100 protein-coding genes and 1 pseudogene (1 of these 101 running past the window's edge) are annotated in these 115,343 nt (G+C 64.7%); 35 read left to right on the top strand and 66 right to left on the bottom strand.

From position 1 onward, the window contains the following. The 14 genes from U5A65_RS34510 to U5A65_RS34445 form a co-directional block, all read right to left on the bottom strand. Positions 1–686, bottom strand: the 5' end (the start) of a protein-coding gene (locus U5A65_RS34510; RefSeq protein ID WP_321949091.1) for an alpha/beta hydrolase. The gene continues 886 nt to the left of window position 1, outside the view; the window shows 686 of its 1,572 coding nt (coding positions 1–686); its start codon is at positions 684–686; its stop codon lies off the left edge, out of view. 88 nt (positions 687–774) lie between these two features. After that, the gene (locus U5A65_RS34505; RefSeq protein WP_321949090.1) at positions 775–2,274 is read right to left on the bottom strand and encodes a patatin-like phospholipase family protein; all 1,500 of its coding nucleotides are present in this window, start codon (positions 2,272–2,274) and stop codon (positions 775–777) included. A 21-nt stretch (positions 2,275–2,295) separates the two neighbouring features. Further along, positions 2,296–3,762: an efflux transporter outer membrane subunit gene (locus tag U5A65_RS34500; protein ID WP_321915822.1), complete on the bottom strand. Its 1,467-nt coding sequence runs from the start codon at positions 3,760–3,762 to the stop codon at positions 2,296–2,298. A 70-nt stretch (positions 3,763–3,832) separates the two neighbouring features. Further along, positions 3,833–5,473, bottom strand: coding sequence for a proton-conducting transporter membrane subunit (locus U5A65_RS34495; RefSeq protein ID WP_321949089.1), 1,641 nt, complete (start codon positions 5,471–5,473; stop codon positions 3,833–3,835). After that, complete coding sequence (locus U5A65_RS34490; protein WP_321915820.1) at positions 5,470–6,984, bottom strand: complex I subunit 5 family protein; 1,515 nt, start codon at positions 6,982–6,984, stop codon at positions 5,470–5,472. The genes U5A65_RS34495 and U5A65_RS34490 overlap by 4 nt, the downstream gene beginning before the upstream one ends. Continuing rightward, positions 6,981–7,328, bottom strand: a complete 348-nt coding sequence (locus U5A65_RS34485) for an NADH-quinone oxidoreductase subunit K (RefSeq protein WP_321915819.1) — start codon at positions 7,326–7,328, stop codon at positions 6,981–6,983. Before U5A65_RS34485 ends, U5A65_RS34490 begins: the two co-directional genes overlap by 4 nt. After that, entirely contained in the window at positions 7,325–8,269 is a 945-nt protein-coding gene (locus tag U5A65_RS34480; RefSeq protein WP_321949088.1) for a hydrogenase subunit MbhD domain-containing protein, read from the bottom strand. The genes U5A65_RS34485 and U5A65_RS34480 overlap by 4 nt, the downstream gene beginning before the upstream one ends. Further along, on the bottom strand, positions 8,266–8,559 hold the full coding sequence (mnhG, locus tag U5A65_RS34475; RefSeq protein ID WP_321915817.1) for a monovalent cation/H(+) antiporter subunit G: 294 nt from the start codon (positions 8,557–8,559) through the stop codon (positions 8,266–8,268). The genes U5A65_RS34480 and mnhG overlap by 4 nt, the downstream gene beginning before the upstream one ends. Beyond that, positions 8,556–8,840, bottom strand: coding sequence for a monovalent cation/H+ antiporter complex subunit F (locus tag U5A65_RS34470; RefSeq protein WP_321915816.1), 285 nt, complete (start codon positions 8,838–8,840; stop codon positions 8,556–8,558). Before U5A65_RS34470 ends, mnhG begins: the two co-directional genes overlap by 4 nt. Then, the gene (locus tag U5A65_RS34465) at positions 8,833–9,372 is read right to left on the bottom strand and encodes a Na+/H+ antiporter subunit E (protein ID WP_321949087.1); all 540 of its coding nucleotides are present in this window, start codon (positions 9,370–9,372) and stop codon (positions 8,833–8,835) included. The genes U5A65_RS34470 and U5A65_RS34465 overlap by 8 nt, the downstream gene beginning before the upstream one ends. A 79-nt stretch (positions 9,373–9,451) precedes the next feature. Then, the gene (locus U5A65_RS34460) at positions 9,452–12,526 is read right to left on the bottom strand and encodes an efflux RND transporter permease subunit (RefSeq protein WP_321949086.1); all 3,075 of its coding nucleotides are present in this window, start codon (positions 12,524–12,526) and stop codon (positions 9,452–9,454) included. Beyond that, entirely contained in the window at positions 12,523–13,596 is a 1,074-nt protein-coding gene (locus tag U5A65_RS34455; RefSeq protein ID WP_321939345.1) for an efflux RND transporter periplasmic adaptor subunit, read from the bottom strand. The genes U5A65_RS34460 and U5A65_RS34455 overlap by 4 nt, the downstream gene beginning before the upstream one ends. A 245-nt stretch (positions 13,597–13,841) precedes the next feature. Further along, positions 13,842–14,111 (bottom strand): hypothetical protein, encoded by a 270-nt coding sequence (locus tag U5A65_RS34450; RefSeq protein WP_321939286.1) that lies wholly within the window; start codon positions 14,109–14,111, stop codon positions 13,842–13,844. 111 nt (positions 14,112–14,222) lie between these two features. Continuing rightward, positions 14,223–14,684 carry a hypothetical protein gene (locus tag U5A65_RS34445; protein WP_321915812.1) on the bottom strand — a complete coding sequence of 154 codons (462 nt, stop codon included), beginning with the start codon at positions 14,682–14,684 and terminating at the stop codon, positions 14,223–14,225. Positions 14,685–15,532: 848 nt separating this feature from the next. On the opposite strand from U5A65_RS34445, the gene U5A65_RS34440 reads away from it, so the two are divergent. Genes U5A65_RS34440 through U5A65_RS34420 form a run of 5 tightly spaced genes read left to right on the top strand, consistent with a single transcriptional unit; the run spans position 15,533 to position 20,480 of the window. After that, complete coding sequence (locus tag U5A65_RS34440; RefSeq protein ID WP_321939288.1) at positions 15,533–16,510, top strand: LysR family transcriptional regulator; 978 nt, start codon at positions 15,533–15,535, stop codon at positions 16,508–16,510. Further along, positions 16,510–17,979 carry an NAD(P)/FAD-dependent oxidoreductase gene (locus U5A65_RS34435; RefSeq protein WP_321949085.1) on the top strand — a complete coding sequence of 490 codons (1,470 nt, stop codon included), beginning with the start codon at positions 16,510–16,512 and terminating at the stop codon, positions 17,977–17,979. The genes U5A65_RS34440 and U5A65_RS34435 overlap by 1 nt, the downstream gene beginning before the upstream one ends. A gap of 38 nt (positions 17,980–18,017) precedes the next feature. After that, entirely contained in the window at positions 18,018–18,533 is a 516-nt protein-coding gene (locus U5A65_RS34430) for a CMD domain protein (RefSeq protein WP_321949084.1), read from the top strand. Further along, positions 18,530–19,129, top strand: coding sequence for a peroxidase-related enzyme (locus tag U5A65_RS34425; protein ID WP_321949083.1), 600 nt, complete (start codon positions 18,530–18,532; stop codon positions 19,127–19,129). The genes U5A65_RS34430 and U5A65_RS34425 overlap by 4 nt, the downstream gene beginning before the upstream one ends. A 46-nt stretch (positions 19,130–19,175) precedes the next feature. Continuing rightward, positions 19,176–20,480: an MFS transporter gene (locus tag U5A65_RS34420; protein WP_321949082.1), complete on the top strand. Its 1,305-nt coding sequence runs from the start codon at positions 19,176–19,178 to the stop codon at positions 20,478–20,480. A gap of 45 nt (positions 20,481–20,525) precedes the next feature. Here the strand turns inward: U5A65_RS34420 and U5A65_RS34415 are convergent, their stop codons facing one another. Together U5A65_RS34415 and U5A65_RS34410 are read right to left on the bottom strand one after the other, a co-directional pair. After that, entirely contained in the window at positions 20,526–20,993 is a 468-nt protein-coding gene (locus U5A65_RS34415) for a septal ring lytic transglycosylase RlpA family protein (RefSeq protein WP_321949081.1), read from the bottom strand. A gap of 208 nt (positions 20,994–21,201) precedes the next feature. Further along, positions 21,202–21,513: a DUF4148 domain-containing protein gene (locus U5A65_RS34410; protein ID WP_321949080.1), complete on the bottom strand. Its 312-nt coding sequence runs from the start codon at positions 21,511–21,513 to the stop codon at positions 21,202–21,204. 326 nt (positions 21,514–21,839) lie between these two features. On the opposite strand from U5A65_RS34410, the gene U5A65_RS34405 reads away from it, so the two are divergent. After that, entirely contained in the window at positions 21,840–21,971 is a 132-nt protein-coding gene (locus tag U5A65_RS34405; protein ID WP_321915804.1) for a hypothetical protein, read from the top strand. Between the two features lie 62 nt (positions 21,972–22,033). Here U5A65_RS34405 and U5A65_RS34400 read toward each other — a convergent pair whose 3' ends face one another. After that, positions 22,034–22,234, bottom strand: coding sequence for a hypothetical protein (locus U5A65_RS34400; RefSeq protein ID WP_321915803.1), 201 nt, complete (start codon positions 22,232–22,234; stop codon positions 22,034–22,036). 292 nt (positions 22,235–22,526) lie between these two features. Between U5A65_RS34400 and U5A65_RS34395 the strand changes: the two genes are divergently transcribed. Next, positions 22,527–23,393, top strand: a complete 867-nt coding sequence (locus U5A65_RS34395) for an NAD(P)-binding protein (protein ID WP_321949079.1) — start codon at positions 22,527–22,529, stop codon at positions 23,391–23,393. A gap of 12 nt (positions 23,394–23,405) precedes the next feature. Here U5A65_RS34395 and U5A65_RS34390 read toward each other — a convergent pair whose 3' ends face one another. From U5A65_RS34390 to U5A65_RS34375, 4 genes are all read right to left on the bottom strand, one after another. After that, positions 23,406–24,473, bottom strand: a complete 1,068-nt coding sequence (locus tag U5A65_RS34390; protein ID WP_321949078.1) for an ABC transporter ATP-binding protein — start codon at positions 24,471–24,473, stop codon at positions 23,406–23,408. An 18-nt stretch (positions 24,474–24,491) separates the two neighbouring features. After that, positions 24,492–25,283 (bottom strand): ABC transporter permease, encoded by a 792-nt coding sequence (locus U5A65_RS34385; protein WP_321949077.1) that lies wholly within the window; start codon positions 25,281–25,283, stop codon positions 24,492–24,494. Continuing rightward, a complete protein-coding gene (locus U5A65_RS34380) occupies positions 25,280–26,212 on the bottom strand; it encodes an ABC transporter permease subunit (protein WP_321915799.1) in 933 nt (310 codons plus the stop codon). Before U5A65_RS34380 ends, U5A65_RS34385 begins: the two co-directional genes overlap by 4 nt. A gap of 103 nt (positions 26,213–26,315) precedes the next feature. Further along, positions 26,316–27,425: an ABC transporter substrate-binding protein gene (locus U5A65_RS34375; protein WP_415766135.1), complete on the bottom strand. Its 1,110-nt coding sequence runs from the start codon at positions 27,423–27,425 to the stop codon at positions 26,316–26,318. Between the two features lie 495 nt (positions 27,426–27,920). Between U5A65_RS34375 and U5A65_RS34370 the strand changes: the two genes are divergently transcribed. Next, a complete protein-coding gene (locus U5A65_RS34370) occupies positions 27,921–29,054 on the top strand; it encodes a porin (protein WP_321949076.1) in 1,134 nt (377 codons plus the stop codon). A gap of 53 nt (positions 29,055–29,107) precedes the next feature. Here U5A65_RS34370 and U5A65_RS34365 read toward each other — a convergent pair whose 3' ends face one another. Continuing rightward, on the bottom strand, positions 29,108–30,718 hold the full coding sequence (locus U5A65_RS34365; protein WP_321949075.1) for a tetratricopeptide repeat-containing glycosyltransferase family protein: 1,611 nt from the start codon (positions 30,716–30,718) through the stop codon (positions 29,108–29,110). 431 nt (positions 30,719–31,149) lie between these two features. Here U5A65_RS34365 and U5A65_RS34360 point away from each other — a divergent pair, with 431 nt between their 5' ends. After that, entirely contained in the window at positions 31,150–32,283 is a 1,134-nt protein-coding gene (locus tag U5A65_RS34360; RefSeq protein WP_321949074.1) for a porin, read from the top strand. A gap of 164 nt (positions 32,284–32,447) precedes the next feature. Here U5A65_RS34360 and U5A65_RS34355 read toward each other — a convergent pair whose 3' ends face one another. The 6 genes from U5A65_RS34355 to U5A65_RS34330 all read right to left on the bottom strand — a co-directional run bounded on the left by U5A65_RS34355 (position 32,448) and on the right by U5A65_RS34330 (position 41,987). Beyond that, the gene (locus tag U5A65_RS34355; protein WP_321949073.1) at positions 32,448–35,780 is read right to left on the bottom strand and encodes an AAA family ATPase; all 3,333 of its coding nucleotides are present in this window, start codon (positions 35,778–35,780) and stop codon (positions 32,448–32,450) included. Positions 35,781–35,829: 49 nt separating this feature from the next. Beyond that, positions 35,830–36,555: a haloacid dehalogenase type II gene (locus tag U5A65_RS34350; protein WP_321949072.1), complete on the bottom strand. Its 726-nt coding sequence runs from the start codon at positions 36,553–36,555 to the stop codon at positions 35,830–35,832. A 108-nt stretch (positions 36,556–36,663) separates the two neighbouring features. Then, complete coding sequence (locus U5A65_RS34345; protein WP_321949071.1) at positions 36,664–38,361, bottom strand: ABC transporter ATP-binding protein; 1,698 nt, start codon at positions 38,359–38,361, stop codon at positions 36,664–36,666. Between the two features lie 9 nt (positions 38,362–38,370). Further along, positions 38,371–39,348 (bottom strand): ABC transporter permease, encoded by a 978-nt coding sequence (locus U5A65_RS34340; protein WP_321949070.1) that lies wholly within the window; start codon positions 39,346–39,348, stop codon positions 38,371–38,373. Between the two features lie 13 nt (positions 39,349–39,361). Continuing rightward, positions 39,362–40,342: an ABC transporter permease gene (locus U5A65_RS34335; RefSeq protein WP_321939315.1), complete on the bottom strand. Its 981-nt coding sequence runs from the start codon at positions 40,340–40,342 to the stop codon at positions 39,362–39,364. A gap of 43 nt (positions 40,343–40,385) precedes the next feature. After that, a complete protein-coding gene (locus tag U5A65_RS34330) occupies positions 40,386–41,987 on the bottom strand; it encodes an ABC transporter substrate-binding protein (RefSeq protein WP_321915789.1) in 1,602 nt (533 codons plus the stop codon). A 299-nt stretch (positions 41,988–42,286) separates the two neighbouring features. On the opposite strand from U5A65_RS34330, the gene U5A65_RS34325 reads away from it, so the two are divergent. Further along, the gene (locus U5A65_RS34325; protein ID WP_415766130.1) at positions 42,287–43,483 is read left to right on the top strand and encodes an LLM class flavin-dependent oxidoreductase; all 1,197 of its coding nucleotides are present in this window, start codon (positions 42,287–42,289) and stop codon (positions 43,481–43,483) included. A gap of 43 nt (positions 43,484–43,526) precedes the next feature. On the opposite strand, the gene U5A65_RS34320 is transcribed toward U5A65_RS34325, so the two are convergent. Together U5A65_RS34320 and U5A65_RS34315 are read right to left on the bottom strand one after the other, a co-directional pair. Then, complete coding sequence (locus U5A65_RS34320) at positions 43,527–44,882, bottom strand: LLM class flavin-dependent oxidoreductase (protein WP_321949069.1); 1,356 nt, start codon at positions 44,880–44,882, stop codon at positions 43,527–43,529. A gap of 28 nt (positions 44,883–44,910) precedes the next feature. Continuing rightward, positions 44,911–46,131, bottom strand: a complete 1,221-nt coding sequence (locus tag U5A65_RS34315) for an acyl-CoA dehydrogenase family protein (RefSeq protein WP_321949068.1) — start codon at positions 46,129–46,131, stop codon at positions 44,911–44,913. Between the two features lie 296 nt (positions 46,132–46,427). Here U5A65_RS34315 and U5A65_RS34310 point away from each other — a divergent pair, with 296 nt between their 5' ends. From U5A65_RS34310 to U5A65_RS34295, 4 genes are all read left to right on the top strand, one after another. Beyond that, the gene (locus U5A65_RS34310) at positions 46,428–47,480 is read left to right on the top strand and encodes an ABC transporter substrate-binding protein (protein WP_321949067.1); all 1,053 of its coding nucleotides are present in this window, start codon (positions 46,428–46,430) and stop codon (positions 47,478–47,480) included. A 114-nt stretch (positions 47,481–47,594) separates the two neighbouring features. Then, positions 47,595–49,133 (top strand): ABC transporter substrate-binding protein, encoded by a 1,539-nt coding sequence (locus tag U5A65_RS34305; protein ID WP_321949066.1) that lies wholly within the window; start codon positions 47,595–47,597, stop codon positions 49,131–49,133. A 42-nt stretch (positions 49,134–49,175) separates the two neighbouring features. Beyond that, positions 49,176–50,243 carry an aldo/keto reductase gene (locus U5A65_RS34300; protein ID WP_321949065.1) on the top strand — a complete coding sequence of 356 codons (1,068 nt, stop codon included), beginning with the start codon at positions 49,176–49,178 and terminating at the stop codon, positions 50,241–50,243. 18 nt (positions 50,244–50,261) lie between these two features. Then, positions 50,262–51,458: an acyl-CoA dehydrogenase family protein gene (locus U5A65_RS34295; protein WP_321949064.1), complete on the top strand. Its 1,197-nt coding sequence runs from the start codon at positions 50,262–50,264 to the stop codon at positions 51,456–51,458. 51 nt (positions 51,459–51,509) lie between these two features. Here the strand turns inward: U5A65_RS34295 and U5A65_RS34290 are convergent, their stop codons facing one another. Then, on the bottom strand, positions 51,510–52,472 hold the full coding sequence (locus tag U5A65_RS34290; protein WP_321949063.1) for a sulfonate ABC transporter substrate-binding protein: 963 nt from the start codon (positions 52,470–52,472) through the stop codon (positions 51,510–51,512). A gap of 246 nt (positions 52,473–52,718) precedes the next feature. Between U5A65_RS34290 and U5A65_RS34285 the strand changes: the two genes are divergently transcribed. The 3 genes from U5A65_RS34285 (at position 52,719) to U5A65_RS34275 (ending at position 56,133) form a co-directional block, all read left to right on the top strand. Continuing rightward, on the top strand, positions 52,719–53,528 hold the full coding sequence (locus U5A65_RS34285) for a MetQ/NlpA family ABC transporter substrate-binding protein (RefSeq protein ID WP_415766147.1): 810 nt from the start codon (positions 52,719–52,721) through the stop codon (positions 53,526–53,528). A 57-nt stretch (positions 53,529–53,585) separates the two neighbouring features. Beyond that, positions 53,586–54,815, top strand: coding sequence for a porin (locus tag U5A65_RS34280; RefSeq protein WP_321949062.1), 1,230 nt, complete (start codon positions 53,586–53,588; stop codon positions 54,813–54,815). Between the two features lie 142 nt (positions 54,816–54,957). Next, a complete protein-coding gene (locus U5A65_RS34275) occupies positions 54,958–56,133 on the top strand; it encodes a fumarylacetoacetate hydrolase family protein (protein WP_321915780.1) in 1,176 nt (391 codons plus the stop codon). Positions 56,134–56,246: 113 nt separating this feature from the next. On the opposite strand, the gene U5A65_RS34270 is transcribed toward U5A65_RS34275, so the two are convergent. From U5A65_RS34270 to U5A65_RS34260, 3 genes are all read right to left on the bottom strand, one after another. Continuing rightward, positions 56,247–57,251: a YncE family protein gene (locus tag U5A65_RS34270; RefSeq protein ID WP_321949061.1), complete on the bottom strand. Its 1,005-nt coding sequence runs from the start codon at positions 57,249–57,251 to the stop codon at positions 56,247–56,249. A gap of 44 nt (positions 57,252–57,295) precedes the next feature. After that, the gene (locus tag U5A65_RS34265) at positions 57,296–58,537 is read right to left on the bottom strand and encodes an MFS transporter (RefSeq protein ID WP_321949060.1); all 1,242 of its coding nucleotides are present in this window, start codon (positions 58,535–58,537) and stop codon (positions 57,296–57,298) included. A gap of 374 nt (positions 58,538–58,911) precedes the next feature. Then, positions 58,912–60,525 carry a hypothetical protein gene (locus tag U5A65_RS34260; protein ID WP_321949059.1) on the bottom strand — a complete coding sequence of 538 codons (1,614 nt, stop codon included), beginning with the start codon at positions 60,523–60,525 and terminating at the stop codon, positions 58,912–58,914. A gap of 58 nt (positions 60,526–60,583) precedes the next feature. Here U5A65_RS34260 and U5A65_RS34255 point away from each other — a divergent pair, with 58 nt between their 5' ends. Beyond that, positions 60,584–61,192: a hypothetical protein gene (locus U5A65_RS34255; protein WP_321949058.1), complete on the top strand. Its 609-nt coding sequence runs from the start codon at positions 60,584–60,586 to the stop codon at positions 61,190–61,192. 21 nt (positions 61,193–61,213) lie between these two features. Here the strand turns inward: U5A65_RS34255 and U5A65_RS34250 are convergent, their stop codons facing one another. Both U5A65_RS34250 and U5A65_RS34245 read right to left on the bottom strand, forming a co-directional pair. Next, positions 61,214–62,983, bottom strand: coding sequence for a sulfate permease (locus U5A65_RS34250; RefSeq protein ID WP_321949057.1), 1,770 nt, complete (start codon positions 62,981–62,983; stop codon positions 61,214–61,216). A 331-nt stretch (positions 62,984–63,314) separates the two neighbouring features. Continuing rightward, a pseudogene (locus U5A65_RS34245) lies at positions 63,315–63,455 on the bottom strand (DUF2950 family protein); the annotation flags it as partial. Between the two features lie 287 nt (positions 63,456–63,742). On the opposite strand from U5A65_RS34245, the gene U5A65_RS34240 reads away from it, so the two are divergent. After that, positions 63,743–64,216 carry a hypothetical protein gene (locus U5A65_RS34240; RefSeq protein WP_321915774.1) on the top strand — a complete coding sequence of 158 codons (474 nt, stop codon included), beginning with the start codon at positions 63,743–63,745 and terminating at the stop codon, positions 64,214–64,216. A gap of 300 nt (positions 64,217–64,516) precedes the next feature. On the opposite strand, the gene U5A65_RS34235 is transcribed toward U5A65_RS34240, so the two are convergent. The 5 genes from U5A65_RS34235 to U5A65_RS34215 all read right to left on the bottom strand — a co-directional run bounded on the left by U5A65_RS34235 (position 64,517) and on the right by U5A65_RS34215 (position 69,700). Next, positions 64,517–64,765, bottom strand: a complete 249-nt coding sequence (locus U5A65_RS34235; RefSeq protein WP_321939560.1) for a pentapeptide MXKDX repeat protein — start codon at positions 64,763–64,765, stop codon at positions 64,517–64,519. Between the two features lie 427 nt (positions 64,766–65,192). Then, entirely contained in the window at positions 65,193–66,134 is a 942-nt protein-coding gene (locus tag U5A65_RS34230) for an ABC transporter substrate-binding protein (protein WP_233885521.1), read from the bottom strand. 95 nt (positions 66,135–66,229) lie between these two features. Beyond that, the gene (locus tag U5A65_RS34225; RefSeq protein WP_321915772.1) at positions 66,230–67,255 is read right to left on the bottom strand and encodes an ABC transporter permease; all 1,026 of its coding nucleotides are present in this window, start codon (positions 67,253–67,255) and stop codon (positions 66,230–66,232) included. 19 nt (positions 67,256–67,274) lie between these two features. Continuing rightward, positions 67,275–68,786 carry a sugar ABC transporter ATP-binding protein gene (locus tag U5A65_RS34220; protein ID WP_321915771.1) on the bottom strand — a complete coding sequence of 504 codons (1,512 nt, stop codon included), beginning with the start codon at positions 68,784–68,786 and terminating at the stop codon, positions 67,275–67,277. 152 nt (positions 68,787–68,938) lie between these two features. Continuing rightward, positions 68,939–69,700: a GntR family transcriptional regulator gene (locus U5A65_RS34215; protein ID WP_321915770.1), complete on the bottom strand. Its 762-nt coding sequence runs from the start codon at positions 69,698–69,700 to the stop codon at positions 68,939–68,941. Positions 69,701–69,786: 86 nt separating this feature from the next. On the opposite strand from U5A65_RS34215, the gene U5A65_RS34210 reads away from it, so the two are divergent. After that, positions 69,787–71,085 carry an L-fuconate dehydratase gene (locus tag U5A65_RS34210; protein ID WP_321915769.1) on the top strand — a complete coding sequence of 433 codons (1,299 nt, stop codon included), beginning with the start codon at positions 69,787–69,789 and terminating at the stop codon, positions 71,083–71,085. 6 nt (positions 71,086–71,091) lie between these two features. On the opposite strand, the gene tssA is transcribed toward U5A65_RS34210, so the two are convergent. The 5 genes from tssA to U5A65_RS34185 form a co-directional block, all read right to left on the bottom strand. Further along, on the bottom strand, positions 71,092–72,201 hold the full coding sequence (tssA, locus tag U5A65_RS34205) for a type VI secretion system protein TssA (RefSeq protein ID WP_321949056.1): 1,110 nt from the start codon (positions 72,199–72,201) through the stop codon (positions 71,092–71,094). Then, positions 72,198–76,127 (bottom strand): type VI secretion system protein, encoded by a 3,930-nt coding sequence (locus U5A65_RS34200; protein ID WP_321949055.1) that lies wholly within the window; start codon positions 76,125–76,127, stop codon positions 72,198–72,200. The genes tssA and U5A65_RS34200 overlap by 4 nt, the downstream gene beginning before the upstream one ends. Further along, complete coding sequence (locus tag U5A65_RS34195; RefSeq protein WP_321949054.1) at positions 76,124–77,194, bottom strand: DotU family type IV/VI secretion system protein; 1,071 nt, start codon at positions 77,192–77,194, stop codon at positions 76,124–76,126. The genes U5A65_RS34200 and U5A65_RS34195 overlap by 4 nt, the downstream gene beginning before the upstream one ends. Then, entirely contained in the window at positions 77,187–78,554 is a 1,368-nt protein-coding gene (tssK, locus tag U5A65_RS34190; protein WP_321949053.1) for a type VI secretion system baseplate subunit TssK, read from the bottom strand. Before tssK ends, U5A65_RS34195 begins: the two co-directional genes overlap by 8 nt. Before the next feature lie 89 nt (positions 78,555–78,643). Then, positions 78,644–79,141 carry a hypothetical protein gene (locus tag U5A65_RS34185; RefSeq protein WP_321915764.1) on the bottom strand — a complete coding sequence of 166 codons (498 nt, stop codon included), beginning with the start codon at positions 79,139–79,141 and terminating at the stop codon, positions 78,644–78,646. Positions 79,142–79,690: 549 nt separating this feature from the next. On the opposite strand from U5A65_RS34185, the gene tssB reads away from it, so the two are divergent. From tssB to U5A65_RS34135, 10 genes are all read left to right on the top strand, one after another. Continuing rightward, entirely contained in the window at positions 79,691–80,260 is a 570-nt protein-coding gene (gene tssB, locus U5A65_RS34180) for a type VI secretion system contractile sheath small subunit (RefSeq protein ID WP_321915763.1), read from the top strand. 21 nt (positions 80,261–80,281) lie between these two features. Beyond that, complete coding sequence (gene tssC / locus U5A65_RS34175) at positions 80,282–81,757, top strand: type VI secretion system contractile sheath large subunit (protein ID WP_321915762.1); 1,476 nt, start codon at positions 80,282–80,284, stop codon at positions 81,755–81,757. A 133-nt stretch (positions 81,758–81,890) separates the two neighbouring features. After that, the gene (locus U5A65_RS34170) at positions 81,891–82,397 is read left to right on the top strand and encodes an Hcp family type VI secretion system effector (RefSeq protein ID WP_321915761.1); all 507 of its coding nucleotides are present in this window, start codon (positions 81,891–81,893) and stop codon (positions 82,395–82,397) included. Positions 82,398–82,406: 9 nt separating this feature from the next. Beyond that, the gene (gene tssE / locus U5A65_RS34165; RefSeq protein ID WP_321915760.1) at positions 82,407–82,901 is read left to right on the top strand and encodes a type VI secretion system baseplate subunit TssE; all 495 of its coding nucleotides are present in this window, start codon (positions 82,407–82,409) and stop codon (positions 82,899–82,901) included. Further along, positions 82,885–84,672 (top strand): type VI secretion system baseplate subunit TssF, encoded by a 1,788-nt coding sequence (gene tssF / locus U5A65_RS34160; RefSeq protein WP_321949052.1) that lies wholly within the window; start codon positions 82,885–82,887, stop codon positions 84,670–84,672. Before tssE ends, tssF begins: the two co-directional genes overlap by 17 nt. Next, positions 84,636–85,775, top strand: a complete 1,140-nt coding sequence (gene tssG / locus U5A65_RS34155; RefSeq protein ID WP_321939569.1) for a type VI secretion system baseplate subunit TssG — start codon at positions 84,636–84,638, stop codon at positions 85,773–85,775. The genes tssF and tssG overlap by 37 nt, the downstream gene beginning before the upstream one ends. Next, entirely contained in the window at positions 85,772–88,444 is a 2,673-nt protein-coding gene (tssH, locus tag U5A65_RS34150) for a type VI secretion system ATPase TssH (protein ID WP_321949051.1), read from the top strand. The genes tssG and tssH overlap by 4 nt, the downstream gene beginning before the upstream one ends. Positions 88,445–88,493: 49 nt before the next feature. Then, complete coding sequence (locus tag U5A65_RS34145) at positions 88,494–90,482, top strand: type VI secretion system Vgr family protein (protein ID WP_321915756.1); 1,989 nt, start codon at positions 88,494–88,496, stop codon at positions 90,480–90,482. Positions 90,483–90,489: 7 nt separating this feature from the next. Beyond that, entirely contained in the window at positions 90,490–91,035 is a 546-nt protein-coding gene (locus U5A65_RS34140; RefSeq protein ID WP_321949050.1) for a toxin-antitoxin system YwqK family antitoxin, read from the top strand. A 48-nt stretch (positions 91,036–91,083) separates the two neighbouring features. After that, positions 91,084–91,479, top strand: a complete 396-nt coding sequence (locus U5A65_RS34135) for a DUF4280 domain-containing protein (RefSeq protein WP_321915754.1) — start codon at positions 91,084–91,086, stop codon at positions 91,477–91,479. Positions 91,480–91,529: 50 nt separating this feature from the next. Here U5A65_RS34135 and U5A65_RS34130 read toward each other — a convergent pair whose 3' ends face one another. Beyond that, positions 91,530–92,024 (bottom strand): hypothetical protein, encoded by a 495-nt coding sequence (locus U5A65_RS34130; RefSeq protein ID WP_321915753.1) that lies wholly within the window; start codon positions 92,022–92,024, stop codon positions 91,530–91,532. A 281-nt stretch (positions 92,025–92,305) separates the two neighbouring features. Between U5A65_RS34130 and U5A65_RS34125 the strand changes: the two genes are divergently transcribed. The 4 genes from U5A65_RS34125 to U5A65_RS34110 all read left to right on the top strand — a co-directional run bounded on the left by U5A65_RS34125 (position 92,306) and on the right by U5A65_RS34110 (position 95,622). Next, positions 92,306–93,877 (top strand): alpha/beta hydrolase, encoded by a 1,572-nt coding sequence (locus U5A65_RS34125; protein ID WP_321949049.1) that lies wholly within the window; start codon positions 92,306–92,308, stop codon positions 93,875–93,877. 210 nt (positions 93,878–94,087) lie between these two features. Further along, positions 94,088–94,504 carry a hypothetical protein gene (locus tag U5A65_RS34120; RefSeq protein WP_321949048.1) on the top strand — a complete coding sequence of 139 codons (417 nt, stop codon included), beginning with the start codon at positions 94,088–94,090 and terminating at the stop codon, positions 94,502–94,504. Then, positions 94,501–95,061 carry a MerR family transcriptional regulator gene (locus U5A65_RS34115; RefSeq protein ID WP_321949047.1) on the top strand — a complete coding sequence of 187 codons (561 nt, stop codon included), beginning with the start codon at positions 94,501–94,503 and terminating at the stop codon, positions 95,059–95,061. Before U5A65_RS34120 ends, U5A65_RS34115 begins: the two co-directional genes overlap by 4 nt. Positions 95,062–95,202: 141 nt before the next feature. Further along, positions 95,203–95,622 carry an ester cyclase gene (locus U5A65_RS34110; RefSeq protein WP_321949046.1) on the top strand — a complete coding sequence of 140 codons (420 nt, stop codon included), beginning with the start codon at positions 95,203–95,205 and terminating at the stop codon, positions 95,620–95,622. Positions 95,623–95,693: 71 nt separating this feature from the next. On the opposite strand, the gene U5A65_RS34105 is transcribed toward U5A65_RS34110, so the two are convergent. Beyond that, positions 95,694–96,938, bottom strand: a complete 1,245-nt coding sequence (locus tag U5A65_RS34105) for an NAD(P)/FAD-dependent oxidoreductase (protein ID WP_321915748.1) — start codon at positions 96,936–96,938, stop codon at positions 95,694–95,696. Positions 96,939–97,148: 210 nt separating this feature from the next. Between U5A65_RS34105 and U5A65_RS34100 the strand changes: the two genes are divergently transcribed. Next, positions 97,149–97,886 carry a class I SAM-dependent methyltransferase gene (locus U5A65_RS34100; protein ID WP_321949045.1) on the top strand — a complete coding sequence of 246 codons (738 nt, stop codon included), beginning with the start codon at positions 97,149–97,151 and terminating at the stop codon, positions 97,884–97,886. A 30-nt stretch (positions 97,887–97,916) separates the two neighbouring features. Here U5A65_RS34100 and U5A65_RS34095 read toward each other — a convergent pair whose 3' ends face one another. From U5A65_RS34095 to U5A65_RS34010, 18 genes are read right to left on the bottom strand one after another with little or no spacing between them, the layout of a single operon-like run. Beyond that, positions 97,917–98,357, bottom strand: coding sequence for an excinuclease ABC subunit A (locus U5A65_RS34095; protein WP_321915746.1), 441 nt, complete (start codon positions 98,355–98,357; stop codon positions 97,917–97,919). 17 nt (positions 98,358–98,374) lie between these two features. Further along, positions 98,375–98,830: a signal peptidase gene (locus U5A65_RS34090; protein WP_321915745.1), complete on the bottom strand. Its 456-nt coding sequence runs from the start codon at positions 98,828–98,830 to the stop codon at positions 98,375–98,377. 35 nt (positions 98,831–98,865) lie between these two features. Further along, positions 98,866–100,107, bottom strand: coding sequence for a beta-ketoacyl synthase N-terminal-like domain-containing protein (locus U5A65_RS34085; protein WP_321949044.1), 1,242 nt, complete (start codon positions 100,105–100,107; stop codon positions 98,866–98,868). A 2-nt stretch (positions 100,108–100,109) separates the two neighbouring features. Then, on the bottom strand, positions 100,110–101,336 hold the full coding sequence (locus tag U5A65_RS34080) for a beta-ketoacyl-ACP synthase (RefSeq protein ID WP_321939592.1): 1,227 nt from the start codon (positions 101,334–101,336) through the stop codon (positions 100,110–100,112). Further along, on the bottom strand, positions 101,336–102,061 hold the full coding sequence (locus U5A65_RS34075; RefSeq protein ID WP_321939594.1) for a 3-ketoacyl-ACP reductase FabG2: 726 nt from the start codon (positions 102,059–102,061) through the stop codon (positions 101,336–101,338). The genes U5A65_RS34080 and U5A65_RS34075 overlap by 1 nt, the downstream gene beginning before the upstream one ends. After that, positions 102,058–102,543: a hotdog family protein gene (locus tag U5A65_RS34070; RefSeq protein ID WP_321915741.1), complete on the bottom strand. Its 486-nt coding sequence runs from the start codon at positions 102,541–102,543 to the stop codon at positions 102,058–102,060. Before U5A65_RS34070 ends, U5A65_RS34075 begins: the two co-directional genes overlap by 4 nt. An 8-nt stretch (positions 102,544–102,551) precedes the next feature. Continuing rightward, positions 102,552–103,724: a beta-ketoacyl-[acyl-carrier-protein] synthase family protein gene (locus U5A65_RS34065; RefSeq protein ID WP_321949100.1), complete on the bottom strand. Its 1,173-nt coding sequence runs from the start codon at positions 103,722–103,724 to the stop codon at positions 102,552–102,554. Then, the gene (locus U5A65_RS34060) at positions 103,721–106,144 is read right to left on the bottom strand and encodes an MMPL family transporter (protein WP_321949043.1); all 2,424 of its coding nucleotides are present in this window, start codon (positions 106,142–106,144) and stop codon (positions 103,721–103,723) included. Before U5A65_RS34060 ends, U5A65_RS34065 begins: the two co-directional genes overlap by 4 nt. Further along, positions 106,141–106,818 carry a LolA family protein gene (locus U5A65_RS34055; RefSeq protein WP_415766116.1) on the bottom strand — a complete coding sequence of 226 codons (678 nt, stop codon included), beginning with the start codon at positions 106,816–106,818 and terminating at the stop codon, positions 106,141–106,143. Before U5A65_RS34055 ends, U5A65_RS34060 begins: the two co-directional genes overlap by 4 nt. Beyond that, complete coding sequence (locus tag U5A65_RS34050) at positions 106,806–107,246, bottom strand: thioesterase family protein (protein ID WP_321915739.1); 441 nt, start codon at positions 107,244–107,246, stop codon at positions 106,806–106,808. Before U5A65_RS34050 ends, U5A65_RS34055 begins: the two co-directional genes overlap by 13 nt. Next, complete coding sequence (locus tag U5A65_RS34045) at positions 107,243–108,820, bottom strand: aromatic amino acid ammonia-lyase (RefSeq protein WP_321949042.1); 1,578 nt, start codon at positions 108,818–108,820, stop codon at positions 107,243–107,245. Before U5A65_RS34045 ends, U5A65_RS34050 begins: the two co-directional genes overlap by 4 nt. Continuing rightward, positions 108,807–110,516, bottom strand: a complete 1,710-nt coding sequence (locus U5A65_RS34040; RefSeq protein ID WP_321949041.1) for a glycosyltransferase family 2 protein — start codon at positions 110,514–110,516, stop codon at positions 108,807–108,809. The genes U5A65_RS34045 and U5A65_RS34040 overlap by 14 nt, the downstream gene beginning before the upstream one ends. Next, on the bottom strand, positions 110,513–112,228 hold the full coding sequence (locus U5A65_RS34035) for an AMP-binding protein (RefSeq protein ID WP_321949040.1): 1,716 nt from the start codon (positions 112,226–112,228) through the stop codon (positions 110,513–110,515). Before U5A65_RS34035 ends, U5A65_RS34040 begins: the two co-directional genes overlap by 4 nt. Beyond that, on the bottom strand, positions 112,225–112,887 hold the full coding sequence (locus U5A65_RS34030) for a hypothetical protein (RefSeq protein ID WP_321915833.1): 663 nt from the start codon (positions 112,885–112,887) through the stop codon (positions 112,225–112,227). The genes U5A65_RS34035 and U5A65_RS34030 overlap by 4 nt, the downstream gene beginning before the upstream one ends. A 14-nt stretch (positions 112,888–112,901) precedes the next feature. Next, positions 112,902–113,153 (bottom strand): acyl carrier protein, encoded by a 252-nt coding sequence (locus tag U5A65_RS34025; RefSeq protein WP_158759959.1) that lies wholly within the window; start codon positions 113,151–113,153, stop codon positions 112,902–112,904. Between the two features lie 3 nt (positions 113,154–113,156). Continuing rightward, entirely contained in the window at positions 113,157–113,456 is a 300-nt protein-coding gene (locus U5A65_RS34020; RefSeq protein WP_321915735.1) for a phosphopantetheine-binding protein, read from the bottom strand. Beyond that, on the bottom strand, positions 113,431–114,225 hold the full coding sequence (locus U5A65_RS34015) for a lysophospholipid acyltransferase family protein (RefSeq protein WP_321915734.1): 795 nt from the start codon (positions 114,223–114,225) through the stop codon (positions 113,431–113,433). The genes U5A65_RS34020 and U5A65_RS34015 overlap by 26 nt, the downstream gene beginning before the upstream one ends. Then, positions 114,209–114,916, bottom strand: a complete 708-nt coding sequence (locus tag U5A65_RS34010) for a beta-ketoacyl synthase chain length factor (RefSeq protein ID WP_321949039.1) — start codon at positions 114,914–114,916, stop codon at positions 114,209–114,211. Before U5A65_RS34010 ends, U5A65_RS34015 begins: the two co-directional genes overlap by 17 nt. Between the last annotated feature and the right edge of the window lie 427 nt (positions 114,917–115,343).

Below are 115,343 nucleotides of genomic sequence, written 5' to 3'. Positions count from 1 at the left end.
GGCGAAATGAGCACGAGCCGGGTGGGACGCGTGAGCGCGGGGTTCTCGATGGCGTCCATCGCATATTGCAGGGCAAGCGCGCCGCCGTTCGAGAAGCCGATCAGTTCGAGCGGCTTGTCCGGGCCCACGCGCCGGCGCGCTTCGCGCACCGCGAGCCGCGTTGCCGCTGCCCAGTCTTGCCAGGTGACGTTGGTCAGTCCCGCAGGCACGGTTCCGTGTCCAGGCAAACGGATGGCGATCGCGACAAAGCCCCGGTCGCGATAGTTGCGCGCGATGTGCCGCAGACTGTAGGGCGAGTCCGTCATGCCGTGCAGCAGCACCACCGCACCAACCGGCGGCCCTGACGGTTCGAGTATGTACGAGCGGTTCCAGTCCTGAGCGAAGTGCTCCGGATAAATGGGCGAGCCTTCGTAGTAGCGGTTCGACGGGACACGCTCGGACGCCTTGACCTTTTCGACGACGTTGACGCGCACATCCTCGAAAAGCCGCGACTCTTCCCGCATGTACGCATCCCAGTCGCCGGCGTCCATCTCTTCTACGGTCATCTCGCGCGGTACGTAGGTGTGCCAGACCGACAGGTCCGGGCCGCGCAGCGAAGACCACGCCCGCAATCCCAATGCGAGTAGCGCGAGCACGACCAGAATCGACACACCTATTTTTATTACCTTCAGCGACGTGCGTAGCATTGGTTTTCTCTCGGAAGCAGCTTCAGAACACAGTATGGGAGATTCGCGTTTTTTTCGGTGAATCGCCGTCCTGGGGCGCCGGGCGTTGCTACGGCGCATCCGCCTTTTTGCTTTTTGCCGGCACGGCGCCCGGTTCGACCTTGCCGGTCTCAGGCGGGTCGACAATGCGCGCCCCTGCCGCCTTGAGGGCGGCCTGGAATTGCGGGGAGGCCAGGATGATCGTGCTCGCCGCGTTGCGCAAGCGATCGATTGCCTCGTCCGGCAACGCAAGTGAAGTCGGCAATTGATTGAGGCCGTCTCGCTGGGCTTTGTCGGCCAGTGCATCGAATGACACGTCGACCACATAGATATCGGTGTCGGGCGCTTCCACGGCCCGGGCCAGCGCGGGGTCCTTGTTGTCCCTGAACGCCTCGGAGTTGCGGATCTGGCGCAATAGCGCCCATCGCGCCTTGATGTCCTGCAATAGCTCGACGGATTCGCTGGAAAATCGATCGATCGGCACGCCAACAGCCTGGACAAGCGTCCGGATTGCGCCCGGTGGACGTTCGGAAAGGTTCCAGCTGGTCGACGGCGACGACGCCGCGTTCACGACGAAGATAATCAGCCTGCGTACGTTGTCGAGCGGCGCGGGTTGGCCGGCTTCGTGAAGCGCCTCGAATGTTCCGATGAAGTCCAGCACGCCCCTGAGCCCCAGATTGTCGGAAATGCCGCCATCGACGAGATGGAAATACGGGTTCTCGGTCGAGTCGACGATTTCGCGCAAATCCTGCAGTCGATTGAGGATACGGCTCGCGGATCTCTGCACCGTGCCGGCTCTGGCAAGCGCGTGACTCCACTCGGGTTCCTCGTAGCCACACGTGCCGCCGTAGTTGTTGATCGTAATCGGAGCCAGAACCACCGGTACGGCGGAGGACGCCGCCGCCGCGCGCGAAAGCTTGAATGGACCGAGATCCGCGCACATGACATCGAAGTTCTGCTGGAGAAACACGACGCGCGACCCCGTCGTCAGTTCCGTTGCGCTGACCGCGATCATCGGACCGCCCTTGCGCTCGAGTTCGGCGAATGTCGCGTTGTCGAACAGGACTTCGTCATACAGCTTTGCCGCCAGCTCGGAGCGGCTCCAGCGCGCGGAAGCCAGCGCGGGCCAGTTCACCGGGTTCAGGATCCGGGCGACGAGTTCGCGCTGTACGTTGCGCTTGAGAAAGCGGTCCTCGTAGAAGTCGAACAGATGCTTGCCGTAAAGCCCGTACGCCAGCGCGGTGAAGCTGCCGCCGGAGACGCCGGTGATCAGATCCACCTCATCGAGCAAGCGGATTTTCTCGCCCGACGCGCCCGTCACTTCGATACGCTGCAGCGTCTCCAGCGTTCCATAGGAAAACGCCGCCGCACGCATTCCGCCACCGGAGAAGGCCAGAATGACCATGTCCTGCCTGCCGGGCCGGTTGCCTTCCAGCCGGTCGAACGGGCTCAGCTGCTGCGGGTCGTACTGAATGATCGGCGGGTTCACGGGCCGCGTCGCGCAACCGCAGAGCAATAGCAACGACGCGGCGGCGAGCCATACGGCGTACTTCCATGAACGCACGACCATGTCACGGGAGCCTGTGTGAATTCACCTGCCCTGCGGGGCGCTCACCTTTCGTTCGGCGCTCAGGGACACGGGCGTATGCGAATCGGCGATATCCACCCAGCCACCGCCCATGGCCTGATACACGCTGATCACCTGGTTATAGCGCGAGGCCTGCAGGCTGGCGAGGGTGAGCTCGGCGGAGAACAGGTCGTTTTCGGAGATCAGCACTTCGAGATAGCCAATCAGGCCATCTTCGAACTTGAGGCTCGAGAGGCGCGCGTATTCGCGCAACGCGTCGACACGCTGCTGCTGAAGCCCGGTCTGCTCGATCGTGTTCTGTGAGCTGACAAGTGCGTTGTTGGTATCGTTGAACGCGCCCAGCACGGTCTGCCTGTAGATCAGTTCTGCCTGGCGCTTTTGTGCCTCGGCCGACTGCACCTGACCACCAATCGCGCCCGCCGTGAAGATCGGCCCGGTCACACCCGCTGCGATCGACCAGAGCGCAGCGGGCCCGGAAAGGAAGTCGCCGAAGGCCGTGCTGACCGAACCGAGCGCACCGGTTAGCGAGATGGTCGGATAGTAAAGCGCCCGCGCGGCGCCGACGTTCGCATTGGCGGCGACCAGATTTTGTTCGGCCTGCAGAATATCGGGCCGCCGCTCGAGCAGACTCGACGGCAGATCGGCCGGAATGACGGGAAGCACGAGCTCGCTCACCGACTTGCCGCGCGGAATCGGCCCAGGATTGCGCCCCAACAGAATGGAAATGCCGTTTTCCACGATGGCAATCTGCTGCTCGATGGCCGGTATCGTGGACTGCGCGAGTTTGTACTGCGACTGCACTTGCGAAAGCTCCGTCTGGGAAACGAGGCCCTTGCGATAGCGCAGCTCGAAAATGCGCAACGTTTCGCCGAAATTATTCGCGGTGGCCCGCGCAATTTCGAGTTGCCGGTCGAGTCCGCGCAGCGTGATGTAGCTGGTCGCCACGCCTGTCACGAGCGAAAGCACGACGCCGCGCTGGGCCTGTTCGCTCGCATAGACCTGCGCCTGTGCGGCTTCGGTCAGGCGCCTTACCCGGCCGAACAGGTCGATTTGCCAGGAAGCGGACAGCGCGCCCTGATAGAGATTGAATACGGGATCGAGCAACGGCGAGAGCGGCGGCATCCCGACCTCGCTGGTCCGGTTGCGGCTCACGTTCGCGCCATAACCGACTTGCGGCAGACCCTGCGAGCGCGCCGAGCGCAACAGGCCGATGAACTGGTCGACACGCGCCGCAGCGACACGCACATCCAGATTGCCCTCCAGCGCGGCCTGGATCAGATCGTTCAACACCGGATCGTCGAACTGTTCCCACCATGCCGTGTTCACGACGGCTTCGGCCGCGGGCAAATCGACCCGCCACGTTGCGGGCACCGGCACCTCGGGGCGGCTGTAATCTGGGCCCACGCTAAAGCAGCCGACCAGGCAACTGGTAGCGGCGGCAAGTATCGCAGTCCACGTCCGCGTTCTCATGACGTACTCCAGGTTCTGCTGCGACCGCGTCGCATAGGCGCAGGCGGTGCGCTCGTTTGCGCCACACACATCATGCCGCCACCGCCAGCAGGCCACCGAACAGCAGCGCTGCGAGCAACAGCGTCAGACACGACACGGACCACCCACGCACGAATGCATCCGTACACACCGCGATTCGTGCGGCCTGCGCGCCGCCTCGTTGCAGTCCGCGCAAGAGGCCGCCTACGTCGCCCACGGGCACGGACGGCACGGTCTTGCCCCATCGGCTCCAGCCAATCGCGAGCGCCGCGCCAACGAGTACCGGCCACAGCGCGGACCACAGCGCCGCGGGAGCCAGGGCTTCGGGTAGCGAGCCGACCGGGATACGCAGATACAGCACCCACGGAACGGCCAGCGAGGCCACCACCATTGCGAGCCACGCGCCTCTGAGCGGCCCCGGAGCGCGCGCGTTGTAATGGGTCGTGCCTATCGCGCCGAGACTGCGCACGAAATGAAGCATCAGCAACGTGGTTGCGGCTGAAGACGCCGCAGCCAGCATGCTGGCCAGATCGCCGGACAGCAGATCCTTGGCCGCGTATTTGGCCAGCGAGCCGCCGGTCAACGGCAAGCCGCCGAGGCCGAGCGCGACGATCGCCGTGGGCACCTGCACGAGGCGCAACGATCCGGCGCCCGTCAACGCGACCACGCCCACGGCCAGAAACAGCGTGCCTTTCACGAGCAGATGGTGCGCGGCATAGTAAGCGGCAGCCAGCACGGTGGCGGGATCGCCAGCGGCCAGCCCCATGCCGATCACGGCCATCAGGAAGCCCATCTGGCTCACGCTCGAGTACGCCAGCACGACCTTCGGCTGAAACTGGGTGATGCCGATCGCCACGCCGTAGAACGCGCCGAACATGCCCAGCGCCGCGAATGGAATGCCGAACTGCGGCCATGCACCGTTCGAAGCGAATGGCAGAAAGCGGACCAATGCGATCACACTGGCCTTGACCACCGCGCCGCTCAGCACCGCTGCCGCGGGAATGGGCGCAGCGCGATAGGCGTGCGGCATCCAGAAGTGCAACGGCACCATCCCGGCCTTCATGCCGAGGCCAACCAGCAGCAATAGCACGGTGGCATCGCGCCATGGCGAGCCCGGCAAGGCGGCAGCCGCATCGCGAATCAGCAGGCTGCCGCCGGGCGTAGCCTGTGCCAGCAGGACCAGCCCGCCCAGCACGAAGGCCTCGGCCAGCAAGGCAACGCCAAGATAGAGTGCGCCCGCATAGCGTGCTTCGGGTCCGTCGCCCTGGAGCACCAGCCCGCTCGCGCCGACACTCAATACCGCCAGCATCAGATAGAAGCCAGGCAGATCGGCCGTCAAAAACACGCCCACGCTGCCGGTCAAGGCCATGAACCAGCAGACGACGAACCCATCGATATCTTCGCGGCCGCGTACATATCGCGCGGCGTAGATGCCGGCGAAGAACCACAACAGCGCCGCCGTGCCGAGCAGCAACGCGCCCGGCGTATCGAGCGCGAAACGCAGGGCGAACCGGCTGTGGCCGAGCGTCAGCGTTTCGCTCTGCCCCGCCCCGACTGCCGCCGCCAGCGCAGGCAGCGCAGCGATCGCGAACCACGACGGCAAGCGCCTGCGAACAGGCGCGCAAGCGCAAAGCAGCAGCATCAGCAATGGCAAGCCGATAGCGGCGGCGAGCAGACCTTGGGACATGTTCATGGCAACCCCGCCTGCGGCATCACGGTGCGGCCAATCTGCGCCACGTCGACCGGCAGCAGCACGGCGAGGCCAAGCAGGAACGAACACGTTGCGAGGCCGAGCACCGCGAGCTGCTGGTAACGGGGCACCTGCCGTTGCGGCGACCAGCCGGGCGCGGCGGGCTCCATCGCGCGCACCACCACCATGAAGACGTAGACGCTCGTGAGCAGGCCGCCCGCCAGCATCACCAGCGCCCACCACCATTGCCCCGTCGCGAGCGCCGCCGACATCAGCAGCCACTTGGCCAGAAAGCCGCCGGAAGGCGGCAAGCCGATCAGCGTCGCGCCGGCCAGCGCGAATGCCGTCAACGTCATGGGCAAGGCGCGGGCCGCGCCGCGCAGGTCGGCCAGGCGGTCGTGACCCAGCGTGCTATAAATCAGCCCCGCCGCGAGGAACATGGCCGCTTTGGCGCTCGCGTGCGAGATGGCCTGCAACAGGCCGCCCGTGACGGCGCGGGCGCCTTCGTGCTGCGCGGCGAGCGGAAACAGCAGGAACAGGTAGCCGATCTGAGCAACCGTCGAGTAAGCGATCAGGAGCTTCAGACGCGCCTGGCGCAGCGCCACCACGTTGCCGAAGAGGATCGCCATCGCGCCGAGTCCCGCCAGCAGTTGCGCGCTGGATGCGCTCACGATGCCGGCGAAGACATCGAGCCACAATCGCACCACCACGAACCACGATCCCTTGATGACCAAGGCGGACAGCAGCGCGCTGGCGGCGGCGGGCGCGCCCGCGTGCGCGGGCGGCAGCCACAGATGCAGCGGAAAAAGCGCGGTTTTGGCGAGCATGCCTGCCGTCATCAGCGCCAACGCAGTCCAGGCCAGCGGCTGAGCGCCGATCCTCGCCGCAAGCAGCGCGATGTCGAGCGTGCCGTAGGCGCCATACAGCAGAAAAACACCCAGCAGATACAGCATCGAACCGATCAGCGCGTACAGCAGATAACGCAGCGCGGCCTGTAACGTTTCGGCGCGGCCATCGAGGGACACGAGGGGAACGCCGGCAAAAGTCAGCAGTTCGAGCGCGACGTAGAGCGTGAAAATGTCTCCGCTGACGAAGACCAGATTGAGCGCCCCCCATACCGCGAGCAGCAGCAGCCAGAATGCCAGCGGCGCGCGCGCCTCGCTCGTGCCGGACGGCGTGCCGAAATCGCCATTCGCGTAAATGGCCACCGCGCCCACCACCACGGCGACCACCACCATCATGCAGACCGAGAGGCCGTCCGCGCGCAGCACGACGCCCAGGGGCGGCGACCAGCCGCCCAGCAGATAACGCAATGCGTCGCCCGATACCAGCAGCCTGGCCGCAATCTCCAGCACGACGCCGAAACCGAGGGCAATCGTCACCCAGGCCACGCGTTGCGCGTGGCGGCCGCCGAGCGCGAGACCGGCCATCATCCCGGCGAACGGCAACAGAATGGCGAGCGCGAGCAGCAGGCCGCCCGGCGTCGACTGCGCCGTGGGCGCGAGCGTCGTCACGTGGCCTCCGAATTGCGCGTCTGGCCCGACGCCGCATCGCCGTCCGCCGCAAGCGAATTCGAGCCCGTTTCCGAGAACCGGCGCAGCATGAGCCCGACTGCCAGCGCAGAAGCGGCGAACGACACGACGATCGCCGTGATCAGCAGCGCCTGTGGCACCGGATCGCCGGACATGCCCGCGCCCGCCCCACGGTGTGCAATCACGGCACAGGCCAGAAAAACGCCGTTGCCCGTGAGATTGAAGGCCAGCACCTTGCGCAAGGGCTGCGGGTTGACGATCAGGCCGTACAGGCCGAGACCCACGAGGGCGGCGGCGGTCAAGCCGAACAACTGCGAGACGTTCATGGGCTCACCTCCGGCCGCTGGGGTGGCCCGACCAGCAGGAGGACCAGGGTCACGGCAAGCGAAGGCAGCAGCGCGGCTTCGATGAGGATGATCCACAGCTTCGCCCGGCCGTCGGGGTACGCGAGCAACGCGCCCGCCATGACGGCGCCGAGCAGGCCGAGCGCGATGAACACGGCCGGCCCGAGGATCAGCACGGCGCGCAACCAGCGCCGGCTGATCGGCGGCGCATCGCGCAGACCGGACATCATGACGAGCAGCCACATCGCGGCAATCACCGTGGCGCCCTGGAATTTGCCGCCCGGATGATCGGCGCCGACCCAGAAAATATAGATGCCGATCACGACGCCTATCGGCGGCAATACGCGCGCCAGATACACCAGAATGTCGTTGGGGCTCACCACCTGCGCCAGTCCCGGTCTGCCGCCCCAGAAGCGGTCCGGCGCCAGCGACCAGACGCCGACCACGCCCAGCAGCAGCACGATCGCTTCCAGCAGCGTGTCGATCGCGCGGAACGACAGCAGGACCGCCGTGATCGGGTTGCCGACGCCAGTCGCCTGAATGTGCTGCGCCACCTCGGGCGCGAGCGTTGGCGCGGGGTCCGGCAGGTTCCACAGGCAAGCGGCAATCACGACGGCGACGCCCGTGGCGGCGCCTCCTGCCGCGACACGCATTGCGAGACCCGGCTCCTCGGCCTGGGCTGCCGCTTCCGTTGGCTGCAGCCGCGAAGCCGCGCGGATCAGCAGCGCGCCGGTCAAACCCGCACCGATCGCCGCTTCGGTCAACGCGACGTCGACCGCGCGCAGCACGAGCCACGCAAGCGTGAGCAGCAGGCCATAAGGAATGAACCCGGCGACCGCGGCGAACGTATCGCGCACCACGACGGTCCATAGCGCGAGCGCCAGCAGCAGAATCCCGATGCCAAAGGAGATGGCGGAGATCATCGGCCCTCCTCCTGCCGGCGCGCCGCGCGCGCGATGAGCTGCGACACATCGGACGACGTCAGCATTACCAGCAGCCAGACCACGATCAGCTTGAGGGCGATCACGATATGCCCCGTCTGCGGCACGAGGCCCAGCACCACCATGCCGAGGCCCAGATTGTCGGCCTTGGTCAACGCGTGCAGCCGCGTGTACGTGTCCGGGAACCGCAACAGCCCGACCGTACCGGCCACGAAGAAGAAAACGCCGGCCAGCATGGCAACGATCGTGAAGACGTCGGCTGCGGTTTTCATTTCCGGTCCTCCTTCGCGATCTCGCCTTCGGCCTGGCGATCGGCCTTGACGAAGGCCACCGAGGCGAACGCCGCAAGCACGGCGAGCGTCAACGCCACATCCACGACCGCTTCGACGCCGCTTGCCGTGCCGACCAGCAGCAAGGCCGCGATTCCTCCCGTGCCGAACAGTTGCGCGGCCATCATGCGGTCGGCGCGCGTGGGCCCGCGCAGCACACTCAGCAAGCCCACGGCCACCATTAGCAGCACCAGCGCGCAAACGGCAATGAGCACGTCAGCCATGACGTTCACCGCTGACCGAAGCGCCCACCAAAGCACCGGCGAGGCGCCGTTCTTCGTCGGCCAGCTGCTCGGCAACGGGCTGCGAAATGTCGAGGCAGTGGTAGACGAGCCCGTCGGCGGTCTCGTCTACCGGAAGCGACCCTGGCAAGAGACTCGTGATGATGGCGAACCCATTGCGGGCCGTTCCCGGCGGAAAGCCGACACGATAGACCACGATGCCCGGCCGCAAAGGCAGGCGCGGGTCCAATGCGCGGCGCGCTACGTCGATACCCGCGAGCAGCGACTGCAGGAGAAAATGCGGCGCGAATACGAGTAAGGCGCCAAGGCGCAACATGCCTGTGGCGGGAGGCTGCAGACGCAGGCTCATCTGTGTCGCGATGAACGTCGCGATCAGACCGCACGCGAGATCGGCCGGCTTCACGCTCGGCATCAGAATGAACCAAAGCGCCAGAAAACACAGCGCGCGCGCCAGCGCGACGCGCCAATGCGAACGCCAGTCGAGCAGGAAAGCACGCAGCGATGGTGGGCTCATGAACGATGCGCCTCCTCTATGGAAAACCAGCGAGCGCGAACATGGCGGATGGCCCCGGAGGGAATCCGCCCCACGCGGCTTACACCGCCCCGCTCGCCGTACCCGAATGCGATGCCGGCCGGTCTTCCTTGCCGAACACCACCATGTACAGCGCCGGCAGGAACACCAGGGTCAGCAGCGTCGCCACCAGCAACCCACCCATGATCGCGAAGGCCATGGCGCCCCAGAACACGGTGGGCGCGATCGGGATCAGGCCGAGCACGGTTGAGATCGAGGTCAGCATCATGGGCCGTATGCGCGAAGTGCCCGAGGCAACCACGGCCTCCAGCACCCCCATTCCCTCTTGCCGATAGGTTTCGATCTGCACGATCAGGATCAGCCCGTTCTTGGCGATCATGCCGATCAACGCGAGAATGCCCAGGATGGCGACAAAACCCAGCGGCCGGTTGAAGATCAGCAGCGCGAGCACCACGCCTATCAGGCCCAATGGCATCACCGAGACCACCATGGCCAGCCGCTTGAAGCTCACCAGCAGCACCATCATGATCGTGAGCATCAGCACGATCATCACCGGGATCACGGCAAACACCGAAGCTTGTGAAATGGCGCTTTCCTCGAAAATGCCGCCGGTCGCGACGTGGTAGCCCTTGGGCAGCTTCGCGCTGAACTCGGCGATCTTCGGCGCGAGCGTGGCGACGACATCGTCCGGCAGCGTGCCGTGCATCACGTCGGCGCGCACCGTGAGCGTCGGAACACGGTTGCGCCGCCATACCAGCGGCGACTCCTGCTCCTCCGTGAACGTCGCGAACTGGCTGAGCGGCACCATCCGGCCGCTCGGCGTGGGCACCTGCAGCGTACTCAGCGACTGCACCGTGAGCGGCTGCTCTTCCTGCGCTCGCGCCACGACGTTGACGAGGTAAATGTCGTCGCGTATTTGCGTAAGCGGCGTGCCGGTAATCACGGTGTTCATGATGGCGGCCAGCGCCGCGGAACTCACGCCGAGCTGGCGCGCTTCATCCTGGTTGATGTGGATGCGAATCTGCCGGGCCGGCTCCATCCAGTCGAAATTGATGTGGCGCGCGCGCTCGTCGGAACCCACGATAGCGGCCAGATCGAGTGCGGTCCTGCGCACCTGCGCCGGGTCGGGGCCCGACACGCGATACTGCAGCGGCCACCCCACCGGCGGCCCCAGTTCCAGCGGCGACACGCGCGCGACGATGCCGGGAAACTGGTCGCTCAGCGTCTTCTCCAGCTTCAATTGCAGCCGGTCCCGTGCTTCGAGATTCTTCGCGACCACAATGATCTGCGCGAAAAACGGATTGGGCAGCTGAACATTGAGCGTGAGAATGAAACGCACGGCGCCGCGGCCCACATAGCTGCTGAAGTGATCGACATCGGGATCGCTTTTCAACATGGCTTCGAGCCGCGCGACTTGCGCCTCGGTCGCGTGGATCGAAGCGTTCTGGCGCAAGGTCAGATCCACCGTGAGTTCGGGCCGGTCCGATGCGGGGAAGAACTGCCGCGGCACGAACCGCACGAGGAAGATCGACACCACGAACGCCGCGAGCGTGATGGCGATCGTCAACCCCTTTAGCCGCAGCGCGCCACGCAGAAAGCGGTCATAGGCCATGAGCATCTTGCCGGGCTTGCGCGGCTCCTTCTCCGGCTTGGGCGCTTTCAGGATCACCACGCCGACGAGCGGCGAGAAAATCACCGCGCCGAACCACGACGCGAGCAGTGCGATCGCGACCACCGCAAAAATGGAAAACGTATACTCGCCCGCCGAACTCTTCGCGAAGCCGATCGGCACGAAACTGGAGATCGACACGAGCGTGCCGATCAGCATCGGCGCGGCCAGCGTGCGGTACGCGAACGTCGCGGCCTGATCCTTGCTGTCGCCGGCGGCGAGACGGTTGATCATGGCGTCGACCGTGGTCATGGCGTCGTCGACCAGTAGGGTCAGCGCAATGATCAGGGCCCCTAACGACACCCGGTGCAGGTCGATATGCACGGCGTCCATGATCGCGAATACGATCGCGAGCGTGAGGGGAATCGACAGCGCCACCACCGTCCCGGGCCGCACCCCCAGACTCAGGAAGCTGCACACCAGAATGATGATGATGGCCTGCCAGAGCGACGCCATGAAGTCGTTGATTGCGACATCGACAGTATCCGACTGATTGGCGACGAGGAACGGCTCGATGCCGGCGGGCAGGTTCGCGGTGGCGTCGGCCATCTCGGCCTTCAGGTTGTGGCCGAGCGCGAGGATGTCGCCCGAATCGCGCATCGCAATCGCGAGGCCGATGGCCGGCTTGCCGTTCACACGGAACATCGGCTGCGGAGGATCGGCGAAGCCGCGCCTCACGGTGGCGATGTCGCCGAGGCGAACGATGCGACCGCCGAGCACCAGGTTGACATCCTCGATGTCGCGTTCGGAATCGAAGGCGCCCGTCACCCTGAAGAACACCCGCTCCTGCCCGGTTTGCAGGACGCCGGTCGGCCTGATGAGATTTTGCGCTCTCAATGCCGCGACGATGGTCGGGTAATCCAGGCGCAAGCCCGCAAGACGCGTGGTCGAGAACTCGATGTAGATCTGTTCGTCCTGCGCGCCCAGCACCTCGATCTTCGACACGTCGGGCACGAGCAGCAGGCGCGAGCGGATCGCCTCGACGTGATCGCGCAACTCGCGCATGTTGTAGCCGTCGGCGGTGAAGCCGTAGATGATGCCGTAGGTGTCGCCGAAGTCGTCGTTGAAGAACGGCCCGAGCGTGCCGGCCGGGAGCGTTAGCCTCATGTCGTCCACGTTCTTGCGCACCTGGTACCAGATGTTCTGGACCTCGGAGGGCGGCGTGGATTGCAGAAGATCGACGAAGATCGTCGTCTGGCCCGCTGTCGTATAGCTGCGTATGCGATCGAGATGCCGCGTCTCCTGCAACGTGCGCTCGAGCCGCTCGGTGACCTGCGAGAGGGTGTCGTCGACTGTCGCGCCCGGCCACGCGGCGGCCACGATCATGGTGCGAAAGGTAAAAACCGGATCTTCGGCACGCCCCAACCGCAAGAATGACAGCGTTCCCGCCACCAGTGCGGCGATCATCAGGAACACCACCAGGGGGCGCTTCGAAAGCGCCCACTCGGAGAGATTCGGGCCAATCACCTGGGAGCCTCGGTCCAGTTAATTTTTTGTCCCGGCCGCAATGCCTGAACACCGGCAGTCACGACCACGTCGCCGGTGGCGAGGCCCTGGGAAACCTGAACGCGGTCCTCGCCATACGCCTGAAGCTCGACCTCACGCACCGAAACCGTCCCCGTCTTCGTATCGATCACCCAGACTGCCGGTTTGCCGCCGGGCTGGATCAGCGCGCTCGAGGGAATTTCGATGGCCGGCGCGCGCTGCAGCGTCATGTGGCCAATGACCGTGCTACCAAGGCGCATGGCAGCCGGCGGATTGAGAACCTGAACCCGGACCGCAAAGGTTCCGGTCACCGGATCGGCCCGGGGCGATACTTCGCGCACCTTACCAACGGCGGTGACCTCAGGGTTGCTGGCAAGCGCGATGACAATGTCGGGATTGCCAGGCGCGACATCCTTGATCGCGGCGGGCACATCGAATACGGCATCCACCGCGCCTTCGCGAGCGATCTGCACGACCATGCGGCCAGCCGGAACCACCTCGCCCGGCTCCGCCCCGCGCGCCGTGACCACGCCCGCAACGTCGGAAACCAGATCGGTGTAGCTCAGCCGGTTCTGCGCGATGCTGACCAACGACTGCGCCGAATCGACTTGCGACTGGGTGATCTTCGCCATCGCTTCCGATTGTTCGAACGAAGCGCGCGACACGGCATGCTCCGCAAGCAGATCGCGCATGCGGGTGAACATGGTGCGCGCTTCCAGGGCTTGTGCCTGGGCCGCGGCCAGTTGCGCCCGCGCGGACTGCAGGCTGCTTTCCTCGTTCATCCGGTCGAGCCGCGCCAGCACCTGGCCCGCCCGCACGCGGTCACCGACATCGACGTTGCGGGACGTCATTCTTCCGTCGATACGGAACGACTGATTGATCTCGGCCTGCGCCTGCAACCTTCCGGTCAAGGAGATAGTGGTTCCCGCCTCCTGCTTTTCCACCCTGACGGCGCGTACCGGGCGGACCTCCGTCACCGGCGCTTCTTCGCCTTTACGGCAGCCCGTCAGTGAGCCTGCCGCCAATACGCACAGCACCGCACTCAGCGTCACGGCCAAAGGCAGGGAAACCGCTCGACCCGTAGCATGATTCGCACACACTGGCGTATTCCTCTGAATCCCTGGAGCGGCTGCCCGCGTCCACCCTGAAATGACTTCGCGCCTTGTTGCCGCCTTGCCGGGCGCGCCGGGGTATCCATCCGAAAACAAAACGATTCAAGCGCTAGCCCATCGCGCGCACGTTCTCCGCGCACCGCTCGAGGGACATCGGAAGGCGCCGTACCTGAATACGAAAAGTGCTAGACGATGAACACCCTGATCGAAATGATCCGGGGGGCGAACGTCGCGATGGTGTTGATGAAAGCGGCCTGCTTTACGCCGCGCAGAATGAGAAAGCGAAACAGCCGGATAGCAATCGAAGCCACGACGATAGTCGTGACCGTGTTGCTGTCGCCGAAAGCGGGGAAAAATACGCCCGGCATGGCCTTGATCGGCACCCAGTACGAAACGTTGCCAACACAACTGCCGATCGCGGCGCCCGCCATGCCCCCGGCTAGCATTGCGGTCAAGTGCAGCGGCCAACGGCACGCGACTCATCTTCTGCCCGGTATCGGCCATCGGTTTCCTCGCTTTGTCCGGAACTTCGCGTTATCGAGAGACCAACCGCACCTGCGTTCACTTCATCGGGTCACGCGCACCGAGTTGTTGCCGAGCAGGACACGCACACGGTCGCCCGGCACGAACTGCTGATCCGCATCCTGAACCACCGACATCAGTTGCCCCGAATCCAGACGCACCACGATTTCGAGGCCCGCGCGCTGCGTGACGCGCTGCTCCACGGCATTGCCTGCCGCGCCGCCCAGCACGGCGCCGCCGATGCCCGCCGCAACCGAACCCGTGCCGCGCCCGATGTTGCTGCCTGCCGCGATACCGCCGAGCGCGCCGCCGGTTATCGCACCAATGCCGGTCGGGCCCGGCTGGATCGAGACGGGCCTCACGTTTTCAACGACACCGAGCTCGACCACCATCACCTGCTGCGCCTGTGCAGGCGTAAAGGTGGAGCCCGAAGTTGGGGCCTCGCAGGCGGAAAGCGCGAGCGTTGCAATCAGCAAAGGGACAAACGCACGGCCAGCACCTCGCATGCCAGTCTCCTTGTCAGCGTCACCGGAGCGGACCCTGTGACGGCAATCGAAAGACAGTCTTTGCCACGAGGCATCGTGCGTATCCGGCTTCCAGAGCGCCGCACGATCCCGATAGAGACCGGATCACGCACGAAGATTCAGGAATTGTGCGCACGCGTAAAGACTAGCCGGTTTTAGAAGGGAACGCTCGGTGAGTGGATAAACCGGCGTTCACCATTTTGTCAGCTGCATGTTATGTCTCTTTTCGACAAATTGGCTGTCTTCACAGACAGCGGAATGCAGATGGTTGGTTTGCCAACATTTATGCGCCTCGCTTTTGTGCATGCTTCCTAAGCCCCGATAAATGAATGTCTGCAAATATCCAGGCGTTGGCTCGCGCCCTCGTAATACTGTCTAAATCGCGGGCCGCGTCCGGAACGGGACTCGCGGGTTCGTCGTCATGTTGATGGGAACCAGTGAACGCGTAGTGGGCCAGCTCTCAATATCAGGAATCCTTAGCGTCTGATGACGGATTGCGACTGTGCTTACGGCCGAGACAACCTTGTGCGCGTCCTCCGGCATCGTTTCCATATGGCATCCCTGCGCCGGGCCGTGCTCACTCTCCAGCAGCGCCCGCGCGTAGGCGTCAGAGACGGCACCGAACCCCGCCGGCAAGGTCGCCCCAAGGTGCGGACCGCTGCTCCCATGAAACATCGCCAGCTCTGCGCGCTCGCGAAAAGCCACGTTAGGGCAAACCCCTCTTTCGCTGCGCCGGAATAACGATATAAAAATCCATTATTTGGAAAACGCATTCTTAACGCGTAAGAATGCGAATTCTGAATTCTTACGCGCCGGGACACCCACGGAAGATGGAACTACGCCAGCTCGAAGCCTTCGCCGCAGTGATCACGGCCGGCAGCGTCACCGCCGCCGGCCGTTTGCTGGGGCGCTCGCAGCCCGCGATCACGCGGTTGATCCAGGAGCTCGAAACCGAGGTCGGCTATCCGCTGTTCACGCGCAATGGCCCGCGCGTCACGCCCACCGAGCAAGGCATCCAGCTCTACGAGGACGTCGAGCACGTGCTGACGGGCGTTCATCAGATCCAGAAGCGCGCCGGCGAGATCGGCCGCGGCGAAACCCGGCCGCTGCGCATCGCCGCCACTTCCGCGCTCGCCGCCGGCCTCGTGCCCGCAGCGCTCGCGCGCACCGAACTCGCGGGCGCCGCGCAGACGATCCAGCTGCGCAGCCTGCCCCCCGAGCAGGTCGTGCACGATGTCTTGACCGGCGCGGCTGACATTGGCGTGGCGAGCCTGCCGCTCGAGCACCGCGGCGTGGTCGTGCACTGGATCGGGCAATCCGCGTGCGTGGCCGCGCTGCGCGACGACGATCCCCTCGCGCGCCATGACCGGCTGCCGCTTTCGGCCTGCGCGGGCCGGCGCATCGTCACGATGCAGAACCCCTATCGCCTGCGCCGCCGCCTCGACCACGCGTTCGCGCAAGCCGACGTCACGCCAGCCGGTCTGATCGAAACGAATTCGTCGATGAACGCGCTGACCGCGGTTCGCGCCGGACTCGGCATCTCGGTGCTCGAACCGGTCACGGCCTACGGCATGCCGCTTGCCGGCGTGGCGATCCGCACGATCGACGCCGACATTCCGTACTTCTTTGGCGTGATCTCGCGCGACGCGATCGCGCTGCCCCCCGTGGCCGCGACGCTCATCGACGCGCTCGCCGACGCAGCGCGCGCCGTGCTGCCCGATTTCACGCTGCGCGCGAGCGCCGAGCACGCCCAAGTCCTGCAGTCGCTCTATGGCGACTTGCCTGCCAACAAGGAATCCTTGCCGTAATGAATCCGACCACTCCACCGTCCGCTGGTCTCGCCGCGCTCGAAGCCCGCCTGCGCGAAGATCTCGCGTGGCTCGAACTGCCCCCGAAGCGCTGGATTCCCGAGCGCACCCACGACGGCCGCCCCGTGGTCAATGTGGCGATTGTCGGCGGCGGTATGGCTGGGCTTGCGCTCGCCGCCGCGCTCGACCATCTCGGCATCGACGCCGTCATTTACGATCAGTCGCCGCGCGGCTTCGAAGGCCCATGGGCCACCACCGCGCGCATGGAAACGCTCCGTTCTCCGAAGCAGCTCACGGGCCCCGCGCTCGGCCTGCCCTCGCTCACGTTCCGCGCGTGGTTCGAAGCGCAGTTCGGCGGCGCGGCGTGGGAGGCGCTCGACAAGATCCCGCGCCTGCAATGGATGGACTATCTGCGCTGGTATCGCGATGTACTCGATATCGACGTGCGCAACGAACACCGGGTCACCGCAATCACGCCGCGCGCGGACGGCGGGGTGGCGCTGTCTGTCACGAGCCCCGGCGGCAGCGAGACTGTGTTTGCGCGCCACGTTGTCCTCGCAACGGGCCGCGACGGCCTGGGTGGGCCTTGCGTGCCTGCATTCGTGCGTGATCTGCCGCGCCGCTTCTATGCCCACTCTTCCGATGTGCTGGACTACGGCACGCTGCGCGGCAAGCGCGTCGGCGTTGTCGGCGCGGGTGCGTCGGCCATGGACAGCGCGGCAACGGCGCTCGAAGCGGGTGCAGCGTCGGTCGATCTGCTGATTCGCCGCGCGGACATCCCGCGCATCAATAAAGGCAAAGGCGCGGGTAATCCGGGCCTCACGCACGGCCATGTCGCGCTTTCCGATGACTGGAAATGGCGCATCCGCCACTACATCAACGTGCAGCAGGTGCCGCCGCCGCGCGGCAGTACGTTGCGCGTGTCGCGCCACGCCAACGCCCGCTTCAACCTCGGTGCGCCAGTCACCGGCATCGAGCAGGTGGACGACGAACTGTACGTAAGCACCCCGAAGGGTGTCTTCGTGCTGGACTTTCTCGTGTTCGCAACGGGCTTCCGTATCGATCTGGCGAGCCGCCCCGAATTCGCGCCGTTCGCCCGCCACGTGCGCGCGTGGAAGGACCGCTACGCGCCGCCCGCAGGCGACGATGACATTGAGCTTGCCGATTCGCCCGACCTCGGACCCGCCTTCGAGTTCCAGGAAAAGACACCCGGCGCGTGCCCCGGACTCGAGCGCATTCACTGCTTTTGCGCGCCCGCGACGCTCTCGCACGGCGCGCTGTCGGGCGACATCCCGGCCGTCAGCGAAGGCGCGAAGCGGCTCGCACAGGGGCTTGCCGCAACGTTCTATCGTGAGGACGTCGAACTGCATTACGCCAACATGGCGGCTTTCGCCGAGCCGGAAGTCGAAGGCGACGAATGGACAGCCGCCCCACCGCCCCCGGCGCTCGCCGAGCGCGAAGCGAAATGAAAATGAGCGTGTGAATCTGCAGTTTTCCGGAGTTGACCATGACATACGACACTGACGACGACATCATCGATCGCGTCGCCGACCTCACGCCCGGTTCGGCCACACATGCATTGCGGCACCAGCGCGCCAAGGTGGTGGAAGCGACCCAGGGCAGCTACGACGCGCTGTTCGATCCCGCGCTCGGCGGCCTCACGCTCGTCGAGCGCTTGCTCGTCGCGCTCTACGCGAGCCGCCTCGCGCCCTCCCCGGCGCTCGTTGCCCACTACCGCGCCGAACTGGCCGCACACGAAGTCGATGCGGCGGCGCTCGCCGCCGTGCAAACGGGTGCACCCGAGGACCTCCCTGCCCCGCGCCTGCGCGCGATCCTCGCATTCACGCGCACGCTGATCGAAAATCCGGTCGCTGGCGACAAGGCCGCGCTGCAGACGCTGCCCGCCGCCGGCTTGACGACACCCGCCGTCGTCTCGCTCGCGCAGCTGATCGCCTTTCTGTCGTACCAGACGCGCCTCGTCGCGGGTCTGCAAGCCCTCAAGCAGCTGGAGCGCGCATCATGACCGACATCATCCGTTCGCACGGCTTCACGAACGAGTCGCTGGAATGGGACGCGTGGCTCGATGTTGTCGATCTCGACCATGCCACGGCGGATCAGATCGCTGTGCTCGAAGAAAGCCATCCCAAGGCGAAAGTCTCGGACTACTACCGATTTCTCGTCCATCAACCCGAGATCCTGCGGCAGCGCTCCGCCGCGTTCAACGCGATCATGTACGCACCCGGCGGCTTGCCTCGCGCGGAACGGGAGCTTTCGACCACCGTGGTTTCGCGGCTCAACGGCTGTGTGTATTGCGCATCGGTGCATGCCCAGCGTTTCGAGCAGCTCGCCAAGCGCAACGACGTGATCCGCCAGGTCTTCGCCGACCCGCACAGCGCCGGTACGACGAAGCGCGAAGAGGCGATTGCGCGTTTCTCGGCTGCGCTGACCGAGCGCCCGAACGAGATTGACGCCGACCAGCTGCAAGCGTTGCGCGAGGCCGGGCTCACTGACGCTGAAATACTCGACCTGATCCATTCGATCGCCATTTTCGCGTGGGCGAACCGGCTGATGCTCAATCTCGGCGAACCCGTGTTTCCCGAGCCGGCAACCGCCGCCTGACCGAAGCATGCTGGACCGCCCTTCAACCAATATCCGGGGATAGCCGATGGACACTCAACCAGGCATCAAGCCCGTCATCGTGGCCGCCGTGCTGGCCAATGCGATGGAGTGGTTCGATTTCACCATCTTCGCAGCGATGACGCCGATCATCAGCAAGCTGTTTTTTCCGGTCTCGCACGGCGCAGCGGGAGCGGATCTGAATGCGATCCTGCTAACCACGGCTCTCTTCGGCGCAGGCTTTTTCATGCGCCCCGTGGGCGGCCTGCTGCTCGGCCTCTACGGCGATAAATATGGCCGCAAGGCGGGCATGACGCTCGGCATGGGCATCATGGCGCTGGCCGCCGCGATCATGACCTTCGCGCCGACCTACGCGACGGCCGGCCTCGCGGCGCCGCTGCTGATGCTGGTGGCCCGGCTCCTGCAAGGTTTTTCGATAGGCGGTGAATTAGGCACTTCCACGGCGTTCCTGATCGAACTGGCGCCGCCGAATCGCACCGGCTTCTACGGATCGTGGCAAATGAGCGGGCAGCTTATGTCGACGATGCTGGGCGCCGCGCTCGGCATGGTGGTCACGCAGGTGTTCACGCCCGAGCAACAGCTCGCGGGCGCCTGGCGCATCCCGTTCGCGGTGGGCCTGCTCATTGCGCCGCTGACCATCTATCTGCGCCGCCATGCAAGCGAAACCTATGCGCGCATCCACGCCACGCCGCGCGCCCGGACGACGGATGCGGCTGCCGTCAAGCGCGGGCTGCCAGACTATCTGATCGGTATGGGCATGGTGGTGGCGAGCACCGTTACGTTCTACGTCACGTTCGGCTATACCGTCACCTACGCGAAGCAGGTTCTCAAGCTGCCCGTTTCGGAAAGCTTCATGGTGCAAATGATCGCGGCCATCGTCATGCTGATCGTGACGCCGCTCGCCGGGGCGCTATCCGACCGCTACGACCGCAAGACGCTGCTGGTCGGGTCGCTGGGCGCCTACCTGGTTGCGATCTATCCGCTCTATGCGTGGGTCGTGGCGGCGCCGTCCGTGCCCCGGCTCCTCGTCACGCAAATCGTGATCGGCGTGCTCAGCGCGACCTTCCTCGGCGTCTATTGCACGACGCTTGCCGAGATGTTCCCCAAGCGCACGCGCGCGACGTCGCTCGCCGTGGTCAATAACGTCGTTGTCCTGATCTTTGGCGGCTTTGCACAGACTTTCGTGACGTGGCTCATTGCGCTCACGGGTTCGCCGCTGGCGCCGGTGCTCTATGTGATGATCGGCATCGCGCTCAGTCTCGTAGCTGTCATGGCGCTGAAGCCGGGCCATTTCAGGCAGCGCAGCGCGAGCGCCGCTCAAACCATGGGATGATGCGGTGGCGACAGGAGCGTGGCGTGACGCGAGTCAGCCCTCACGTCACCTTCCTGTAGCGAGAATTCCGCCGCCGTCCGGCTCCGTCTGTGCATTTTGCGTGTTCTCCACGCGTTCGATCTGCACTCGCATCGACCGTGCTTCCGTCAACCCCAGGGTCTTCGCGGCGGCATAAGAGAGATCGATGATTCGGCCTTTCACGTAGGGGCCGCGATCGTTGATGCGCACGACAACCGACTTTCCGGTTGCCATCGACCTCACGCGCACGAAGCTGCCAAGCGGCAATGTACGATGCGCAGCCGTCAATGAGCCGGCATCAAAGCGTTCTCCGTTGGCGGTCTGCCGCCCCTGGAATTTTTCCGCATACCACGACGCCTCGCCGGATTGCACCACCTCGTGCCGCGTGCGACAGGAATCCACGCTGCATGCCGTTTGTCTGGGCGCGATCTGACCACACGCCGTAAAGAAGGCGCAGATTGCACAAACTCCCACATAGCGCAGCGATGGCTTCATAGACCACATACTAGTCAATGAGCGGCGATTAAACGTTTTCAAGTTTCGGAGCATTCCGCGTGCCCGGGTAAGGCGGGCCGGGCCGAAATTCTGGCAACTTTTCAGGTTTCTTGCAATGGGCCTGTCAGTCCGGCCCTCATTTTGCTGCCGGTATCGAACCCAAACAAAGCCCCTCCATTCGGAGGAAGGGCTTCGTCAACGCAATGGTTTATTGACCGAAGTAAATCGGCTTCATGCTGTCGCCGGTTGCGGCAGCGGGCGCACCAGACGCCGACGTCCCGCCAGCCATTCCGCCGTAGCTGTTCCCGCCGTTCTGCGCGGCCACGCGCGCTTCGGCAGCCTGGATATCGGCTGGATAATTTGTGTTGTCGCCGTCACCTGGGTGGTAGCCAGCCTGTTCCAGCTGCACGAGTTCGGCGCGGACCTGCTCGGGAGTCACGGCAGCGTTCGATTGTGCGAACGAAGCCACTGGAGCGGACAAAATGATAAGGATAACGAATGTTTTACCTAGCGATTTCATGATGAGCTACCTCTAAGGATTGCCATGTGGGGTGCAACAGGCCTTCTTGTCTGCACAAAAAAGCCGCTTCACTTCGCTCATTTCCTCCTCTATCGAGGGCCTGCTCGAAGCGGGCACCTTCGCCTCGTTGCAAGACCGGGCCGAACCTACGCGCAGGCGCAATACGCTCTCGCTATGTTTTTCCCGCGCCCCCGATCGCCTCCATCAATCGATGGGGGCCAGAAATGGGTAGCTCATCGTTGAATACCCGTTCAATATTTCCGCCATGTTCCTGCTTGTACTGCCCTGCTCCCGGTACCCGAGCCGCCCGAAGTGCAGGCGGAACCGTGGTTACGCTGCCACCATTCATGGTGATCGAAGTTGCGCAGAAGATCGGCCCGACGACGCTCACGAAGGTAGTGCGCCGTCACGCCAGCCAGCGCGATCACAATCACGATCGCGCCGGCAGCGGTACATAGCCACGTTTGGTCCACATCAGCCCCCCGCGGTTACACCGCTGTGCTTTGTATGCCGCCGGCACTCAGCCGTGGTAGTAGCCGTCGCTAACGGAGTTTTGCAGCACGCCGTCGACATACACGGCGACCGGGTCGCCGTCGGCGGAGGTGAGGATCGAGCCGGGGTGCGAGCCGATGATCTTCATCCGGCCACCTTGAAACCTGGCCATTGCTTCGTGATCGAGCGCTTGCGACTTCTGAAGATCGCGGATGGTCAACGTAGTCATGATGGGTCTCCTCGAACAGGACGGTTGCAGGATGCGTCAAGCGGCCAGCCGCTCGCGCCACACCATGCAGATGTCATGCCATCGGGGCACCATCCGCGCAAAGCCCGACCCAGCGTGCATACGCGACGATGCGAGTTTGGGCGCGGCCATCACCTGGCCGAGAGATGTCGGGGAATCGCCGACAGGCGGGCCGCGCCGTGTGGCGGTCGTCTTGTTTCGGTCGTTCGTGGGCGGCCGAACCTGGGTCTGAACGGCTGAGTGATACGCTAGGCGGTCACAGCGGTGCTGTCTTGTGCAACGCACGATCGCCAATCGATTTCCGCCTGGGTCCGAGGTAACGATGTGGATCTTCCGTGTTCATGAGCCCCGCCTCGGAGGGCTGCGCATTCGGGAATGGCGCCGCGAGGTGCGCCTGACCATTGCGCTTCTCGCCCTGCTGCTCGTTGGCGCAGCCACTGGGTTGGCCCTGCTCGACCAGTCCGGTGCTCCGCTTTCCGGCAAAGTATTTACGGCCCTTTGGGACGGATTCAATCTCGTCACGACACTCGGCGACTTTACGGAGTTCAATCCGAGTCAGAAGATCTTCATGCTGCTGGCCATGTCGGCGACGATGGTGATTGGCGGATTCGCGGTTTCCAGGCTCACTGGCATGTTATCGAGCGACGACGTGCTGGCTTATCGGGAGAACAGGCTTATGGAACGCAAGCTCGGGCATCTAGCGAATCATGTTGTGCTGGTTGGATTCCATTCGCTTGGCGAACTGGTCGCCAACCGCTTGCGCGAAGCAGGAGAGACGGTGCTCGTCGTCGTGGGCGACCAGGAGCAGGCGCACCGGGCGGCGGATCGCGGACTGATGGTGGTTCTGGGTCCCCCGGACGTATTCGACGACGTGCTCAGGCGCGCGCGGCTCGATAGCGCCAAAGCACTGATCGTGACAACGCCCGACAGCAACAACAATCTGGCGATCACCTTGCTGGCGCATACGCTGAACGCTTCGCTTGCGATTGTCGTGCCCGGCGAAAATCCCTTGAGAAAGGCGCTATTCGAAAGCGCCGGAGCGTCCGACGTCGTCATCGGCGAGGAGATCGTGGCGAATGCGCTGGTCGGCAAGCTCACGGACCGTGTGGAGGCAGCGGCAGCGCGACCTCCACGATCATAGTGGCTGGCGTACTCACGCCCCCTCTTCGAGCACCAGCAGATTCTCGTGCGAAAAGCCGAGCGCGACAGGCTGACCGCGTTGCGGCAAGGCGTGGTTGGGGTCGTTGAAAATATCCAGCGAAACGACGGCTTCCTTCACGCGCGCACGGATGCGCACCACCGCACCGAGAAAGTCGATGTCCTCGACCGTCGCGGCAAGCGAGTTGCGGCCCGCCGCCGGCGCTTCCAGACGGATCGCCTCCGGCCGCACTGCGAGCAGGCGCGCGCGGCCCGCGTCGTCGGCGGGCAGCGGCTGCGAGGTGGTGAGCACCTGGCCGTCGACCGCGATGCGCCCCGTCGCCGGATCGACGATCTTGCCCGGCAGCAGGTTCAGCGTGCCGACGAACGACGCCACGAAGCGCGTGCGCGGGAAGTTGTAGATCTCGGCAGGCGTACCCACCTGCTCCACGCGCCCCTCGTTCATTACGACGATGCGATCGGAAATGGACAGCGCTTCCTCCTGGTCGTGCGTGACGAAAATCGACGTGATGCCAAGCTCGCGCTGCAGCGCGCGAATATCCTGGCGCAGCGAGATGCGGATTTTCGCGTCGAGCGCAGATAGCGGCTCGTCGAGCAGCAAGACCTCCGGTTTGCCGGCAATGGCGCGCGCGAGCGCGACACGCTGCTGCTGGCCGCCGGAGAGCTGCCACGGGTAGCGCTCGCCGAAAAGCGGCAGCTTGATGAGCTCGAGCATCTCCTCCACGCGCTTGTTGATTTCGCTTTGCGGGCGGCCCGCGACTTTCAGGCTGAAGCCGATGTTCCCGGCAACGGTCATGTTCGGGAACAGCGCGTACGACTGAAATACCATGCCGATCTTGCGCGCCCGCGTGCGCAGCCGCGTGACGTCCTTGCCCGCGATACGGATCGCCCCGCGCGTCGGATCTTCGAAGCCGGCGATCATGCGCAGCACCGTCGTCTTGCCGCAGCCCGACGGCCCAAGAAACGTGATGAATTCGCCGCGCTCGATCTGCATGTCGAAGTGATGCAGCGCCGTATGCGCGCCGAACGACTTGTGCAGATTCTCTATCTCAAGGAATGCCATGAATGATGTCCTGGTTCATCAGGATTTGTGAGCCGCCGCCGCGCGCACGGAGCCGAAGACCTGGATCAGGCCCATCGACGCCCACGTGACGACGAACGCGATGATCGCGAGCGCGGACGGTTCGTAGGCGCGGTTCGCGCCGATCAGCTGCAGATAAGGGCCGAACGCCGGACGGTCGAGCAGGCTCGCCATCGTGAACTCGCCGATCACGACGGCAAAGGTCAGGAACGCGCCCGAGAGGATGCCCGAGCGGATATTCGGGAAGATCACCTTGAAGAGGATCGTGGGCCAGTTGGCGCCGAGCGCCTCGGCCGCTTCGGTGAGCGTGCGCACGTCGACCGCGCGCAGGCCGGCATCGACCGAGCGATACATGTAGGGCAGCGCGAGCGTGACGTAGCCGAATGCGAGCAGCAGGTCGGTGGCGCGCTCGTTGCCGGTCATCGGCAGCCACGAACTGCTGTTGTAGAGGCGCAGATAGCCGAACACGATCACGATTGCCGGAATCACGACCGGCAGCAGCGTGATGAACTCGACCACAGGGCGCAGCTTCGGCAGCCGCAGTTGCACCCAGTACGCCGTCGGCACGACGAGCAGCACGCCGATCACGATCGTCACGAACGCCATCAGCACGGAATAGCCGAACGACGCCTGAAAGCTCGGGTCGCCCAGCACGACCTTGTACGCGTCTAAGCTGTATGTGCCGCGCCGCATGCGCAGGCTGAACTCGAAGGTCGCGAAGAGCGGGATCAGGAAATACAGTGCGCCGACGACAATCGCGATCCAGGCGCCCAGCCGGGATGGCTTTTTCATCGGCGCCCCCTTTCGGCGCGCGCACGCAGCCAGAGATAGCCGCCGTTCGAGAGCCCCGTGATCACCACCATGCCGAGCGCGAGCGCATAGCCGAGGTTCTGGTTGTGCAGCACGTCGCCGCGCACCTGCGCATACAGGAGGATCGTCACGATGTTCAGCGAACTGCCGGTCAACGCGTACGCGGTGGCGACTGCGCCGAACGCGTTGGCGAACAGCAGCAGCGCGCCGCCAAGCACGCTTGGCCACAGCACCGGCAGCGCAATGAGGCGCCAGTAGTGCCACGCGGTGCCGCCCAGGCAGTCGCATGCCTCGCGCCACTCGCGCTTCAGGCCATCCAGCGCGGGTGCAATGATCAGGACCATTAACGGAATTTCAAAGTACAGGTAGGTGATCGTCAGTCCCCAGAAACTGAGAATGCTGAAGCCTGTGGCGTAGAGGTTCACGTGCGCGTAGCGGTGCAGCAGCATCGTGACGAGACCGACGCGCCCGAGCGTGCAGATGAACGCGAACGCGAGCGGCACGCCGGCGAAATTCGACGCGACGCCGGAGAAGGTCAATAGCGTTGGACGGATCCAGCCGGGCAAGCGGCCGAGCACCGCGGCCCACGCGAGCAGCAGGCCGATGACCGCCCCACCCGCCGCCGACGCCGTACTCACCTTGATGCTGATCCAGTACGCACTCAGCACCTCCGGCTCGAAGAGCTGCCGAAAGTTGTCGAGCGTGAACCGGCCCTGTGCATTCTGGAACGCACCGGCCATGAGGTACACGGTCGGCGCGATCAGGAACAGCAGCGTGAAAATGAAGAACGGCGCGACGCCTAGCAAGGACAGGTAGCGCGCGGCGCCCGAGGATCGCTTTGCATGCGGAGCGTTTCCCGGCGGCACGGCGAGATCAGGCCCGTTGGGCTCCAGGTTGGATACAGTGCTCATAGGGCTTTCAGGAACGAGGAGTGAGCGATGCAATGCCAGCGAAAGTTGCGGCTGGCGCGCGAGCGCGGATCACCGCCTCGCGCATCACCATCCGCAATCGCGCTTACTTGACGTTCGCGCCTACGACGCTATCCCATTGCTTCGTCACAGCCGCTTTGGTCGCGTCCTGCTGCTGCAGCGTCGGGAATACGGCCGATTTGTAGGCCGTGGCGGGCGGCAGCTTCGCCAGCAGTGCGGCGGGCACCTTCTTCTGCGCGGCAAGCTCGTTGTAGCGGATCGGGTGGCAATAACCCGCGAGCCAGCCGAGCTGCCCTTCGTCCGAATAGAGGTACTCCATCCACAGCTTCGCGGCGTTCGGGTGCGGCGCGTAGGCGCTGATGGCCTGCACGTACACGCCCGCAACGACGCCCGTCTTCGGCACGACGACTTCCACCTTCGGATTGCCCTTGAGCGTGTCGCGGTCGGCAAGCGCGTTGTAGTCCCAGCGCACGAGAATCGGCGTCGTGCCCTGCGCAACGGAAGCGGCCTTGCCGATCACCGGCACGAAGTTGCTGTTCTTGTTCAGGTTGGCGAAGAACTGGAGACCGGCCGCTTCGGCCTTGCTCGCATCACCCTTGGCCGACGACAGGCCAGCCGCGTAGACGGCCTGGATCGCCTGGTTCGACGCGCGCGGGTCGCCGGCCAGCGCCACCGCGTTCTTGTACTCCGGCTTCTGCAGATCGCTCCAGTCGGCCGGGGCCTTGTCGATCATGTCCGCGTTGACTTCGAAAGAAAGGACGCCGTAATAGTCGCCATACCAGTATCCGTCGGCGTCCTTCGAGTCGTTCGGGATCGACTTCCACGTCGACACCTTGTACGGCTGCAACAGACCGTCCGCCTTCGCCGACGGACCGAACGACAGACCGACGTCGATCACGTCCGGTGCCTGCGGACCCTTGTTGCCTTTATTTGCCTTGATCGCCTCGATCTCGTCGCCCGAGCCCGCATCCGGATTCAGCTCGTTGACCTTGATCCCGTACTTCGCCTTGAAGGCTTCGATCATCGGACCATAGCCGCACCAGTCGTGCGGGAGCGCAATGACCGTCAGCTGCCCTTCCTGCTTCGCGGCGGCGACGAGCGCGTCGGACGGCGCCGCATTCGCGCTGCCCACGCCCATGGAGGCTAGTACAGCGGCGCCTGCCGCCGACAGCAAACCAAAACGGCTTGTACTCATCCGATTCATAGAATTTCCCATCCTTTGCCGAAATTAACGTGTGGTGAAAAACAGCAAGCAAATTGGCGCACGCCTGCAGGCTGCCGCTAATGCCCTTTTCCGGTGCATAAGCCGGGGCGTAAGGCGCGCCAGATCGTAATGGCGCAATGAGTCAGATTCGTGTCAGCGATTCTGCCCGAAGGGAAAACGCATTGAAAATAGAGGCATTTGTCTATATTGTTTTATTGCGAAACCATTTTTGCTCTGCTCTCGATTATTTATTACATCGAGTAAGAATAATTCGGAAAATGAAATATCTATTAAGTTTATTTGTGAGAAAAATTCTGTAAACGAAACTGCGGATAATAGAATGATTGATAAGAACATCTACTTAATAGATTAATAATCGGGAATTAGCCTGTCGTCGGCATGATCGACTCATGCCAGAAAAGCGCGGCGAAGGGCTCGCTCACGCCAGCCCGTCGCCGCCTCTCAGACAACAAGGAAAATATTTCGATGAAGAAGTCCGCAATTTCTGTAGCTATCCTTAGTTTTTCCGGGTTCTCGACCCAGGTGTTCGCGCAAAACTCGGTGACCCTGTATGGCCTCATCGACGCGGGGATTCAGTACACGCACAATTCGGGCGGACAGAGCTCGCAAATCTCGATGACGAGCGGCAACCTCTCGGGTTCGCGCTGGGGCTTGAAGGGCAGCGAAGATCTCGGCGGCGGACTGACGACGGTGTTCACGCTCGAAAGCGGTTTCAACGTGGAGACCGGCAAGTCAGGGCAAGGAACCCGCCTGTTCGGACGTCAAGCGTTTGTCGGCCTGCAGGACAGCCGGTTCGGCACGCTGACCGCCGGGCGTCAGTACGACCCGCTCACCGACCTCGTGCAGCCCATCCAGGGCGATAACTTCCTCGGCGGCATGTTCTCGACGCCGGGCGACATCGACAACGCGGACAATACCGCGCGCTTTAGCAATGCCATCAAATGGGCAAGCCCGACGTTGGCCGGCCTGAAGACGGAGTGGATGTACACGTTCGGCGGCGTTGCCGGCTCACAGGGATCGGGCCAGACGTGGAGCGGCGCGCTTTCGTACGGTCAGGGACCGCTCGGCCTCGCAGCGGGCTTCATGCATATCGACAACGGCAATGCGGTGCTGTCGACTCGCGGCACGACCACCGCTGACTCGCTTTTCACCACGTCGGTCAACGACGCCTACGCGTCGGCCCGTTCCATCAATATCGCGCGCCTGGGCGGCAACTACGCCATCGGTCCCGTCACGCTCGGCGGCTACTACAGCTTCGCGCAGTACGTGCCGGACGCAAGCTCGTCCTTCACGACGGCGCAAAAGTACAACACCGGCTCAGTGTATGCACTGTGGCAGATCTCGCCCGCGCTCACGACTGAAATCGGCTATACGTATATGAAGTCGAGCGGCGATTCGTCGGCGAAGTACAACCAGTTTGCGCTTGGCGCCGACTATGTGATCAGCAAGCGCACCGACTTCTACGCAGTGGGCGGTTACGGACACGCGAGCGGCGAAAATGGCGAAGGCACCGCGCAGGCTGTGATCGGTTCGACCGAAATCGATTCAGGCAAGAGCTCGCAGGCGATTGTGATGATCGGCATGCGCCACCGGTTCTAAGTGCGCTGGCAGTCCACCGCTGGCGGGCGTGATGGCCGGCGCAGGCCAGACCATCATGCTGCATGCCTCGTGGACGATCGCGCGGCGATTCGAGCATCGATCGCCGTGCGCAACGCTGCCACCACGTCGCCCCACTCGCCGCGGCGCGTTTGACGGAACAGACGCGCATCGGCATACCACGGGCTGTCGTCGCGATTCAGTTGCCAGCGCCAGTCCGGCGTGAACGGCAGCGCGATCCACACGGGCTTGCCGAGTGCGCCCGCAAGATGCGCGACCGCCGTATCCACGGCGATCACCAGATCGAGCTGCGCGACAAGCGCCGCCGTCGCCGGGAACGTCGTCAAACGTGCGCCGGTGTCGATCAGCCGGCCGCGCTGCGCGAGTTCGTCCACGCACGCGCGGTCGCGCTCACGCGGTTCTTGTTGCAGCGAGATGAAACGCGCGTCGGCGTCGAAAAGCGGAAGGAGTTCCGCAAGCGGCATCGAGCGATTGCGATCGTTCACGTGCGTCGTGCTGCCTGACCAGACCACGCCCACGCGCAGCCTCCGATCGTCATTCTCGTTGGCGCCGATTACGTCGGACCACGATGCGCGCGCTGCATCTTCAGCTTCGGTATCGACGCGCAGATACGCACCCGAGGTTGCGAAGTCCCCTTCGCGCAGCGCGAGCGCATGCGGCAGGCTCAACATCGGCACGTGGTAGTCGAACGCCGGCAGCGCCGACGATTCGCCTGTCACACTCGCCGCACCCGCCACGTTCTGCAGCAACGGCCGCAGCGCCTCCTGCACGCGCGCGATCACGCGTGCGCCCTTCGCGTTCAGGCGCTCGATGAAGCGAATGAACTGCAACGTGTCGCCGAAACCTTGTTCCGCGTGCACGAGCACGGTCTTGCCCGCGAGTGGCTGGCCGGTCCATTGCGTCGCCGCGGGGAAACCGTGTGTCATCTCGCCGTCGCGCCAGCGCCATTCGTATTCGCGCCAACCGTGCTCGAATTCGCCGAGCAGCAGATTGGTCTGCGCGCGATTCGTGCGTGCGCCGGCGTCGTTCGTGTCGATCGACAACGCTTTCCTGAACTGGCGCAGCGCCTCGTCGAAGCGATGCAGATCGCGTAACGCGACGCCCAGATTCACATAGGCGGCGACGAAATCCGGCTTGAGTTCGATTGCCCGCCGGTACGCTTCGAGTTCCTCGTCGTAACGGCCCAGCAAGCCGAGCAGCGTGCCGCGGTTGTAGTGCGCTTGCGCCGCGTGCGGATAGCGGCGCGTCAGTCGGGTGAGACAGGCGAGCGCGGCTTCGGCCTGAGCCAGTTGCATGAACGACATCGCTGCGCCGTGCAGCGCTTCGGCGTGATCGGGCGCGAGCGCGAGCAGGCGTTCGTAGAGCGCGACGGCGTCTGCATGGCGTTGCGCGCACTGGCAAATGCGCGCCGCTTGCTCTAACTGCTGCGGAACCGTCGTGGCGGGCTGCGCTGCGCGCCATGCGAGTTCGGCGGCGCGTGTGTAATCCTCGCGCGCAGCGTAGATGAAAGACATCGCTTCCAGCGCGCCAGGGTGATCGGCACGGACTTGCAGGATCGATTGGAGATCGTGCTGCGCGGCGTCGATGCGGCCGGCGATGAAATGCTGCTTCGCCTTGGCGAGCAGCGCAACGATGGTGTCAGTCATGGGAACGCGGGGCGTTCGCGCCCGAATGCATGGAAGAGTACTCAAGGCGGCGCTTTGTCACAGCCGCGCCCGTGGTCGAAAATCATGATAAGGAACGGTGCAGCCAATTCGATTCGTTGAATAACATGCATTTCTTCGCGGTATTCATTCACCGTAATATTCATGGACGCGGAATCATCGAATATTTCTCTAAATTACGATAAAAATACGGAAAACCGTGCGTTCCACCCACCATGCGGGATCGCTAAAAGTCCCTGATTTAACTGATATTTTTGTCATTTCTGGTGCGGAAGTAATAAGCCGGAACAAGTAAGAAACGGTTAGCCAGTAATCGTGGCATGTATGCCACAAATTCCGAAATGCACTCGCTATATCGCGTTATGCTCCGCGCTCGCTCTCTTTCGAGCGAAATACAAAGCAATGGAGTCACGATGAAAAAGAACACCCTATCCGCTCTCGCAGTCGCTGCAGCCTCTTTCGCCAGCGCGGCGCACGCGCAAAGCTCGGTTACGCTTTACGGCTTGATCGACGCCGGCGTCCTGTACACGAGCAACCAGTCGGGCAGCTCGAACGTGCAACAGTCGAGCGGCGCGCTCAACGGCAGCCGTTGGGGCCTGCGCGGCAGCGAAGACCTGGGCGGCGGCCTCAAGACGATCTTCGTGCTCGAGAGCGGCTTCAGCATTTCGACCGGCGCGGCGAAGCAAAATAGCCGCATGTTTGGCCGTCAAGCGTTCGTCGGTCTTTCGAGCGAACAGGCCGGCGCGCTCACGCTGGGTCGTCAGTACGACAGCGTGGTCGACAACCTGGGCGCACTGTCGCTGAACGGCACGCAATACGGCGGCACGCTCGCCGCACACCCGTACGACAACGACAACCTCAACAACTCGTTCCGCGTGAGCAATTCGCTCAAGTACCAGAGCGTGAACTACGGCGGCCTCAAGTTCAACGCGCTGTACGGCTTCTCGAACGACGCAGGCGGCTTTGCGAGCAACCGCGCATACAGCCTCGGCGCCACCTACGCGTTTGGCGGCCTCACGGCAGGCGCGGGCTACCTGCAGCTCAACAACTCGGGTTCGACCATCAACAGCAGCGGCGCGGTCAGCGACGACGCCACCTTCACGGCTTCGCGTCAACGCACGTACGGCGCGGGCCTGAACTACGCGTTCGGCGCGGCCAACGTGGGCTTCGTGTTCACGCAAACGCAGCTGAACAATCTCACGGCCATCAACTCCGCGAACGCGGGCACGACGACGTCGCTCGCGGGCGACAGCGCGCGCTTCGCCAACTACGAAATCAATGGCCGCTACGCGTTTACGCCTGCGTTCACGGTGTCGGGCGCCTATACGTACACGGACGCGAGCCTGGAAGGCGTGAATCCGAAGTTCCATCAGTTCACGCTGCAAGGCGATTACGCGCTCTCGAAGCGCACCGACCTGTACGCAGAAGCCGCGTATCAGCGCGTGGTGGATGGCGAAGGGAAGATTCACGCGGACATCATGGGCGTTTCCGCGTCGGATTCGAACTCGCAGGCTGTGGCGACCGTGGGTATCCGCCATCGCTTCTAACACGGCCATGCGTGATCCGTCGCCAGTAGCGGGACGGCAAGCGCGAGACCGGATCGCCGCGTAAGCGGCGAACCGGCATGGGCAGACTAACGTTTCGGCGTTGGCCTGCCCATATGCTTTCCTGAGATACCGCGCCGCAGCGCCTGCGACGACCGCCTGGCGTTCTAGGCGAGCGTGTCGAGCCATTGCCTGGCTGCTCGCAGGTCCGCCGTTTCGAACCCCTCTGTGAACGATGCATACACTGGGGCGAGTGTCTCCCGCGCCTCACGCGCGCGTGCCGCTTGCGCATGAAGCGCTGCCAGGCTCAATGCCGCGCGAAGTTCGAGCGATCTGGCGCCCCGGCGGCGAGCGATCGCCATGGCTTCGTTGAAGTTCGCCTGCGCCGCGTCGCGGTCCACGGGTGCGACGCTCGAAAGCCCTGCGCAGAGCAGCGACAACTCGCCTTTGAGCCGATACAACTCGGGCTCGTGATAGCGTTCGTCCGACGTTTCGCAAACCGCTATTGCCTCGGCCAGCGCATGTTGCCCGGCGTCGCACAACCCCGCCTTTGCATAGGTTTCGGCCAGCAATGCCAGAAAGTACGAGCGGCCAAGGCGAGCACCGGTTGCTTCGTAGTCGGCGAGTCCGCGGCGAACTTGCGCAATCGCCTCCTCCTTTTCTCCGGCCTCCGATAGCGCCCAGCCGTGGAGCATGGTCGCCCACGCGAGAATCATGGGAAAGCCCTGCTCCGTCGCAAGGGCGATGGCGGCTTCGGCGCAGGCACGGGTTTGCGCAGTTTCTCGGCGTAATTGGTGAAGCTCAGCCTTGAAAATGAGCGTTTGGCCGAGACTGACCAGATCGTGCATCGAACGCGCGCGACTGATCGCTTGTTCAGCATGCCTTAGCGCTGCGTCCGGGTAGCCCCTATGCCAAAGGACGAGGCCCAGGCTGCCTTCGCCCACGCTGCGCGGATCCCGCCCGTGCGCAAAAATCTCTTCATCGAGCTGCCCTGAGTCCTGCAGTAACGATGATGTCGCCAGGCCGGCAAGGTGGGTATGCGCGCTGGAGAGCTCACCGAGCCTGAACAAGCTCATGCCGAGCAGATAATGCGCTTCCATGACTTGCGTGGGATTGTTCGCGGGCGCTGCCAGTTCGAGCAGCTGCTCGGCGATCTCTTTGGCCGTTTTATATTCCGCGCTCAACTGATAGAACATCCGCAAACCGGTTTGAACGCGGAACAAATGCGGTGTTCGCCCAGCCTGCCTGCACAGATCCAGCGCACGCGAATACGTCGCTTCCACATCGCGCGAAGCCCATCCTCTCGCGGCCATCAACACCGGCCCGATAGCAAGCAGCAACGTGAGTTCGCGATCGGCGCGTTCGGGCGTTTCCGGCATGCCCGAGAGCAGATCCAGCGCCATGCCAAGCTGGCGAAGCGCCTCGGCGGTAGCCGAACGTTGCCACGCCTGTTGACCGGCGCTCTGCAAATATTCGACCGCCTTCGGTACGTTGGCGCTGAGGCTATAGTGATGCGCGAGCTCGTTCCAGTAGTCCTTGAGACGGTCATGGAAAAGCGTCTCCATCGCCTGGCCGATGCGTGCATGCAAAAGCCGGCGCCGCTCGGCAAGCAGGGAGCCGCCCGCCACTTCCTGCGTCAAGGCATGCTTGAAGCCGTATTCCACCTCCGGAAACGCCGGTTGCTCGTAAATGAACTCCCCCGCTTGCAGACGTGACAAGCTCGCATAGAGCTCGTCGTCCGGCAGGTCGACGACATACTGGACAAGATTTGCCGGGAACGTCTTGCCAATCACCGCGAGCGTTTGCAACAACGCTTTGTCTGCGGCCTGCAGGCGATCGATACGCGCAGCCAGCACGCCCTGCACCGTAGTCGGAATATGTAGCGCGAGCGGCGCCGCTTCCATCCGGTAATGACCCGGTTCACCCACCAGCACGTGTTCTTCGGCCAGGGTCTGGACGACTTCTTCGATAAAAAACGGATTGCCTTCCGTTTTGTCGAGCACGTGCTGCTTGACCCCGGTAAGCGTTCGATCGTCGCCGACGAGCGCGCTGATGAGCCCTTGTGCATCGGCACGACCCAGCGGCTCCAGCGCCAACTGCGTGTAGCCGCTGCGCCCGCCCCACTCATGCTGATACTCCGGGCGATAGTTCAGCAGCAACAAAAGGTGCCCGCTCGATACGTGCTCGACCAGGTAAGCGAGAAAGGCTTGCGTCTCGCTGTCGAGCCATTGCAGGTCCTCGAACACCAGGACGACGGGTTCGTTCGCGCTCTCGCGCACGAAGAGATGCGTGATGGCTTCGAACGTGCGCTCGCGCCGGATTTGCGAATCCATTTGCGCGAGGGCCGGACTGGTTTCGCCAACCGCCAGCAGATGGAGCAAATAAGGCACCCCGTCCTCCAGCTTGCGTTCGAGGGCAAGCACACGGCCTGTCACCTTTTCGCGGCTTCGCCGTTCGTCGTCTTCCGCCGTGATCTGAAAGTAGTTTTTCAGCAATTCGATGAGCGGCAAGTACGCGAACGACTTGCCGTGCGAAACCGAGAAGGTCTCCACCACGAGGCAGCGTTTTAGCGCCGAGCGTTTGAACTCGTGAAAGAGCCGCGATTTCCCCACACCCGCCTCGCCCACCACGCCGACGATGCTGCATTGCCCGGCGCGGGTCGCATCGAGCGCCGCGCGCAATGTCTCGAGTTCGGGCGCGCGTCCGACGAATCGGGCCAGACCGCGCCGCTCGGCCACCTGAAGACGTGTGCGCAGCGCACCGGGCCCCTGCACCTCATACACGGCAAGCGGTTCGGCCACGCCTTTGACCTGTGTCTGCCCTAAGGCCTTGAACTCGAAATAGCCCTCGGTCAGCCGGTAAGTGGATTGACTCACCAATATCGACGCGGGCGTCGCAATGGCCTCCATGCGCGAGGCGATGTGGATCGCGTTGCCAACCGGGTCATAGTCCGCTTGCAAGTCGTTCTTGTGAATGGACCGCATGAGCACTTCGCCGGTGTGGACCCCCACGCGTATCTGCAGGGGAATGCCGCGCTCGAGGCGAATTCGGTCGCTATGACGGCGCATGGCTTGCTGCATTCTGAGCGCCGCATAGAGCGAGCGCTGCGCGTGGTCCTCGTGGGCGATCGGCGCGCCAAACAAGGCCAGAATGCCGTCGCCGAGCAATTTCGCCACGAAACCCTCGTAATGGTGGACGGCCTCCATCATCAATTCGAGGACCGGCGCGATCAGCCCGTGAGCCTCTTCCGGGTCCAGCCCGTAGATCAGTGCGGTCGAGCCGGCCATGTCCGCAAACAAGGCGGTAATCGTCTTACGTTCGCTGAGCGCTTTGCCACGGGCTTCGAGGGCCGCCTGCGCGGCGTGGATCTGCTCAGCCAGGTGCGAAGGCGTGTAATCGACCGGGGACGGGGGCGACGCAGTGTGAGCGACCTGGGTGCCGCACTGCTCGCAAAATCTCGCGCCCTCGCGGCATTCGAAGCCACAATTTGTGCAGCGCATATAGCCCCTGATCCCGAGAGACGCCCTCCATGGCAAATACCATTAAAGCTCAATCTATCGAGGCATCAAGCTGACTCGCAAGCTCGTTCAAATCGTCCACGACGAAGTCCCACGCTTGCTCCGCTTTCAGGTCCGTTTTCTGGCCGGGTCCATGCTCGGTCGGCCGCACGACGAACGCGGTCGAAAGACCGAGACGGCGCGCCGCGGCAAGGTCGCCGTTGTGCGCCGCGACGAGGCACAGTTCGGCTGGCGCAAGCCCCAGAATGTCTACCGTCTCGCTGTACACCTGCGGTGAAGGCTTGTAGGCGCGGACCACTTCGGCGCCGAGAATCGCGTCCCACGGCAAACCGGCGCGCTTCGCCATATCCACCATGAGCCGGATATTTCCGTTGGACAAAGGCGCGATGATGTAGCGGCGCTTCAGGCGGGTCAGCGCGCCGAGCGCATCCGGCCACGGATCGAGACGATGCCAGGCCAGGTTGAGTGCGTCGATTTCAACGTTTGTTACTCCGGCGATGCCGCTGCGTTCCAGCACCTTCACGAGGTTCTCGCGGTGCAGAACGTCGAGGCGCACGTATGGCCGTCGCCCGCTGCGGATTTCCTCCATCGAGGGCGAATACTCGCGACGCCAGGCATCGGCGAACTCGAAAGCGTCGAGTTGCGGCGCGTGGCGTTGCAGAAAAGCGGTGGCTTCTCTCGCCACACCGCTGCGCCAGTCCACGACGGTGCCGAACACGTCGAATACGAGGGCCTTGATATCGGTGGGCTTTGTCATAGGGGCCAGAATGGGCGGTTGATCGGACGCCAATCGGCTAAGGCGGCGCAGCGCTCATTGAAGCACTAGAAGCGCAACCTTGCTGCGCGATGTGCTTCTGCGCGCGCGTCAAGCCGCTTCGGCCTCCCGCTCGCGCCCCGGAATCGCGGCGAGCAACGTGCGCGTATATGCATGCCTTGGCGCGCGCCAGATGTCCTGATGGTCGCCGCTCTCGACGATCTTGCCCTGCTGCATGACGTGCACACGATCGGCGATATAGCGCACGACCGAAAGATCGTGCGAGATAAAGAGCATGGAAAGCCCCAGCTCGCGCTTGAGTTCGACGAGCAGATTGAGGATTTGCGCCTGGATCGAGACATCCAGCGCCGATACCGGCTCGTCGCAGATCAGCAGGGCGGGTTCGAGCACGAGCGCACGCGCAATGCCGATGCGTTGACGCTGGCCGCCCGAGAATTCATGTGGAAAACGCGCGAGCGCTGCCGCGGGAAGACCCACGCGCTCAAGCGCCAACCGAACGCGCGCGCGGCGCGCCGCCGCGTCGCCCTCGCCATTCACGGCCAGCACGGTTTCGAGAATATCGCCCACGGTGCGGCGCGGGTTGAGCGATGCATAGGGATCCTGAAAAACCATCTGCACCTGGCGCCGCCGGGGCCGCAACGCACGCTCGCGCAGCGCGACGAGATCGGTGCCGTCGAGCGCGATCGAGCCGCTCGCAACCGGCACGAGGCGCATGATCGCGCGCGAAAGCGTGGACTTGCCGCAGCCCGATTCGCCCACGAGCCCGACCGACTCGCCCCGGCCAATCTCGAACGACACGCCGTCTACGGCGTGAAGCGGCGGCGCGCCACGGCGCTGAGGGTACGCCACGCGCAGATCGCGCACGGCGAGCAGCGGCGCGGCGTGCGCCGCCCGCACGCCCGGCGCTGCGTGCTCGGGCACCTTGCGCGGCACCACCACGAAGCCGCCTTCCTCGCCCTCTGCTGGTGCCGTATGCCGGATTTCCGGCAAAGTCCACGACCGGTAGTGCAGATCGTCGGCCAGATTGAGCGAAGCGCTCAGGAGCCCTTGCGTATAAGCGTGACGCGGGTGCGCAAAGAGGTCCTGGGTAGGCGCTTCCTCTACCTTGCGCCCGGCCAGCATCACCGCTACGCGGTCAGCATGATCGGCCACGACGCCGAGGTCGTGCGTGATCAGCAGGAGCGACATCGACAGCTCGCGGCGCAGCGCGTCGAGCAGTTCGAGAATGCGCGCCTGGATGGTCACGTCGAGCGCCGTGGTGGGTTCGTCGGCGATCAGCAGGCGGGGGCGGCACGCCACGGCCATCGCGATCATCACGCGCTGGCGCTGCCCGCCCGATAGCTCGTGCGGGTAGTCGTCGAAGCGGCGCTGAGGCTCGGGAATGCGCACGAGATCGAGCAATTCGACGGCGCGCGCGCGGGCGCTCCGGCGCGACAGTGCTTCGTGCTGGCGCAGCGTCTCCACGACCTGCTCGCCGACCGAAAGCACCGGATTGAGCGACGTCATCGGCTCCTGAAAGATCATAGAGATCTGCTTGCCGCACAACTCGCGCACCGCCTTGGGCGGCAAGCCCAGCAGCTCGCGCCCTTCGAAGCGCACGCTGCCCGTCACGCGCCCGGGCTCGGGAACGAGCTGCATGAGCGAAAGCGCCGTAGCGGACTTGCCGCTGCCCGACTCGCCCACCAGCGCGAGCGTCTCGCCCGCCGCGATGTCGAAGCTCACGCCGCGCACCGCTTCGTGCGCCCCAAAATTCACGCGCAAATCGCGTACTTCAAGCAGTTGGCTCACGAGACACCTTTACGGTCGTTGCCGTTGCCGCGGATTGAGGGCCTCGGTCAGGCCGTCGCCGAGCAGATTGAGGGCGAGCACGGCGAGGACGATGGCCGCGCCGGGAATCGCCGTGAGATACCACGCCGTGCGCAGCGAATCGCGTCCGGCGCCGATCATCGCCCCCCAGCTCATGACATTCGGGTCGCCCATGCCGAGGAACGACAACGACGACTCGATCAGAATGGCGCTCGCCACCATGACCGAAGCCGTGACGATGACCGGCGGCAACGCATTGGGCAGGATCTCGCCAAAAATGATGCGCGTATTGCTGAACCCCTGGCTGCGCGCCGCCAGCACGAAGTCCGAGCGCCGCAGCGTGCGAAACTCAGCGCGCACGATACGGGCGACCGTGGGCCACGAGGCAATGCCGATGGCGAGCGCGATGACCACCACGTTGGGCCGCCCGATCGCCACGAGCACGATCACCAGCAAAAACGACGGCACGGTCTGGAAGAGTTCGGTGAGGCGTACCAGCGCGTCATCGATCAGACCTCCGAAATAACCGCCGATCGCTCCCACCAGCGTGCCGATCACAAGCCCGATGCCGGCGGACGCCGCGCCGATCAGCAGCGACACGCGCGCACCGTGCGCGATGCCGGCCGCTACGTCGCGCCCGAGCGAATCGGTGCCGAGCCAGAACTGCGGGTCGCTGCCCGGCCATTCGAACGGGCCTCCCACCATGTCGAGCGGGTCGCCTGGGTAGAGCCGCGGCGCGAGCACGGCGAGCACCACGAATGCGGCGAGCAGTGCGAGGCCGGCGCACGCCGATGGGTTGCGCACCAGCGCGCGCCAGAAAGCAAGCCCGGCGCGCCGTGCGGGCGCGCCTGCACGATCAGCGCCCCAGCGGCCAAGCAGCGCAAACGCCAACTGGCGCCGCCATGGCGAACCCTGGCTTGCGGCGGCGCTTCCGGCTTCAACCGGCAGATCCGGCGATTCGAAACTCATTGCGGTTCCTCCGTTAACTGACGCGCGGATCGAGCCACGCCTGCAGCAGATCGACCACGACGTTCGCGACGATCACGAGCAGCGACGACAGGAGCAGCACGCCCAGCAGCACACTGAAGTCGCGCGCGAGCACCGCATCGAGTGCGAGGCGGCCGAGCCCCGGCCAACTGAACACGGTTTCCGTCACGGCCGCGCCGCCAAGCAGCGTGCCGAAATGCAGCCCCACGAGCGTAGTGAGCGGCATCAGCGCGTTGCGCAGCACGTGCCGCAACGTTACGCGCCACGGATGCAGACCCTTGGCCTGCGCCGTGCGCACGAAATCCTGGCGCTGGACTTCGATCATCGCGGCACGCGTAATGCGCGCGTAGATCGCCACGAAGAAGGTGGCGAGTGTTGCCGCGGGCAGCAACACGTGACGCGCGACATCGGCGACATAGGCGAAGCCGTGCAGGTTCGCCCCGATCGTGACGTTGCCGCCGCTCGGCAGCCACCCAAGCCGGACCGCGAACAGAATGATGGCGAGCAGGCCGATCCAGAAGCCCGGCGTGGAATAGAACAGCAGCGCGCACACCGACAACACGCGATCGGGCCACTTGCCTGCCCAGTGCGCCATCACCGCGCCGAGCACCACGCCGACGACGAGTGCGAGCGAAAGCGCCACGCCCATCAGCAGCAAGGTGTTGGGCAGCCGCGAGAGGATCAGCTGCATGACGGGCATGTCGTAGCGCGGCGAATAGCCCAGGCTGAAATGCGCGAGATGCTTCAGATACGTCCAGAGCTGCACGAGCAAGGGCTGGTCGAGCCCGAACTTCGCGCGCAGCAGGGTCATCGTTTCCGTTGTCGCCGAGCCGGCCTCGCCCGCGATCACGTCGGCGGCGTCGCCCGGCATCAGCTTGAGCAGGAAGAAGTTGAGAATCACGATGCCGAGCACCGTGGGCAGCGCCTGCCAGGCGGTGCGGCGCAGGATCGTTTGCCAGCGAACGCTTCGGCTCATCGTTGGACTCCGTCGGGTGTTGCGGTGCGCATGGGGTGCGCAGTCAGGCACTGAGCCAGACATCGGCGAAATTGCCTTCCAGGCCCTGCGCGCTCACCGTGTGATCGTGCACCCGGCGGTTGGCGAGCGTGACCATGCGCGGCGCGACGAGATTGAGAATCGGCAGATCGCGGTAAACGGTCTGCTGAAACTGCTTGTAGAGGCTCACGCGCCGGCTTTCGTCGATTTCAACCGATGCCGCTTCGAGCAGACGGTCCGCTTCCGGGCTGCTGTAATGCGGCGCATTCGAGAACGGCACTCCGGGCCGGATATTTTTCGACCAGTAAAGACGCTGCACGCCCACAGCCGGATCGAACAGCGTGTTCACGCCGATGCTCGTGAAGTCGAACTGGCGGTCGGCGTAGACACGCTTGAGGAACGAAGGAAGATCCTGCGAGCGCACCGTGACATCGATCCCCACACGTGCGAGCGCCGATTTCACATAGCCGGCCTGGCGCTGGTACATGTCGCCGTATGGCAGGTAATCATGGGTGAGCTTGAAGCGCACGCCATCCGCGCCGCGCGGCTTGCCTGCCGCGTCGAGCAGCGCCTCGGCCGCGTGCGGGTCGAAGGCGTAGGGCGTGATCTGCGCGTCGTGATACGGCGAAGCGGGCGTGATGGGCGTGGGCGAGACATCCGCATAGCCATAGGCCACGGTCTTTTGCACGATCTGCGGGTTGATGGCGTGCGCGATGGCCTGGCGCACGCGCGGGTCCTTCAACACCGGATGATCGAGATTGAAATCGATCTCGGCCAGCGGCTCGAGAAAGCGATAGCCGCGCGTTTCGGTCACGAGCTGCGGCAATTGCGTGAGGCGCGGCAAGTCGGTGAGCGGCACGGGGTTCTCGCCGCCCAGGTCGAGCGCGCCGGTCTCGAACGCTGCCGAGCGCGCGGCCGGATCGGGAATGACCTTGTACACGAGCGCATCGATATAAGGCTTGCCGGCGTCCCAGTAGTCGGGATTGCGCTCGTAGACGATGCTCGCGCCCCGCGTCCACGACTTGAAGCGAAACGGCCCCGTGCCAATGGGCGCGTTGTTGTGCGGGTTCGTGAGCGGATCGCCCGAGGCGTACAGGTGCTTCGGCACGATGGGCGACTCACCCGCCGAAAGCGCCTTCAGCAGAAATGGTGCGGGCTTCGACAATTCGATGATGGCCGTGCTGGCGTCGGGCGTCTGCACTTTCGTCACGTTCGCAAAGGTACTGCGCCCGCGCGGGTGAATCGCCTTGAGCAGATCGACCGAGAACGCCACGTCCTCGGATGTAAATGGCTGGCCATCGTGCCAGCGCACGTTTTGCCGCAGCTTGAACGTGTAGCGCAGACCATCGGGGCTCACGGTCCATGCGGTCGCCAGTTGCGGTTGGGGGTGCAGGTCGAAGTCGTAGGAAAGCAGACCTTCCAGCACCTTGGAGCTTGCCGCGAGCGCGGGACCGGTAGTCTGGAAGATCGAGACCAGCACCGGCGGCTCGGGATTGATCAGCACGTTCAGCGTGCCGCCGCGTTTGCGCGTAACAGCGCCCTGGGCGCGGGCAAGCGCGGGCAGCCCCGCCGTGGCGGCGGCTGCGCCGCTTGCAATGAGAAATTCTCGACGGGTCAAACGTGACATGCTGATGCGTTCCGATATGAATGGGGCAAAGCGGGGCTCTGCGAAAGCCGGTCAATTCGCGCCGTGGCGACAGTTCTGCAATCGTAGCAACGGCCTTCTCGCGCGCTAACCAAGCGATGCTGCTATCCATATGAACTCACGCACCGAACCGCAAATGCGGCAGTGCGGCCACTCAATTGGAAAGCAGAAAAGCTTCTTTGTTATTCGCGCGCGGCGCGTGTTTAATCAATCGATTGAATGAACAACCAATTGATCAGCAAAGGCGCCCGGCGCCGCAACGAACTTCCAAGGTGTCTGTCTTGAGCGAAATTCCCGTGGCCGAGCCGCGCACATCTACCGCCGCCACCCCCTTCGTGCCTGTGGCCTCCCCCGCTGCCTTTGCCGATAGCCCGGTGGCGCGCGCGTTCGCGCAGCCGCTCATGCTGGGCCTGTTCCTGCCGATCCAGGCTGGCGGATGGAGCGCGTCCACGCTGCCGCGCAGCACGGACTGGTCGTTCGACTACAACGCCGCGCTCGTGAAAAAGTGCGAGGCGCTCGGCTTCGATCTCGTCTTCGCCCTGTCGCAATGGCTGCCAAAAGGCGGCTATGGCGGCGTGTTCGACGGTCACGCGCTCGACTCGTTCATGACGCTGGCCGCGCTGACCGCGCGCACCGAGCGCATCATCCTGGCGGCGACGACCCACGTGCTCTACGGGCCGTGGCACCCGCTGCACTTCGCCAAGTTCACGGCCACGCTCGATCACATTTCGCGCGGACGTTGGGGCATCAACGTGGTCACGGGGCATCGTGCGGTCGAACACGAAATGTTCGGCTGGAACCGCATCGAGCACGACCGGCGCTACGAGATGGCCGCCGAATTTCTCGACGCCGTGCAGCAGTTGTGGGCGCAACCGGATAACTTCAGTTTCGAGCCTGAACTCTCGGGATGGCGGCTGCAAGGCGCGTTCGTGACGCCCAAGCCGTGCTACGGACGCCCGCTGCTCATCAACGCGACGGGCTCCGATGCGGGCATCGATTTCGCCGCGCGTTACTCGGATGTGGTGTTCATCACGAGCCCGGCCGGCCCGCAGATCGATCGCGCGCTGGAGGCGCTGCCCGCGCACGTCGTACGCGTCAAGACTGCGGCGCGCGCGTATGGACGCGAGGTGCGCACGCTGATCAATCCGATGGTGATTTGCCGCGAGACTTCGGCCGAGGCGCGCGACTATCACGACGCCATCGTCGCGCACGCCGACGAAGGGAGCTTTCACCGTTTCGACAGCGACGCACACGCATGGCGAGGCGGTTTCGAAGATCGCGCAAAGGCGGCCTCGCGCGCTGTGGGCGGCAACATTGCGATCGTGGGCTCGCCCGAAGAGGTGGCCGACAAGATCATCAAACTTCACGCGGCGGGCATCGACGGCGTGCAGTTGAGCTTCTACGATTTTCAGCCCGACCTGGACTTCTTCGGCGAACGCGTGCTGCCGTTGCTGCACGAGGCGGGGTTGCGCCGCTGAAGCAGTGGGTACGCGGCACCCGAAGCACCGCGTACCCACTGCTTCAGGCGTGCTGCAGCGCCGCGCCCGCCGCCGCCTCGCGACCGCCCGGCCGTTCGAGCCCGAGATGCGAGCGCAAGGTGTTGCCCTCGTATTCGGTTCGAAAGAGTCCACGGCGTTGCAGGATCGGGACCACGCCATTCACGAATGCTTCCAGCCCGTCCGGCAGTGCGTCGGGCATGAGGTTGAAGCCGTCGGCGGCCTCGCCCGTGAACCAGTGCTCGATATCGTCTGCGATCTGCTCTGGAGTGCCAACGATCACGCGATGGCCGCCGCCGCCCGCGAGCGAGCGGATCAGCTCGCGTACCGTGTGGCCGCCTCGCCGCGCCTCGGCAATCGTCGCGTGAAAGAACGTGTGATTGCCGTTGCCGCCGCCCGGCAGCGCGAGGTTATCCGGCAGGCGCGCGTCGAGTTCGAGCTGATCGGGCGAAAGGCCCAGCGTGCCGGCGAGGCGCGTGAGGCTGTAGCGCCACGGAATCTGCTCGACGAGTTCGTCGCGACGCCGCAATGCCTCGGCCTCGGTCGCGCCGATAATGGTGGTGAGACCCGCCAACACCTGCACGCCCTGGGTTCGCCCGTATGCGGCGGCGCGCGCGTTGAGATCGCGCCGGTACGCGGCCGATTCCTCGAACGATTGCGATGCGGAGAAGACGGCCTCCGCGTGACGCGCGGCAAGATCGCGGCCGTCGCCTGAGCCGCCCGCCTGCACGAGCACAGGATGACCTTGCGGCGCACGCGGGAGGTTCAGCGGCCCCTGTACCTTGAAAAAGCGCCCCTCGTGCGCAACAGGCCGCACCTTCGTCACGTCGATGAAGCGCCCGCTTGCCTTGTCGCCAATGAAGGCGTCGTCCTCCCAGCTGTCCCAGAGCGCCTTGACGAGTTCCGTGAACTCGGCGGCCCGCGCATAGCGTTGCGCGTGATCGGGCACCGCGTCGTGGCCAAAGTTGCGCGCCGAGGGCAAATCGGCCGTCGTCACGACATTCCAGCCCGCACGGCCACGGCTCACATGATCGAGCGTGGCGAAGCGGCGCGCGATATTGTAGGGCTCGTTGTAGCTCGTCGAAGCCGTGCCGATCACGCCGATATGCGTAGTCGCCGCGGCGATGCTGGCGAGCAGCACAGTGGGCTCGAGCGCCGTAATCGGACGGAAGTCGATCTGGTCGATGATCGCGGCATTGTCGGCAAGAAACACCGCATCGAACTTCGCGCTTTCGGCAAGTTGTGCGACACGCACATAGTGCCCCACGTCCACGAATGCGCGAGGATCGGCTTCGGCCAGACGCCAGGCGGACGGCACAAAGCCCGAATGCAGGATATTGACGTTCAGATGCAACTGGCGCGACGCTTCGGTTCGGCTCATCTCGTGGCCACTCCTCGAATCATGGATTTCAGAAAACGCGGCCTTCGGTGAGGTGCGTCGTCACGCCGTTCAAGGCGTAGTCGCCCACCACGCGCGCCTTGTGCAGCAGCGGGTTGTGACTGAAGATCGTGCGCAGGTTGCGCCAGTGCCGGTCGAAATTGTGCGCACGCGAAGTGGCCGAAGCGCCACCCGCTTCGAACAGGCGCTCGCCCGCTTCCAGCGCGAGCTTGCTGACCACGAGCTGCGTGCGCGCCGTGGCCAGTGCCCCTTCCAGCACGAGTGCATCGGCGTCTGGCGCACCCGCGCGGATCGCTTGTGCCGATCGATCGAGCGTGCGGGCGTTCTCGCGCACGAGCGCATCGATCGCATGGCTATGCGCGGAGAGTGTGCCGACGATCTGCTGGATGAACGCATCTTCGCGCGCGGAGGGCACCGTGCTGTGCAGCACGGGCCGCCCGTGCTCCAGCACGTAGCGCTTCGCATCGGCAACCACGTTGCGAACGATGCCCGCCGCCACCGCCACCAGATGGAGTTGGCGCAGCGCGCCGCCATGACGGCCGGCAAGCGTGGCGAGGCCCCGTTCCGTGATCTCGTCCGCCCGTACCAGCAGATTCTCGAACACGAGACTGCCGCTCGCCGTCATGCGCTGCCCCATGCCGTCCCAGTCGTCGAGCACCGTGAGCCCATCACGCCGGACCGGCACGATCGCCACGACCGGCTGGCCCTCGTCGTTGAGCACGCTCAGGCGCGCATAGTCGGAAAAGGCCGTGCCGGTCGAATAGTACTTGCGGCCGTCGAGCCGATAATCCTTGCCGTCGCGCCTGAGCGCCGTGGTGTATTCGCCCGGACGCGACGTACCCAGCTCGGTCGAGGCGCCGCCGAAAATCGCACCGTCGATTACACGCCGAATCTGCAAATCGTTGAACGGCGTGCGCGCCGAGAGCAGCAGCGCTTCGGTCTGGTCGTAGTGAATGCGCAGCGCGTGCGCGAGATTGCTGTCGGCGGCGGCCAGCGCGGCGATCACGTCGAATTCGTCCACGAGCGAGCCGCCCAGACCGCCCCATTCCACCGGCAACCTGAGGCGCCCCAACCCCGAGCGGCGAAACGCGTCGAAGCCTTCGAAAGGCAGTTCGCGGCGCCCTTCGCGCGCCGCTGCGTCTTTGCCGATTTCGTTCGCAAGCGATGGCAAGTTGGCGAGCGCGTCCTGCAACGACAAATTCGGCGAAAGTTCAGTGGGAAGTGCGGACATTGAGTTTTCCTTTTCGTCAGGCCTCGAGGCGTTTGGCCAAAAGGGAAAGTATAGGGAGCGCATTGCCCGCGACTAACCACGGAATTCGCATTTTGTTATTCGTCTGTCTGCGTTGGCCTGCATTGTGCGCATTCAAGCAGCATGACGTTGCGGCCAAAGCAAATCACGCTGGCGCGGGGACCTATTTCACGAATCGTTCTTTGACCACGCAGCAAGCGCTTGCCGATAATCGTTCGCTCCAGTCTGCCCGCGCAGACGCTATGCGCCGAGTGCCCATTCGCGACCGAGGAATCTTCATGACGCTTCTCTGGTACACCCGTTGCCCTGCACCGACGCCATTTGGCATTGCCGCGCAGCAAGGACTGCTGCAGGAGGAGTTCGCTGCCGACGGCATCGAGGTGAAGGCGTTGCAGGACGCCGCCGATCCGTCGATTCGCCGCTCGCACTTCACGCATACGCAGCCATGGTCGTTTCGCCAGGGCGGCAACATTCCAGCGCTGTGGGCACGAGCGCAAGGCAGCGACACGCGGCTCATCGGCGTGAGCTGGGTCGACGAGTTTCAGGCGCTCATTACACTCGATCCGCGCCTCACGCCAACACGCGCCTCGCTCGCCGGCCGTCGATTCGGATTACCGATCAATCACGCCGCCGAAGTGGTCGATTTTCACCGCGCCACTGCGCTGCGCGGCTTTCACACGCTGCTCGAAGCCATCAGCGTCTCACCTGGCGATGTCGAACTGGTGGATCTGCCGCATGCGCCTCGTGGTCTTGCGCACGCGAAACCGGACGAATCGGCACCGCTTGCCGAATGGCTCGATGCGCAGCGCGCTCACGAATATTCACGCGAGGCCGCGGCGCTCTTGCGCGGCGAAGCCGACGTGGTGTTCGTCAAGGGCGCGACGGGTCTCGACATCGCCAACGTAATTGGCGCGCGCGTGCTGGTCGAAATCGGCGCGCATCCCGATCGCCGCGCGCATGCGAACAACGGGACGCCGCGCCCGCTTACTGTTGACGCCCAACTCCTGCGCGAGCGTCCCGACCTCGTCGAACGCGTGCTCGCACGCACGCTCGACGTCGCCGCGTGGGCCCATGCGCACCCCGGCGAGGTCACGCGTTATGTGGCGCGCGAAGTGCGCAGCGCCGAGCACTGGGTGACGCGCGCGTATTGCGCTGGCTTGCACCGGCAACTGGCAATCGGGCTGGATGCCGGGGCGCTCGGTGCGCTCGAGCACTTCAAGCGCTTTCTCTTCGAGCACGGTTTTATCGCAGCCGATTTCGACTTCGCACAATGGGTCGATCCGGCGCCGCTCGAGGCCGCGCTGGCGCGTCGTGCGGCGTTCGCCCGCTAACTCGTGAAGCGTGGCCCTTTGCGCTCCCAACTTTCTGATCGCCTTTTTGCCTAATCGATGATTCCTCTCCTCCTGCGCACGTCGGCACGTCGTATCGTTCTGCTGGTTCTGGTCATGGCGAGCGTCATCGCGCACGTCGCCGCGCACGCTCAAACACGCGGCGGCACGCTCAATTTCGTGGTGATGCCGGAGCCAACGGCGCTCGTGGATGTCGCCACGACGGCCGTGAATGTCCTCAAGGTCAGCCCGAAAGTGGTTGAAGGGTTGCTCGACTACGACTTCGATTTGAAGCCGAAGCCGCTGCTCGCCACTTCATGGGAGATCGAGGATGGCGGCCGCCGCTATGTGTTTCACCTGCGGCACGGCGTGAAATGGCACGACGGCGCGCCGTTCACTTCGGCCGACGTTGCGTGGTCGATCGACTCGCTGCGCAAGGTGCATCCGCGCGCGCGCACCACCTTCGCGAACGTCACCGCGATCGCCACACCCGACCCCTATACGGTCGTGCTGACGCTCAGCGAACCGACACCGTGGCTGATTCGCGCGTTCTCGGCCTCGGAAACGCCGATCCTGCCGAAGCACATTTACGAGGGCAAGGACGTGCTCGCCAATCCGGCCAATAATGCGCCCATTGGCACCGGTCCGTTTCGCTTCGTCAAATGGGTGCGCGGCAGCTACATCGAATATGCGCGCAACGACGATTACTGGAACGCAGGCAAGCCGTATCTGGACCGCATCATCGTGAAGATCATCGCCGATCCCGCCGCGCGTGCAGTGGCGTTCGAGGACGGCTCGGTCGATCTCGCCGGCGATACGCCTGTTCCGCTCGCCGACCTCGATCGCCTCAAGGCCAACCCGAAGCTCGGTATCGAAACACGCGGCTACGAATTTCAGGCGGGCGTGGCGCGTATCGAGTTCAATCTCGACAATCCCGTGCTCGGGCAATTGAAAGTGCGTCAGGCGATTGCCTCGGCGATCGATCGCGAAGTCATCCGCAAGGTCATCTACTACGGCTACGCCACGCCCACCGCGAGCCCGCTGATGCCGTCGAACCGCTACTACGACGCGGCGCCCACGCCCTACCCGTTCGACGTGGCGCGCGCGAACCGTCTGCTCGACGAGGCCGGTTATCCGCGCAAGGCGGACGGCACGCGCTTCGCGCTCACGCTCGACCCGCTGCCGATTGGCGACCTGCCCGCGCGCACGGGCGAGTACATCAAGTCGGCGCTCGCGCGGGTGGGAATCGCCGTGACGATCCGCAATCAGGATCTTGCCGCCTATTTGAAGCGCGTTTATACCGACCGGCAGTTCGATTTCACCGTGAACGGCATGAGCAATCTGTTCGATCCGGTGGTCGGCGTGGCGCGCTTGTATACGACCGACAATTTCCGCCCCGGCGTGCCGTTCACGAACGGCTCGCACTACAGCAACCCGCAAATCGACAGCCTCTTTGCACAAGCCGCGCGAGAAAGCGATGAAACAAAGCGCAAGCAGCAGTTCGCGCAAATCCAGCGTATTCTGGAGCGCGATCTGCCGGATCTGAATCTCGTCTCGCCGCAGTGGGTGACGCTTGCCTCGAAGCGCGTGCACGACCACTCCATTTCACCCGACGGCACGGCCGCGAGTTTTGCCGATGTCTGGCTTTCGCGGTAAGCGCGCTCACGTCGCACTGATTGCATGAACAAAGGAAAATCCATGGAATACCGGCAACTTGGCCATAGCGGCCTGAAAATCTCCACGCTCACGCTGGGCACGATGATGTTCGGCGGACAGACCGACGACGCCACGGCCGAACGCATCATCGGCGCCGCGCAGGAACAAGGCGTGAATTCGATCGATACTGCCGACGTCTATCACCAGGGTGAATCGGAGCGCGTGGTTGGCCGCCATATTGCACGGCAGCGCGACCGCTGGGTGCTCGCCACGAAGTTCGGCAACCCGTTCGACTTCTCGCCCGGCAGCGGCAGCCGCGACATCAACGCAGCCGGCGCGTCGCGCAAGCACGTGATCCGCGCGGTCGAAGCGAGCCTGGCCCGCCTCGGTACCGATTACCTGGACCTCGTGTATCTGCATCGCGAGGACCACCACACCCCTGTCGAGGAGACGGTACGCGCGCTGGGCGACCTGATCGCGGCCGGCAAGCTGCGTCACTACGGTCTGTCGAATCATCGCGCATGGCGTATTGCCGAGTTCAGCCGTGTAGCCGATTTGCTGGGCGTGCCGCGGCCCGTCGCGAGCCAGCCCCTCTACAACCTCGCCAATCGCCAGGTCGAGGCGGAGCAGTTGAGCGCCGCGTGGCACTATGGACTAGGCGTGATTTCGTACAGCCCGCTCGCGCGCGGCGTGCTGACCGGCAAGTACGAACCCGGCGCCCAGCCCGGCGCCGACACGCGCGCGGGACGCCAAGACCGCCGCCTGAACGAGACTGAATGGCGAGCGGAGACGATCGAACTCGCGCGGCGTGTAGAGGCGCATGCGCACGCACGCAAGCTCAGCGCTGCGCAATTCGCGCTGGCGTGGGTGCTTAATAGCCGCTATATCACCTCGGCGATTGCGGGGCCGCGCACGGAGGCGCAATGGCGCGATTATCTGCCCGCGTTGCAGTACCGTCTCGATGAGGATGACGAAGCATTCGTCGATTCGCTCGTGGCGAGCGGCCATCCGTCGACACCGGGATTCAATGACCCGGGCCACCCGTTCTTCGGCCGCATCGTGCGCCATGGCGCTGCACCCGACCCGCGTGCGCCGGGCAGCGAACGTTAAACGCACAGGGAGTGCACCGTGAACGCATTCACGCCAGACGCCACGCTCGCGCGCGACGACGATCAGGCGGCCGCGTTGATCGAGCGCGCGGCGCTGCTGGGCCGCGCGTTTGCCGCCGTGGCCGACGAGCATGACCGCGACGCCACCCCGCCGCTCGAGCAGTTCCGCGCGTTGCGCGAAGCGGGCCTGCTTCGCGCGAATATCGCGCGCCGCGACGGCGGCTTCGGCGCCGGGCTCGCGCTAGCGCGCGCCATAGTCGCCGAAGTGGCCTATGGCGACCCGTCGGTGGCGCTCATTCTCTCGATGCACTACAGTCAGCACGCCATGATCGCGCACGACGCGCGCGAGAACACGGGCCACTGGCCCGCAGCGCTCGCGCGACGCCTCACGCGTGCGAGCGTGGAAGGCCGCGCGCTCGTCAACGCGGCCCAGGTCGAGCCGGCGCTCGGTTCGCCCTCGCATGGCGGCCTGCCCGAGACGCTCGCGCGCCGAGAAGGCGGCACGTGGCGCATCACGGGCCATAAGCTCTATGTGACGGGCGCACCCTTGCTCGCGTGGATCAACGTGCTCGCACGCACGGACGAGCCCGAGCCGCGCCTCGGCCATTTCCTCGTGCCCCGCGAGGCGGCGGGCGTGCGCATCGTGGAGACCTGGGACCCGCTCGGCATGCGGGCGAGCGCGAGTCACGACGTGGTGTTCACGGACGTGGCGATTCCCGTTGACGATGTTGTCGGCTTGCGGCCGGCCCATCTCGGCGTGCTGCGCGATCCGCATGCCACGGCGTGGTACTTCAGTCTCGTCGGCACCGTCTATGACGGCGCGGCGCGCGCGGCCCGCGACTGGCTGCTCGCCTTCCTCAGTGAGCGCAAACCGGCCGCGCTCGGGGGCGCGGCGCTGGCCACCGTTCCCATCGTGCAGGAAAACGTGGGGCGCATCGAGATGCGGCTGGCTAGCAACGACTGGCTGCTGCGCACGCATGCCGAGGCGATCGACGCAGGCACCGCGCCCGCCGAGCTGTCCGCCCTCGTCAAGCACGACGTGGTCGACAACGCCATTCAGGCCGTTGAGATCGCGCTTGAACTCGCGGGCAACCATGGGATTGCGCGGCACAATCCGCTCGAACGCCATCACCGCAATGTGCAGTGCGCGCGTATTCACGCGCCGTCCAATAGTTTGCTGCGGAGCATGGCCGCGCGCCGCGCGCTGGGCGTGTGAGAAAACCCCGTCGCGCGAGTTGCGGCCGGGGTGGATACGTTGTGCCGAGCGCTAGACGATGCCCGGCGCAGCCGCTTCCAGCACGTTCACGCGTTTTGGAATCAGCTTCAGGTCGAAGAACGCATCGGCGATCTGCTGCTGCTCCGCAAGAATGGCTTTCGTGATAGGGCCTGTGCCGAACTGCACGCGTGCGATTGCCTCGCTAGCCGCATCGTTCGGCAGACCCCACAACTGCGCGAGCTGGGTGGCGAGCGCGGCCCGGTTAGCCTGCCCCCATTGGTCGATCTGGCTCAATTCGTCGATGAGAATTTTGATGACATCGGGGTTCTGCTTCGCGTAGCTGAGCGACGAGAAGTAGTAGGCGCGGTTGCCGACCACGCCGCTCGCGTCGGCGAGAATGCGCGTGTCGAGGGTTTTTTGCGCGGCGGCGAGGAACGGGTCCCAGATCACCCACGCATCGATGGAACCGCGCTCGAACGCCGCGCGCGCGTCGGCGGGCGCAAGGAACACGACTTTCACGTCGCCATACTGGATGCTGTGCGCTTGCAGCAGCTTCACGAGAAAATAGTGGACGTTGCTGCCGCGATTGAGCGCAATCGTCTTTCCCCTGAGATCCGCCACACTGCGTATCGCTGAAGCGTGAGGCACCAGCACCGCTTCCGACTGCGGGCGCGGCACCGTGGCCGCGACGTAGGCGAGCGGCGCACCCGCTGCCTGCGCGAAGATGGGGGGCGCCTCGCCCACGTCGCCAAAGTCGATCGAACCCACGTTGAGCGCTTCGAGTTGCACCGGGCCTGCGTCGAACTCTGTCCACGTGACGGAGACACCAAGCGGAGCGAGCCGCTTCTCGAGGGTTCCACGTCCTTTCAGAAGACTCAGATAACCTTTCTGATTACCTACGCGCAGCGTACGCGCTGCGCTGGCCGCGCGCGCGGGTCCCGCGCTGAGCATGGGCAACGCGGCGAGCGCAGCGGCTCCCGCTGAGATGCGAATGAAGTGACGGCGTGCGTTCATGCCCGGTTGTCTCGACGTGAGGTCGACAGTGAATAAGGAAGAAGCCGATGTTATAAGCCGCGCGGCGCAGCGAAAACCATCAAATCCTGCGTTTCTAATTCTCGCCGCAGATAACCGTATTGCTTTGCGTTCTATGTCACCAGTCGATATGTAAATCTCGATTTAATATTGGCCGCCCCAAAGGCTCACAACCATAATCGGCCTTCCCAGACCGCGAGGGCCTTCATCGTGATAAATAAATTAGTTATCCAAATAGTATTTTCCACTATCGCACTGTTTGCGCTGCAATTGCCGGTTGTGCACGCTGCCGACAATGCCGCTCACGTGTTGCGCGTCGGCTTCGTGCCCGGCCCATACGCCGACGAATTCCGCGAAGGCGTCGAGCCGCAGCTCAAACGCAAGGGTTACACCGTTCAGTATGTCAACTTCAGCACCGGTCTCGAAGCAAATCAGGCGGTTTGGCACGGCGAGATCGCGGCGGACGTGATGCAGCACAACGTCTATCTGAAGGCATACAACGACCGGAACGGCACCGATCTCGTCGGCGTCGTACAAGTGCCGACACCGCCTATGGGCCTCTACTCGACCCGCCATCGTTCGCTCTCCGAGGTGAAAGCCGGCGCAACGGTCGCCGTGCCGAACGACCCCGTCAACCTCGAACGCGCGCTCAAGATTCTCCAGTCGATCGGCTGGATCCGCATTCGCGAGAATCCCAATCCTGTCGATGTCTCCGAGCGTGACGTGGTCGCCAATCCTGCTGGCATCCGTATCGTCCCGCTCGAAACCGCACAGGCGCCGCGCGCCCTCGAGGACGTCGATTTCGCGGCGATCCAGGGCAACTTCGCCATTTCCAGCGGGCACCGTTTGACCGAGGCGCTGGCGCTCGAGCAAATGCGCTCGCCTTACGTGAATCAGGTGGTCGTCAAATCGGCGAACCGCAACTCACCGGAGACCGCCGATATCGTCGCGGCCTATCGGTCGGAAGAGTTCCGTGCCGCGATCCTGCGCAATGAGGCCTACAAAGGCTATCGCCTGCCCGATTACTTCCCGCACTAACGCATTCCAGATTGCCGCTGTCTAGTCTCGACCACGTTTTAAAACAAGACCCCAACCATGAAAAGAACACTTCTCGCGCTCACTACCATCGCACTATCACCCGCCGCAGCCTACGCTCAGAGCAGCGTGACGCTCTACGGTATCGTCACGGGCAACGTGACGTACACGAACAACGTTCAAACAGCGGCAACGGCCGCCGGTGGCAAACCCACCGGGGGCGGCCAGGTCGCCCAGTTCGACAGCGGCACCTCGGGCCCGAGTTCGAGCCGCTGGGGCCTGAAAGGCACCGAAGATCTGGGCGGCAGCGTGAAGACGTTGTTCGTGCTCGAAAGCGGCTTTAGCGTGAGCAATGGCACGCTCGGCCAGGGCGGCACCCTGTTCGGCCGTCAGGCATGGGTCGGGCTCACCGCGCCGAACTACGGCACCGCATCGCTTGGGCGTCAGTCCGACGCCGCGGTGGATTACGTGTCCCCGCTGCTCTATGCGTGGTACTTCGGCAATCTCGCGATCCATCCGGCCGACTACGACAACCTCAACTTCACGCACCGCATCAATAACGCGATCAAATACAGTTCGGACTCCTTTGGTGGATTCCGGTTTGGCGCGTTATACAGCCTGGGCGGGATTGCCGGCAACTTCACGCAGAACCAGTACTGGTCCACGGGCTTCAGCTATACCGGACCGAGCGTTGCGATCGCCGCGTCGATCATCAACGCGCGCAATCCGAACAACTCGCTCTATGGCACGAATGCGAACGCGAGCGCCACGGGCAACAATCTCGGCTCGGCCGGTTCCGCCACGAGCCCGGCATCGAATCCGTCCATCTCGGGATTCGCCTCCGCGCGCACGCAGCAAACGGTCGCCGTGGCCTCGACCTGGACCATCGGCTCGGCCATCCTGGGCCTCGCCTGGTCCAACACGCAATACCGCGATCTCGGCGCTACGGCCTCGCTCAACACGCAGAACTACCACGGCATGGCCTCGTTCAGCACGGTGGGCGCGAGCGTGCGTTATCAGGTCACGCCGTTCCTGCGCGTGGGCACGTCGTTCGATTACACGAATGGCGGCAACCTGAACGGCAGTGGCGGCGCGCGCTATGAGCAGTGGAACCTGGGCGCCGGCTACTCGCTCTCGAAGGCCACCGAACTGTACGCAACGGCCGCGTACCAGCACGCAAGCGGCGTGGACTCGTGGGGCCGCCAAGCGGTCGCGGACATCGGCTACCTGTCGCCCTCGACAACGTCGAATCAGGTTGCGGTGTCTGCGGGTATCAAGCACCTGTTCTAACGCGCAACGCGAGCCGCCGTTCAGCCGATTCGAGGGCGCCGGCTCGCTCGTCCATCCTGTTGGATAATGAGGCGTTCGTTTGGACGCGCACGCTCATCCGCCCTACGATGCGTGTCGCCACTCTCACTCCGGAACGCCTGCCATGTCCTCAACATCCGCTTATCTTCCGCACGATCTCGACAATGCGCTACTCGTCGGCCGCGTCTGGCGGCCCACACCAGAGGGCGACGGCCCCTGCGTCGTCGTCGTGCGCGGCGGCATGGTCTTCGATATTTCGCAGATTGCCCCCACCACGGCCGACTTGTTCGAGTACGACGATCTGCTCGATGTCGTGCGGCATACGCCCGGCGAGCCGCTCGGCACGGTTGATGCCTTGCTCGAACACAGCCTCGCGGGCGATCGCCCCGACGATCGCCCTTCGCTGCTCGCGCCGTGTGACCTGCAGGCCATCAAGGCTTGCGGTGTGACGTTCGCCGTGAGTCTTCTGGAGCGCGTTATCGAGGAACAGGCCGGCGGCGATCCTGCCAAAGCGCAGGACGTGCGCGCGGAAATCACGAAGCTGATCGGCGCCGATCTTTCGAAGATCAAGCCCGGCTCCGCGGCCGCGATCAAACTGAAGGAAGCGCTTCAGCGCCGCGGCGCGTGGTCGCAATACATGGAAGTCGGTATCGGCCCGGATGCCGAGGTGTTCTCGAAGTCCCAGCCAATGTCTGCCGTAGGCTTTGGCGCCGATATTGGCCTGCATCCCGCCTCTGCGTGGAATAACCCCGAACCCGAAATCGTGCTCGCGGTGAACAGCCGCGGCGAGGTGGTCGGGGCGACGCTCGGCAACGACGTCAATCTGCGCGATATCGAAGGCCGCTCCGCTCTGCTGCTCGGCAAATGCAAGGACAACAACGGCTCGTGCGCCATTGGGCCGTTCATTCGTTTATTCGACGAAACGTTCACGCTCGACTCGGTTCGCGCCACCAGCGTCTCGCTGCGCGTGGAAGGTGCGGACGACGGCTTTCTGCTCGAAGGCGTGAGTCATATGCAGGAAATCAGCCGCGATCCGCTCGATCTCGTTTCGCAGGCGTGGGGCCGGCACCATCAGTACCCGGACGGTTTCATGCTGTTCCTCGGCACGATGTTCTCGCCGATCAAGGACCGCGACGCGCCCGGCGGCGGCTTCACCCATCACCTTGGCGACCGCGTCACGATCAGTGCGCCGCCGCTTGGCGGCATCGTCAACACCGTGCGGCTCTGCACGGAAATCGAACCGTGGACGTTCGGTGTGCGGGCGCTTTACGCCAATCTCGCCGAGCGCGGTCTTTTTTAAGGTTCTTCGTGGATTTGCGGGGAGATCGGTTGCGGGCAGGCGGTAGTCGGCCCGAATCGGCCAGTTGGAAAAGATTGGGCAACGTCGTGTTCAACGACGTGAGACACCGAAGCTCATCGGGGCGCCATGATGCGCAGCACAGGATGCCCGTCGACGTCCTTCAGCGGATACCAGGACCGATGCGTCTGCGCATCGACAGTCACAACATGTGCGTTCGGGCCGACCCTGCCGTCGCCGATCCTCGTCACGCGGGTCGCGCCCACACGGAACATTGACACGACGCCCGCCTCGCCGGCCACGTATGCCACGTGCAATACGGGATCGAACGCCAGCACATCCGGATCGCCGCCGACGTCGTACGCCTCGACAACCTTCATCGTGCGCATGTCGAGCACAAGCAGGCGATCGTTGTCCTCACAGGCGATCAGTGCGAGGCGTGATTCCGGAATGAGCAGCAGTCCGTGATTGCCTTTCGCGCCCGGGAGCTCAATACGCGCAACAACCGTGTTGCTGGCCGGGTCTATCTCCACCAGTTGGCGACGTGTCTGTACGTTGACGAAGATGTGCCGGGAGACCGGGTCGTATTGCGAATTGCCCACTTCACCGTCGAGCGGAATCGTCGCAATACGGCGGTTGCCCGGGACATCGATCACCGTCTCCGTTTCTCCTGTCTCATCGGATACGAAGAGTCTGCGCGTATCGGGCGCGTACGCCATGCCGTCCGGATAGACGCCACCGGGCGCCCGTGCGGCGATCTTCAGTGTGCGCTCGTCGATCGCGACAATCTCGTTCGTGCCGGTCGCCGAAGCGAACACGCGGGACAGTTCGGGAACCGCCAACACGCCGTGCACGGCGGAGATGCCGGGAATACGCCCGACGACGCGCGATGCGAGTGTGTCAAATACGACGACTTCGCTGTCTCCCAGATGCGCGATGAACAGCAGATGCCTGCCGGGGTCGTAGCTTTCATAATCGAATCGTGACGCGCGCCCTGGCAGCGGCACATCCTCGATGTGCTGCAGTGGCAGGTTGCCGCTCGCCGCGTCATCCGCGCCATCCGCACCATGCGCAATACGGCCGGCGCAGCTTCCGGCTGCAATCGCGGCCGCGAACAACATGCTGATGAGCGGCGCAACGAGGCGATGACCCGCGTGCCCGCCGATCACGATGATCCTCCGTCCGGCCTGATATGACGGAAAACTGCGAGCACCGCGAGATCGTAGGCAATCTTGAGCGTGCCGCACGCTATGAGTGGTGCGCCGAGCCAGCCGGCGCCGAGCAGCCCGCCGGCGATCGTTGGCGCGATAGCCGCCGCGAGGCTACGCGGCACTGCCGTGAAGCTTGCCGCGGCCGGTCGTTCGGCTGGCGTCACGACGGCCATCACGTAAGCACTGCGGGTCGGCACATCGAGTTGCGACAGCGCACTGCGTACCAGCAGCAACACGAGGGTCAGCGGCAGCGAATGCGTGAAGGCGGCAGCGATCAGGCACACGCTCGAGGGAATGTGGGTGAACACCATTGTGTTGAGCAGGCCGATCCGGCGGGCAATCGGCGCAGCCGCCAGTTGCGAGCCGGCACTGAGCAGCCCCGACCAGAAAAAGAACTGCCCAGCGTGGGCGAGAGACAGACCAAAGCGCTGGATAAGCCACAGCGTCAGCAGTGAGTTCACGAGCAGCCCACCTGCAAACGCGTCGATGCTGAACAGCAGCGCGAGGCGTGTGACGATCCCGCGTGACGGCCCGAGCGGCGCCCGGACCGCCGCCGTGTGTGCCTGACGCTTCGGCAGGCGGAGGTATAGCAGAAATACAGCGATGCCCGTTATCGCGTAGAGGATGAACATCCCGCGCATGGCGAGGAGCGCGGAAACCCTGGAATGCGCCGCCATCCACTCCGGGAGCCCGGAGAGCAGCGCGCCCAGTGCAGCCGACAGCCCGCCCACGAGGCTGTAGCGGGCGAAAAGCGCAGTCCGGGCGTCGCCAGTCGCGGACTCGGCGAGCCGTGCGTGCTCAAGCGGCAGGAACAGGCTGACGTCACCCGAACTCGGATTGAGCGTGCCGACGAACGCGACCACGAGCAACGGCCATAGTGACGACAGGAATCCAAACGCAAGACCGGTTGCTGCCATCAGGGCGGCAGCGAAAAGCAGCAGCGCGCGTTGCGGATAACGGCTACCTAGCAGGCCGACCACAATCGTCGCAACGGCCGAGCCCAAAAGCGTGGAAGTGCCGATCAGGCCCACCGTGAGCTTCCCGAAGCCAAGCGACAGAAGATACGCTGGCAGCAGCACGGCGACGAAACCGTCACAGATCCCGCGCAAGCTCCTTGCCGCAAGCAGCAGCCATGCACCCCGGTCCACGCCCGCAGGCCGGAGCCGGATCGAAAGTGGCGCCCTGGCTGGAGTCATGGCAGTACCCGGGTTGTCGTCTCGACGTTACACCACGCGCGGGCATCCTGCCCGCGTGCTTCAGGCCTGCGCGCGCGACAGCATTGCCGCCTGAAGTCTCATTGCAGCGTTATCCCAGTTGATGACGCTGCACAGCGGGTTGACGCACGCCGCTTCAACATGTAAAGCGCCATCTGGCCACGCGTGTATCCGGGCACGTGCGCCGTCGTCGTGCTCATGGGCGCCCCCTCGTATTGCTGCCCTTTTCACTGGCTGCGGAAAGCTCGCGCAGCAGGTTTGCTGAGGGTTCATGTAGATGAGGCTAGTTGTATGTAGCGTCATCTACAAGTTAACTCTGCGCACGAGCGTCAGATCGGGACCATTCACGGTCCGCGTCAATGGCTCGCAGCGTCCGCAGCGCGTTTAGCCAAGGCAAAAGCATCACTAGCGGAGGCGGGAGCCTTGAGCCGATACATCTCCTCAAGTCTGGCGTGAAGTGCAGCAGCATCAAAGCGCTTGTCGGCCTGAACCAGATTTCCTACGCTCGTGAGTTCCCCAGTCAACAACACGTAGAATCGAAGTTCATCCAGTGAGTCCCAGCATTCACACACCGTCTGCAGCGCTTTCAGGTGAAGGCCAGAAAGATAGTCAAATGCCTCATGCGGTTGAAAGCTGATGGAAACCGTGTTCGTTACGTCAAGAGGCGACAACGTGCCGGCCTGAATAATCAAGTACAACGTAATCGCTGCTGCGGTCACGGAATGCACTGACCGGCAATCGATATCCGAAGCAATAGCATATGCTTGCGAAAACTTCTCACGATGCGATAAAAACCACGATACCGCGACGCGATATTCTCCTCCGTCGTTCATCCTCGCGCGCAATCCCTCTTCAACAAGGTCGGCGTACTCTGAGTCGCTGAGAAAGCAAAGCGCGTCGTAGACTGCATAGTTTGAAGGCGGTGTTTCCACGCAGAAATTAAGCAGGCGTTCCGTCGCGACCCACGACATCCTGAATTCCGTTGCGAGCGATAGAAGAAACGCGCCACCTTCAACTGTTGGTACCGGGTGCCCCCTTTCCATGGAGCGGCCCACCGTGGCACATTCGACGGCCTTCGCAACATTCCCCAATCCAAGGAACGCTAGAGCACAGCGCAACTCGGACTCAGCGGTTCTGACTTTTACGCGTTCCAGTAGCCCTTCAGCTTCTTTGAAGCGATGCATGAAAAGTTCGCTTGTCGCGAGGTCGACAATGTCTTGGTCAGAACGTAGCAAGGTCCAGCATTTCTTCGCCAATCCGAGAATTGACGCCGCGAGAAGGACACCCGACGCTGCAATCATGGCCTCTTTGGTGAAACCACTGGGCCACTCACGAACGATGTCAAGCAAACTCCCAGGAGAGACTAACTTATGCCCGGAGTTCGTTACGGCTTCGAACATCGATTGCGTATCGTGGTCGAAACCTGCGTAAGCTATCGAGAGCGTGGCAACTTGTATCAGCGCGATTAGCGGAACGACGACTCTGGGATCCCACCTTGACCTCATGAGCTGATTCGTCGCGGCCTTTAGCGAGAGTAGCAACTTAATCTGGAAAAGGGTCGCGTAAAGCAGGAGCGCGGTTGCTAGCGCAAGGGTAGCGAAATCAGGCGGGAGTGCGCGCGGCCGCAGCAAGATGAGCGAAGCGAAAATGAGAAAGAATACAAACGGTTCAACGAGCCACGAGATTGAATGGTAGTTCTTCGTGGCTATGAAGCGTCCTTCGGAAGGGAGGCTGAATTTCTCCCACGTCAGGACCGCAATATGCAAAGGCCAAACCAGGCCCTGACACAGCGCTGCGACGACGTCCAATGCCGTCATCAACACCCGCCGGCGCAATTGTTCCCATTCGGTTCCTTCAGCTGCTTGATACACCCTCGCCATCTCGGCACGACTGGATCGCGTGTCGCGAACGAGAATTACGTACGCAATTCGAAATCCGATTACCGCGTAGACAATGACGGCAAGCAACATCTTGATCTCCCCCACAATCAATTGCGTCCAAGCACCCCTCCACAACCGTGACCACTACATGTTTGATGCCATCGGCGATTTTGGTGATCGCGTCACCCGCCGCACCAATAGCCTCGACGAGATCCTTCAGCATCCTGATATTGATTTCCATCGCGGGCTCCTTGTTGTTGCTCTTGTGCAGCGCAGGCAGCGCGGGCCTTTCACGAAAGATAGGACGGGAGCAGCGGGAGTCAAGGAAATGACAGGCTTTGCTGGGGTGCGAATCCGTCGCGGGGCGTACAGGGAGTATCGCGTGATTGACGGTACCTCGACGCAACGATGCAGTTCCGCAACGCCCCGCCTCCCGTCACTGGAAAGCGAAGTCAGGCACCTGTGGCGCGCGGGCGAAAGGCTCGGCCCCCATCCTGGCGCTTGTGTAGGCATCGACGAATTTGTACGAGCCAAGGTCGGTCAGCTATTGCTTCTCAAACCGTCCTGCGGCCGATACTCGCAGCCGTTGGTGGACGGCGAATGTTGTCGAGTGGCGGCTTACGGCGAAGTTGGCGCGCGCGTACAGTCGGCCAGTTCCGGCCGTTCATCAACACTGGGGCTTTGCCATTCAAATGTCTCTCCGGCCCAACGAGCAGTCGTTCAACCCGGTTTCCAGGTGATACATGCTTCAGATTAGCCTTGATCCGCCGCACCCGAATCAATTCATTTTTTTCCCAACCGGGTCCGCCACCGCGGTCTTGATGTCGAGTTCGTGCATATACGTCCCAATCAGGTCATCCACCGAAACGCGGCGGCCGATATCGTCAACCTGCTGCTCCAGTCCTTCCGCGCGAAGCATATCGCGCACGCTGCCATGAGCGGCAACGATCCGCAGGATCCCTCCCGCTTCGGAGAGCTCAGCATGCAGGGTAGCGAGCATCCGGGCTCCGGCGATATCAACCGCCGGAGAATTGGACAGATCGACTATCACCAGCTCGACCGCGCCCGTTGCCGCCCGGATTGTCTCCCGTACCGCTGCCCGTACATGGTCCGTGTTGAAGTAAACCAGCGAAGCCTCAACTCGGAAAATGAGAACACCAGGTATCCGCTCATTGTCGGGATGACGCTCGATATCCGAGTATCGGTGTGTTCCTGGAATGCGTCCGAGCACCGCCACGTGCGGATGTGCTGCGCGCCGGATGAGCAATAGCATCGACGCGAGTACCGCGAAGATCACCCCTTTGAGAATGCCCAGCAGCAATACGGCAATGAAGGCGACCATCGACACCATAAACTCGTAGCGGCTGGCGTACCAGACGTGGCGCAATTCGCGAATGTCAACGAGGCCCTTGACCGCCACCAACACGACGGCCGCCAGAACAACGTTGGGCAGGTTGACCAGCAAACCTGTGAGGAACATCAGGCACAGGCCGATAGCAATCGACGCGAACACTAGCGCCAGCGGGGTCTTCGCGCCGGCCTTGTCGTTCACGGAGGACTGCGACAAACCACCCGCCACCGGGTACCCATGAAAGACGCCTACGGCGAGATTCGCCGCGCCGAGCGCCAATAGCTCCTGACGCGGGTCGATTTCATATCCGTGCTTCTGCGCGATAGCGCGTGCCGCCGATACGCTCTCCACGTACGACAACAGCAGACACGCGAACGCAAGCGGAACGATGCCATCGACGTCACGGACCCTGAGCGGCGGGAAATGAAAACCGGGCAATCCGCGCGGCAAATTTCCGACGACCGTGAACCCCATGCTGCCCAGTGGCGTCACCGACAGCAGCACGATGGAGAGCGCCACCACGAACAAGGCGACCGGGCGCCCAGGCAAGTATTTTTCGCCGAGCATCAGCAGGGCCAGCGCGCCAAGCCCGAACGCAAGCACGACAAGATGGGTGCCAGGAAGCTGCCCAACCAGAATCGCGACACGCTCATAGAACTGCTCACCGCCCCCTTTGACACCAAACAGCTTTGGCAATTGAGTCAGTGAGATCGTCAGCGCGGCTCCGGCCTTGAAGCCAAGCAGTATCGTTTCGCTGATGAAGTTCACAAGCGAACTGAGCCGCAGGAGCCACCCCAGCAGGCACATGGCGGCGATCAGTACCGCCGTCAATGCGGCAATGGACGCGAACCGTTCGGCATCGCCGCCGGCCATGTCCACGACCGTCACGCCGACGAGCATCGAGATTGCCGAAGTGGGTCCAATCGCCAGCTGGCGCGACGAACCGAACAGCGCGTAGAAGATCCCCCCCACCAGATAGCCATATATGCCGTATTGAGCCGGCAATCCAGCGAGCGTCGCGTAGGCTAGCGAGACAGGAATGCCGTAGGCAGCAAGCGTCACCCCGGCTACGAGATCGGAAGAAAGCCACCGCAGTTTGTAGTTCGTCAGCCATTGAGCCGGCGCCAAAATCGCACGCCAGCCTCTGGCGGTCGCCGCCCCGCTGGCGCTGACGGCAGCAACGTGCTCTTCGACCATTGCACCCTCCCTCCCGACGATGGGTCCGAATTGGCCTGTCCGGGATCCGCAACTCAAGTCGGACTACGACCGGCCATGAAGAGTCGGGCCTCTCTCAAGAATAGATGATCCAGATGTCCGACTCGTCATGGCTACCACGGCCGGGATGTGGAGCGCGTCGAGAGAAGTTCGACTTGTTTGGGACTGGCAGTCAGGTCATTGGCGTGCGCCGGTCTGAAAGGCGGTTCAGAGTTGGCTACGGCCGACCACGTTGGACGTTAGTCGGCGATGAAGCAACGCTCGCACAATTTGCGCACCGCATGCGAACGGATGACTCGCTATCGCGATCAGGCACCTTGCTCCAGCCTGGCCCCGGGCCGAACGTCTTTGTCGCCTCCGCTTTCGTGGCGCTGCCCGGCCCGAGGTCCCGTTCGTAGACCTGACCGGACTGGCGCACCATGAGCGTTTTGATGGCCGTCTCGCCGTACTTCACCTGGCAATGCGCCCTTGTGCTTGCGCAGGAAGTCGCTCATGTCCACCCTTCCCTGCGCTCGGTTGCACGCCTTGGCGTTTACGCCTAGTGGCATGAAATACGAAAAAATTGTCGTAAAAAGATAAAACGCGGGTTACGTGATCCCCTACAGTTCCACCCGCATTCTGTTTTTGTAACAAGATGTAAATGGGTTCGCTTCAGCGGTTGGTCACTGTGCCGCGTGGCACCATTTTATAAATGGCCGTAGAGGCCAACCTGTTTATTCTGTATGTGTAGGAGACCGAAGTATGAAGAGAATAATCATAACTGCTATTGCTGGCGCGACCGTCCTGATGTCCGGCTGTGCATCGATTGTTGGTGGGACGCAGCAAACTCTTTCTGTCGATGCGCATAAAGGCGCGGATACCGTGACTGGCGCAACGTGCGAACTGAAAAACGATAAAGGCACGTGGTTCCTGACTACGCCGGGGACCGTGACGGTTCATCGTTCCGCCGACGCACTGAATGTCACTTGCAAGAAGGATGGCCTTGAACCCGCGACAAGCACCGTGAAATCATCCGTCAAAGGTTCAGCGTTCGGTAACATTCTCTTCGGCGGCATTGTCGGCGCGGCTATCGACACCGCGAACGGTTCGGCTTTCGATTATCCCGACCTCATAACGATGCTGTTCGGCAAATCGGATTCAGAGAAAGCTGGAATCAAGCAGGACGTCAAAGCTGACGTGAAGTCAGAAACGAAACCTGCCACCGCGACGAACTGATTTTGAGTGCCCCTTCGGCGGGGCTTCTTCCAACGCGCCGTCGCTGAAAACCGGGACAAGGTGAGGCGGTCGTCAATTCTCACTTGATCCGCGATGCGCAAGGATTTTATCGGCCAATTTATTCGTGGCCTTGTCAAGGCAAATCTGTACCGACTTCGTTCAACACGAGCGATACCTGGATCGGACGCAGTAGTCCTGAAAGCAGGCGTTGCTGCTGCGAATGCGCAATGGCCGAAACGGGTCGGCTTCGGGCGTTCGCGTAGGCCAGTAGTCGGCCAGGAGCGAACGCCTGGAAGGAGTTCACTTCACCTCGGGATTCTTGGTTCCATCTTCGGCCATGCCGCCATGGTCTATCGCATCTTCTTTCATCCCGTCTTTGGCCATGCTGTCGACACTCATCGCGTCTGATTCCGTTGCACTCTTTGCGGTGGTCTCCTGACTCGTCGCGTCTTCGGAATTCGCGTCGGTTGACGCACTATCAGCAGCGAAGGCGCCCGCAGCGGCGAACGACACGCAGCTGGCAAGAATGGTGGCAGTGAGCTTGTTCATGATGTGATCCCTCAGCGAACTGACGACGAAGCTGAAAATCTAGAGGAAAGTCGCTCGACGATGGGAACCCGGTCCTGCCGCGAACCCGTGGCGGGCATGGCACCTCCCGGCACTCTCGCTCGGCGACTGCCATGTCATTCTTTGCCTGGACGGATAGGAAAGGGAGTCGGCATGCACTCCAAACGGCCTGGGTAAAGTCCCCACATGCAAGCGAATCACTGGGGAGTGACGGTAAGTAGGGGCTGAAGGTCGCCCGGACGGTCCACCGACCACGGCAATAAGGCAATGGCCGCTGTACCTTCGAGAGGGGTCATCGCGGCAGCGGATGATCGAACGCCGGCAGTGGGTCTGACGTGCGCCGCAGACTCCCAAAACAAAGAGGAAGAGCCGCAGCTCTTCCTCTCGTTTTGCGCTCGACCCAAACCAATCAGTCGTAAAGCACTGCAGCGATCTTCGGGTCGCTCATATTGGTTTTGTCGTACCAGTAAAAGCCCGTGTCGATTTTCTTCGGCAGCGTTTCGCCCTTCAACGCCTTCGCCGCAGAATCGACCACACACTTGCCGATACCGACCGGGTTCTGCGTGATCGCGCCCGCCATCAGGCCGGACATGATCGCTTCCTTTTGCTCCTTGCCCGAGTCGAAGCCGATCAGCACCAGTTTCTTGCCCGACTCCTTCACGCCAATCGCCGCGCCTTCCGCCGAGCCCTCATTGGCGCCGAAAATGCCCTTGAGGTTCGGGTTAGCCTGAATCATGGCCTTGGCGATTTCCGCCGACTTCAGGTGGTCCCCCGCGCCGTACTGCACGGAAACGATCTTGATGCCCGGGTGCTTCGTCTTCATCTCGTTGAGGAAGCCGTCGCGCCGGTCGATACCCGTGCGGCTCGTCTGGTCATGCACGATCACGCCGACTTCGCCTGCGTTGCCGATCATCTCCGCCATTTTGTCGGCGGCGAGCGCGGCGGCGGCGAGGTTATCCGTGGCGCAGGTCGTCAGCGGAATATCGCTGTCGACGCCGGAGTCGAACGCGATCACGGGGATCTTGCTGGACTGCGCGCGTTTTAGCAGCGGAACGGCGGCCTTGCTGTCGAGCGCGGCAATGCCGAGCGCCTGCGGTTTCTTGGCGAGCGCGGCAGAGAGCATGTCGATCTGCTTGTCGACCATGGCCTCGGTTTCAGGGCCTTCGAACGTGATCCGGACGTTGTTCGCCTTCGCCGACTGTTCCGCGCCGGACTTCACGGCTTGCCAGAACTGATGCTGGAAGCCTTTCGAAATAATCGGAATGTAGGGTTCCTCAGCATAGGTCAGGCTCGACGCGCCCACGAGCGCGCCCACTCCGATTACGGCACTGATGAGTTTTCTTTTCAACATGACGTTTCTCCTCCTAAGGTGGGCCATAGACCTCCAGCCGTTGAGGGAGTCTTGTTTTACTCCCCGTTCTTTCCGTGCTTCTTCCGTCTCCTCTTTCAACGCTTCTTGCGCCGCAAGATATCCGCATACACCGCGAGAATGATGATGAGCCCCGTTACCACGATCTGCCATTCCTGCGCGACCGACATGATGCGCAGGCCGTTCGTCAGCACGCTCATGATGAACGCGCCGATGATGGTGCCGAGTATCGTGCCCGACCCGCCGCTCAGCGACGTACCGCCGATCACGACCGCCGCGATAGCCTCCAGCTCGTAACCCTGGCCGAGCGCCGGCTGTGCAGAGTTCAGACGCGAGGCGATCAACAGTCCTGCAATGCCGCAAATCGCGCCGCCAAGACCATAGATCGCGATCTTCCAGCGATCGACATTCACGCCCGAAAGTCGCACGGCCTCTTCATTGCTGCCGAGCGCGAACGTATAGCGGCCAAGCGCCGTGCGGTTCAGCGTGATCGAACTCGCAATCGCGAGCACGAACAGAATCAGCACCGCGTTCGGCACGGGCACGCTGGGCAGGAAATAGCCGATCAGCGAGTCCTGCGAAATCATGTAGAAGTTTTCGGTGTCGGTGAAATAGATGGGCTTGTCCGACGAGACCACGAGCGAGAGTCCCTTGAGCAGCAGCATCATGCCCAGCGTGGCGATGAACGGCGGGATTTTCATCTTCGCCGTGAGCGTGCCCGAAATGGTTCCGCACAGCGCGCCCGTTACGATTGCGGCGAGCACGCCGATCCACATCGGCAAATGCCAATAGGTCAGGAATACGCCGCAAATCACGGCCGTAAACGTCATCAACGTGCCAACGGACAAATCGATGCCGCCCGTGATGATGACGAACGTGCTGGCAATGGCGAGCACGCCGTTCACAGCCGTTGCCTGCAGAATGCCGAGGATATTGTCCATCTGCATGAATGCAGGCGAAGCGAAGCTGAAAAAGATCAGCAGCAGGATCAAGCTGGCGAACGCGAGCATTTTCTGCAGCGCGGTAGGCGAGAAAATGCGCGCCTTTAAACCGGCCGACCGTTTCTGATCCGCCAGTGCTGCAGTATCCGATTGCATAGTCATGGATTCGACCTCTTGAGGCTCATGCCGCTTGCAAGGTTTCGCGCTGGGTCGCGAGATGCATGATGCGCTCCTGGCTCGCCTCGCTGGCGGAGAGTTCGCCAGTGATACGGCCTTCGCACATCACTACGATCCGGTCGCTCATGCGCAGGATTTCCGGGAGTTCCGACGAGATCATCACAATCGCCTTGCCTTGTTCCGCGAGCGCGCGCAACAGTTTGTAGATCTCGCTTTTCGCGCCAACGTCGATGCCGCGCGTGGGCTCGTCGAAGAACAGCACATCGCAGTTGCGCTCCAGCCACTTCGCAATGACGATCTTCTGCTGGTTGCCGCCCGAGAGCAGGCGCACCGGCTGCGTAGGGGAAGGCGTGCGAATGGCGAGGAGGCTGATGAAATGCGCCGCCGTCTTGCGTATCTGCATGCGGCGTAAAAACAGATTCAGCGAGAGAAATTTGCCGAGATTGGACATCACGATGTTCGATTCGACGTCCATGCCGGTCGCAAGGCCAAAGCGCTTGCGGTCCTCGGAGAGATACCCGATGCTGTGCGCGACCGCGTCGCTCGGCGTTTTGATCGACGCCTTTGCGCCTTTCACGAAGATCTCGCCGGATTCGACCGGGTCCGCACCGAACACCGCCCGCGCGACTTCGGTTCGGCCCGCGCCCATGAGTCCCGCAAACCCGAGTATTTCGCCTTTGCGCAACGTGAAACTCACGTCCTTCACGAGCGGGCCCGCGTTCAAATGCTTCACTTCGAGCGCGACTTCGCCCTGCTGCGCCGGCCCCTGATACGGCGCGACGTCGGCGAGCGTTCTGCCGACCATCATGCCGATGATGGCCTGCACGCTCGTATCGGCGGCGCCGACAGTGGCCACGTATTCGCCGTCGCGCAGCACGGTGACGCGATCGGCAATCTGCTTGAGCTCATCCATCTTGTGCGAGATGTAGACGACTCCCACGCCCCGCTCTTTCAACTGGCGAATGATGCGGAAAAGCTCGGCGATTTCCGCGTCGTTGAGCGCGGAAGTCGGCTCGTCCATGATGAGCACGCGCGAATCGTACGACAGCGCCTTGGCGATCTCGACCATCTGCTGGCTCGCGACGGTGAGCGAGCCGACCACGGTGCGCGGGTCGAGCTGCACGTGCATGCGCGCGAGAATCGCATGCGCCTGCGCATTGAGTTTGTCTTCGTCGAGAAAGAGCCCAAGACGGCCGCGCGGCTCGCGGCCAATGAACATGTTCTGCGCGACGGTCAAATGATTCATCAGCTGGAGTTCCTGATGAATGATGCCGACGCCCACAGCCTGCGCCTCGCGCGGGCTTGCAAACGCGACATGCTGGCCATCGTAGAGAATGTCGCCCGAGTCGCGCGTATAGACGCCCGCGAGAATCTTCATCAAGGTCGACTTGCCCGCGCCGTTCTCGCCCATCAACGCGTGCACTTCGCCCGCCATGAGCTCGAATTGCACTTCGTGCAGCGCTCTCACGCCAGGAAAGCTCTTGCTCAGCTTGCTAACGGAAATGAGCGGCGTCATGGCGCAAATCCGCAAAGAAAAGCCAGACACATTACCGGGGCCCCTTGATTCCGTGCGCGGCGAAGCTTCCGGCGCTGCACGAAGGTGGTTGAAGTACGGTCGTTGCTTGACGTAAGGCCAGGCTGCTTAGGGTACGCAGGTACTTAAGGTGCTTATGGCGCAAAGAGATCCGGCCGTGCTTTCGCCGACCGGCGCAACTCCTCGATCACCTGATCGAGATGGTCGTGCATGGCTTTCGCCGCCGCGTCAGCACGGCCGGCGCGAATGGCCTCGAAAATCCGTTCGTGTTCGTCGAGCGTATGAGCGAGACGCTCCGGGCTCGCCAACAATTGCCTTGCGCGATCGAGCGCGTTGCGCGACACCGCGACGATCTCCTTCACGCGCGGCAGGTTCACCGCGTCGAGCAGGATTTCATGAAACGCGAGATCGAGCTCATGAAACACGAGTCGCTGACCGTTTCCCGCGACCTTGCGCTGCTCGTCGAGATTGGCGGCCAGTGCGTCGATCGTGGCGCTATTCTTCATGCGCGCGACGCCGCGCACCGTTTCGACTTCGAGCGCGCTGCGAATGAACAGATGCTGGCGAATATCGTCGAGCGCGATCGGCTTCACGCGCGTGCCGCGCTGCGGCAAAACTTCGACGAGCCCCGCGTGCGCGAGCTTCGCCAGCGCGGCGGAAACCGGAAAGCGCGACACGCCCATGCGTTCGCAGACCGCCATCTTGTCGATCATCATTCCGGGTTCCAGCGCGAGCGTCACAATCGCTTCTCTGAGCGCCTGCTCGACCGCGTCAGTCAGACTGCCGCGCTCGCCGCCCCTGATCTTTTGCAGTGCGACATAAGGATTGCCGGCGACACTCGCCACTTCGGATGAAGAGTTCACGGCGCGCTTGATTTTGAGAAGACATGCTAGCATGCTAGGTAGCAGATTCAGCGTTGTCAACGCGTGCAAACGCCTGGTTTTCCCCTACCCGAAAGCCGTCCCTTCCATAGGGAGTTCGAATGACCACGATCAGCAAGCTTTCCGTTCGCGACATCCGCTTTCCCACTTCGCGCTCGCTCGACGGTTCCGACGCCATGAACGCCGCGCCGGACTACTCCGCCACCTACGTCACGCTCGAAACCGATTCTCCTGACAAATTCACCGGGCACGGCCTCACGTTCACCATCGGCCGCGGCAATGAAATTTGCGTGACAGCCGTGAACGCGCTCGCGCCTCTGATTGTCGGCAAGCGGCTCGAAGACATCACCGCGAATATGGGCGCATTCTGGCGCGCATTTACTTCGGATAGCCAATTACGCTGGATCGGCCCGGACAAGGGCGCGATCCATCTCGCTACGGCGGCGGTCGTCAATGCGGTATGGGATCTGTGGGCCAAATCGGTTGGCAAGCCGGTCTGGAAACTGCTCGCCGACATGAGCCCCGAGGAACTCGTGCGGTGCCTCGATTTTCGCTATGTGACCGATGCGATCACGCCTTACGAAGCGTTAGCCATTTTGCACCGTCACGCGAAGACGAAGGGCGCGCGCGAAGCGGAAATGCTCGCACAGGGCTACCCTGCCTATACCACCTCGGCGGGCTGGCTAGGCTACGACGACGACAAGATTCGCCGCCTCGCGCGCGAAGGCGTCGCGCTGGGCTGGACGCATTTCAAGCAGAAAGTGGGCGGCAATCTCGACGAAGACGTCCGGCGCGCACGCATCCTGCGCGAGGAAATCGGCGAGAACCTGAAGCTGATGATGGACGCCAACCAGGTGTGGGACGTGGACGAAGCCGTGGCGAACATGCGGCGTCTCGCGGAATTCGACCCGTGGTGGATCGAGGAGCCGACGAGCCCCGACGATATTCTCGGCCACGCGGAGATTCGCCGGCGTTTGGGGTCGATTGGGGTCGCGACGGGCGAGCATTGTCACAATCGCGTGATGTTCAAGCAACTGCTGCAGGCGCAGGCGATCGATTTTTGCCAGGTCGATGCCTGCCGCTTAGGTGGACTGAACGAAGTGATCGTCGTGCTTTTGATGGCGGCGAAGTTCGGCATTCCAGTGTGCCCGCATGCGGGCGGAGTGGGATTGTGCGAGTACGTGCAGCATATTTCGCTGTTCGACTATCTGTGCGTTTCGGCTTCGCTGGAGAACCGGGTGCTCGAGTATGTCGATCATTTGCATGAGCATTTTGTCGATCCGGTCGTGATCCGCAATGGGCGGTATATGCCGCCGCAGCGGCCTGGCTACAGCATCGAAATGAAGCCGGAGTCGCTCGAGAAATATACGTTCCCCGATGGTGAGGGGTGGCGGCCTTAAAGGCCTTTACTCGCTCTCTGGCAGCAACCCAAGCGCCGCCCCCAGCGCTCTGCCCCGCTCACCTGCCATCAACTCGGCCAGAAGCTCCGGCAGCGGCTTGCCGCCCCAATCGAGCGCCCGCTTGAGCATATAGGGCACCGGGCTGTGCGGCTCGTAGCGCATGAGGTAGTCCGCAACAACGGCCAGCAGCCTGTACGCCTCGTCGCGCGACTGAGGCACATCGAGCCTTTTCGGCCCCGTCGGCTCCTGCGCCGCGCCAGCCGGAGCAACCTGAACCGCTGCGGGCTCGAGCGCCGCCGGTTCCTGAATCGATGCGGCCTCAACCATCGGTACGTCCTCCCATTCGGGATGCTTCGTGAGCCAGTCGCGCAACACGCCCTCCATGCGCTCCAGCGTGTCCACCACCGCCCCGAACGACGGCGCTTCCGCGCCGAGCCGCTGCGTGCACCACGCATCCAGCTTCGCAATCGGCGCGCGGGCCGAGCGCAGCGCCTGCAACTGATCGCGCAGCGCGGCGGGCGCCGCTTCGTGCGCGGCCTGCGCCAGCGCCTGCGCCAACCGCGCGGCTTCCTCGCGCTTCGCCGCAGGCACGTCCTTGCGGTCTTTCACCGCAACGGCCTCGCGCTGCGCGCCCTGCCAGCGCGCAAGCGTCAGTGCCGTGCCATCGGGCCCCGCGCACAGCGCAATACGCCCGGCGAGCAAGGTCGGGAACTGCTGGGCAACCCATGCGAGCGGCGCGGCACGAAAACCCATGTCGCCGTCGCGCGGCAGCGGATGGATGTCGTCCGAATAGCGCGCACACAATTCGCTCAGCAATGCGAAGCAAGCCGGCAATGCAACACTGCCATAGCGTTGCAGCCAGCTTTCGCCGAGCCATGCGGCAAGCGTCAGATCCTTGCTCCGCCGTGCCAGGAGGTCCTCGCAGCCCGCTTCGACCGCAGCCCAGTCCGCGACCTTGAGCGTGGTTTGCCAGATACCCGCGGGCAGTGCCGGATCGTCCTCGCGGCGCGCCGCCTTGATCGCGTCGAACGAGGCATCGTGCAGCAGCGAGACGCCGGCGGGCGCATCGCCCGGTATGGGTTGAACGAGTGCTTCGATGTCGAATGCCGGGTTCATCCGTGCCCCGCCTGGGTGATCGAGTTGCTCGACGGATACGGTCCATAAGTGACCGCAGGCGTGCCGTACACGCTGTAGCCCGGCGCCGCGTATGGCAGGTCGGGCCACGTGAGCGCCGTTTTCGCTGCGCCCGTCATGCCCACGCGCATGAACATGCGCGCGGTTTGCGTGCCGCCGTTGCGGTCGCGCACCGGCACGCTCAGCACCATGCGCGCGCTTCCCGCTCCGGCTCCCGTGCCGCCATCCGGGCCATCGTCCGGCACCACGTGCAGGCGCACGAGGCGCAACAGCGCCCATGTGTCGTTTGCCGCCCAGGTGGCGGCTTCGCCATCGACGGAAAGCGTCGGCTGCGAAGCGTCCTGCATCGGCCGCCACGGGCCGTCCTTCGCCCAGCGCAGGCTCAGCGCGGCAGGCTGGCCCGGCGCCCAGCGCAGCGGCGTGCCGGCTACAGCGGGCCAGGCGAGCGTCTGGCTGCCGCTTGCGAGCGACCACTGGATCACCTGGTCCGCGCCGGCTTCGTCCGCGCGGTCGATGCGCCAGTCCACCGCCACGTCCACGCCCACGAGCGCGCCGTCCGCGCCGCGCGCCACCAGCGCGTCGAGCCAGGGCTTCGCGCGCGCGAGCTTCGCGAGAAACTGCTGCGCGCCCGCTTGCTGGCCGCCGCTCGCCGCCGCGGCGCTCATGCCGCGTTGCGCGTCCGCGAGTTTCGCGTCGAGCAGCGCCACGAACGCCGCCGTCTGGCGCAGGTCGGCGGCCTGCGCATTCGCGTCCGCCGAGAACGGGAAGCGCCCGGCCAGATACCGCGCGAAATAGCCGCGCAACTGTTCATAGGCCTCGCCGCCGGTGCCGATCTGCAGCCGGTAGCAGCGCTCGCGCGCGGATGAGACGAGCCGCATGCCCGCGCTCGAGACGATGTCGCCCGCGCCCGGCACATCGACCTGCGCTAGCGAGGCGCTGCACGTGTCGAGGTCCATCTTGTCGAGCTGGTTCGAGATGATCGACGGCACCGCCACCAGCGCGCTGGCCGGGCTGCGCGCGCGGTATTGCGCGAGGTCCGCGAAGAGCGCCTTCCAGCGCGCAACGAGCCGCGCATCCGCCGTGGAGAGCGGCGGGTTCTGCGCCGTGAGCCAGTCGAGCGCGCTCGACGCGAGCGTGGCCGTGTCGGCCACCGCGCCCGCCTGGGCGGCGAGATAGGTTTGCAGCGCTTCGGGCGTCGCGGCCCCAAACGCGCGCATCGACCCGCCCGCGTTGCCGTTCCAGGCCGAGAAGTCGCCGCGCACGGGCCGGAACGGTTCGAGCGATTGCAACTGCGCATCGGTCGCGCGCAGCACGTCCAGCGCGGCGTCGCTCACGCGCAGGGCGACCGCCTGTGCGAGATCGGGGCGGCCGAGCGAGTCGAACGCTTCCACGAGATCGGTCGCGTTCTTGCGCAGCGTGTCGAACGGTGCACCTTGCGTTTGCGGCGCATACGCGACGTTGCGCGCCCCATTCGGCGCCGCGGGCGCCGACAGCGCGGCGACCATGCTGTGCACGGTCGCGTTGCCTGCCGCAGCGAGGAGCGGCCCGCGCCACGCTTCGGGTGCCTGCGCCAGAAGTCCCGCTGAATATTGCTTGTAGGCCGGCAGGACTGCCAGCGCGCGCTGCGCCGAGTCCGCATCCACGCCGCGAATTTCGGCCATTGCACTGCCCGCGCCCGCAACGAACGACTGGCCGAGCAACGTGCGCAGCGCATCGCGCAGCGGCAGCAGGTCCGCCGCCAGTTGCAGCCCCGTGGCGGGATTGGAGACCAGCACGCCGGGCAGGTTGCCGCTTGCGAGCCAGCGTGCCGCGAATGCGCTTTGTTCGCTTTGCTCGTGCTCCAGCACGCTCGCCACCGGTGTCGCGCCGATCAGGCGCAGGCCTTTTGCCGTGTCGAAGGTCGCCGTGAGTCCCGGCACGAGTTCCTGGCCGTGGGTGCCCGCCCAGCCGTGGTCGGCGGTATCGACCTGGGTGGCGAGCGTGTCGATGCGCGTGGCCAGTTCGGAGAGCGAAGCGGTGGTGGGAACTGCGCCGGGCGCCTTGAGATCGGCGAGCATGGTCTGGATTTGCGCAGCGTTCGTCGTGAGCGAGGAGTCCTGATAAATGTCGTCGAACCAGCGGTCGAAGGTCTCCTCGAAGCACACGCTCGCCCGCGCTTGCGCGGCGCGCGCCTCGGTGCCGTCGAACGGCAGTTGGCCGCCTTCCACGGCGCTCGCGCGCACCGCGTCGTCGAGCCCAGCGCGGTCGGCCACATGATCGGGCGAAAAGCTCACGCCTACCGCCCCGCGCATGAGCTGCGCGAGCATGACGGTGTTGCCCGAGTCGCGCTCCACCAGCTCGTTGTAGTTTGTGATGAGCCGCTCGGTCTGCGCCGCGTTCGTGACGAGCCGCGTGCCCTGCGTATATTCGGGCAGGTCCTGGGGACGCCGCGCGGCGGCCGCGAGGCTCGCGTTGACGTCCGACCCAACGGGGGCGCCGGCGCAGTTCAGATCGGCGAGACGGCTGATGAGCCGCGTGCGCAGCGGTGTAAATACGAGCCCGCTCAGCACGTGGTATTGCGCTTCGTCGAGCCGCCGCCGCAGGCCGAAATACGACAGCGGCATGAACGGCGTGGCGAGTTGCCAGCGCGGCACCTTGACGAAGGCGTTCGCGGCGCTGCCCAGTGCGCCTGCCGCCGCCGCTTCGCCACCGCTCGCGCCCGTTTCGTGCCAGGCGGCGCTCGCGAGCGCCAGCGCGTCGTAGCTGCTGGCGAGCGCACGCGCGTCGCTGCGCACGTGCCACGTGGTCACGCCAAGCCCCACGCACCAGCACACGCCCAGCGCAATCGCGGCGAACGTGGCGATGCGGTAGCGGCGCATGCGCAGCGCGAGCACGCGCGGGATGGCGAGCGCGAGTCCCTGCCCCGGCATCAGCACGTCGTGCCACAGGCGCGACGCGAAGGCCGGTGCATCCTTGCGCGCCGCATTCGTGATGGCGGGCTCTTCGCGCTCCTGCGCCTGCGGCATCGCGCCCACGCACCAGATGCCGCGCAGGAGCGGCGCGGTGCCGTCGGCGGCGCCGCGCAAGGTCGGTTCGATGTGCTCGCGCAATGGCTCGCGCAGCGTGTCGATGCGCTGCGGCAGCAGGAACACGTCGCCGTCCAGCGCGCCGTCGAGCGTACCCATTTCGGTGACCGTCGCCGCGAGCGCGCGGCTCATGTCCGCGAACGCTTCGTCTACCCAGGCGGGCTCGAAGGCGCGCCGCGGCGCATAGGGCGAGGCCCAGCCCAGCGGCGTTTCGATGCGCTCGCGACGCAGGCGTGCCGCGAGCGCGTCGAAGCCCGGTAGCGCGTCGCAGCCCGTGACCACCACGTAGAGCGGCAGCATCTGCCCGAGCTGCCGTTGCAGCGCGAGCACCGTGCGCGACGCTTCGAGCGCGGCATCGGTATCCGCGCGCGCCGTGCCGTTTTCGTCGACGAGCGTATCGAGCGCGATCACCCACACGAGCGCGTCGAGCGGCCGCCCCGGCCGGTTGCGCAACAAGCCGCGCAGCAAACGCCCGCCGGTCGCGCCGCGCCGGCGCTCGGCGGCCGCGCGCGCGCCGAGCGAGTCGCCCGGCTCGGCAATCAGAATGCCTTCTGCGTCGTGCCAGAGCCTGCCGAACCAGGCTGGCTCGCCCACGCTCGCGAGGCGCCAGCCGCGTGCCAGCGCGTCGAGCGCCGCCGGTGTGCCCGTGGCCAGCACGCGCGGCACCGAGTACGGGTCGCGCACGCCCATCGCGTTGTGCGCCGCTCGCATCATGGCGGTGAAATTGCGCAGCGGCCTGCGTTCGTCGCGCGCGCGCACCCAGCGCACGACGAGCGCAGCCACGAGCCCCCCGATCAACAGTGCGATCAGGACGATCAGGATAACGATGAGTGTGCTCGTCATGGACGGGCTCCCCGTGGCGCGCCGTCCGTGTTTTCTTCACTGGCTTCGTCGGCGCTTTGCACGCTCACCGGGACGATGCGGCGCGCCGCGAGCGCGAGCGTCGAGGGCGTCGAGAGCGGCGAAGTGGAAACCGTCTGCGCCGCGGGGGTGTCCTGCGTTTGCGGCGCGAGTTGCTGGTTGGCGGGCGGAGCCGGCGGCCGCAGTCTGCGGATCGTCCTCGCGCGCGGCAGCACCATGCCGGTGGTGCTCGTATGGTTGATCTGCGACGGACGCCCTTGCATCATCGACACGGTTTCGAACTGTTCGAGCGATGGACGCACAGGCGCTGTCGCGTAGAGCCACAGCAGTTGCGACACGCCGAGCAGCACCGCGAATCCGCCGCCCACGAACAGCGCGAGGCGTGCGCGGTCTGGAAACATCTGCGTGAGCGGCCGGGTTTCGCGCGGCGCCAGCGCGGCGCGTTCGAGCGGCGCGCCAAGCCGGTTGGGCTCCGGGTCGCGCTGCATGGCGAAGGCGAACAGCGCATGGCGCAACTGGTCGTGGCGCAACGCGCCCGCTTCGCCGCGCAGGCGGCCGCGAAAGCCTAACGTGAGGCAGGCGAGATAGACATTGGCAAGATCGCGCTGCGCCGGATCGCGTTGCGCGAGCAGCGTTTCAATGGCGGCCGGAATGCGCTCGCCTGCCGCGCGCGTGCCGAAAATGCGCGCTTCGAGCGGCCATGCCTCCCATGCGCTCGCGCCATTCCACGCGGAAAACAGCAGCAATTCGTCGAGCAGCGCGACATAGGCGTATTGCGCGGCGGCAATGTCCGCTTCGCCGGCCGCGCCGGTCCACGCCATGGCGTCGCGCGCGAGCTTGCGCGTGGCGGACTGCAACTGCGTGGCAAGCGTGTCGGCCTCGCGCTGGGGATCGGCCGGTGGTTCGGCGTTGGCGGCGTTTGCTGCATTCGCCGTGCTCGCGGCCTGGGCCACGGCGCGCAGGCGCGCGTTCTCCGCAAAAGCGAACGCCACGACGAATGCGCGCATGAGCGGCAGGCGCTCGTCGTTCGGGTCGCCGGTGTCAAGCATTGTCGGCTCCCGTGGGGCGCGCGTCGTCGTCGGCGTCGCCCGTGGGCGTGAAAAGCTGCACGGCCCAGGGCGCGCGGCCTGGCACGCTCGTGCGGACCTCGATGCACAGCGGCTGCGCGCGGTCGAACCAGGCGTCCTCCACGCCCACCGCGAAGAGCGTGGTGTCGTCTCCGGTCGCGTAGGCGGCGCGCTCCTCGCGCGCGAGGCGGCGGCGCGCGAGGCCCCGCATGCGCTGCCGCGCGAGCGTGGGCACGTAGGGCCGCGACGCGACAACGGCATGATCGAGCCACACGCTCGCGTCGTGCTCGCCGGCGTCGGGCGGCATGCGCAAACCGATCACGAGTTCGCGCGCAACGTTGCCGCCGCTTTCGAATGGCGGTGCGATCCAGAAGCTGCCGCCCTCCTCGGTGAACGCACGTACGCGATAGCCCTGGCGGATCGTTGCGAGCGCTTCATCCGCCCATTCGAGCAGCGGATCGAACGACGCGAGCAGCGCCATGTAATCGAACGTCGCGAAGGCGGGCACCCCGCGCTCCGGGCGCAACGCCGCGAGCGCGCCCGTCATGCCGGCAACGGCGCGATACAGCTCGGCCGGGTGCGCGATGCCGGTGACGAGCGTCGCCTCCACTTCGGGCAGGCGGCTCCAGAGTGCGCAGAGCTGGCGCTCGATCTGCGCGGTGTCGTCGCGCTCCTCCGCACGCTGCGCCGCCTGCAGCCGCCCGGCCAGGAACACGCATTTCTCGCGTACGCGCAGCAGCAGCCGCATCACGCGCTGACCGAGCACCGAGTCGGCGCGCACGAACGGACACGGCGGCGCGTAGTCCGCAATCGCCACGCCGCCGCCCTGCTGCCTCACGCACATGAGCGGCAAGCGGTCGAATTCGTGACGGCCGAGATCGGTCATGAGGTGCAGGCGCGGCGACCATGTCGTGATCGAAGCGGGCTCGCCGCCCGAGACAAGATCGGGAACATCCGGACTCTCGCGCTGGGTGTAGCGCCCGGTCTGCGCATCGAGCTGCCCGCCGCGGTATAGCGGCGGCACCGCGAGATAGATCGTGACCGCTTCATCCGGCGCGCTGAACGCGTGGCTCACGTCGATCTCCAGCACCGGGTCGTGCGGCGTGTGGCGAATGGCGAGACCGTCGGCCATGATCGCCTCCAGCGCGCTGATGCGCACGAGCCCCTGGGCAAGCCCCGCGGCGTCGTGCTCGAGTGAAAGCACGCCCCAGTAATGCGCGCGTGCGGCGCTGGCCAGCAGCGCGGCGTGCCCCGCCGCGTGCAGCGCCTGAGTCTGGAAATGCTGCGGCAGCAAGGGCATGCCGTCGAACCAGCAGACCGGATCGGGAAACGAAGTTCGCATGATGTGTTTGCTTTCTATTGCTAAACGTTCCGTCGTTCAGTGTTGCCGCACCATTGCGCGACACCTTCACATGACACATTGGCGTCACATCAATGCGAGGCCTGCACGCTCAGATCCTGGTCGCCGAGCAGCAGCAGCGCGTGAGCGGGCCCCGTGTCGAGCCTCACGCGGTGCGCGCCCGGTGTCTGGTAGTCCGCGAACACCACGACGCCAGCGCCACGCTTGCCGCCAAACGGAAACGGCGCCGCGGCGATCTGCTGACCCGGCACCACTTCGAACGACACGACCGTAATGTCCTCGGGGTGATCGCGGCGCCATTGATCGCGCTGCGCGAACCACTTCGCCGAAGGCAGACCGAGCAGCGCGTCGAGCAACTGGGGATTGCGCACGAGCACGGCGTCCACGGCAATGGGCGTGTCCTGATTCGCTTGAATGGAAACGGCAATGGCCAGGGTATCCACCTGTACCTTGGGCAGCGACGAGCACGCCGCGAGCCACTGCGCGAGCGCAAGCAGCACGAGCGTGGCGGCGCGCCAGCCGTGCGGCTGCGCGGCGCGCGACGCGCCCGCGAATAACGTGGTGATCACTGCGCAATCCCCATTGTTTGCGTCGCCTCTTGTCTGCGATGCCTCCTGCCCGCGCGCAGGAGAATTCATGCTAGTTCGTATTTCTAATCAAGACGCATGTTCTGCTGCGCAAGGTGTTTTGCGCGTAGTCTACAAGCGCCCCACTTGTCATTGCAATAACGATTTTCTAATCGACCAATTCAAAAAGAATAAGTAAATAAACTTGAAAGGAATCCTGTATATGCGCCGTAAATATACTTTGAATTTCCCCGTTTACTGTTCTAAAGTCCTGACCGTCTATCTTCACGTCTCGCGCGACGAAGGACAAGCTGAGAACCAGGCAGCGCGACGCTTAATGCCGTGAATGCTCTCGTCTGACGAATCCGGGGGCATGCTTTAGCTGTGCTTTTTTCTGAAGGGCCGGGAGTGGATCGCGCAATCGTTTAATTACGTTTTGCGGCCCATTGTCGTCTTAAAGAAAATGCATCATGAAAAAGGCAGATTGACGACAAACGCGCATCTCCTCCCGTTGCACAACGCATTAGAAGAACGACCGCCACCGAGGTGACCATGGCCGACAGTACCCAGCACTGGTTCGAACGGAACCGACCGCCGCGTGTCCAGATCACGTACGACGTCGAAACGGGCAACGCCATCGAAAAGCGCGAGCTGCCGCTCGTCGTGGGCATTCTTGCCGACCTGTCCGGCAAGCCCGTCGAGCCGTTGCCGAAAATGACGGAGCGCCGCTTCGTCGACATCGACCGCGACAACTTCAACGACGTAATGAAGTCGATCGGGCCGCGCGTGACGCTGCAGGTCGACAACACGCTCGCCGCCGACGGCAGCAAGATCAACGTCGAGCTGAAGTTCGAGCATATCGACGACTTCGATCCCGTGAGCATCGTTCAGCAGATCGGCCCGCTCAAACAGCTTTACGACGCGCGGCTGCGCCTGCGCGACCTCCTCACCAAGCTCGACGGCAACGACGAACTGGACAAGCTCCTCCAGGAAGTGGTGCACGACCCGAAGGGGTTGAGCGAAATCCGCTCGGCGCACCCGCAGGACACGCCCACTGCGCAGTTGCCGCCGCCGGAGCCAGGCGACGCCCCTGCCCCTGCCAGCGACACGCCGGCGAGCTAAGCCCAACACGAGGAGACGATCATGTCCGACATTCAGGCCGCCGCGACCGCGCAGGCGGGTACGGTCACGCTGCTCGACCGCATCGTGCACGAAGGGCGCATGGCGCAATATGAGGAACAGCAGCAGCACGCGCGCGAGCTGCTCGCCGAGTTCGCGCTGCAGGTGCTCGACAAGAACATGACCATCAGCCGCGACACCGTGGCGATGATCAACGACCACATCCGCAAGATCGACGAACTGATCAGCGAGCAGCTCAATGAAGTGCTGCACCACCCCGACATGCAGGCGCTGGAGTCGTCGTGGCGCGGCCTGCACTTTCTCGTGAAAGGCTCGGAAACGGGCACGCGCCTGAAGCTGCGCCTCCTGAACGCTTCGAAGAAAGACCTGCAGAACGATCTCGAGAAGGCCATCGACGTCGACACCAGTGCGCTATTCAAGAAGATCTACGAAGAGGAATACGGCACCTTCGGCGGCTTTCCGTTCAGCGTGCTCGTGGGCGACTACTACTTCACGCGCCAGACACCCGACGTGAGCCTGCTCGAAAAACTCGCCTCCGTGGCCGCCGCCGCGCATGCGCCGTTCATTTCGGCGGCGCACCCGCAACTCTTCGACATGTCGAGCTTTACGGAGCTGGGCGTGCCGCGCGATCTCTCCAAGGTCTTTGAGACGATCGACATGGCCCGCTGGCGCGAATTCCGCAAGAGCGAAGACTCGCGTTATGTCGCGCTCACGCTCCCGCACATCTTGATGCGGCGTCCTTATCATCCGGACAGCAACCCGGTTGAGGGCATGAACTTCTTCGAGGACGTCGACGGCACGGACCACTCGAAGTATCTATGGGGCAACTCCGCGTACGCGCTTGCGCAGCGCATTACCAACGCATTCGCCCAATACAGCTGGTGCGCGGCGATTCGCGGCGTGGAAGGCGGCGGCGCCGTCGAGCGCTTGCCGGACCATATCTTCCAGACGGCCTCGGGCGACAAAGCCATGAAGTGCCCCACGGAAGTGGCGATCACCGACCGCCGCGAAAAGGAGCTCGACTCGCTCGGCTTCATCGCGCTCGTGCACAAGAAGAACGAGGGCATGGCCGTGTTCTTCGGCGGCCAGACCGCCTGCAAGCCGGCGCTCTACAACACGCCCGAGGCCACGGCGAACGCGCGCATTTCGGCCATGCTGCCGTATATCCTCGCGGCTTCGCGCTTTGCGCACTACATCAAGGCGATCATGCGCGACAAGGTCGGCAGCTTCATGACGCGCGATAACGTGCGCAGCTACCTCAACACGTGGATTGCCGACTACGTGCTCGTGAACGACAACGCGCCGCAGGAAATCAAGGCGCAGTATCCGCTGCGCGAGGCGCGTGTGGACGTGACCGAGGTGCCCGGCAAGCCTGGTGCTTACCGCGCGACGGTGTTCCTGCGGCCGCATTTCCAGCTCGAGGAACTCACCGCGTCGATCCGGCTCGTGGCGACGTTGCCGCCGCCGGCTGCCGCCTGATCCAGCAGCGACGACAAACGATTCGATGAAGACACGACGGCCAGGCGGCGCATGAGCGCCCCTGGTCCCTGAACGCGCCTGGCGCCGCGCACGCGGCCCGTGTGTTCCTTTACTGCTTCGGGAGCAGCAAACCATGGATTCGATCATTCTCGACCTGGGCGCCGATATCAAAGGCGAGTGCACGCTGGAAGGCTATGCCGACAAGATCGAGCTGATGTCGTACAGCCACAATGTGGCGATGCAGGTGACGAACGACGTCAGCAATTCGGAGCGCACGTCGGGCAAGCCCCATATCGGCGAATTCACCGTGACGAAGTTCGTTGACGTCGCCACGCCCACGCTCAACGAATATTGCTGCTCGGGCAAACCCATTGCCAGCGCGTCCGTCGTAGTGGGCCGCAACGCCGCCGAAAGCGACGGCAAGGTCATGCCGTTCATCACCTATACGCTGAACAATGTCGTGCTGAGCAACGTGAGCGTCTCGGGCGGCGCGGGCGGCAAGCCCGTGGAAACGCTCTCGCTGAACTTCACGAAGATCAAGTGGGAGTTCACCGCGCAGAAAGACGACGCCACCAAGGAAGGCACCGCGGCTTCCACGTGGGACCTGGCCGCGAACAAGGTCGTGAAGGCGGCGGGCTAGCGCGCGCCTGTGGCGAACGTCCGCCCCTTCATCGCCGTCGCGCCCATGCCGCTCTTCGAGCGGCTGGCCGACGATGCGCCTTTCGACGCGCACGAGTCCGTCGACGAACTCGCCGCGCGCACGCTCGATGCGGCGGGCTTGCGTGCGTCGGTCCGCGCGGAGCTGCTGCGCCTGCTCAATACGCGCCGCGGCACGCCACGCGTGCCACGCGCGCCGGACGTGCTGCTGTATGGCCTGCCCGACTGGAGCGGACAAAGCGCGGCGCGCGCGGAAGACCGGGCCGTGATCGAGCGCGAAGTGGCCGAGGCTATCCGCGCGTTCGAGCCGCGCCTTCACGGCCCGCGCGTGAAAATCGAAGCGGACGCCGCTGCGCCGTGGCGCCTGTGCCTGCGCATTCGGGGAACGCTGCGCGGCAGCGACGGCGTGGAGCACGTCGTCACCTACGTCGCCGGGCAGCATGGCGACACGCAGTCCATCGGGATCGTCGATGAACGACTCGCTTGATGCGCAACTGCTCGATTACTACCAGCGCGAACTGACCTATCTGCGCCGCGCGAGCGAAGGCTTTGCGCAGCGCTATCCGAAGATCGCCCGGCGGCTCGAACTCGGCCCCGGCGAAAGCGCCGATCCGAACGTCGAACGCCTGATCGAAAGCTTCGCGGTGCTCACCGCGCGCATCCAGCGCACGCTCGACGACGAATACACCACGCTCACGGATGGCCTGCTCGAACAGTTTTATCCGTACGCGTCGCGGCCCGTGCCTTCCATGACGATCGTGCAGTTCGAGCCCGACCCCACGCAAGGCAGCATCGCCGCGGGGTTTCGCGTGCCGCGCGACACGCCCCTCATGCACGTGGACGCGAGCGGCACGTCGATCCACTGGCGCACGAGCAGCGACGTCATGCTCTGGCCGCTTACCCTCGCCGCGGCCCAGTTGCTCGACGCCGAGGAAGCGCAGGCGCTCACGAGCAATGCGTCGCTGCAATCGGCGCTGCGTCTCACGCTGCGCAGCACCGGGCCGCACAAGCTGGGCACGCTGCCGATCGAGCGACTGCGGGTGCGCCTCACGGGCTCGCCCGTTACGTCCGCTGCACTCTACGATCTGCTCGGCGCGCACAGCGCCGCTACCTGGCTGCAAGCACCCGACGCAACGTTGTGCGCGCAACGAGGTCTGCCGAGCCCGGTTGGCTTCGACGAGAACGACGCGCTCCTGCCGCTCGAAGACGGCGCGCATCCGGCCTGCCGTCTGCTGGTCGAGTACTTCGCGTTTCCCGAGAAGTTCGCGTTTTTCGACCTGCCGTTCAAGCCGCCTGCCGATGCCGGTGAAAGCCTCGATCTCGTGATCGGCTTCACGGCGGCCCCGCGCGGACGCTTTACGTTGCACACCGACGATATCCAGCTCGGCTGCGCTCCCGCGCTCAATTTGTTCGGGCGCACCTCCGAACCGTTGCGGCCCGACGGCACCGCGCGCGAAATGCGCGTGAGTCCCGACGCGCACCGTGAATCGAGCACCGAGATCTACGCCATACGCAATGTGCGCGCCGTGGCCGGCCGCACGGTCACCGACGTGCCGCCCTGGTACGGCTCGATGCACGGTGCGGATTCTGCCGTCTACTGGTACGCGCGGCGCGTGAGCGGCCTGCATGCGTCGCGCCCCGGCAGCGATGTCATGCTCACTTTCGTCGACACGCGCTTCAATCCCGCCGCCCCTGCGGCGCGCACGCTCACCGCGGACCTGTTGTGCACCAATCGTCATCTGGCGCATCGGCTCGCGCCGGGCGCCGCGCTGTCGTTCGAAGTGCCCGGCCCCGTGGCGAAGGTGCGCATTGCGCATCGGCCCACGCCGCAGATCGTGGCCGCGCTCGACGGCACGTCGCGCTGGCGTCTCGTGTCGCAACTCGTGCTGAACCATGCGTCGATCGTGGAAGGCCCGCAGGCGCTGCAGTCACTGCGCGAAATGCTCATGCTCCACAATCTCGGTGCACATGCCCCCTCACAGCGCCAGATCGCGGGACTCGTGGCGGTGTCGAGCGAACCCATCGTCGCGCATGTCGGCTCGGACCGCTGGCGCGGCTGGCGCAATGGCCTTGGCGTGCGTATCGAACTCGACGACGCGAGCTTCGTGGGCGCGAGCACCGTGCTCTTTTCTGGCGTGCTCGCGCAATTCTTCTCGCTCTATGCGAGCGTCAACCGTTTCGTACAGACCTCGCTCGTACGCGACGGTCGGGAGATCCGCACATGGCGGCCGACGATGGGCAGCCCGCTCGTTCTCTGACACAGCGGCTGTTCGACGAGCCGCATGCGTTCGAATTCACGCAGGCCGTGCGCCTGCTCGAATTGCTGCAGCCGCATGCCCAGCCGCTCGGCACCGGCCTCGACCCCGGCCAGGAAGCGCTCGCGCTGAGCGGCAATCTCTCTCCCGCGTTTCCCGCGAGCGCGCTCGGGCCATTGCGGCGCGGCCTGCCGCGTTCGCTCGCTTTTGAGCCGCATGCGGGCGAAGAACCCGCCGCGCAATCCGAACATGCCGGGCCGCCTCAACTCCAGGTCAATGCGTTCGCGCTGGGCGGCCCGAACGGTCCTCTGCCCGGCGCGTGGCAGGAATGGCTGCAGGACCGGCTGCGCCGCAAAGACCGCTCGGCGGCGGCGTTTCTCGACATCTTCCAGCACCGGCTGCTGGCGCTGCTCTATCGCGCGCAGCGCAAGTACCGCAGCGCCGAACCGCTGCCGGCCACGGCGCAGCGTTCGGCTGACGTCGTGCTGCGCGCGCTCACGGGCAACGCCTCGCTGAGTTTGCTCCCGTACGGCAACCATCCAGTGCAAGAGGCGCAAGCAGCGCCGCCGCCACCCGAGCCGCTCGACATGCGCGCCGTACTGGCGCGCGCGGGCCTCTTTGCGAACCGCCGGCGTTCGCTCGCGGGTTTCGATGTGATGGTGCTCCATCACTTCCGCGTGCACGTTCGCTCCACGCCGTTCGCAGGCGGCTGGCGCACGTTGCCGAGCGCGAGCCGCACGGCCATCGGCTCCGGCGGCCGCAACCGGCGGCTCGGCCAGGACGCCGTTGCGGGCACGAGGATCTGGGACGAACACCAGGGCATCCGCGTGCGCCTCGGTCCGCTCAGGCGTGAGCAGTACGAAGCATTCCTGCCGGGCGCGCCGGCCCACGAAGCGCTGCACTCGCTGGCCGCCGAGTGGTTCGGCGCCGAACTCAAGGTACATCTCGAACTGCAGCTCGGCGCAGGCGAATTGCCGCGCGCACGCCTCGCACGGCACGCGCCTATGCGGCTAGGCTGGACCGCCTGGGCCGGCGCGGCGGAATCGGCGCCCGCGCGTCTCACGTGCCTTGCGCCCGACGACACTCAAGGGCGTACCGCGCCGTGACGCTCGATCTCAAGACGCTCGTTGCGCGCCTCGAGCGCGAGCCGCGCGAAGCGCTCGAACGCGCCGCGCAACAATGCCTGCGCGAGACGCATTTCGTGGTTGAAATCGAGCACTGGCTGCTCGCGCTCGCCGAACCCGAGGGCGGCGACTTCGCGTGCGTGCTGCCGCACTTCGGCGTGGACCGCGCCGCGCTCGCCGCCGAAATCCGCATCGCCATCGCGCGCTTCAAGCGCGGCAACACCGGCATGCCGTCGTTCTCGCCCGACCTGCTCGTGTGGCTCCAGGACGCGCTCGTGCAGTCCACCGTCGTGCTCCAGCAGCCACGCGTGCGTGCGGCGACGCTGCTCATCGCGCTGCTCGAAAACGACGCGCTGCGCGCTCGCACCGTGCATGCGGCGCCAACGCTGCTGCGCGTGGCGAGCGCGGCGCTGCGCGCCAACTTCGCTGTGTGGCTTGCGCCGAGCGAGGCGGCCGCGCCGCTTGCTCCGCTTGCGCCCCTCGTGCCGGCGCCGCCTGACGCGCCGCTCGAAGCCGCTATGGACGGCAACGCGAGCATCCCCGCGCTAGCGGGTGCGCTGGAGCCTGCCACGCCCACCCGCGCCCTGCTCGACCAGTACACGCTTGACCTGACCGCCGAAGCGCGGGCGGGACGCATCGACCCGATCATCGGGCGCAATGCGGAGATCCGCCAGACGCTCGACATCCTGTTGCGGCGGCGTCAGAACAACCCCTTGCTCGTGGGCGCGCCCGGCGTGGGCAAGACCGCCGTGGTCGAAGGCCTCGCGCTGCGCATTGCGGCGGGCGACGTGCCGCCGCCGCTTGCCGAGGTCTCGCTGCGCATGCTCGACCTCGCGCTGCTGCAGGCGGGCGCGGGCCTGAAAGGCGAATTCGAGCGGCGCCTGCGCGCGGTGATCGACGAGGCGCGGCACTCCCCGCGCCCCGTTGTGCTCTTCATCGACGAGGCCCACACGATGATCGGCGCGGGCGGCGCGGAAGGCGGCAGCGACGCCGCGAACCTGCTCAAGCCCGCCCTTGCGCGCGGCGAGCTGCGCACGATCGCGGCCACGACATGGCTCGAATACAAGAAGTACTTCGAGCGCGACCCGGCGCTCGCGCGCCGCTTCCAGCTCGTGCAGATCGAAGCACCCGACGAGCCCACGGCCATCGCCATGCTGCGCGCGCTGGCGCAAAAGTTCGAGGCGCACCACAGCGTGACGATTCTCGACGCCGCCATCGTCGATGCCGTGAAGCTCTCGCACCGGTACATCTCGGCGCGCCAGCTGCCCGACAAGGCGATCGCCGTGCTCGACACCGCCTGCGCGCGCGTGGCGCTCGCGCAGCACGACACGCCGCCGCAGCTCGAAGCGGCCCGGCACCGGCAGCGCGCGCTCGACGACGAACTGCTGCGCCTGCGCACGGAAACGGTGCTGGGCGCGAACCACTCGCAGCGCCTCGCCGTGCTCGAAACCGAACATGCGCACAACGCCGCGCTCGTCGAAACGCTGGAAGCGCGCTGGCACGATGAGGCGGCGACCGTGCGCGAGATTCTCGCGGTACGCGCGCGCCTTGCCGCCCTCGAAGCCGACCCGCGCGAGACTTCCAGCGCCGGCGCGCAGGAACCGCCAGACAGCGAGGATGCGAACGAAAGCAACGAGGCCGCCGATCCGCGCGAAGACCTCGCCGCCGAACTGGCGCGCCTTGAAAGCGGCCTCGAAGCGATTCGCGACGACGACCCCATGGTCCCGGTGTGCGTGGATTCGAAAACCATCGCTGCCGTGATCGCGAGCTGGACCGGAATTCCGGTCGGCAAGATGCTCGCCGACGAGGCCCACGCCGTGCGCACGCTCAAGGGCCGTCTCGCGCAGCGCATCGTCGGTCAAGACGCGGCGCTCGACCGTATCGCGATGCGCATTCAGGCCTGGCGCGCGGGGCTCGCCGACCCGTTGCGCCCGGTCGGCGTGTTCCTGCTGGTCGGGCCAACGGGAGTCGGCAAGACCGAGACGGCCTACGCCCTCGCCGACGCGCTCTATGGCGGCGAGCGCAATCTCATCGTGATCGATCTCGCCGCGTATCAGGAAGCGCATGCCGTCTCGCAGCTGCGCGGCGCGCCGCCGGGCTATGTGGGTTACGCGAGCGGCGGGCAGCTCACCGAGGCCGTGCGTAGGCGTCCTTATAGTGTCGTGCTGCTCGACGAGATCGAGAAAGCGCACGTCGATGTGCTCGAGGCCTTCTACAACGTGTTCGACAAGGGCGTGATGGAAGACGGGACCGGGCTCGTGGTGGATTTTCGCAACACTGTGATTCTCGCGACCAGCAACGTGGGCGCGGAACTGCTGCTCAATACGCCAGCCGCGACACTCGCCACCGACGCCTTTGCGCGGCGGCTGCACGAAGAATTGCTGCACGCGTTTCGCCCCGCGTTCCTCGCGCGCATGACTGCCGTGCCGTATGCCGCGCTCGACGACACCGTGCTGCGCGCCATCATCGAAAAGAAGCTCGAGCAGCTGCGCATGCGTTACCGCGACGCCACGGGCAAGCAGTTCGCCTTCGACAGCCGGATCATCGACGCCGTGCTCGCGCGCTGCCGCGCTGCGGGCGGCGCGCGCGAAATCGACAACGTGCTCATGAACGAGCTGGTCGGCACGCTCGCGCAGTGGGCGCTCGAATGACGATGCATCCAACCCGCCACACCGCATACAGCCAAACCTGATCCACGCGATGAACCGCCCCATCTCAGTCGACACCGACGCGCGCATCAGCCTGAGCGGAAGTGCGTTCAGCACGCTCTTTCCCGCCAGTTTCGAAGCGCGCGAGGCGTTGGACGCCCCCACCGCGCTGACGCTTCACGCCCATGGCGGATTGCCGCCGCCCGCGCCCTCGGGCATGACCGGCAATCATGCGACGCTCTCGCTCGCATGGGGCGAGTCGCCGCGCCTTATCGACGCCGTGTGCACGCGCGCCGCGCAGTTGCCCTCGACGGTGGACGCGAGCCACTTCACGCTGGAGCTGCGTTCGTGGCTCTGGCTCCTCACGCTCTCGCGCAATAACCGCATATTTCAGGGCAAAAACGCGCAGGAAATCATCCAGGCCGTTTTGGCGGGGCATAGCTTGACGGACTACTCGTTCTCGGTCACGGGCACGCCCGCCACGCGCGAATGGTGCGTGCAGTACGCGGAGTCGGATTTCGCGTTCGTGAGCCGTCTGTGCGAAGAGGAAGGCTGGTTTTACTTCTTCCGTCACGATACCGGCAGCCATACGCTCGTCATTGCCGACAGCAACGACGCCTTCACGCCGCTGCCCGGCGACGCGACGCTGCACTACACGGGCGGCACGAGCGGCGCGCGCGAATCGACGCAGATCGTTCACTGCGAGATCGTCGAAGAAACGGCCTCCGGCCTCTTCTCGCATACCGATTACGCGTGGGAAACGCCAAGCGCTCAGCTCTACTCGCAGGCACAAGCGGCATCGAACGGGCACAGTGTGTACGAGTACCCGGGGCGTTACGCCACCAGCAGCGACGGCTCCACGCTCTCCAAGCATCGCGTGGATGCACTGCGCGCGCCCACGCGGCTGCTCATCGGCGAAAGTGATTGCCGCGCGCTCGCGCCCGGCTGCCGTTTCACGCTGGCAGACCACGATTCCAGCGACGCCAACATCGAATGGGTCGTGCGCAGCGTGATTCACGAGGCCGATCACAGTCGCTATCGCAACCGCTTCGAAGCGTTTCCCTTCGCGACGACCTGGCGCCCCGCGCGCACGACGCCGCGCCCCTTCATGCCCACGCAGACCGCGACGGTGGTCGGCAAGAGCGGCGAGGAGTTGTGGACCGATCAGTATGGCCGCGTGAAGGTGCAGTTTCACTGGGACCGCGACGGCCAGAACGACGAACAGAGTTCGTGCTGGATTCGCGTGGCGCAGCCCTGGGCGAGCAAGCGCTTTGGCATGCAGTTCATGCCGCGCGTGGGCGACGAAGTCGTGGTGAGCTTTATCGACGGCGATCCCGACCGGCCGCTTATCACGGGCAGCGTGTATAACGGCGCGAACCTCCCGCCCTATACGCTGCCCGACAACCAGACGCAATCCGGCATCAAGACGAACACCTCGAAAGGCGGCAATGGCTTCAACGAACTGCGCTTCGAAGACAAGCAGGACAGCGAGGAAGTTTTCCTGCAGGCGCAAAAGGACCTGAACGCCAAGGTGATCAACGACGCCACGTGGACCATCGACCACAACGAAACCAGCACGATCAAGAACGATCGCACGCATACGATCAAGGAAGGCAACGATACCCTCTCGGTCGAACAAGGCAACCGCAGCACGACGGTGAAGACCGGCGACGAAACGGTCGACATCAAAGGCGCGCGCACCGTGAAAGCCGGCGGGAACGAAACGCGCACGGTGGGCGGCAATCTCGATCAGACCGTGACGGGCAACATGACGCTCACCGTAGACGGCAACCTCACCATCAAGGTAAGCGGCACGCTCACGCTGCAAAGCACGGGCAACCTCACGGCGAAGAGCGACGCGTCGCTCACGAATCAGGCTGCCGTGTCGCTCACGAATCAGGCCGGCACGTCGTTGACCAACAAGTCGGACGGCACGCTTTCGAACGAGGCGCAGAGCGTGACGAACAAGGGCGCCGTGCAGCAGACGGTGGACGGCGGCGGCATGCTGGTGGTCAAGGGCGGCATTGTGAAGATCAACTGAGGCGAACATGGAGACGATCCAGCCGGTCACGATAGAACGCGACGACACGCGCATTGAAGGCACGACGCTGGGCGGCGCGCTGCACGGCCCGGTTCGCATCGAATCCGAAGGACGTCCGGTGGCAATGATTCGTTATGCCAATGGTGTGCTCAGCGGTCCGGCGACCTATTTCTATCCTGAGGGCAACCCCTCGGCACAGGTGCAATATACGGGCGGCAAGCTCGACGGCAAGGCACTTTTCTATTTCCCCGACGGCAAGATCCAGCGCGAAGCGCACTATGCGCACGGCGTGCTGCACGGCATCTCGCGCACGTGGCTGGCCGACGGCACGCTGCTCGAAGAAGCGCATTACCGCAACGGAAAATTGCACGGAATCCTGCAGCGCTTCCATCCGAATGGTTGTCTTGCGTTGCGCCAACCGTTCAGCGCGGGCAAGCCGCTCGAAGCCGCGCAGCGCTATACCGACGACCGACGACCGATCGCGGCAGACGGCAAGCCGCTGCCGCGCTGGAAGCAATGGTGGCAATCGCTCGCCAATCCGTCTTCGGCTTGATTTCAGCCTGCGATTTCCGTACGACCGCGACGTATAAGGAGCCACACGATGACCAGTCCGCAAGTCTGCGCCGGCGCCACGCTGCAATGTTCCTTTGGCGGTGCGCCGGGCACGCTCAACGTGATGCCCGTTAATCGTGTGCTCGTGAGCGGCGTGCCCGCCGCAACGATTGCCGACTCGATTCCCATCGCCAATGTCACGCCGTTCGCCCTGTGCCAAAGCCCGGCGAACCCCACGGTAATCGCTGCGACAGCCGCGGCGCTGGGCGTGTTCACGCCCATGCCCTGTGTTCCGGCCACGCCGTCGCCCTGGATTCCCGGTGGCGCACCCACCGTCACGCTAGGCGCGATGCCGGCGCTGGATGCTCAGGCTACGCTCGTGTGCATGTGGGGCGGCGTGATCAAGGTGGTTCAGCCTGGGCAGGTCTCTACGCTAATTCCATAGGGCACGGCCGCGAGCGACACGCCCGCGATCGTTTCGATTCGGTCTGAATGTCAGCCCGGCGTTGCGTGCGCCGAGCCAAGGCCGAGCATGTATAGCGCGAAGTCGCGCATGATGTTCTGCACCGCATTGGTCAGAACACCCGTGAAACTGGCACTGAAGACTTTCTGGGATTTTTTTCCGAGTATCTCGACTTTGCTTGAGTGTGAAAACACGACATTCGGCACGGGACCGCCGCTAATAATGAAATCGTAATACGCGCTCGGCTTGTTCTTCACGGTGTATGTCGTTCCGGCCTTCTTCCCTTTGCTTGTGTCGAGATGAACAGGTGTTGGCCGCTCGGCGGTTACGTGGCAGGAATTCGCCACGCCCCCGCTCGCAATGGGTACCGTGATGTGATACTTCTCGTTCTGGAGTTCGAACGGCAAGTAAATGAGCGTACCGCCATCGTCTGTCGCGTCCTCGTAAGTGGCCGCCACAGGAAGAATTCCGCCTGCGTTTATCGCATTGTCCCAGTCCGTCTTGATGTTCGAGAAAACGAGAGGCATGGCTAGTCTCCTGGTAATTGGCCGTGAGATCCTTCTGACTAAATACTAGCCTGTCGGCTCTCAATTCGCCTCTTTGTTTGATGTGCGATAGACGTTTAATTACATGGAATCGCAGCCGACCATAAAGCGCGAGTGCCAATTCTTCTTAAAGCGCTTCACTGGAAAATTGTTCCCGCAACAAGTAGCAATCCGCGATTCTGTTTACCTATACTCGTTTGACTCTGCAAGGCAGCCCCATTTTCCGAACACCAACAAGAACGGAGCGTGAAATGCGAGGAGCGATGCTTAAGACGGGTTGGGTACTGCTGACTCTCTTTTTGTCGAGTGCCAGCAATGTCGTGCAGGCCGGTTCGACCTGTAGCGGGTTGAGCTGCTTTTTCCGCGGCCAGTTGGTCGAGCAGAGAACGAGCCTGCGCCTGAGCGCGGCTGACTTCACGAAACTGCTGGGAACGAACGCAACGGGTCAGCAATTGCTGCAGGTTGCAGGCACGCCGCGCTGCGACATCGAAATCAAGTACTTCCGCTACCTCACGATAGGCGGCGCGGGCGAACCCACGATGTCGAGCGCCGCGCTGATGATTCCAGGCGGCGGCGCCTCGTGCACCGGTCCGCGCCCACTCATGCTGTATGCGCACGGAACGACGACCTACCGCAACTACAACATCGCCGACATAACGCAAACGGACCCGGCCAACGGCGACGGCGCAGGTGAAGGCATTGCCGTGGCGGCGATCTACGCCGCGCAAGGCTATGTCGTGGTGGCGAGCAACTATGCCGGCTACGCCGGCTCGCCATTGCCGTACCACCCGTATCTGAACGGCGACCAGCAATCGGCCGATGTAATCGATTCGTTGCGCGCGGCCCGCTTTGCAATGGCGCTTCCCGGCCCGGCAAACAAGACGCGTGAGAACGGCAAGCTGTTCGTGACCGGCTATTCGCAGGGCGGCTACGTGGCGCTCGCCACGCATCGCGCGCTGCAGGCCGCCGGCATCAATGTGACGGCTTCTGCGCCGGGCTCCGGTCCGTATGCGCTGGGCGCCATGGCGGACGCGCTGGTTCAGGGCGAGGTCGACCTCGGCTCGACGATTTTCACAGTGCTCGTAACCACGAGCTACCAGCATGCGTATGGCAATATCTATCGCAAGCCAGGCGACTTTTTCGAAACGGCCTACGCCCCCGGTATAGAGGATCTGCTGCCGAGCGTCACCTCATTGGACACGCTGTTCGCCGAAGGCAAATTGCCTGCAACGCAGCTCTTCAGCAGCACGCCGCCTGCGGCACAGTTCGCTTCGTTGACGCCGCCGCTTGCACCGCCTCTCGCGCCGGCTCAATTGACGCCGCTATTCGCGTTGGGATTCGGCACGGCGAATCTCGTGCGCAATAGCTATCGTCTGAGCATGCTCGAAGATCAGATCGTCAATCCGGACGGCGCGTACCCCTCGCCGACCGCTGCGATGGCTCCGGCTGCCAGTCCGGCGCAGCCGCTGCGGCAGGCGTTCAAGCGCAACGATCTGCGTAACTGGGTGCCGCGCTCGCCCGTGCTGCTATGCGGCGGCCACCTCGACCCGACCGTGTTCTTTTTCAACGCGGCAATCGAGCAGGCCTACTGGAAAAACGCCAACGTCGCGCCTGGCCTGACGAGCGTGCTGGATGTCGACTCCGCACCCGGTGCGAACGACCCGTTCGCCGCAGTGAAGGCCGGCTTTGCGCAGGCCGAAGCGGCAGTCGCCGCACAGGCGGTCCAGGCCGGCGCAAAGGACGGCGGAATGTCCGCCGTCCTCCAGGCCTACCACGCCGACATCGTCGCGCCGTTCTGCATGGTCGCGGCGCGCGGCTTCTTCGGCAACTTCTGATTGGCGGGCCGGTATCGGGTTGCCGCGATAGATCACGAAACATTAACGCGCGCGTAGCGAACCTACGCATTAAGCGGAAAGCCGGGAGGATTGCAAATCAGGCTTTTGCATTCCTCTCGGTGTTTCACTGCCCCAAAAATCCGCTTGACCCGACTACCGTAGTCACCTTCACCATCGGCACTCTGTTCAACGAACATTGTGTCGAAACACATGGAAACGACCCGGCATCTCACCGACGACGCCTTCCTCGAAGCCTTTCTCTCTTGCCAGTTGCCGCCGGCGGCGTTCAATCATCGCAATCATCTGCGCGTAACGTGGATTTACTTGCAGCGTCACCCGCTTGAAGAAGCCATTGAGCGGACCTGCGCCGGCATTGCGCACTACGCCGCCCATCTCGGCGCACAAGATCGATACCACCGTACAATGACCGAAGCGCTGATCCGGCTCATGGCGCATGCGGGCGCTGCGAATCCGTCGCGTTCGTTCGAGGCATTTCTCGCCCATGCACCGGTATTTACCGGCGATTGCCGCACGCTCGTCGCCGAACACTACTCGCCCGAATTGCTGGCCCGCTCCGAAGCGCGCTGTGGCTTTCTCGAACCCGACAGACTTCCCTTGCCGTCATGACACGCATTACTCTCGGAAGACTGGCACGCGAGGCAGGACTCTCGCGCTCTTCGCTCCTGCACTACGAAGCGCTCGGCCTGCTGATGCCGAGCGCACGCAGCAGCGCAGGCTACCGGCTCTATGACGAGACGCAACACGAGCGCCTGCGCGCGATTTGCGCCTACCGGGCCGCGGGGCTGCCCTTGGCCGCGATACGCGACCTGCTCGCACGCGAGGGCAATGCCGCCGCACACATCCTCGAAGCGCATTTGATGCGATTGACCGCCGAGATCGCGCGCCTGAGGGAACGTCAGAAAGCCATTGCAACGTTGCTCGCGCAACCATCTTTTAGACGGCGTGGCAAGCAGCGCGGGAAAGACGCTTGGGTTGCGATGCTGCGCGGCGCGGGCTTCGACGAGGCGGAGATGGACAACTGGCATGCCGGGTTCGAGGCAGAAAACCCCGACTCGCACGCGGCATTTCTGGTTTCGCTCGGACTGACACGCGAAGAGGTAAAGGCAATCCGCCGGCGCGCGAAACTCGCGGGCAACCCTGCCGCAGGCCATTCGGGCTCGTGAAAGTCGTTGACCGTCAAAGCCGGGAATGTGCGCCACCGCACGTTCTCGCGCGACTCCAGCGCACGCCGTTGCGCGTGCGAGCCTACTCTGCAGCAACCGGCTTCCCCTTCCACTCTTCGCCAGCCAGGAGGCGTTCATCCCATGCACGACACTAGCGGTTTGGTTCGCGCGTTTATCGAAGAAGTCCTCAACCGTGGGCAGCTCGACGCCGCGGACCGGTTCTTCTGGGAAGACATGGTCGAGCAGGTGCCGTTTCCCGGCCAGGGTCCCGGTATCGAGGGCCTCAAGGATGTCGTGCGTGGCATGAGAGCCGCGTTCCCGGACATGCATTGGCGCGTCGAGGAACAACTCACAGAAGGGGATCGCGTGCTAACGCGCTTCGAGTGGACGGGCACGCACCAGGGCGCATTTCTCGGCGTGGACGCTACGGGGCGCGCCGTCAAGGTATGGGGCATGGTCATCGACCGCTTTCAGGACGGCCGGATCAAGGAAACCCGCCTCATCATGGACACGCTCGGGTTGATGATCCAGCTAGGCGCGGTTCGGCCACCGGGCGAATAAAAGCGCGCATGCCGGGTTGGCCCCGCGTCCCACCGCAGGTACCCAACCGGCAAGCGGTCTTTCGTCGATCGCTACATGGACCGCATGCACGCCTCGTGCAGCACGTTGAGCCTGCGCACCGGGTCCGCCACGTAAGGATTGCTCTCGTCCCACGCATAACCGGCAAGCACCGAGCTAATCATCCGACGGATCAAGGGCGTCTGGCGCGGGTAGTAAATGATGTCCTGCAGCTCGCCCGTGTACCAGCGCTCGACGAACGCGCGGAACGTGTCGATACCCTTGCGCAGCGGCACGTCGTATTCGGTCTGCCAGTCCACCGCCGCGCCGCCGAGCGCGCGCTCGACCACCTTCACGGCCAGGTGCGCCGAACGCAGCGCAATCGTCACGCCGGAAGAAAACACCGGGTCGAGAAACTCGCCAGCGTTGCCGAGCAGCGCGTAGCCTGGGCCATGCAATCGTTCGACGTTAGCCGAATAACCGCCGATCTGGTTCACGGGCATGAGAAACGGCGCGTCGCCGATCAGGCGGTTCAGGGTCGGTTCCTCGCGAATGAGCGCGCGCAGCCGCGCCTCGCGTTCCGCCTGGGACACGTCGAGGAAGGCCGCGTGCGCGACACAGCCAACCGACGAGCGGCCGCCCGCGAGCGGGATCATCCAGAACCACACGTCGCGGTGTTCGGGGTGAGTCGCGATGCAGATCTTGTTGCGATCGAAGGCGTCGAGCGGCAGGCCGTCGCGGACATGGCTGAAGATCGCGGCACGCGTGGGCAGGCCGGTCGGCGCTTCGAGGTTCAGCAGGCGCGGCAGTACGCGGCCAAAGCCGCTCGCGTCGAGCACGAAGCGCGCGTGCACTTCATAGCGCACCTCGTTTTCGTCGACGACTTCCAGCATCGGCGCGTCGCCCGTGCGCATCGCAACCACGGTGTGGCCGAAGCGCACTTCGGCGCCCTGCTGTGCGGCACAGTTGATCAGCAGCTCGTCGAATTTCGCACGCTCCACCTGGTAGGTCGTGCCCCAGCCCGCCGAATGCTTGTCGCGAAAGTCGTACGCCGTCGCGTGATCGCGCCATACGAAATGCGCGCCGTTCTTGTACTGAAAGCCCGCTTCCACGACCGCCTGCAACATGCCGGCCTCTTCGAGGTACGCCATGCTTTGCGGCAGGAGGCTCTCGCCAATCGAAAAGCGCGGGAAATGCTGGCGCTCGAGCACGAGCACCGAACGCCCGGCCTTGCGCAACAGGGCGGCCGCCACGGCGCCCGAGGGGCCCGCGCCGATGATCGCCACGTCGACGGCTTCGCGTCGCGCGGATGGGGTCATAACTGCTTCTCCAGTGCTCTTTTCCATAGTCCTGTCCCTTCACTGCGTCCTGACGCGACCTGTTACGTTCTGTCACGTCCTGTTACGTCTGTATGCCCAATGCAAGCGCACTGCGCTGCGCGAAACCGTGATTTTGACACCCCTCGCGCTGCCCTTGCATTTACAATCCCCATTCTCGTCCACGACCGCATTCGCAACGGATAAAAAAATATGTCGGTTTCCGAAACAAATGACGTGCCGTTCGTGCCGGAAACGGCCTTCGGCATCTGGTTTCTGCGCACGCATACGTGGGAGCACCACGTGCTGCGCGTGGCGATCAACGACCTCAAGCGTCTCGTGGACGTGCCCTTGCCCGCCGCACCTGAAATCGTCGATGTCGGCTGCGGCCAGGGCAAATCGTTCCGCCTGCTGGCCGAGGCTTTCCGGGCTCGCCGCATCGTCGGGATCGACTATCACGAGGCGTCGCTCGAACTGGCTGCGCGCGCCGCGCGCACGTGCCAGGACACATTGAAAACGCACACCGCATTCGAGCTGCTGCACGGCGACTGCGCGAACCTGCCGCTACCCACGGCCAGCGCGGACATCTTCTTCTGCCACCAGACGTTCCATCATCTGGTCGAGCAGGAACGCGCGCTCGCGGAGTTCCACCGCGTGCTCAAGCCGGGCGGCGTGCTGCTGTTCGCCGAATCCACCGAGGCGTATATCCGCTCGTGGGTGATCCGGCTGCTGTTCCGCCACCCCATGCATGTGCAGAAAAGCGCCAACGGCTACCTCGAAATGATCCGCGCGGCGGGCTTCCGCTTTTCGGAGCGCAATGTTTCGCTACCCTATCTGTGGTGGAGCCGTGCAGCGGATTTCGGTCTCTTCGAGCGCCTCGGCCTGCATCATCCCAAGCCTGGGAAGCGGCGCGAAACGCTCGTCAACGTAGCCGCCGTCAAGGCGGCGTGAGCCGGGTGGCCCGCCGCCGCCTGCCGCGGGTTACTTGCCGCCCTTGAGCGTCACCACGTCGCCAACGAGCGCCACGCCGGCGATCATCGCGCCCGCGCCACACGTAAATTCGGTGGCGCTCTCTCGAAGTTCGTTCTTGTAGTTGCTCTTGATGTTGATCACCGCGTTGCCGCCTTCCTTGCGCGCGCGTTCCTGCAACTCGGCCACGGCCGAAAGGAACACGTGCTGGCAGGCCGCTTCGTCGCTCTTGCCGAACGCGTTCGTCTTCTTGTTCGTGGAGTACTGGCCCAGCGTCTTCTTCACCGCCGGATGAGACTGGCCCGCAAAGTACAGCGCGATATCGTCGCTCACCTTGCCGGGCTCGCTCTTGAGCGCGGCATCTACCTGGTAGGTGTCGACCGTATTGCGTGCGTTCGCTTGCGACGTCGCAAAGGCCGCGCACAGCGCGGCGAGCATCCACAGTTTCTTCATCGTTCTTCTCCGTTGGTTCAATTGGCCCGCAGCACCACGAGGTCGCCCGTGACGGCAATCGCCGCCGCGCTCGGGCTCACGCCGCAGGTGTACTCGGTGGCCGATCCGGTTTCCGTGCCGTGAAAGCGCGTGGTCACGTTGATGACAGCGTTGGCGCCCTTGTTCTGGGCGTCCGCGCGCAGCTTGTCGAGCGCGCTGGCGAGCGCCTTGTTGCAGGTGGCCTCGGCGCCGTCGGTCGCACGGGCGACCCGCAGCGAATGCGAGGCGTCACCTACGTGGCGGACCACTTCCGGGTGCGGCTGCGCGCCGAAGTACACGTCGATCTTCGTGGCGGGGTTCGCGCCCGACGCGGCTTTGCCCGTTGAGAGCGCAGCGGCGGGCTGGATCGGCAGCGTGAGGCGTTGCGATCCGCAACCAGCCAGCGTCAGGCTGACGATGGCGGCCGCGCTCAGCGTGAGGTAAGTCTTTTTCATTGGAATCCTCATTATTTTCAGGGTTGCCCGAAACTTCAGACTGCATTCCAGGCGCGAAATACCAGGCTCGCGCAACTGCCGCCGAACCCGAATGAAACCGACATTGCCGTATCGATGCGCGCGTCGCGCGTTTCCCGCACGAGCGGCATGCCGGCGGCGGCGGCATCGAGCGCTTCGATGCCCACGGCGCCCGCAATCCAGCGATCGCGCATCATCAGCAAGGTGTAGATCGCTTCGTGCGCACCGCACGCGCCGAGCGGATGACCGCTGAGCGCCTTCGTCGAGGAGAACGCGGGCACCTCGCCGCCAAACACGGCGCGCAGCGCGAGCAGCTCCTCGATATCGCCCGTGGGCGTGGAAGGCGCGTGGGTGTTGATGTAGTCCGGGCGCGTGCCGGCCTCCGCCAGCGCCTCACGCATGGCGCGCGCAATACCGCTCGCCTGCGGCGCAACCATCTGCGCGCCATCGGTGCCGTGGCCGTAGCCGGTCAGCTCCGCGTAGATGCGCGCGTTGCGTGCCTGCGCATGCGCGAGCGATTCGAGCACGAGGATGCCAGCCCCCGAGCCGATCACGAATCCGTCGCGCAGCGCGTCATAGGGCCGCGACGCGCGCTCTGGCGTGTCGTTGAAGCCGCGCGAGAGCGCACCCATTGCGTCGAACATCAACGTCATGTTGTCGTGCAAGCCCTCCGCGCCGCCCGCGAGCACGATGTCCTGTCGGCCCGTCTGGATCAGCTGCATGGCCTGGCCGATGGCGAGCGCGGAAGTCGTGCACGCCGATGAAGGCGAGTACGTCACGCCTTCCATGCCGAACACATGCGCCAGATTCGCCGAGGTCGTGCTGCTCATCGCCTGCGGCACCGTATACGGTGGCACGCGGTCGACGCCGCGCGCGTTTGCGCTCTCCATGGCCGCGTCGTAAGCGGACATCGTGCCGACGCCCGAGCCCACCACCGCGCCGGCCCGAGGCGTGCGCAACGCGTGCGCGTCGAGATGTGCGTCGGCGATGGCGCTGCGCGCGGCGTGGCAGGCAAAGCGCGCCGTGTCGCCCATGAAACGTTCGGCTTTGCGCTCGAACGGCGCTTCGCCTGCCACAGAAGCCACTGCCGCCACCTGGATCGCGAAACCGCGTTCGCGCCACGCCTGAACGCGTGTGATGCCGCCGCGTCCGTCACGCAACCTCCCGGCGACGCTCTCGAGCGTGTTGCCAAGGCACGAGACGATGCCCATGCCCGTCACGACCACGCGCCGCAAGCCGCTCGCGGAAACTGTCTGCATGCTCAACGCGCGCGCCGGAAGATCAGCGACGTGTTCACGCCGCCAAACGCGAAGTTATTGCTCATCACGTACTCGGCGTCCAGGGTGCGCGGTTCGCCCATGATGTAGTCGAGCGGTGCGCAGGCCGGATCGACCTCGGTCAGGTTGAGCGTGGGCGCATACCAGTTGCGTTTCATCATCTCAATCGTCCACCAGGCCTCGATCGCGCCACACGCGCCGAGCGTATGGCCGATATAGCTCTTGAGCGAGCTGATCGGCATGCGCGCGCCGAAGGTTTCCGCCGTGGCCTGGCTCTCGGCCACATCGCCGCGATCCGTGGAGGTGCCGTGCGCATTCACATAGGCGATCGCTTCGGGGGCCAACTGGGCGTCGGCCAGCGCCTGGCGCATGGCGACCGCCATCGTCGCCGCCGTGGGCTGCGTGATATGCGCGCCGTCCGAATTGCAGCCGAAGCCCACCACTTCCGCATGAATGCGCGCGCCGCGCGCCATGGCATGCTCGTATTCCTCGAGCACGAGCGTAGCCGCGCCCTCGCCCACCACGAGGCCGTCACGCGCGGCGTCGAACGGACGCGGCGTGAGTTGCGGCGCGTCGTTGCGCGTGCTCGTGGCGTAGAGCATGTCGAACACGGCTACGCCCGGCCCCGAGAGTTCCTCGGCGCCGCCCGCGAGCATCAGCGTCTGCTTGCCGTTCGCGATCATCTCGTACGCGTAGCCAATGGCCTGGCTGCCCGAAGCGCACGCGCACGAGGTCGGCACAATGCGCCCCTTGAGGTCCCAGAAGAGGCTTACGTTCACAGCCGTGGTGTGCGGCATCATCTGCACGTAGCTGTTCGACGTCACGTCGCTCATCGAGCCCGTTTCGAGCATCTTGCCAAACGCGCGCACCGGCTCCACCGAACCGGCCGATGAACCGTAGGCCACGCCCATGCGGCCGTCCTTGATCGACGGGTCGTCGAGCAGGCCCGCGTCTGCCAGCGCGTGTTCACTCGCGCGCACCGCGTAGAGCGAGACCGGCCCCATCGAGCGCGTCTTCTTGCGCGGATAATAGTCAGGTGTATTGAACGCCGGCAGCGGGCACGCAAGGCGCGTATGCAGCGACTCGATATAGTCCCAGTCGTGCACGCGCTTGACGGCGTTGACGCCGCCTTTGAGTGCGGCTTCGACCTGATCCCACTGCTCGCCGAGCGCGGTCACGCCGCCCATGCCGGTAATGACGACGCGTTTCATCAGACCATCCCGCCGTTCACGCCAATGACCTGGCGCGTGACATAAGACGCCGCGTCGGACATCAGGAAGCCGACCACGGCCGCGACTTCGGCCGGTTGTCCCACGCGGTTCATCGGCACCGCCTTGAGTGCGTGATCGAGCGGTACGTCGTCGAGCATGCCGGTATCGACGAGCCCGGGCGCCACGCTATTGACCGTGATGTTGCGCGTGGCCAGTTCCACCGCGAGCGCCTTCGTCGCGCCGATCAGTCCGGCCTTGGCCGCGCTGTAGTTCACCTGGCCGCGATTGCCCGTGACCCCCGACACCGAGGCCACCGTCACAATGCGGCCGCCCTTGCGCGCCCGCACCATCGGCATGACGAGCGGGTGTACGACGTTGTAGAACGCGTCGAGGCCGGTTTCGATCACGATGTCCCAGTCTTCGTCGGTCAACGCAGGGAACGCGGCGTCGCGCGTGACGCCCGCACAGCAGACGATGCCGTAGTACGCGCCGTGCGCCGCGACGTCCTCTTCGAGCGCCGCGCGGCACGCGGCCCGGTCGCGCACGTCGAATTGCAGCACGCTGGCGGTGCCGCCCTGTGCGACGATGCCGGCCGTGACGGCATCGGCTTCGTTGCGGCCCGTACGGCAATGCACGGTGACGGCAAAGCCGTCCGCGGCGAGATGGTAGGCGATCGCGCGACCAATGCCGCGGCTCGCGCCGGTAACGAGAACACGCCGGCTCATGATCTGGAATTCTCCTCGATGAATGTCTGAAAATCGCGCGGCTGGTACACCTTCACGGTGGCTTCCGCTAATAGTTCGTTATCCTGCTTGATCGTGCAGCCGTACGCGCCGTGGCCCTCTTCGCTGCGCAGCAGTTCGCTGACCGTGACACTGAGCGGCGCACCGCTCGCGAATGCCGTCTGCGCCGCCTCATAGCGCCGCGTTCCGAGCAGCACGCCCGGGCGCGCGGTCTTGCCTTCGCGCATCGACAGCAGGCCTACGTGGGCCGCAATGGACTGCGCCATCAGTTCGATGCCGATCCACGCGGGCATCGCGCCCTGCGCGTCGGCGTACCACGCGTCGGTGCGCACGCTCGCAAGCGCCGTGAGCGACTCGTCGCTGCATGCCGCGACCGAGTCGAGCAGCAGCATCGTGCCGCGGTGCGGGATGATGGTTTCGATCGGCGGGAACGCGTCCATCGTTGATGAAAGAGCAGGATTCATGGTCTCGATCACCGTCCGAGTATGAGTGAGGCGTTGCTGCCGCCAAACGCGAATGAATTGCTCATCGCGTATTGGCGCGCGCCGCTGCGTGGCAAGTGGCGCACGTCCTGAATGAGGTCGAGCGCGGGCAGCGCCGGGTCGGCTGCTCCGTCCCACATGTGGTGCGGTAGCGCAACGTCGTCGCGGGCGAGCGTGAGCCACGCGAGACCCAGTTCGGTTGCGCCTGCTGCGCCGAGCGTATGGCCCGTGAGCGGCTTCGTGCCGCTCGCGGCCACGCCGTCGGGAAACACGCGCGCCATGAGATGCGCTTCCATCTGATCGTTCTTGATCGTGGCCGTTGCGTGCAGGTTGACGTAGCCGATCTGGGCCGCGCTTATGCCCGCGTCGGCGAGCGCCCCGCGCAATGCGAGTTCGCCGCCCGCGCCTTGCGGATCGGGTGCCGAGATATGGTGGGCGTCGCTCGACTCGCCCGCGCCCGCGAGCACTACCGGCCCTTCCTCGCGGCTCATGAGGAACACCGCCGCGCCCTCGCCGATGTTGATGCCGCGGCGCTGCGCGCTCATCGGATTGGTCCGCACGGGGCTCGTCGATTCGAGCGAGGCGAAACCTTGCAGCGTGAGTTCGCAGAGCGAATCGACGCCGCCTACGACGACCGCATCACACAGTTGCGCGCGCAACAGGCGGCGCGCGGTGACGAAGGCCTTGGCGCTCGACGTGCATGCCGTGGAGATCGTGTAGGCCGGCCCGCGCAGATCGAGCGCCGCAGCGGCGAACGGCGCGGTGGTCCCGATTTCCATCTGGCGGTAATCGAAGGTCGAAGCCGCTGCCGGCTGCGTGAACGATATTTCCGCCGCGCTGATGCCCGACGTGCTCGTGCCGAGCACGACACCGATACGCCCCGCGCCAAAACGTTCGCGCGCCGCCTCGATGGCCGGACGGATTTGCGCCAGCGCGGCGAGCAAAAGCCGGTTGTTGCGGCAGTCGTAGTGCGCAAGCGATGCGGGCGGTGCAACGTCGAGCGGCGCCTTCACGCTGCCCGCAAAGGCGGTGCCGGTGCGTGTCGTAATCGGCCCCATGCCGGGCGCCTCGCCGCGCGCGAGTGCGCCGACGATCGACGCCACATCGTCGCCGAGTGCGTTGACCATGCCGAGCGCGTGCAAATAGACAGGGAGCGCCATCAGGCCTTTCTCCGTGGTGTAGTGTGCGTGCCCGAGGGCATGCCGATAGGCGCGAGCATCACGGACACCATGATGCCGAGCGACAGCGTGGCGCCAAAGCTCTTGAGCGCGGGCATGGAACTCATGGCGAGCATGCCGAACGAGAGCAGCGTGGTCGCGGCCGAAAGCAGCACACCGGTCCACACCGCGCCGCGATCGGTGGAAGCGCGCATCGCGCCTTCGCGCAGAAAGACGGCGTAGTTCGCGCCCACGCCGAGCACGAGCATCAGCGCCAGCATGTTGAAGAGATTGATGCGAATGTGTGCGTAACCGAACGCCGCGAGCGTCACGCCGATGGCGAGCCACACCGGCAGCGTGACCGCGACGGCGCCACGCCAGCCGTAGCGGAACATCAGCAGCGCGAGCACGAGCGTCAGCGCACCCGCGAGCCAGATCGCACCGTCCTGCCGGTACACGCCAAAAAGGCGCGACACGCTCGCCGCTTTGTCGACGAAGCTCACGCCGGGCGACGCGTACGCAACGTCGAGAAGCGCGGGCTCGTTCGCAGCCGACACGCCCTGCGGAATCACGATCGCCGCGAATGCGCCGGGCGTGCTCACCGAGCGGCCGAGCCACAGATGGCGGAACGGCTGTGACCACGGTTCGGCGAGCCAGGCGTCCACGCGCAGCACGGCAGTGCCCGAGTGCGCCCACGCATCGAGCCACGTTTGCGCCACCTCGTCACGAAAGCCCGCTGCGCCGAGCAGCGTGCGCAAGGCGGCGGGATCGGCGAACACGTGCGCGCCGAGCAGCGTGCGATCGGCCCGCTGCCGCGCTTCGGACGGCACGAACGACGTCACCGATTGCCAGCCGCTCAGCGCGGACGTGCCCGTCAGCGCGCCGAGCCGCTTGCACAGCGTCTCGGTGCGCTGAAGCACGGCCTCAGGCGACGCGCCGCGCACGACGAAGAACTGGGCGCTGTTGTCGGCTCCTACTGCGCTCGACACCACACGCTCTTGCGCGACCAGCACCGGGTCCCGCTGGATCAGCAAATGAATGTCGTCGTCGCTGCGCAGTTGCAGCCAGCCCGGCACGGCGGCAATCACGAGCACGAGCGCGACGCCCCACGCACGCCGGCCGCCGATCAGCGCCTGCCATTTCGCAAGCGACGCCGCGGCGACCGCGAAGAGCGTCTGGGGACTGCGGCGCGCGGGCTCGGTCATGAGACTCGGCAGCAGCCAGATGACGGAGGCGAAAGCGGTAAAGATGCCGACGATGGCAAAGCACGCAATCTGCCTGAGCGCCGGGAACGGCGCGAACGTGAGAATGGCGTAGCCAAGCAGGCTCGTGCTGAGCGCCACCGTCAGCGCGGGCAGCACTTCGCGCGCGCCGCGCCGCGAATCCCAGCCGTGCCGCGCGCCCAGGTAGACGACGAAGTACTGAATGGAGTAATCGACCGCTTCGCCGATCAGGCTCGCGCCGAACACGAGCGTGAGCAGATGCAGCTTGCCGAAGACGAGCATCGTGGCGGCCAGCGCGCACACGATGCCGAGCGCGGTGGAAACGAAACCGAGCAGGATGAGCCGCGGCGAGCGGAAGATCCACAGCATGAGCAGCGCGATGCCGACCGCCGAAACGACGCCGACTACGTGTACGTCGCGCTCCGAGGCGCGCCGCGCCGACTCGGCATAGAACACGGCGCCCGTGCGCGCGATAGAGACATCGGGCCACGCAGCCTTGAGCGCCGCTTCGCCGTGAGCGACGGCAAGCAGCACGCCGCGCTGAACCTCGGATTCGTAGGCGGAACCCGGCAGCGTGCCGATCACGAGCACGCTCGTGGTGTTAGCGCGGTGCGCCACGAGAAAGCCGTCCTCGAGGGTGAGATTCGATGCCGCCAGCGGCAGCCCCGCGAGCCAATGCTGCAGCCAGCCGAAGGGATCGTCGGCGAGTGGCGTGGCGAGACCCGCGTTCGGCAGGCCATAGAGGCGTTCGGCGAGCGCGCCGTGCAGCGTCTCGGCGCTCCCGCCAGCCGTCGCGCGGTCTTCCGCCGTGAGCAGCCCGAAGCGGTACGGCAGGTAAAAACGCGTAATGCGACCCAGATCGAACGGCGGGACTTGCGCCGTCACCGAAGCAAACGCATGACTCGCGCTCAGTACCGCGCCCAGTTGCCCCGCCGCCGCTTTCGCGTGTGCCGCGTCCTGGCTCGACACGAGCAGCACGGCGCGATTGCCGAGCGCGCCCGCAAGCTGGTCCACGGCCTCTTCGGCAACAGGGTCGGCCTCGGTCGCGGGCAAGAGCGCCAGCAGGTTCGTCTGCAAGGGCGTCGGACCCGTAAAGCGCCAGGCGCAATACAACGTCGCCACGAGCGCGAGCAGCACCCACGCGGCACGCAGCGTCCACTGCCGCCACCAGGGCGTTCCGGTGCGAAGCTCGGAAGCACTCACTGCGGCGTTCCGAAAAGCTTTTCATCGGCGGGCGCGAGCCCGGACACCTGCGCGCTGCCGGTGAATTCGTACTGCGTGACGTCGCCGTTGGCGAAGGTGATGCGCAAACTGCTCAGAAAGTCGCCACCTTCCATCTCGATGCCGCGCAGCGCCTGCGCGATCTGCGGCTGACGCGGCACGAAACGCATCTGCCATTGGGCAGGTGTGCCGCGCGCCTCTACGTCGAATTGCGAGTACAGCCCGCTCAGGTCGCCGCCAAGCATGGCCCGCATCATCTTCGCGATCTCCGCCGCGCCGCGCGCACCTTGCGCGCCGCCGTTCGCGGTGCGCTGACCGGCCGCATCGATCACGGTGACGCCGCCCTCGCGCATGATCCACGTTTTCTTGTATGGCGTTTCGACCTGCCAGATCACGCCGCGCTCACGATAGAACAGCAGCGAGCCCGTGCTCACTAGCGGCGCTTTCATCGCGGCAAGCGTCTGCGTTTGCGTGAAATGCGAACGCACGCCGTTTGCGCGCGCGAGACGGGACGCGATTTGCGAAACGAGTGCCGCGTCGCTCGTGCTCGCGTTCGCGTTCGCGTTCGAGGGGGCTGTCACGGCCTGCGCCGCAGTGCCCATCGACTGAACCACAATCAGTGCGGCGACGGCCGCGCATCGTTTCAACGCGCCCATGCACGCTCCAGCTTGTCGAGCATGATGGGCGGCGAGACGAACTGCAGCTCCTGGGTGGCGGCATTCACGGCGACCTGGATCGTGTAGCCCTTCGTGAGCCGCGTACGCGAGTCGCGATCGTAAATTTCGTAGCCGATTTTCAGGCGGTTTTCGTATTCGAGCAGATGTGCGCACACCTCGAGCTGCTGCCCATACACCGCGGGCCGCACATATTTCAAATGCGCCTCGACAACGGGCCACACGTAGCCCGACGCCTGCATCTCACGATAGTCGTAGTCGAACTTGCGCAGGAGCGCCGCGCGGCCGAATTCGAAATACTTCAGGTAGTGGCCGTGCCAGCAGACGTTCATCGCGTCCACGTCATGGAACGGCACTTCCACGTTTGCGCTCGCGCTCAACGCCGGCGCAGGCTTTCGTGATTCGCTCATGGCCGGCCCTCCGTTGTTTGCGCGAGGAAGCCGCCCGCCGCGATCCGTTCGGTCATGGCGCGCAGTTCGTGTTCGAGCGCGCGGTCTTCATCGACGAACGGCGACGTCGCGGCGACTTCGTCCATGAACGCGGCAAGCGGTTCGGGAATCACCGTCGCGGCATTGGCGCGCAACCGCAGGCGCGCGGCCTGCACGGTGGCGAGCGCATGCGCGGCCGCGACCTGCTCGGTGAGTTGCAGCACACGCAAACAGTCGCGTGCGGCGATCGTGCCCATGCTCACCTTGTCCTGGTTGTGCGCCTCTGTCGAACGCGAGAACACGCTCGCAGGCATCGTGTGCTTGAGCGCCTCCGCCGTCCATGCCGACGACGAAATCTGCACGGCCTTGAAACCGTGATTGATCGGCGCGCGCGCGCTCGTCGCGCCCGTGAGGTTGCGCGGCAGGCCGTTGTTGAACTTGTCGTCGACGAGCAAGGCGAGCTGCCGGTCCATCAGGTCGGCAAGATTCGCCACCGCCGTCTTGAGACCGTCCATCGCGAACGCGATATGGCCGCCGTAGAAGTTGCCGCCGTGCAGCACGCGCTCGCCGTCGGGATCGATCAACGGGTTGTCGTTGGCGCTGTTCAGTTCGTTTTCGATGTCACGGCGCATCCACGTGAGCGCGTCGTTCGCCACGCCGATCACGTGCGGCGCGCAGCGGATCGAATAGCGGTCCTGCAGCCGGTGGCCGGGCGTATCGGGACGGCCCGCCAGATCGGCGCGGATCCACGCCGCCGCCTCGCCCTGCCCGGCATGCGGCTTGGCTTCGAAGATGAACGCGTCGAAATGCGCGGCGCGCCCGTCCAGCGCCACCGTCGCGAGCGCGGTGAGGCGCGCGCTCAAGCGCACGAGCTGCGCCGCGCGCGTGAACGCGAGACAGGCGAGGCCCGTCATGACCGCCGTGCCGTTCATCAACGCGAGGCCTTCCTTGGGCGCGAGCGTGAGCGGTTCGCGGCCGAGCGCGAGCCACGCGTCGCGCGCCTCGCATGGCGCGCCGCGAAACTGCACCTCGCGCTCGCCGACCAGCGCCGCGGCGACGTACGAAAGCGGCGTGAGGTCGCCGCTTGCGCCCACCGACCCTTCGGCGGGAATACGCGGCAGTACGCGATGATTGATGAGATCGGCGAGACGTTCGAGCAGCACCGGACGCACGCCCGAGAGCCCGAAGGCCAGCGAATTCAGGCGCGCGGCGATCACGGCGAGCGCCGAGGCATCGTCCAGATGCTCGCCCATGCCGCAGCCGTGATAGCGCGTGAGCTGCAACGGCAGCGCCTCGACGAGCGCCATCGGCACGTCGACCACGCAGGCGTCGCCGTAGCCCGTATTCACGCCGTACACGGTCGCGCCGGCTTCGAGATGCCGGCGCAGAAACTCCGCCCCCCGCGCGATGCGCTCGCGCCAGGCGGGGTCGTCGTTCAGGCGCACCGCGGCGCCGCCGCGCGCGACCGCCACGACGTCCTCGATCGTCAGATGGCGGCCGCCGAATACCACGGCGTCCGGCTTCACTTCGGCATCCTTCAGGTCAATCTCGGCCATTCGCTCCCCCACTGGGGCGCGCCCAGAAATCGTAGAAGTTGAACCATTGGTAAGGCGCCTTGCGGCAATAGTGTTCGAGGCGCGCGGCAAAGCGCTGCGCCCATGCCGCAATATGCTCGGCGCGGCCACGCCGCGGCAGATCGATGCGTTCCGCAAACGGCTCGAAGTAAAGCCGGTAACCCGCGCGCTCTTTCAGGCAGAACAGTAGATAGACCGGGCAAGCGAGCGCGTGCGCCAGCACATAGGGCCCCTGGGCAAACGCGGCGGTCTCGCCGAGGAACTGCGCCTCGGTGGTACGGCCGGTTTCGCGCGCAGGCGTGCGGTCGCCGACGATGACGAGCAACTCGCCGCGCTCGATGCGCTCTTGCATCATCAGCGCGGTTTGCGGGCCGAAGTCGCTCACGGGCACGAGATGCTGCGCGAAGTCGTGATGCGCAGAAGCCAGCACGCTGTTGAAGCGTTTCGCGTGCTCCGTGTAGACGATGGCCGTCACCTTCGTTTGCGCGCCTCGCACGGCCAGCGCCCGCGCCATTTCGAGGTTGCCGTGGTGCGAGCCGATCACGAGCGCGCCGCGGCCGCTTGCCAGCAGCGCGTCGAGCGCGCGCGGGTCGTCGATCTCCACATCGGTCTGATCGACGCGGCCCGTCCACGCGGCCAGTTTGTCGAAGCCCGACTGCGCGAACGAGAGCATATGGCGGTAGGCCGTGAGCCAGCCGGGGCGCGGCGTCTCGCGTTCCGGCGAGCACTGGCGCAGCCGGTCGAAATAGCGCCGCGAGGCTTCACGCGCGGGCCGGCCCGTGAGCAGAAAGTAAGCGACGATGGGGTGCAGCCAGAGGGTAGTGAAACGCCGCCCGAACACACCGCAGCTCCAGGCGAGCAAGGCCATGCCGAGCCGGCTGCCGCGTTCGGCCCTGCGCCACCATGCTTCGTTGCCCTCGCCCGCTTGCGCGCGCTTCGGCAAAACCTTGTGCGCGAGCAGGAGCGGCAGGCGCGCGAACATGCCCGCGACCAGCCGCGTATGGCTGCGGCTGATGCGCACGTTGTCCCACAGCACGTCGAAATGCGACACGCCATCGGCCGCGTAGGTGACGGCGGTCGGAATGGAGACGAACGCCACGCGCCGCCAGTGCAAACGCACGAGGATCTCGATGTCGAAGTCCATGCGCTCGGGCAGCTTCACGCTGTCGATCAGCGCGCAAGCGAGGTCGAGCGGATAGAGGCGAAAGCCGCACATCGAATCGCGGATCGTGAACGAGAGCGTCTCGATCCAGACCCACACGTGGGTCAGATAGCGCCCGTAGAGGCGCGATTTCGGCACGCTCTCGTCGTACACCGGCTGGCCGATCACGACCGCGCGCGGGTTCGCCTGCGCGGCGGCGAGAAAGCGCGGCACGTCAGCGGCGTCGTGCTGGCCGTCGGCGTCGATCTGCAGCGCGTGCGTATAGCCCGCGTCGCGCGCGGCGCGCAGCCCCGCCATCACTGCCGCGCCCTTGCCGCCGTTCACGGGCAGGCGCCGCAGCGTGAGCTTGCCGGCGTAGCGGCGCGCGAGGTCCGCCAGCACCTGCTGGGTGGCTTCGTCGCTGCCGTCGTCCACGACGATGAGCGGCAGGCCGTGAACGATCAGGTTCGCCACGGTGCCGCCAATCGCGTCCTTGTGGTTGTAGATCGGAATGACGATACAGGCCGCGAGGCTCATGCGGGCTCCCGGTACACGAAGGCGCCGGACGCGCAGTCGCGCTCGCCAACGCGCCACGCGAACGCCACGCGGCGGCGCACCGCATCGTGCCTGAGCACGAGCTTGAGCAGCGCGCCCGGCGGCACCGGCATGGTGAATTTCAGTTGATCGACCGAGGCGAGCGCGCGCACGCCGGGCACCCACTCGCGCGCGAAGCGCATCGCCCAGTCGACCTGCACGACGCCCGGCAGAATCGGCAAGCCTGGAAAGTGGCCCGCGAAATGGACAAGCGTGTGCGGCACGCGCAACTCGAATACGCGCGCTTCTGCGTCGTCCCACTGAGCGAGCAATTCGAATCCTTCAACGCTTGCCGCGAACGCGTGAGCGACCGCTCGCGCCTGAATCTTGCCGCGCGAGTCGACGGGCAGCGCGCGCTGAATGCGCCAGTGGCGCGGCAGCACGACCGTGTCGAACCACGCTGCGAGATGGCGGCGCAACGCTTTGAGGAGCAGCACGCGGCCGTCGCGGCGCAGCGTTTCGCGGCCCTCTGTGGAGAGCACAACGAGCGCGCCGATGCGCTCGCGCGAGCCGCCTTCGAGCAGCACGGTTCTCACTTCGGCAACGCCGGGATGCAGCAGCAGTTTGCTCTCCATCTCGCTGAGCGACACACGCTTGCCGGCGAGCTTGACCACGCGGTCCAGACGCCCTTGCAGCACGAAGCGGCCGTGCTCGTCGAACGCGGCTTTGTCGTCGGTGCGATGCCAGTCGTCGTGACCCAGGTGCGGCGAGCGTACTTCGAGCGCGCCGCCCTCTTCCACAGCACCCGCGCGCACGGCGATGCCCGGCATGGGCGTCCACGCTTGCATTTCATTTTGCCTGCGCCAGGCGACGCCGCCCGTTTCCGTGCTGCCGTAGATCTCCAGCGGCGCAGCGCCAAACGTGGCGGCGTATTGCTTCGCGGTGTCGAGCGGCAGCGGGCCGCCCGACGACAAGAACGCGCGCGGCTGCGGACTGAGCGCGGCAAACCCCGGCAGATCGGGCCAGCGCGAGAGTTGCGCAGGCGTCGAGACGACGACCGTCGCGCCGCACTGCACCGAACACTCAGTAATGCGCGCCTGTAGTTGCGCGGGATCGGCGCAGGTCGCGCGGGCAAACGGCCTTCCTGCCGCAAGCGGCCAGAACACGCGGAACAGCAAGCCGTAGATGTGGTGATGCGGCACGCTCGCGAGCACCGCCGCTTTGCCCAGAAGCGCGCCCCAGGCGGCTTCCAGCGTATGCACCTCCGCGTCGAACTGCGCCAATGTCTTGTGGACGGGCTTCGGCGTGCCGCTGCTGCCGGAGGTGAAGAGCGTGAGCAAGGCGTTCGCGTCGATCGACACGTCGGCTTTCGCAGGTTGAACCGCAGGGATCTCGGCACACCAAGCGGCGAGCTCGTTTTCGTCGAGCACCGCATCGTACGCATCGCTCAGTTCAGCGAGATAGCCCGCCGTCGCGTTTGCGGGAATCACCGGCACCTTGCCAGCCGCAAGCAGTCCGAACAAAGCGCAGGCGAACTCATACGGGTCGTCGCTCCATAGCACAACGCGCTGGCCCGGCCGCGCGCGCATGCGTGCGGCGATGCCAAGCGCATGTGCGCGGAACGTCGCGAAGTCCGTCACGTTTGCGCCATCGACGCAAACCGCGCTGCGCGGCTCGCGGTAACGCGCCACGAGAAGCTCGTGCAATGCGATCACGCCGCCTCCCGTCGCGCAGCGCGCGGGAGCATGATCCACTTGCGCCACGCAAACTCGCCAGCAAGCAGCGCGCCGATGATCCCATAGGCAATCGCGCCGTTGTAGAGCGACCAGGCACGGGCTGGCAATGCGAGCGCTGTCCAGGCGGAAAACACGCTGTTCACTGCGAAAAAACCACACCAGATCTGCGTGACGCGGCGCGTATAACGCACGATGTGTGCGGGCGGATCGGCATAAGTCAGACGTGCGAATTTCTCGATCATCGACGGCCCTTTGACGAGGGTCGCGCCGAATGCGACGAGCAGACCGAGATTCACGAGCGAGGGATACAGGCGCATGAGGCGTTCGCTATTGGTGAAGACGATGGTCACCGAGGCGGCATTGAGCATGACGGCCACGGCCCAGTCCACCGGCGTGAGCTTGCGCAGGGTCGCGGCGAGTGCGCCCGTGCCGGCCACGCGCTGCATCCACAGCAGCACGAGCAGCAACAAGCCCACGAAGCGCGGCGAATCCCAGCGCCACGCGCAAAGAATCACGACCGGGTAGGCGAGACTGGCAATCAGCCGCCACTTGCCGCGTGCCCGGCCGCGTGCGCCGTCGTCTGCCGTGCCGCTTTCACCTGCACCGGCAGGCTCAGCCGAGCCGTGCCCGCGAAGCACCGTCACGTATGGCCTCAAGCCTGGGTCACGAGCAGCGACTCGACCGCGGCGATCACGTCGCCCACGGTGCGCACCTGCTTGAACTCTTCCGGTTTGATGCGGCGGCCCGTCATTTCCTGCAGTTTGATCGCCAGATCGACCGCGTCGATGCTGTCCAGATCCAGTTCCTCGAACAGATGCGCCTCCGGCGTGACGCGTGCCGGATCGATATCGAAGTTCTCGTGAAAGATCTCGCGGATACGGTCGAGAATTTCAGCTTCGCTCATGATTCAATCCCCTTTCCCTGCAGTGGCTTCCAGCGCCTCGTTTTCGTTTGTGTGGCCCGCGACGAGCGCCGCAAGCGTGTTGATCGACCGAAAGTAGCCGCGCACGTTTTCGTCGTCGGCGTTGATGGTCAGTTGATAGTGCTGGCGCAGCACGATGCCGATCTCCAGCGCGTCGATCGAGTCGAGTCCCACGCCATCGGTGTCGAACAGCGGCGCGTCGTCGTCGATATCGGCGGGCGTGAGATGCTCGAGATCGAGCGCCTCGATCAGGAGCCGCTTAATTTCCAGTTTTAAAGTATCCATAGTCAAACAGGTGCTGTGTGATTTGCGCCTCGATAGTGCGCGTGACGTTGCGCGCGGCGAGTGCGGAGGGCATGTCGCGCGGCGCGAGCCGCTGGACGCCGATGGGCGCCAGCACGTTCACGGTCATGCGGAAAGGTCGCTGCGGAACGTGGTACCAGTGCATCTGCTTGGTAAAGGCGGGCGGGTCGCAGTGCATGAGCACGGGCAGCACCGGCGCGCCGGCCTCCAGCGCCGTATGCGCGAAGCCGCGCGAGAACGCATGCAGCCGATTTGGCGCCGGGCTGCGCGAGCCTTCGGGAAAAATGATCATGCTGTAGCCGTTCGCGAGCTGGCGCGCGCAGTCCTGCACGAAGCCTGCGGGATCGGCGTTGCTCACGTATTCGGCCGCACGCACGATGCCCCAGAAGCACGGGTTGCGCCAGTGCGCGTTCTTCACGACGCAACAGGCGGAAGGCGTGAGCGCGAGGAGCACCACCACGTCGAGATAGGTGGGATGGTTCGCCACGACGATGGCGGGCGCGCCCGAACGCAGCGCGTTCGCGCCGGCCACGTCGAGCGTCATGACGCCCGCGCGCTGCAAAGCGGCCACGAGCGCGCGGAAAAACCAGTGAATGACGGTGGTGATCGCGCGCTGCCGCGAAGCACGATGCGGCCAGACCCACGCGAGCGGAAACACGATCACCGAGAAGAGCAGCCCGCATGCGCCGAACAACGCGAAGGCGAAGCCCGTGGCGAAGAGCCGCCAGCCGTAATCAAGCCGAGCCGACATGCCAGCTCCATTGCCAGGTGCCGCCACTGCCCTGCCACGCGGCGCGCTCACCCTCGCTCAGACAGTGATGCAACGCTTCGCTTTGCGTGGCGAATTCGCGTGCCTGTGCCTGTGCGGCCGTGTCCGGCTTGTTTTCTGTGATGGAGCATGCGAGCCGGCCTTGCGGCGCTGCGCTCGCGTCGAGCAGCAATGCGAACGCGCCGCGCTGCACTTCCTGTTCGATTGCGCCGTAGCGCGCGTCGGCGGGTTCGTCGGCGTAGACGACCAGCACCGGGCTGCCGGGGTCTTCCGAATAAAGCGCATGGCCTTCGAGCAGCGCGTAGCCCAGCGTTTGCGCGCCTGCGGAGAGCGCCGTAGCCGGCGAGCGGTCGCCCCGCACGATGCCGAACAGCCCCGTCATCGCGTTGAGCACGGAAAGGCTGAACGCGTTAGGCGAAACGGGCTTCTTTGCCTCGATGTCGCACAGAATGTCCGTCGTGCGGCGCAACTCACCGTGCCGCGATGCGAAGACCACGCGTGCCCGGGTTTGCGCATCGACGCAGTCGCCCGCCACCTTCAGCGCCATCCGCGAAAGCGCGCTCAGGCGGCGGCGCATCATCGGATCGACGAACGCAACCTCAGGCAAACTTTCCGCTGCGGAAGACCAGAAGGACCAACGCGCTACGGGCATGGTCCACGATAAATCGGGCATAACGGGTTGACGGTGTCCACGGCCGCGGCGTGCGGGCTCTCAACCCCGAACGGCGTATGTTTATTTTTCCTCGGCCCGCAAATGCTCTGGGCGGAGTTCTCGTGCGTACTTTAACGGCTTGGTTCCCGAATTATTTAGGGTGGTTCGTGAAATATTTTGAAATGACTTGTTGAGCATCAAGAAATTCCTTGAAATCAAATGCTTAAGCATGGGGCTAATGCGCGCATCTGCCTAAGCAGAACCGATTTCACAGGGAGGAATCCAGGCCGATGGTTTCGCGCCCGCCACTCGGTCGAAATAGGCATCTCCCCTTGCAGGCCGTAGAATGCGGGCACCGAGGGCCAGTTTCGGTCATTGACTGCCATCCCTCAGCTTTCAGTCATCCGAGCACTTATTCTTCCAGTCGCCCCACCATGCTTTCCCTTTC

It is taken from the genome of Paraburkholderia sp. J10-1 (genome assembly GCF_905220165.1).
Taxonomy (GTDB): Bacteria; Pseudomonadota; Gammaproteobacteria; order Burkholderiales; family Burkholderiaceae; genus Paraburkholderia.
Note: the sequence above shows the minus strand (reverse complement) of the source record. Positions and strands in the feature narration are given on the sequence as shown.

Bases quoted from the DNA above. Each gene is read 5' to 3' on its own strand.
- U5A65_RS34045 (WP_321949042.1), bottom strand. From the start codon at position 108,820: ATGGCCGAGATTGACCTGAAGGATGCCGAAGTGAAGCCGGACGCCGTG.
- U5A65_RS34445 (WP_321915812.1), bottom strand. From the start codon at position 14,684: ATGCGAGGTGCTGGCCGTGCGTTTGTCCCTTTGCTGATTGCAACGCTC.
- U5A65_RS34225 (WP_321915772.1), bottom strand. From the start codon at position 67,255: ATGACTATGCAATCGGATACTGCAGCACTGGCGGATCAGAAACGGTCG.
- U5A65_RS34425 (WP_321949083.1), top strand. From the start codon at position 18,530: ATGACCGACATCATCCGTTCGCACGGCTTCACGAACGAGTCGCTGGAA.
- U5A65_RS34010 (WP_321949039.1), bottom strand. From the start codon at position 114,916: ATGCCCGATTTATCGTGGACCATGCCCGTAGCGCGTTGGTCCTTCTGG.
- U5A65_RS34145 (WP_321915756.1), top strand. From the start codon at position 88,494: ATGAACCGCCCCATCTCAGTCGACACCGACGCGCGCATCAGCCTGAGC.
- U5A65_RS34015 (WP_321915734.1), bottom strand. From the start codon at position 114,225: ATGTCGGCTCGGCTTGATTACGGCTGGCGGCTCTTCGCCACGGGCTTC.
- U5A65_RS34335 (WP_321939315.1), bottom strand. From the start codon at position 40,342: ATGAGCCGAAGCGTTCGCTGGCAAACGATCCTGCGCCGCACCGCCTGG.
- tssB (WP_321915763.1), top strand. From the start codon at position 79,691: ATGGCCGACAGTACCCAGCACTGGTTCGAACGGAACCGACCGCCGCGT.
- U5A65_RS34500 (WP_321915822.1), bottom strand. From the start codon at position 3,762: ATGAGAACGCGGACGTGGACTGCGATACTTGCCGCCGCTACCAGTTGC.
- U5A65_RS34075 (WP_321939594.1), bottom strand. From the start codon at position 102,061: ATGAGCCGGCGTGTTCTCGTTACCGGCGCGAGCCGCGGCATTGGTCGC.
- U5A65_RS34025 (WP_158759959.1), bottom strand. From the start codon at position 113,153: ATGAGCGAAGCTGAAATTCTCGACCGTATCCGCGAGATCTTTCACGAG.
- U5A65_RS34120 (WP_321949048.1), top strand. From the start codon at position 94,088: ATGGAAACGACCCGGCATCTCACCGACGACGCCTTCCTCGAAGCCTTT.
- U5A65_RS34115 (WP_321949047.1), top strand. From the start codon at position 94,501: ATGACACGCATTACTCTCGGAAGACTGGCACGCGAGGCAGGACTCTCG.
- U5A65_RS34040 (WP_321949041.1), bottom strand. From the start codon at position 110,516: ATGAGCCTCGCGGCCTGTATCGTCATTCCGATCTACAACCACAAGGAC.
- U5A65_RS34270 (WP_321949061.1), bottom strand. From the start codon at position 57,251: ATGTTGTTCGCGGCCGCGATTGCAGCCGGAAGCTGCGCCGGCCGTATT.
- U5A65_RS34200 (WP_321949055.1), bottom strand. From the start codon at position 76,127: ATGACGAGCACACTCATCGTTATCCTGATCGTCCTGATCGCACTGTTG.
- U5A65_RS34290 (WP_321949063.1), bottom strand. From the start codon at position 52,472: ATGAACGCACGCCGTCACTTCATTCGCATCTCAGCGGGAGCCGCTGCG.
- U5A65_RS34195 (WP_321949054.1), bottom strand. From the start codon at position 77,194: ATGCTTGACACCGGCGACCCGAACGACGAGCGCCTGCCGCTCATGCGC.
- U5A65_RS34330 (WP_321915789.1), bottom strand. From the start codon at position 41,987: ATGTCACGTTTGACCCGTCGAGAATTTCTCATTGCAAGCGGCGCAGCC.
- U5A65_RS34125 (WP_321949049.1), top strand. From the start codon at position 92,306: ATGCTTAAGACGGGTTGGGTACTGCTGACTCTCTTTTTGTCGAGTGCC.
- U5A65_RS34430 (WP_321949084.1), top strand. From the start codon at position 18,018: ATGACATACGACACTGACGACGACATCATCGATCGCGTCGCCGACCTC.
- tssG (WP_321939569.1), top strand. From the start codon at position 84,636: ATGGCGGCCGACGATGGGCAGCCCGCTCGTTCTCTGACACAGCGGCTG.
- U5A65_RS34170 (WP_321915761.1), top strand. From the start codon at position 81,891: ATGGATTCGATCATTCTCGACCTGGGCGCCGATATCAAAGGCGAGTGC.
- U5A65_RS34415 (WP_321949081.1), bottom strand. From the start codon at position 20,993: ATGAAGCCATCGCTGCGCTATGTGGGAGTTTGTGCAATCTGCGCCTTC.
- U5A65_RS34210 (WP_321915769.1), top strand. From the start codon at position 69,787: ATGACCACGATCAGCAAGCTTTCCGTTCGCGACATCCGCTTTCCCACT.
- U5A65_RS34250 (WP_321949057.1), bottom strand. From the start codon at position 62,983: ATGGTCGAAGAGCACGTTGCTGCCGTCAGCGCCAGCGGGGCGGCGACC.
- U5A65_RS34390 (WP_321949078.1), bottom strand. From the start codon at position 24,473: ATGGCATTCCTTGAGATAGAGAATCTGCACAAGTCGTTCGGCGCGCAT.
- U5A65_RS34070 (WP_321915741.1), bottom strand. From the start codon at position 102,543: ATGAATCCTGCTCTTTCATCAACGATGGACGCGTTCCCGCCGATCGAA.
- mnhG (WP_321915817.1), bottom strand. From the start codon at position 8,559: ATGAAAACCGCAGCCGACGTCTTCACGATCGTTGCCATGCTGGCCGGC.
- U5A65_RS34085 (WP_321949044.1), bottom strand. From the start codon at position 100,107: ATGCAGACAGTTTCCGCGAGCGGCTTGCGGCGCGTGGTCGTGACGGGC.
- U5A65_RS34350 (WP_321949072.1), bottom strand. From the start codon at position 36,555: ATGACAAAGCCCACCGATATCAAGGCCCTCGTATTCGACGTGTTCGGC.
- U5A65_RS34240 (WP_321915774.1), top strand. From the start codon at position 63,743: ATGAAGAGAATAATCATAACTGCTATTGCTGGCGCGACCGTCCTGATG.
- U5A65_RS34300 (WP_321949065.1), top strand. From the start codon at position 49,176: ATGGAATACCGGCAACTTGGCCATAGCGGCCTGAAAATCTCCACGCTC.
- U5A65_RS34470 (WP_321915816.1), bottom strand. From the start codon at position 8,840: ATGGCTGACGTGCTCATTGCCGTTTGCGCGCTGGTGCTGCTAATGGTG.
- tssK (WP_321949053.1), bottom strand. From the start codon at position 78,554: ATGCGAACTTCGTTTCCCGATCCGGTCTGCTGGTTCGACGGCATGCCC.
- U5A65_RS34380 (WP_321915799.1), bottom strand. From the start codon at position 26,212: ATGAGCACTGTATCCAACCTGGAGCCCAACGGGCCTGATCTCGCCGTG.
- U5A65_RS34305 (WP_321949066.1), top strand. From the start codon at position 47,595: ATGGCGAGCGTCATCGCGCACGTCGCCGCGCACGCTCAAACACGCGGC.
- U5A65_RS34480 (WP_321949088.1), bottom strand. From the start codon at position 8,269: ATGATCTCCGCCATCTCCTTTGGCATCGGGATTCTGCTGCTGGCGCTC.
- U5A65_RS34080 (WP_321939592.1), bottom strand. From the start codon at position 101,336: ATGAAACGCGTCGTCATTACCGGCATGGGCGGCGTGACCGCGCTCGGC.
- tssF (WP_321949052.1), top strand. From the start codon at position 82,885: ATGAACGACTCGCTTGATGCGCAACTGCTCGATTACTACCAGCGCGAA.
- U5A65_RS34220 (WP_321915771.1), bottom strand. From the start codon at position 68,786: ATGACGCCGCTCATTTCCGTTAGCAAGCTGAGCAAGAGCTTTCCTGGC.
- U5A65_RS34485 (WP_321915819.1), bottom strand. From the start codon at position 7,328: ATGAACGTCTCGCAGTTGTTCGGCTTGACCGCCGCCGCCCTCGTGGGT.
- U5A65_RS34400 (WP_321915803.1), bottom strand. From the start codon at position 22,234: ATGACTACGTTGACCATCCGCGATCTTCAGAAGTCGCAAGCGCTCGAT.
- U5A65_RS34055 (WP_415766116.1), bottom strand. From the start codon at position 106,818: ATGGGCGCGTTGAAACGATGCGCGGCCGTCGCCGCACTGATTGTGGTT.
- U5A65_RS34260 (WP_321949059.1), bottom strand. From the start codon at position 60,525: ATGTTGCTTGCCGTCATTGTCTACGCGGTAATCGGATTTCGAATTGCG.
- U5A65_RS34255 (WP_321949058.1), top strand. From the start codon at position 60,584: ATGTTTGATGCCATCGGCGATTTTGGTGATCGCGTCACCCGCCGCACC.
- tssA (WP_321949056.1), bottom strand. From the start codon at position 72,201: ATGAACCCGGCATTCGACATCGAAGCACTCGTTCAACCCATACCGGGC.
- U5A65_RS34230 (WP_233885521.1), bottom strand. From the start codon at position 66,134: ATGTTGAAAAGAAAACTCATCAGTGCCGTAATCGGAGTGGGCGCGCTC.
- U5A65_RS34320 (WP_321949069.1), bottom strand. From the start codon at position 44,882: ATGAGCCGAACCGAAGCGTCGCGCCAGTTGCATCTGAACGTCAATATC.
- U5A65_RS34365 (WP_321949075.1), bottom strand. From the start codon at position 30,718: ATGACTGACACCATCGTTGCGCTGCTCGCCAAGGCGAAGCAGCATTTC.
- U5A65_RS34275 (WP_321915780.1), top strand. From the start codon at position 54,958: ATGTCCTCAACATCCGCTTATCTTCCGCACGATCTCGACAATGCGCTA.
- U5A65_RS34340 (WP_321949070.1), bottom strand. From the start codon at position 39,348: ATGAGTTTCGAATCGCCGGATCTGCCGGTTGAAGCCGGAAGCGCCGCC.
- U5A65_RS34100 (WP_321949045.1), top strand. From the start codon at position 97,149: ATGTCGGTTTCCGAAACAAATGACGTGCCGTTCGTGCCGGAAACGGCC.
- tssC (WP_321915762.1), top strand. From the start codon at position 80,282: ATGTCCGACATTCAGGCCGCCGCGACCGCGCAGGCGGGTACGGTCACG.
- U5A65_RS34090 (WP_321915745.1), bottom strand. From the start codon at position 98,830: ATGAAAAAGACTTACCTCACGCTGAGCGCGGCCGCCATCGTCAGCCTG.
- U5A65_RS34370 (WP_321949076.1), top strand. From the start codon at position 27,921: ATGAAGAAGTCCGCAATTTCTGTAGCTATCCTTAGTTTTTCCGGGTTC.
- U5A65_RS34235 (WP_321939560.1), bottom strand. From the start codon at position 64,765: ATGAACAAGCTCACTGCCACCATTCTTGCCAGCTGCGTGTCGTTCGCC.
- U5A65_RS34375 (WP_415766135.1), bottom strand. From the start codon at position 27,425: ATGAGTACAAGCCGTTTTGGTTTGCTGTCGGCGGCAGGCGCCGCTGTA.
- U5A65_RS34355 (WP_321949073.1), bottom strand. From the start codon at position 35,780: ATGCGCTGCACAAATTGTGGCTTCGAATGCCGCGAGGGCGCGAGATTT.
- U5A65_RS34140 (WP_321949050.1), top strand. From the start codon at position 90,490: ATGGAGACGATCCAGCCGGTCACGATAGAACGCGACGACACGCGCATT.
- U5A65_RS34135 (WP_321915754.1), top strand. From the start codon at position 91,084: ATGACCAGTCCGCAAGTCTGCGCCGGCGCCACGCTGCAATGTTCCTTT.
- U5A65_RS34440 (WP_321939288.1), top strand. From the start codon at position 15,533: ATGGAACTACGCCAGCTCGAAGCCTTCGCCGCAGTGATCACGGCCGGC.
- U5A65_RS34410 (WP_321949080.1), bottom strand. From the start codon at position 21,513: ATGAAATCGCTAGGTAAAACATTCGTTATCCTTATCATTTTGTCCGCT.
- U5A65_RS34315 (WP_321949068.1), bottom strand. From the start codon at position 46,131: ATGTCCGCACTTCCCACTGAACTTTCGCCGAATTTGTCGTTGCAGGAC.
- U5A65_RS34095 (WP_321915746.1), bottom strand. From the start codon at position 98,357: ATGAAGAAACTGTGGATGCTCGCCGCGCTGTGCGCGGCCTTTGCGACG.
- U5A65_RS34310 (WP_321949067.1), top strand. From the start codon at position 46,428: ATGACGCTTCTCTGGTACACCCGTTGCCCTGCACCGACGCCATTTGGC.
- U5A65_RS34465 (WP_321949087.1), bottom strand. From the start codon at position 9,372: ATGAGCCCACCATCGCTGCGTGCTTTCCTGCTCGACTGGCGTTCGCAT.
- U5A65_RS34215 (WP_321915770.1), bottom strand. From the start codon at position 69,700: ATGCTAGCATGTCTTCTCAAAATCAAGCGCGCCGTGAACTCTTCATCC.
- U5A65_RS34105 (WP_321915748.1), bottom strand. From the start codon at position 96,938: ATGACCCCATCCGCGCGACGCGAAGCCGTCGACGTGGCGATCATCGGC.
- U5A65_RS34495 (WP_321949089.1), bottom strand. From the start codon at position 5,473: ATGAACATGTCCCAAGGTCTGCTCGCCGCCGCTATCGGCTTGCCATTG.
- U5A65_RS34050 (WP_321915739.1), bottom strand. From the start codon at position 107,246: ATGAGCGAATCACGAAAGCCTGCGCCGGCGTTGAGCGCGAGCGCAAAC.
- U5A65_RS34435 (WP_321949085.1), top strand. From the start codon at position 16,510: ATGAATCCGACCACTCCACCGTCCGCTGGTCTCGCCGCGCTCGAAGCC.
- U5A65_RS34020 (WP_321915735.1), bottom strand. From the start codon at position 113,456: ATGGATACTTTAAAACTGGAAATTAAGCGGCTCCTGATCGAGGCGCTC.
- U5A65_RS34265 (WP_321949060.1), bottom strand. From the start codon at position 58,537: ATGACTCCAGCCAGGGCGCCACTTTCGATCCGGCTCCGGCCTGCGGGC.
- U5A65_RS34130 (WP_321915753.1), bottom strand. From the start codon at position 92,024: ATGCCTCTCGTTTTCTCGAACATCAAGACGGACTGGGACAATGCGATA.
- U5A65_RS34280 (WP_321949062.1), top strand. From the start codon at position 53,586: ATGAAAAGAACACTTCTCGCGCTCACTACCATCGCACTATCACCCGCC.
- U5A65_RS34110 (WP_321949046.1), top strand. From the start codon at position 95,203: ATGCACGACACTAGCGGTTTGGTTCGCGCGTTTATCGAAGAAGTCCTC.
- U5A65_RS34505 (WP_321949090.1), bottom strand. From the start codon at position 2,274: ATGGTCGTGCGTTCATGGAAGTACGCCGTATGGCTCGCCGCCGCGTCG.
- U5A65_RS34420 (WP_321949082.1), top strand. From the start codon at position 19,176: ATGGACACTCAACCAGGCATCAAGCCCGTCATCGTGGCCGCCGTGCTG.
- U5A65_RS34385 (WP_321949077.1), bottom strand. From the start codon at position 25,283: ATGAAAAAGCCATCCCGGCTGGGCGCCTGGATCGCGATTGTCGTCGGC.
- U5A65_RS34360 (WP_321949074.1), top strand. From the start codon at position 31,150: ATGAAAAAGAACACCCTATCCGCTCTCGCAGTCGCTGCAGCCTCTTTC.